This window comes from Bifidobacterium catenulatum DSM 16992 = JCM 1194 = LMG 11043 (genome assembly GCF_001025195.1).
GTDB classification, from domain to species: domain Bacteria; phylum Actinomycetota; class Actinomycetes; order Actinomycetales; family Bifidobacteriaceae; genus Bifidobacterium; species Bifidobacterium catenulatum.
Map to the genome: position 1 here is coordinate 517,647 of NZ_AP012325.1, position 115,343 is coordinate 632,989.

The 115,343-nt window shown below is 56.1% G+C and carries 92 protein-coding genes, 4 tRNA genes and 1 pseudogene (2 of these 97 cut by a window edge); 82 read left to right on the forward strand and 15 right to left on the reverse strand.

The genetic code is table 11. The features are described 5' to 3' along the window. The 16 genes from prmC to BBCT_RS02250 form a co-directional block, all read left to right on the forward strand. Positions 1 to 254, forward strand: partial view of a peptide chain release factor N(5)-glutamine methyltransferase gene (gene prmC / locus BBCT_RS02175; protein ID WP_033512392.1) — the 3' portion only. The gene continues 721 nt to the left of window position 1, outside the view; the window shows 254 of its 975 coding nt (coding positions 722-975); its start codon lies beyond the left edge, outside the window; it ends in the stop codon at positions 252 to 254. Between the two features lie 243 nt (positions 255 to 497). After that, positions 498 to 1,694, forward strand: coding sequence for an ABC transporter substrate-binding protein (locus BBCT_RS02180; protein WP_033512389.1), 1,197 nt, complete (start codon positions 498 to 500; stop codon positions 1,692 to 1,694). 156 nt (positions 1,695 to 1,850) lie between these two features. Further along, positions 1,851 to 2,777, forward strand: a complete 927-nt coding sequence (locus BBCT_RS02185; RefSeq protein ID WP_099570879.1) for a branched-chain amino acid ABC transporter permease — start codon at positions 1,851 to 1,853, stop codon at positions 2,775 to 2,777. Positions 2,778 to 2,781: 4 nt separating this feature from the next. Next, on the forward strand, positions 2,782 to 3,942 hold the full coding sequence (locus BBCT_RS02190) for a branched-chain amino acid ABC transporter permease (RefSeq protein WP_003835686.1): 1,161 nt from the start codon (positions 2,782 to 2,784) through the stop codon (positions 3,940 to 3,942). Then, positions 3,939 to 4,736, forward strand: coding sequence for an ABC transporter ATP-binding protein (locus BBCT_RS02195; RefSeq protein WP_003835688.1), 798 nt, complete (start codon positions 3,939 to 3,941; stop codon positions 4,734 to 4,736). The genes BBCT_RS02190 and BBCT_RS02195 overlap by 4 nt, the downstream gene beginning before the upstream one ends. Then, positions 4,736 to 5,440, forward strand: coding sequence for an ABC transporter ATP-binding protein (locus BBCT_RS02200; RefSeq protein WP_003835690.1), 705 nt, complete (start codon positions 4,736 to 4,738; stop codon positions 5,438 to 5,440). Before BBCT_RS02195 ends, BBCT_RS02200 begins: the two co-directional genes overlap by 1 nt. A 71-nt stretch (positions 5,441 to 5,511) precedes the next feature. Next, complete coding sequence (locus BBCT_RS02205) at positions 5,512 to 6,174, forward strand: L-threonylcarbamoyladenylate synthase (RefSeq protein ID WP_003835692.1); 663 nt, start codon at positions 5,512 to 5,514, stop codon at positions 6,172 to 6,174. Continuing rightward, positions 6,171 to 7,331 carry an MraY family glycosyltransferase gene (locus tag BBCT_RS02210; protein ID WP_003835693.1) on the forward strand — a complete coding sequence of 387 codons (1,161 nt, stop codon included), beginning with the start codon at positions 6,171 to 6,173 and terminating at the stop codon, positions 7,329 to 7,331. Before BBCT_RS02205 ends, BBCT_RS02210 begins: the two co-directional genes overlap by 4 nt. 104 nt (positions 7,332 to 7,435) lie before the next feature. After that, complete coding sequence (gene guaB, locus BBCT_RS02215) at positions 7,436 to 8,980, forward strand: IMP dehydrogenase (RefSeq protein WP_003835694.1); 1,545 nt, start codon at positions 7,436 to 7,438, stop codon at positions 8,978 to 8,980. 271 nt (positions 8,981 to 9,251) lie between these two features. Then, on the forward strand, positions 9,252 to 9,902 hold the full coding sequence (orn, locus tag BBCT_RS02220) for an oligoribonuclease (protein ID WP_003835696.1): 651 nt from the start codon (positions 9,252 to 9,254) through the stop codon (positions 9,900 to 9,902). A gap of 63 nt (positions 9,903 to 9,965) precedes the next feature. After that, the gene (locus BBCT_RS02225) at positions 9,966 to 10,850 is read left to right on the forward strand and encodes a Cof-type HAD-IIB family hydrolase (protein ID WP_033512387.1); all 885 of its coding nucleotides are present in this window, start codon (positions 9,966 to 9,968) and stop codon (positions 10,848 to 10,850) included. A gap of 52 nt (positions 10,851 to 10,902) precedes the next feature. After that, the gene (locus tag BBCT_RS02230) at positions 10,903 to 12,309 is read left to right on the forward strand and encodes a PIF1 family DEAD/DEAH box helicase (protein WP_003835699.1); all 1,407 of its coding nucleotides are present in this window, start codon (positions 10,903 to 10,905) and stop codon (positions 12,307 to 12,309) included. Positions 12,310 to 12,454: 145 nt separating this feature from the next. Beyond that, positions 12,455 to 14,290 (forward strand): proline--tRNA ligase, encoded by a 1,836-nt coding sequence (locus tag BBCT_RS02235; RefSeq protein ID WP_003835701.1) that lies wholly within the window; start codon positions 12,455 to 12,457, stop codon positions 14,288 to 14,290. A 184-nt stretch (positions 14,291 to 14,474) separates the two neighbouring features. Next, positions 14,475 to 15,062: an IS607 family transposase gene (locus BBCT_RS02240; protein ID WP_003835702.1), complete on the forward strand. Its 588-nt coding sequence runs from the start codon at positions 14,475 to 14,477 to the stop codon at positions 15,060 to 15,062. After that, a complete protein-coding gene (gene tnpB, locus BBCT_RS02245) occupies positions 15,055 to 16,359 on the forward strand; it encodes an IS607 family element RNA-guided endonuclease TnpB (RefSeq protein ID WP_003835704.1) in 1,305 nt (434 codons plus the stop codon). Before BBCT_RS02240 ends, tnpB begins: the two co-directional genes overlap by 8 nt. Before the next feature lie 328 nt (positions 16,360 to 16,687). Beyond that, on the forward strand, positions 16,688 to 17,224 hold the full coding sequence (locus tag BBCT_RS02250) for a single-stranded DNA-binding protein (protein WP_003835705.1): 537 nt from the start codon (positions 16,688 to 16,690) through the stop codon (positions 17,222 to 17,224). Between the two features lie 55 nt (positions 17,225 to 17,279). On the opposite strand, the gene BBCT_RS02255 is transcribed toward BBCT_RS02250, so the two are convergent. Continuing rightward, positions 17,280 to 19,361, reverse strand: a complete 2,082-nt coding sequence (locus BBCT_RS02255) for a M13 family metallopeptidase (RefSeq protein ID WP_003835707.1) — start codon at positions 19,359 to 19,361, stop codon at positions 17,280 to 17,282. 141 nt (positions 19,362 to 19,502) lie between these two features. Here BBCT_RS02255 and map point away from each other — a divergent pair, with 141 nt between their 5' ends. The 18 genes from map (at position 19,503) to sstT (ending at position 39,041) form a co-directional block, all read left to right on the forward strand. After that, a complete protein-coding gene (map, locus tag BBCT_RS02260; RefSeq protein WP_003835709.1) occupies positions 19,503 to 20,282 on the forward strand; it encodes a type I methionyl aminopeptidase in 780 nt (259 codons plus the stop codon). A 265-nt stretch (positions 20,283 to 20,547) separates the two neighbouring features. After that, complete coding sequence (locus tag BBCT_RS02265) at positions 20,548 to 21,840, forward strand: citrate synthase (protein WP_003835713.1); 1,293 nt, start codon at positions 20,548 to 20,550, stop codon at positions 21,838 to 21,840. 110 nt (positions 21,841 to 21,950) lie between these two features. Continuing rightward, a complete protein-coding gene (dapD, locus tag BBCT_RS02270; protein WP_003835716.1) occupies positions 21,951 to 22,940 on the forward strand; it encodes a 2,3,4,5-tetrahydropyridine-2,6-dicarboxylate N-succinyltransferase in 990 nt (329 codons plus the stop codon). A 9-nt stretch (positions 22,941 to 22,949) separates the two neighbouring features. Then, on the forward strand, positions 22,950 to 23,429 hold the full coding sequence (gene rlmH, locus BBCT_RS02275) for a 23S rRNA (pseudouridine(1915)-N(3))-methyltransferase RlmH (RefSeq protein WP_003835720.1): 480 nt from the start codon (positions 22,950 to 22,952) through the stop codon (positions 23,427 to 23,429). Between the two features lie 111 nt (positions 23,430 to 23,540). Continuing rightward, on the forward strand, positions 23,541 to 23,672 hold the full coding sequence (locus BBCT_RS09595) for a hypothetical protein (RefSeq protein ID WP_003835721.1): 132 nt from the start codon (positions 23,541 to 23,543) through the stop codon (positions 23,670 to 23,672). A 182-nt stretch (positions 23,673 to 23,854) separates the two neighbouring features. Next, complete coding sequence (gene prfB, locus BBCT_RS02280; RefSeq protein ID WP_003835725.1) at positions 23,855 to 24,985, forward strand: peptide chain release factor 2; 1,131 nt, start codon at positions 23,855 to 23,857, stop codon at positions 24,983 to 24,985. Between the two features lie 49 nt (positions 24,986 to 25,034). Continuing rightward, positions 25,035 to 26,336 carry a cell division ATP-binding protein FtsE gene (ftsE, locus tag BBCT_RS02285; RefSeq protein ID WP_003835727.1) on the forward strand — a complete coding sequence of 434 codons (1,302 nt, stop codon included), beginning with the start codon at positions 25,035 to 25,037 and terminating at the stop codon, positions 26,334 to 26,336. Continuing rightward, positions 26,336 to 27,259, forward strand: coding sequence for a permease-like cell division protein FtsX (gene ftsX, locus BBCT_RS02290; protein ID WP_003835729.1), 924 nt, complete (start codon positions 26,336 to 26,338; stop codon positions 27,257 to 27,259). The genes ftsE and ftsX overlap by 1 nt, the downstream gene beginning before the upstream one ends. Before the next feature lie 93 nt (positions 27,260 to 27,352). After that, positions 27,353 to 28,741 carry a CHAP domain-containing protein gene (locus BBCT_RS02295; RefSeq protein WP_003835731.1) on the forward strand — a complete coding sequence of 463 codons (1,389 nt, stop codon included), beginning with the start codon at positions 27,353 to 27,355 and terminating at the stop codon, positions 28,739 to 28,741. Positions 28,742 to 28,884: 143 nt separating this feature from the next. Further along, positions 28,885 to 29,364, forward strand: coding sequence for an SsrA-binding protein SmpB (gene smpB / locus BBCT_RS02300; RefSeq protein WP_003835733.1), 480 nt, complete (start codon positions 28,885 to 28,887; stop codon positions 29,362 to 29,364). Between the two features lie 132 nt (positions 29,365 to 29,496). Continuing rightward, complete coding sequence (locus tag BBCT_RS02305; RefSeq protein WP_003835736.1) at positions 29,497 to 30,444, forward strand: ABC transporter substrate-binding protein; 948 nt, start codon at positions 29,497 to 29,499, stop codon at positions 30,442 to 30,444. A gap of 244 nt (positions 30,445 to 30,688) precedes the next feature. Continuing rightward, on the forward strand, positions 30,689 to 31,630 hold the full coding sequence (locus BBCT_RS02310; RefSeq protein ID WP_033512384.1) for an ABC transporter substrate-binding protein: 942 nt from the start codon (positions 30,689 to 30,691) through the stop codon (positions 31,628 to 31,630). Between the two features lie 290 nt (positions 31,631 to 31,920). Further along, positions 31,921 to 32,850 carry an ABC transporter substrate-binding protein gene (locus BBCT_RS02315; RefSeq protein WP_033512435.1) on the forward strand — a complete coding sequence of 310 codons (930 nt, stop codon included), beginning with the start codon at positions 31,921 to 31,923 and terminating at the stop codon, positions 32,848 to 32,850. 45 nt (positions 32,851 to 32,895) lie between these two features. After that, entirely contained in the window at positions 32,896 to 33,879 is a 984-nt protein-coding gene (locus tag BBCT_RS02320; protein ID WP_003835743.1) for an amino acid ABC transporter permease, read from the forward strand. 12 nt (positions 33,880 to 33,891) lie between these two features. Continuing rightward, the gene (locus BBCT_RS02325; RefSeq protein ID WP_003835744.1) at positions 33,892 to 34,686 is read left to right on the forward strand and encodes an amino acid ABC transporter ATP-binding protein; all 795 of its coding nucleotides are present in this window, start codon (positions 33,892 to 33,894) and stop codon (positions 34,684 to 34,686) included. 193 nt (positions 34,687 to 34,879) lie between these two features. Continuing rightward, entirely contained in the window at positions 34,880 to 36,772 is a 1,893-nt protein-coding gene (gene glmS / locus BBCT_RS02330) for a glutamine--fructose-6-phosphate transaminase (isomerizing) (protein WP_033500942.1), read from the forward strand. Between the two features lie 11 nt (positions 36,773 to 36,783). Continuing rightward, entirely contained in the window at positions 36,784 to 37,536 is a 753-nt protein-coding gene (locus tag BBCT_RS02335; RefSeq protein WP_003835764.1) for a pseudouridine synthase, read from the forward strand. A 212-nt stretch (positions 37,537 to 37,748) separates the two neighbouring features. Continuing rightward, the gene (sstT, locus tag BBCT_RS02340; protein WP_033512383.1) at positions 37,749 to 39,041 is read left to right on the forward strand and encodes a serine/threonine transporter SstT; all 1,293 of its coding nucleotides are present in this window, start codon (positions 37,749 to 37,751) and stop codon (positions 39,039 to 39,041) included. Between the two features lie 132 nt (positions 39,042 to 39,173). Here sstT and BBCT_RS02345 read toward each other — a convergent pair whose 3' ends face one another. Continuing rightward, entirely contained in the window at positions 39,174 to 40,181 is a 1,008-nt protein-coding gene (locus BBCT_RS02345; RefSeq protein ID WP_003835762.1) for a LacI family DNA-binding transcriptional regulator, read from the reverse strand. Between the two features lie 236 nt (positions 40,182 to 40,417). On the opposite strand from BBCT_RS02345, the gene BBCT_RS02350 reads away from it, so the two are divergent. Genes BBCT_RS02350 through BBCT_RS02360 form a run of 3 tightly spaced genes read left to right on the forward strand, consistent with a single transcriptional unit; the run spans position 40,418 to position 44,518 of the window. After that, positions 40,418 to 41,347: a carbohydrate ABC transporter permease gene (locus BBCT_RS02350; protein ID WP_404841917.1), complete on the forward strand. Its 930-nt coding sequence runs from the start codon at positions 40,418 to 40,420 to the stop codon at positions 41,345 to 41,347. 58 nt (positions 41,348 to 41,405) lie between these two features. After that, on the forward strand, positions 41,406 to 42,410 hold the full coding sequence (locus BBCT_RS02355; protein ID WP_034248206.1) for a carbohydrate ABC transporter permease: 1,005 nt from the start codon (positions 41,406 to 41,408) through the stop codon (positions 42,408 to 42,410). Between the two features lie 38 nt (positions 42,411 to 42,448). Then, entirely contained in the window at positions 42,449 to 44,518 is a 2,070-nt protein-coding gene (locus BBCT_RS02360; RefSeq protein WP_033513179.1) for a beta-galactosidase, read from the forward strand. A 98-nt stretch (positions 44,519 to 44,616) separates the two neighbouring features. Here the strand turns inward: BBCT_RS02360 and BBCT_RS02365 are convergent, their stop codons facing one another. Continuing rightward, positions 44,617 to 46,176 (reverse strand): alpha-N-arabinofuranosidase, encoded by a 1,560-nt coding sequence (locus BBCT_RS02365; protein WP_003836340.1) that lies wholly within the window; start codon positions 46,174 to 46,176, stop codon positions 44,617 to 44,619. Between the two features lie 277 nt (positions 46,177 to 46,453). On the opposite strand from BBCT_RS02365, the gene BBCT_RS02370 reads away from it, so the two are divergent. Continuing rightward, entirely contained in the window at positions 46,454 to 47,812 is a 1,359-nt protein-coding gene (locus tag BBCT_RS02370) for an ABC transporter substrate-binding protein (protein WP_003836341.1), read from the forward strand. Positions 47,813 to 48,011: 199 nt separating this feature from the next. After that, a complete protein-coding gene (locus tag BBCT_RS02375; RefSeq protein WP_003836343.1) occupies positions 48,012 to 49,439 on the forward strand; it encodes an ABC transporter substrate-binding protein in 1,428 nt (475 codons plus the stop codon). 117 nt (positions 49,440 to 49,556) lie between these two features. Here BBCT_RS02375 and BBCT_RS02380 read toward each other — a convergent pair whose 3' ends face one another. Continuing rightward, positions 49,557 to 50,327: a type III pantothenate kinase gene (locus tag BBCT_RS02380; protein ID WP_003836345.1), complete on the reverse strand. Its 771-nt coding sequence runs from the start codon at positions 50,325 to 50,327 to the stop codon at positions 49,557 to 49,559. Positions 50,328 to 50,394: 67 nt separating this feature from the next. Then, the gene (gene coaBC / locus BBCT_RS02385) at positions 50,395 to 51,678 is read right to left on the reverse strand and encodes a bifunctional phosphopantothenoylcysteine decarboxylase/phosphopantothenate--cysteine ligase CoaBC (RefSeq protein WP_003836346.1); all 1,284 of its coding nucleotides are present in this window, start codon (positions 51,676 to 51,678) and stop codon (positions 50,395 to 50,397) included. Between the two features lie 206 nt (positions 51,679 to 51,884). On the opposite strand from coaBC, the gene BBCT_RS02390 reads away from it, so the two are divergent. The 10 genes from BBCT_RS02390 to BBCT_RS02435 all read left to right on the forward strand — a co-directional run bounded on the left by BBCT_RS02390 (position 51,885) and on the right by BBCT_RS02435 (position 63,054). Next, positions 51,885 to 53,540 (forward strand): ABC transporter substrate-binding protein, encoded by a 1,656-nt coding sequence (locus BBCT_RS02390; protein WP_003836347.1) that lies wholly within the window; start codon positions 51,885 to 51,887, stop codon positions 53,538 to 53,540. A gap of 10 nt (positions 53,541 to 53,550) precedes the next feature. Then, a complete protein-coding gene (locus tag BBCT_RS02395; protein WP_003836348.1) occupies positions 53,551 to 54,531 on the forward strand; it encodes an ABC transporter permease in 981 nt (326 codons plus the stop codon). Between the two features lie 143 nt (positions 54,532 to 54,674). Beyond that, the gene (locus tag BBCT_RS02400; protein ID WP_192917068.1) at positions 54,675 to 55,472 is read left to right on the forward strand and encodes an ABC transporter permease; all 798 of its coding nucleotides are present in this window, start codon (positions 54,675 to 54,677) and stop codon (positions 55,470 to 55,472) included. Next, on the forward strand, positions 55,469 to 56,251 hold the full coding sequence (locus tag BBCT_RS02405) for an ATP-binding cassette domain-containing protein (protein ID WP_003836351.1): 783 nt from the start codon (positions 55,469 to 55,471) through the stop codon (positions 56,249 to 56,251). The genes BBCT_RS02400 and BBCT_RS02405 overlap by 4 nt, the downstream gene beginning before the upstream one ends. Then, complete coding sequence (locus BBCT_RS02410; RefSeq protein ID WP_003836352.1) at positions 56,248 to 57,021, forward strand: ATP-binding cassette domain-containing protein; 774 nt, start codon at positions 56,248 to 56,250, stop codon at positions 57,019 to 57,021. Before BBCT_RS02405 ends, BBCT_RS02410 begins: the two co-directional genes overlap by 4 nt. Positions 57,022 to 57,425: 404 nt before the next feature. Beyond that, positions 57,426 to 58,436 (forward strand): pyridoxal-phosphate dependent enzyme, encoded by a 1,011-nt coding sequence (locus BBCT_RS02415; protein ID WP_033513187.1) that lies wholly within the window; start codon positions 57,426 to 57,428, stop codon positions 58,434 to 58,436. Positions 58,437 to 58,515: 79 nt separating this feature from the next. Further along, positions 58,516 to 59,697 (forward strand): cystathionine gamma-synthase, encoded by a 1,182-nt coding sequence (locus tag BBCT_RS02420; RefSeq protein WP_128805825.1) that lies wholly within the window; start codon positions 58,516 to 58,518, stop codon positions 59,695 to 59,697. Positions 59,698 to 59,808: 111 nt separating this feature from the next. Continuing rightward, positions 59,809 to 61,758: a DNA helicase RecQ gene (gene recQ / locus BBCT_RS02425; protein WP_047750585.1), complete on the forward strand. Its 1,950-nt coding sequence runs from the start codon at positions 59,809 to 59,811 to the stop codon at positions 61,756 to 61,758. Between the two features lie 166 nt (positions 61,759 to 61,924). Then, the gene (locus BBCT_RS02430) at positions 61,925 to 62,410 is read left to right on the forward strand and encodes an S-ribosylhomocysteine lyase (RefSeq protein ID WP_033513183.1); all 486 of its coding nucleotides are present in this window, start codon (positions 61,925 to 61,927) and stop codon (positions 62,408 to 62,410) included. 107 nt (positions 62,411 to 62,517) lie between these two features. Beyond that, a complete protein-coding gene (locus BBCT_RS02435) occupies positions 62,518 to 63,054 on the forward strand; it encodes a GNAT family N-acetyltransferase (RefSeq protein ID WP_033513177.1) in 537 nt (178 codons plus the stop codon). 200 nt (positions 63,055 to 63,254) lie between these two features. On the opposite strand, the gene BBCT_RS02440 is transcribed toward BBCT_RS02435, so the two are convergent. Next, positions 63,255 to 64,682, reverse strand: a complete 1,428-nt coding sequence (locus BBCT_RS02440) for an amino acid permease (protein WP_003836358.1) — start codon at positions 64,680 to 64,682, stop codon at positions 63,255 to 63,257. A 244-nt stretch (positions 64,683 to 64,926) separates the two neighbouring features. Between BBCT_RS02440 and alr the strand changes: the two genes are divergently transcribed. The 5 genes from alr to BBCT_RS02465 all read left to right on the forward strand — a co-directional run bounded on the left by alr (position 64,927) and on the right by BBCT_RS02465 (position 72,380). Then, positions 64,927 to 66,285 (forward strand): alanine racemase, encoded by a 1,359-nt coding sequence (gene alr / locus BBCT_RS02445; RefSeq protein ID WP_033513181.1) that lies wholly within the window; start codon positions 64,927 to 64,929, stop codon positions 66,283 to 66,285. 105 nt (positions 66,286 to 66,390) lie between these two features. After that, complete coding sequence (gene dnaG / locus BBCT_RS02450; RefSeq protein WP_033513175.1) at positions 66,391 to 68,472, forward strand: DNA primase; 2,082 nt, start codon at positions 66,391 to 66,393, stop codon at positions 68,470 to 68,472. Positions 68,473 to 68,857: 385 nt separating this feature from the next. Further along, positions 68,858 to 70,054, forward strand: a complete 1,197-nt coding sequence (locus BBCT_RS02455) for an anion transporter (RefSeq protein ID WP_003836365.1) — start codon at positions 68,858 to 68,860, stop codon at positions 70,052 to 70,054. A gap of 148 nt (positions 70,055 to 70,202) precedes the next feature. After that, positions 70,203 to 70,279, forward strand: a tRNA-Arg gene (locus BBCT_RS02460). A gap of 85 nt (positions 70,280 to 70,364) precedes the next feature. Next, positions 70,365 to 72,380 (forward strand): elongation factor G, encoded by a 2,016-nt coding sequence (locus tag BBCT_RS02465; protein WP_003836368.1) that lies wholly within the window; start codon positions 70,365 to 70,367, stop codon positions 72,378 to 72,380. 64 nt (positions 72,381 to 72,444) lie between these two features. On the opposite strand, the gene BBCT_RS02470 is transcribed toward BBCT_RS02465, so the two are convergent. The 4 genes from BBCT_RS02470 to BBCT_RS02485 all read right to left on the reverse strand — a co-directional run bounded on the left by BBCT_RS02470 (position 72,445) and on the right by BBCT_RS02485 (position 73,437). Then, positions 72,445 to 72,520 (reverse strand) — tRNA-Gly (locus tag BBCT_RS02470). Between the two features lie 33 nt (positions 72,521 to 72,553). Continuing rightward, a tRNA-Val gene (locus BBCT_RS02475) sits at positions 72,554 to 72,626 on the reverse strand. A gap of 45 nt (positions 72,627 to 72,671) precedes the next feature. Continuing rightward, positions 72,672 to 72,743: transfer RNA gene (locus tag BBCT_RS02480), tRNA-Val, on the reverse strand. 85 nt (positions 72,744 to 72,828) lie between these two features. Beyond that, positions 72,829 to 73,437: a GNAT family N-acetyltransferase gene (locus BBCT_RS02485; protein ID WP_231858081.1), complete on the reverse strand. Its 609-nt coding sequence runs from the start codon at positions 73,435 to 73,437 to the stop codon at positions 72,829 to 72,831. A gap of 272 nt (positions 73,438 to 73,709) precedes the next feature. Here BBCT_RS02485 and BBCT_RS02490 point away from each other — a divergent pair, with 272 nt between their 5' ends. From BBCT_RS02490 to BBCT_RS02510, 5 genes are all read left to right on the forward strand, one after another. After that, positions 73,710 to 74,366 (forward strand): amino acid ABC transporter permease, encoded by a 657-nt coding sequence (locus tag BBCT_RS02490; RefSeq protein ID WP_003836372.1) that lies wholly within the window; start codon positions 73,710 to 73,712, stop codon positions 74,364 to 74,366. Then, positions 74,353 to 75,027 (forward strand): amino acid ABC transporter permease, encoded by a 675-nt coding sequence (locus BBCT_RS02495; protein WP_003836373.1) that lies wholly within the window; start codon positions 74,353 to 74,355, stop codon positions 75,025 to 75,027. Before BBCT_RS02490 ends, BBCT_RS02495 begins: the two co-directional genes overlap by 14 nt. Further along, a complete protein-coding gene (locus BBCT_RS02500) occupies positions 75,020 to 75,856 on the forward strand; it encodes an amino acid ABC transporter ATP-binding protein (protein ID WP_003836374.1) in 837 nt (278 codons plus the stop codon). The genes BBCT_RS02495 and BBCT_RS02500 overlap by 8 nt, the downstream gene beginning before the upstream one ends. Before the next feature lie 81 nt (positions 75,857 to 75,937). Continuing rightward, positions 75,938 to 76,843: a cysteine ABC transporter substrate-binding protein gene (locus BBCT_RS02505; RefSeq protein WP_003836375.1), complete on the forward strand. Its 906-nt coding sequence runs from the start codon at positions 75,938 to 75,940 to the stop codon at positions 76,841 to 76,843. 331 nt (positions 76,844 to 77,174) lie between these two features. Further along, positions 77,175 to 79,301, forward strand: coding sequence for an alpha-galactosidase (locus BBCT_RS02510; protein WP_231858082.1), 2,127 nt, complete (start codon positions 77,175 to 77,177; stop codon positions 79,299 to 79,301). 84 nt (positions 79,302 to 79,385) lie between these two features. Here the strand turns inward: BBCT_RS02510 and BBCT_RS02515 are convergent, their stop codons facing one another. Continuing rightward, the gene (locus BBCT_RS02515) at positions 79,386 to 80,387 is read right to left on the reverse strand and encodes a LacI family DNA-binding transcriptional regulator (RefSeq protein WP_003836379.1); all 1,002 of its coding nucleotides are present in this window, start codon (positions 80,385 to 80,387) and stop codon (positions 79,386 to 79,388) included. A 148-nt stretch (positions 80,388 to 80,535) separates the two neighbouring features. On the opposite strand from BBCT_RS02515, the gene BBCT_RS02520 reads away from it, so the two are divergent. From BBCT_RS02520 to BBCT_RS02600, 17 genes and pseudogenes are all read left to right on the forward strand, one after another. After that, the gene (locus BBCT_RS02520) at positions 80,536 to 81,786 is read left to right on the forward strand and encodes an ABC transporter substrate-binding protein (RefSeq protein WP_003808526.1); all 1,251 of its coding nucleotides are present in this window, start codon (positions 80,536 to 80,538) and stop codon (positions 81,784 to 81,786) included. 149 nt (positions 81,787 to 81,935) lie between these two features. Next, on the forward strand, positions 81,936 to 82,841 hold the full coding sequence (locus tag BBCT_RS02525) for a carbohydrate ABC transporter permease (protein WP_003836381.1): 906 nt from the start codon (positions 81,936 to 81,938) through the stop codon (positions 82,839 to 82,841). Between the two features lie 14 nt (positions 82,842 to 82,855). Further along, a complete protein-coding gene (locus BBCT_RS02530; RefSeq protein ID WP_003836383.1) occupies positions 82,856 to 83,704 on the forward strand; it encodes a carbohydrate ABC transporter permease in 849 nt (282 codons plus the stop codon). 45 nt (positions 83,705 to 83,749) lie between these two features. After that, positions 83,750 to 85,732 carry a glycoside hydrolase family 127 protein gene (locus BBCT_RS02535; RefSeq protein WP_003836384.1) on the forward strand — a complete coding sequence of 661 codons (1,983 nt, stop codon included), beginning with the start codon at positions 83,750 to 83,752 and terminating at the stop codon, positions 85,730 to 85,732. A gap of 251 nt (positions 85,733 to 85,983) precedes the next feature. Further along, positions 85,984 to 89,205: an FIVAR domain-containing protein gene (locus BBCT_RS02540; RefSeq protein WP_003836386.1), complete on the forward strand. Its 3,222-nt coding sequence runs from the start codon at positions 85,984 to 85,986 to the stop codon at positions 89,203 to 89,205. A 313-nt stretch (positions 89,206 to 89,518) separates the two neighbouring features. Then, positions 89,519 to 90,844, forward strand: a complete 1,326-nt coding sequence (locus BBCT_RS02545; protein ID WP_003836388.1) for an MFS transporter — start codon at positions 89,519 to 89,521, stop codon at positions 90,842 to 90,844. Between the two features lie 277 nt (positions 90,845 to 91,121). Beyond that, positions 91,122 to 92,144: a ketopantoate reductase family protein gene (locus BBCT_RS02550; protein WP_003836389.1), complete on the forward strand. Its 1,023-nt coding sequence runs from the start codon at positions 91,122 to 91,124 to the stop codon at positions 92,142 to 92,144. Between the two features lie 39 nt (positions 92,145 to 92,183). Continuing rightward, positions 92,184 to 93,059 (forward strand): MetQ/NlpA family ABC transporter substrate-binding protein, encoded by an 876-nt coding sequence (locus BBCT_RS02555; RefSeq protein ID WP_003836392.1) that lies wholly within the window; start codon positions 92,184 to 92,186, stop codon positions 93,057 to 93,059. A 135-nt stretch (positions 93,060 to 93,194) separates the two neighbouring features. Next, positions 93,195 to 94,256 (forward strand): methionine ABC transporter ATP-binding protein, encoded by a 1,062-nt coding sequence (locus BBCT_RS02560; protein ID WP_003836394.1) that lies wholly within the window; start codon positions 93,195 to 93,197, stop codon positions 94,254 to 94,256. 5 nt (positions 94,257 to 94,261) lie between these two features. After that, positions 94,262 to 94,921, forward strand: a complete 660-nt coding sequence (locus tag BBCT_RS02565) for a methionine ABC transporter permease (RefSeq protein WP_033501370.1) — start codon at positions 94,262 to 94,264, stop codon at positions 94,919 to 94,921. A gap of 62 nt (positions 94,922 to 94,983) precedes the next feature. Next, on the forward strand, positions 94,984 to 96,162 hold the full coding sequence (locus BBCT_RS02570) for a pyridoxal phosphate-dependent aminotransferase (RefSeq protein WP_003836398.1): 1,179 nt from the start codon (positions 94,984 to 94,986) through the stop codon (positions 96,160 to 96,162). Between the two features lie 228 nt (positions 96,163 to 96,390). Next, positions 96,391 to 96,629: pseudogene (locus BBCT_RS09405) on the forward strand (hypothetical protein); the annotation flags it as partial. Positions 96,630 to 96,875: 246 nt separating this feature from the next. Beyond that, positions 96,876 to 97,136, forward strand: a complete 261-nt coding sequence (locus BBCT_RS02580; protein WP_003836403.1) for a mycoredoxin — start codon at positions 96,876 to 96,878, stop codon at positions 97,134 to 97,136. Positions 97,137 to 97,389: 253 nt separating this feature from the next. Continuing rightward, positions 97,390 to 98,289 (forward strand): SPFH domain-containing protein, encoded by a 900-nt coding sequence (locus tag BBCT_RS02585; protein ID WP_003836405.1) that lies wholly within the window; start codon positions 97,390 to 97,392, stop codon positions 98,287 to 98,289. Between the two features lie 215 nt (positions 98,290 to 98,504). Then, entirely contained in the window at positions 98,505 to 99,239 is a 735-nt protein-coding gene (locus BBCT_RS02590; RefSeq protein ID WP_172620095.1) for an ABC transporter ATP-binding protein, read from the forward strand. A 23-nt stretch (positions 99,240 to 99,262) separates the two neighbouring features. Next, complete coding sequence (locus BBCT_RS02595; RefSeq protein ID WP_033512649.1) at positions 99,263 to 100,399, forward strand: CARDB domain-containing protein; 1,137 nt, start codon at positions 99,263 to 99,265, stop codon at positions 100,397 to 100,399. 2 nt (positions 100,400 to 100,401) lie between these two features. Then, a complete protein-coding gene (locus tag BBCT_RS02600) occupies positions 100,402 to 101,874 on the forward strand; it encodes an ABC transporter permease (RefSeq protein WP_033512647.1) in 1,473 nt (490 codons plus the stop codon). Positions 101,875 to 101,975: 101 nt separating this feature from the next. On the opposite strand, the gene BBCT_RS02605 is transcribed toward BBCT_RS02600, so the two are convergent. Further along, complete coding sequence (locus BBCT_RS02605) at positions 101,976 to 103,892, reverse strand: 1-deoxy-D-xylulose-5-phosphate synthase (protein ID WP_003836412.1); 1,917 nt, start codon at positions 103,890 to 103,892, stop codon at positions 101,976 to 101,978. 171 nt (positions 103,893 to 104,063) lie between these two features. On the opposite strand from BBCT_RS02605, the gene BBCT_RS02610 reads away from it, so the two are divergent. The 5 genes from BBCT_RS02610 to BBCT_RS02630 all read left to right on the forward strand — a co-directional run bounded on the left by BBCT_RS02610 (position 104,064) and on the right by BBCT_RS02630 (position 109,578). Further along, positions 104,064 to 105,053 carry a zinc-binding dehydrogenase gene (locus BBCT_RS02610; RefSeq protein ID WP_003836413.1) on the forward strand — a complete coding sequence of 330 codons (990 nt, stop codon included), beginning with the start codon at positions 104,064 to 104,066 and terminating at the stop codon, positions 105,051 to 105,053. 63 nt (positions 105,054 to 105,116) lie between these two features. After that, positions 105,117 to 105,614 (forward strand): 5-(carboxyamino)imidazole ribonucleotide mutase, encoded by a 498-nt coding sequence (purE, locus tag BBCT_RS02615; protein ID WP_003836415.1) that lies wholly within the window; start codon positions 105,117 to 105,119, stop codon positions 105,612 to 105,614. After that, a complete protein-coding gene (gene purK / locus BBCT_RS02620) occupies positions 105,598 to 106,767 on the forward strand; it encodes a 5-(carboxyamino)imidazole ribonucleotide synthase (protein ID WP_003836416.1) in 1,170 nt (389 codons plus the stop codon). The genes purE and purK overlap by 17 nt, the downstream gene beginning before the upstream one ends. Positions 106,768 to 106,846: 79 nt before the next feature. After that, positions 106,847 to 107,248, forward strand: coding sequence for a Fur family transcriptional regulator (locus BBCT_RS02625; protein WP_033512644.1), 402 nt, complete (start codon positions 106,847 to 106,849; stop codon positions 107,246 to 107,248). 254 nt (positions 107,249 to 107,502) lie between these two features. After that, positions 107,503 to 109,578: an LTA synthase family protein gene (locus tag BBCT_RS02630; protein ID WP_003836420.1), complete on the forward strand. Its 2,076-nt coding sequence runs from the start codon at positions 107,503 to 107,505 to the stop codon at positions 109,576 to 109,578. A 174-nt stretch (positions 109,579 to 109,752) separates the two neighbouring features. Here BBCT_RS02630 and purD read toward each other — a convergent pair whose 3' ends face one another. The 3 genes from purD to purF all read right to left on the reverse strand — a co-directional run bounded on the left by purD (position 109,753) and on the right by purF (position 113,679). Then, positions 109,753 to 111,012, reverse strand: coding sequence for a phosphoribosylamine--glycine ligase (gene purD / locus BBCT_RS02635; protein WP_003836421.1), 1,260 nt, complete (start codon positions 111,010 to 111,012; stop codon positions 109,753 to 109,755). A 99-nt stretch (positions 111,013 to 111,111) separates the two neighbouring features. After that, complete coding sequence (purM, locus tag BBCT_RS02640) at positions 111,112 to 112,146, reverse strand: phosphoribosylformylglycinamidine cyclo-ligase (protein WP_003836423.1); 1,035 nt, start codon at positions 112,144 to 112,146, stop codon at positions 111,112 to 111,114. An 18-nt stretch (positions 112,147 to 112,164) separates the two neighbouring features. Next, positions 112,165 to 113,679, reverse strand: a complete 1,515-nt coding sequence (purF, locus tag BBCT_RS02645; protein WP_033512641.1) for an amidophosphoribosyltransferase — start codon at positions 113,677 to 113,679, stop codon at positions 112,165 to 112,167. 219 nt (positions 113,680 to 113,898) lie between these two features. On the opposite strand from purF, the gene BBCT_RS02650 reads away from it, so the two are divergent. Beyond that, positions 113,899 to 115,343 carry the 5' portion of a Y-family DNA polymerase gene (locus BBCT_RS02650; RefSeq protein ID WP_003836427.1) on the forward strand. It continues 220 nt past the right edge of the window, so the window shows 1,445 of its 1,665 coding nt (coding positions 1-1,445); its start codon is at positions 113,899 to 113,901; its stop codon lies off the right edge, out of view.

Consider the following 115,343-nt stretch of genomic DNA (forward strand, 5'->3'; position numbering starts at 1 on the left):
AAGTACGCGATTACGATCCCGATCTGGCGTTGTATGGCGGTTCCGCGGATGGTACGCTCATTCCGGAGCGCATCATCTCACGCGCTTCGAAACTGCTCAAGCCAGGCGGGCTCATGGTAATGGAACACGATGTCACGCAAGGGGAGCGGCTTGCCGCTTTTGCACGTACTTGCGATTTCGTCGATGTTGTCGTGCACAACGATTACACCGGTCGTCCGCGTTATCTGACGGCAGAAAAGCAAGAAATCGGATAATACAAGACGTTTCACGGCATGCCGGTGAAAATATAGCCGGAAGTTGAGTCTCACTATAAGAACATTTTATGCATGGCGCTGTCCGTCGGGCTATAAAGAACAATCGGAATGCACATGAAGAACGGATGGCAGCCATAAGCGGCCGTTGCGGTTCCGCGCACGGGATTGAGATGAACATGAATGGCTTTCATGGTGCGCGTTGAGAGAAATGTGCGGCATTTTCAAGGAAAGAGGAAGAACGGAATGAACGTCAAGTTCTCCGCTAAGTGCGTTGCCGTGATCGCGGCAGGCGCAATGTCAATGTCCCTCGCTGCCTGCTCTGGCGGCAGCATGGACGGTTCCAGCAGCTCCAATGGTAGTGCGGCCAACAGCGATACCATCACGCTGGGATCCATCACCACCAACTCCGGTACCGCCGCCGCATACGGCGAGGCCGAAGTCGCCGGCTTCAAGCTGGCTGTGGACGAGATCAACGCCAAGGGCGGCATCAACGGCAAGAAGGTCAAGCTCGAGTCCATGGACGATAAGGGCGACGCCACCGAAGCCTCCAACGCCTTCAACAAGCTCGCCGGTGACAACAGCGTGCTCGGCGTGCTCGGTCCGACCATCTCCTCCACCACCGCAGCAGTGGCTCCGCTGGCCGATCAGGCCAAGCTGCCGGCCATCGCTCCGGCCGCCACCTCCGACTCCATCGAGACCGGTGGTTACATGTTCCGCACCTGCTTCAAGGATTCCTATCAGGGTGAGATTGCAGCCAAGTTCGCAGCCGAGACCCTGAAGGTCAAGAAGGTCGCCGTGCTATACGGCACCGGCGACCCGTACTCCTCCGGCGTGGGCAAGGCTTTCGCCGATGCCGCCAAGAAGGCCGGCCTTGAGGTCGTGGCAGAGGAGAATTCCTCCAGCGCCGACGACACCGAGTACTCCTCCCAGCTGCAGAAGATTCAGGCCGCTGGCGCCGAGTTCCTGTACGCTCCGTACTATTACTCCGTTGCTGGCCCGTACATCATCCCGCAGGCCCGTTCCGTCGGCTACGATGGTTATGTGATGGGTCCTGACGGCTACGATGGCCTGAAGATGACCGACGATAAGTCGCTGTACAACAATGTGCTCTACACCACCCATTATTCTCCAGACGACACCTCCAACGCCAAGGTACAGGACTTCATCAAGTCTTACAAGAAGGCCAACAAGAACGCCGATCCAAACACCTTCACCGCACTGGCCTATGATTCCGTGTACATGATGGCTCAGGCGATCGAGAAGGCCGGTAAGAACGCTACCCGCGAGTCTGTGCGCAACGCTATCTCCGGTATGAGCTTCGAAGGCGTGACCGGCAACTTCACGCTCGACAAGAAGGGCTCCCCGAAGAAGTCCGTCATCGTCCTTGAGCTTAAGGACGGCAAGCCTCAGTACAAGACCACCATCCAGCCATCCAAGTGATTTCCATCTGCTTGAAGGCAAGGATTTTGAAAGCCTGAGCATATAAGAGGAGGGGACCGGGAAACCGGTTCTCTCCCTTTCGCGTATCAAGGCGTTTTATCCATATTCGTCGGGTTCGAGAGCCTGACGGCAGACAAATTTTTGAAAGGAGGAATGATGGGCGATCAGATCATCATGTTCATCAGCCAGATCTTCAATGGTTTGAAGATCGGTAGCGTGTACTCGCTTGTGGCACTTGGCTACACCATGGTGTACGGCATCATTCGTTTGATCAACTTCGCGCACGGCGATTTCATCATGGTCGGCGCATATGTGCTGATGCTTACCATTCCGGCAATCGTCGCGTTCGGCCTGCCCGCATGGGTGGCCGTCATTCCTGCGATCCTCATGTGCGTGGCGGTGGGCGTCATCGTGGAGAGGGCCGCATATAAGCCGGTGCGTGAGAAGGGCAACAGCATGACGGCCCTCATCACCGCAATCGCCATGAGCCTGTTGCTGGAGAATGGCTCTCAGGCCATCTTCGGCGCCGATTACCAGACCGTGCCAACGATCATCCAGATTCCGACGCTGTCGCTCGGCAAGCTGAAGATCGACGGTGCGACCATCATCACCATCGCGCTCGGCGTCATCATCATGGTCGCGCTGCAGCTGTTCGTCTCCCACACCAAGCAGGGCAAGGCCATGCGTGCGGTTTCCGAAGATAAGGAAGCGTCGATTCTGATGGGCATCAACGTGAACTCCACCATCACGCTGACCTTCGCCATCGGTTCCGGCCTGGCTGCGGTGGCGGCGCTTATGTACTGCATTTCCTATCCGCAGGTGTCTCCGATGATGGGCGCGATGCTGGGCCTGAAGGCATTCGTCGCGGCCGTGCTCGGTGGTATCGGCTCCATTCCGGGCGCTATGGTCGGCGGTCTGGTGATCGGCGTGGTCGAAAGCCTGACCAAGGCGTATATCGGCACCATTACCGGAGGTGTGATCACGTCCGCGTTCTCCGACGCCATCGTGTTCGGTATCCTCATCATCGTGCTCCTGGTCAAGCCATCCGGCCTGATGGGCGAACCGGAAACAGAGAAGGTGTGATCCCATGAAGAAATCAATGCTTTCCACCAAACAGTCCTATCTGATGTGCGCGATCGGTGTGGTCGTGCTGTTCGGCATCCTGATGGGCGTATGTGAATCCGGCATGGCCAGCGCCTATATCAAAGGCATCATGATGACCATCTGCATCGCCATCATCATGACCACTTCGCTGAACCTCACTATCGGCGTGCTCGGCCAGCTTACGTTGGGCTGCTGCGGTTTCGAGGCAATCGGCGCGTATTCCGCTGCTTTGCTGAGCAAGCTGCTCGTCGCCAATGGCGTTGCGATGGATCCGACTTTGCGATTCCTGCTTACCACCCTCGTCGGTGGTGTAATCGCCTGCATTTTCGGTATTCTGGTTGGCATTCCTGCATTGCGTCTGCATGGTGATTACCTCGCCATCATCACGCTTGGCTTCGGTGAGATCATCCGCGTGATCATCCAGAACCTGAAGGTTGCCGGCGGCATGGGTCTCGACAAGGGTGCCGCAGGACAGGCGTTGATCGGCATCGACCGTCTCGCCAACCTGTATGTCGTGTTCTGGATTACCGTCGTCACCGTAGTGCTGCTGTTCATGTTCGCCCGCTCCCGTTACGGACGTGCCGTCAAGGCCATCCGCGACGACGAGATCGCGGCCAGCGCATCCGGCATCAACATCACTTACATGAAGGTGCTCGTATTTGCGATTTCCGCGTTCTTCGCAGGCATCGCCGGTGGCATCTTCGCACAGTACATCGGTTCGTTGAATCCGTCCATGGCCGGATGGCTGCAGTCGATCAATTACGTGATCATGGTGGTGTTCGGCGGTATGGGATCGCTGACCGGTTCCATCGTCTCCGCCATCGGCCTGACGATTCTTCCGGAATTGCTGCGCGCCTTCTCCACCTACCGCATGCTCGTGTACTCGGTGGCACTGGTGCTCATTATGATCTTCCGGCCGCAAGGCATCTTCGGCAACTGGGAATTCTCCCTGACCAAGACCATCAACAAGCTGTTCTACCCGATGAAGTTCAAAGCACACGGTAAGCCGAAGCAGGCCGAAACCGTTGAAAAGGTCAAGGCGTCCAAGGAATCCGGCAAGAACGCTAAGAAGACGACTGAAAAAGTCGAAACCGCTGAAAAGGTTGCTGAGACGGTCACCACTACCAAGGAGGCGAAGGCATGAGCGAGCCCATCCTCAAGGCCGAGCATCTCGGCATCACCTTCGGAGGCTTGAAGGCCGTATCCGACTTCAACATGACCATCAACTCCGGTGAGCTCATCGGTCTGATTGGACCGAACGGCGCAGGCAAGACCACTGTGTTCAACCTACTGACCGGCGTGTACCAGCCTACGGAAGGCGAGTTCTTCCTGGACGGCGAACGCATGAACGGCAAGAAGACGTACCAGGTAGTGCGTGCCGGAATCGCCAGAACCTTCCAGAATATTCGTCTGTTCGGTCAGATGACGGTGGAAGAGAACGTGCTGGTCGCGTTCAACGAATCGTTCAGCTACCACATGGGCGGCGCGATCTTCCGCACGCCGAAATTCTGGAAGCAGGAACGCGAAATGCACGCCAAAGCCATCGACCTACTCAAGATCTTCGGATTGGAAGGTCTGGCGGAAACCGAAGCCGCGAATCTGCCGTACGGCGCCCAGCGCAAGCTGGAAATCGCACGCGCCCTCGCCACCGGCATGAAGCTGCTTCTGCTCGACGAACCGGCCGCAGGCATGAATCCGACGGAAACCGAGGATCTGCTTAACTGCATCAACACCATCCGCAACCGTTTCGGCATCGCCATCCTGCTGATCGAACATGACATGAGCTTGGTGATGAACGTCTGCCAGCGCATCCAGGTGCTCGACTACGGACGCACCATCGCAGCCGGCACGCCGGATGAGATTGCCAACAATCCGCAGGTCATTTCCGCATACCTTGGTTCCGATGACGAAGATGACGAAAGCGAGGAGGAAGCCTGATGCTGGAAGTCAAGAACCTTTCCGTTTCGTACGGTGCCATCGAAGCCGTCAAGGACATCAGTTTCACCGTGAAGGATGGCGAGATCGTGTCCTTGATCGGTGCGAACGGCGCGGGCAAAACCACCACGCTGCACACCATCACCGGTCTGGTGCCGGCTAAATCCGGTTCCGTGATGTACAACGGCGTGGACTTGCTGAAAACCCACAGCAACAAGATCGTGACCCTCGGCATGGCTCACATTCCCGAAGGCCGTCACGTCTTTACGCGCATGAGCGTTGAGGAGAACCTCGAAATGGGCGCGTTCAGCCTGAAGGACCAGTCGAGCCTTAAGAAGGATCTTGACATGGTCTACGGTCTGTTCCCGCGTCTGAAGGAACGTCGCAACCAGAAAGCCGGCACACTGTCCGGTGGCGAGCAGCAAATGCTCGCGATGGGCCGCGCGCTGATGAGCCATCCGAAGACGATCCTCATGGACGAACCGTCCATGGGTCTGTCCCCGAAGCTCGTCAAGGAGATCTTCTCCATCATCCGCAAACTGCACGAGCAGGGCATCACGATTCTGTTGGTTGAGCAGAATGCCAAGATGGCGCTGTCGATCGCGGACCGTGCATACGTGCTGGAAACCGGCCGTATCACGATGGAAGGCGACGCCAAAGAACTGCTGAACAACGAGCAGGTGCGCAAGGCGTATCTGGGCGCATAAGGTCAGTTTCAACGTAGCTGAAGAATCCTGCCTTACAATGGTGGGGTCAGCAAGCCGAAAAGGGAGGTGTCATGAGCGAGATTCGCGCTATTTCAGACGAATCCCTTGCCCAGGCTGTCGAAATCGTACGTGACGGCGGATTGATTGTGATTCCTACGGACACGGTCTACGGCGTTGCGTGCGATCCGCGCAACATTGAGGCGATCCGTAAGGTGTTCGCGGCGAAGCAACGCCCGAAATACAAGTCGTTGCAGGTGCTGTTGCCGTCTATTGAAAGCCTGGAGAAGCTGCATTTGGATTTGCCGGTGCCGTTGAACCGCCTGTCCGCCATGTTCATGCCGGGCGCATTTTCTCCGATCGCTGTGGCGGGCGACAACTGCACGCTCGCCACGGTACGCACGGATCCCGCCACAGGAAAGGCCACGCAAGGCGTGCGCATTCCGAATTCCGCGGCCGCATTACGTGTTTTGCGTACTACCGGTCCGTTGGCCGCCACCAGCGCCAACCGTTCCGGCGATGAAAGCGCGCAAACCGTTGACGAGGCCGTTCAGGCGTTCGGCGATGCGGTGGATCTGTATTTGGATGGGGGAGCGACCCCCGGCCATGTGGCTTCCACAGTGGTGGCAGCCGACCCGCATGGGCGTGACGGCATTGCGATTCTTCGAGAGGGAGTGATTCGCGAACCGGTTATCCGAAAGGCCTTGACGTTGAATGGCGGTGCCTTGGGCGTATGAGAATCTATCTGTTCATTGCTGCGATTGCTGGTGGTGTCACCTATCTGATCACGCCGCTGATTCGCCATATCGCCATTGAGATCGGTGCGGTCGGCGAAGTGCGTGCGCGAGACGTGCACACCATTCCAACTCCGCGACTGGGCGGTTTGGGCATGTTGATCGGCTTCACTGTGTCGATGCTGTTCGCATCACGCATTCCGTTTATTCAGGGATTGTTCGCGCAATCGCAACAGGCGTGGGTGATTCTCGCCGGTGCCGTTATGATCAGTCTGCTGGGCATGGCCGATGATTTGTGGGATCTTGATTGGATGCTCAAGCTTGCCGGCCAGCTGCTGATTTCCGTGTTTGTGGCATGGGGCGGCTTGCAGATCATTTCGCTTCCGCTTGGTTCGTTGGTGACGGCATCGCCGAGCCTGTCGATGGCCATCACCGCGTTTTTGGTCGTCGCGTCCATTAACGCGGTCAATTTCGTGGACGGTCTGGATGGCTTGTCGTCGGGCATTGTAGCGATCGGCGGTATCGCGTTCGCCATTTATTCGTACATCATTGCCCGCAATTCACCTTCATACGCTTCGATGGCAACGCTGATTGACATTGCCATGGTGGGCATGTGCGTGGGCTTTCTGCTGCATAACTGGCATCCGGCGAAGTTGTTCATGGGGGACTCCGGTTCCATGCTGCTTGGTTATCTGATCACCTGCGCTTCGATTGTGATGACCGGTCGCCTTGATCCCGCCAGCATTCATGCCAGCATCTATCTGCCGGTGTTCATGCCGATTCTGCTGCCGATTCTGGTATTGTTCCTGCCGATCCTCGACATGTGTCTTGCGATTGTGCGCCGCTTGCGTAAGGGGCAGTCGCCAATGCATCCGGATCGTATGCACCTGCATCATCGCATGCTACGTATCGGGCATTCCGTGCAGGGTGCTGTGCTGATTCTGTGGGGGTGGGCCGCGCTGATCGCCTTCGGTTCGATTATGACGCTGTTTTTCAAGGCACAGCATGTGCTTATCGGATTTCTGATTGCGGCTGTGGTATTGACCGTCGCCACCATGCATCCGTATTTAAAGCATAGAATTCCTGAGATACTGGAAGAGGATGCTGCGGACGCCAGCAGGCACGCCGCGTTACGGTCATCGAAGTACGGCAAAAAATGATTAAACGCTTTGCCTAGCGGCATTGGTTGACTTTCATGGCACCTTTGTTTGCTGCTGATTTTGCCGTGTCGCGCTAAGTCAGCCCGCGTTCATATAGTAGGTTTATGGCTACAATTCCTGATATGAATGCAGATTCCACGTACGCTCCACTTCCTCCGATTTTCGCACAGCTTGGCCTCGCCTATGACGATGTGCTGCTGCTGCCGAACGAGACGGATGTCATTCCGTCCGAAGTGGATACGACCACCCATCTGACCCGCAACATCACGATGAAGGTCCCGGCGATTTCCGCCGCAATGGACACCGTCACCGAGTCCGATATGGCCATTGCCATGGCTCGTAATGGCGGCATCGGCGTGTTGCACCGCAATCTTTCCATCGACGACCAGGCTGCTCAGGTCGACATCGTCAAGCGCTCCGAATCCGGTATGATCAACGATCCGTTGACCGTCAGCCCGGATGTGACGCTGGCTGATCTCGACAAGCTGTGCGGTCGTTTCCATATTTCCGGTCTGCCGGTCGTTGACAACGACAACAAGCTCGTTGGCATCATCACCAACCGCGACATGCGTTTCATCGCATCCGAGGATTACGACCGCCTCAAGGTTTCCGAGGTCATGACCCGCGAAAACCTCATCACCGGTCCGTCCAACATCTCCAAGGAAGACGCCCACGACCTGCTGGCCAAGTACAAGGTCGAAAAGCTGCCGCTGGTCGACGATGAAGGCCACCTCACCGGCTTGATCACCGTGAAGGACTTCGTGAAGACCGAGCAGTACCCGGACGCCACCAAGGATGAGCAGGGTCGTCTGCGCGTCGCCGCGGGCATCGGCTTCCTGGGCGACGCCTATAACCGTGCTTCCGCTCTGATGGAAGCCGGCGTGGACGTGCTCGTGGTCGACACCGCCAACGGTGAGGCCAAGCTGGCTCTCGACATGATTCGTCGCCTGAAGTCCGATTCCGCGTTCAAGGGCGTTGACATCATCGGCGGTAACGTAGCCACCCGTCAGGGCGCTCAGGCCATGATCGACGCCGGTGTTGACGCCGTCAAGGTCGGTGTCGGCCCAGGCTCCATCTGCACCACCCGCGTGGTGGCCGGTGTTGGCGTGCCGCAGCTCACCGCAGTGTACGAGGCCGCTCAGGCCTGCCGTGCCGCTGGCGTGCCGTGCATCGCCGACGGTGGCATTCACTACTCCGGCGACATCGCCAAGGCTCTGGTTGCCGGTGCCTCCACCGTCATGCTCGGTGGCACCCTCGCAGGCTGCGAGGAAGCTCCGGGCGAGAAGGTGCTGCTGCACGGCAAGCAGTACAAGCTGTACCGTGGCATGGGCTCCCTCGGCGCCATGGCTCCGCGTGGCAAGAAGTCCTACTCCAAGGATCGCTACTTCCAGGCTGACGTCACCTCCAACGACAAGGTCGTTCCGGAAGGCGTTGAAGGCGAAGTGCCGTACCGCGGACCGCTGAACGCAGTGCTGTATCAGATGATTGGTGGCCTGCACCAGTCCATGTTCTACATCGGCGCCCACAACATCGCCGAAATGCCGGAACGTGGCCGTTTCATCCGTATCACCGACGCTGGCTTGCGCGAATCCCATCCGCACGACATCGTCATGACCGCCGAAGCCCCGAACTACTCCGGCCGCCAGTGATTACTGAATCCCAGTAATCAATAATCGGTAAAAGCCTCTTACTTCTCGGAAAAGACCGAAAGTAAGAGGCTTTATTCATATCCGCAACGTGAATATTTATCACCGAACGTCGCCCTATCGCCAAGTAGCGGCATTGGTGCATGAAGCAAATCGCGAAAAAGCGTGACTTTCCAGTGCGTAGGCCTTCCAATCTCCCTACCTCGCGGTATCTTCGAATGTTCAGCTGAAGCGTGCCAAGCGGCACGCGCACACGCAAAGGAAACGAGGCAAGATGGTTGACGCACATGACGGTGAAACATACACGGCGAAGGATTCACGCCTGATCTGGATCGACTGCGAGATGACTGGTCTTGACATCTTCCACGACGAACTGTGCGAGATTTCCGTAGTGCCGACGGACTTCGACCTCAACGTGCTCGACGAAGGCATCGATTTCGTGATCAAGCCTTCCGATGCGGCCGTGGCTAATATGAACGATTTCGTGCGCGCCATGCACACCCGTTCCGGACTCATCAACGAATGGGAGAACGGCCTGAGCGTCGAAGAGGCTGAACGGAAAGTCACCGAATACGTGTCCCGCTTCACCCCGGACGGCGTCAAGCCGCTGCTCGCAGGCAACTCCATCGGATCAGACAAAAAATTCCTCGACCGTTACATGCCGAACCTCATGGAACACCTGCACTACCGCGTAATCGACGTGAGCACGCTCAAAGAGCTTGCCCGCCGCTGGTATCCGGCCGTATACAACAACCGTCCGCCGAAGAACGGCGGACATCGCGCGCTCGCCGACATCATCGAATCCCTGGATGAACTGCGTTACTACCGTAAGGCGTTCATGGCAGCGGCGCCCGGTCCTGACGCAGCCGAAGCCAAAGCGATCGCCGATCAGATCGTGGCAACCAGCATTTTGAACAACAACTGATTCTGCATATCGCATAATCGTTGGAAAATCTGATATTCCAACGAAAACATGGAAAGGACTCCAGTGAGCGCAGCCGATTGGACCAGCATCGAAATCCCGCAAGACATTCGCTTGGTGGTTGCCGATATGGACGGCACCCTGCTTGATGAGCATAGCGAGATTCCGCAAGGTTTTTGGCCGATGCTTGCGCGGTTGCGCTCACGAGGCGTTGAATTCGTGCCGGCGTCCGGACGCCAGTACGCTACCTTGCGTGCCATGTTCGCCGATAAGGCGGCGCAGGTGCTTGACGGCGGAGAACTTTCGTATATCGCGGAAAACGGCAATGTCGTGGCCATTGACGGTAATATTGCCGAAGTGCACGGCGTCGATACCGATGTGACCCGCTGGACCATCGACACGGTGAACGCTTCTGCCGCGGTTGGCGAATATGATATGGGATTGGTGCTTTGTGGCCTGCGCACGGCATACGTGCAGCGTACGGACAAGCCATTCCTTGACGAAGTCGGCAAATATTATGCGGCACTGGAGATTGTGGACGATCTGCATAGCGTGCTTGAAGATGTGATCGCATCAAACGGCGAAAGCGACACCATGCTCAAACTGGCGATTCTCGATTTCGACGGTGCCGAAGCGATGGCCGCGGAAAAGCTGACGCCACTGAAAAACGATTATCAGGTGGTGGTTTCCGGCAAACTGTGGGTCGACATCATGAATGCTGCAACCGATAAGAAGCAAGGCGTCGAAGCGTTGCAACGCGTGCTTGGCGTTACTGCGGCCCAAACGGCGGTATTTGGCGATTATCTTAACGATTTGCAGATGCTCTCGGCGGGGCAGTGGTCGTTCGCCATGGGCAATGCGCACCCCGCGTTGAAGCAAGCTGCGCATTTTGTGGCTCCATCCAATGCCGATCACGGGGTGCTTCAGGTTGTCGACAAGCTGATTGCGTAAGGAAGCCGTTTTTCGAAATTGATGGTCGAACGAACAGGAAAGGCGGTGCGGCATGCGGCAGGCTGAGGCATTGGCGATTCTGCAAAGTGGTACGAGCGTCTTTCTGACAGGCGCGCCGGGTGCCGGCAAGACTTACGTGCTTAACGAGTTCGTACGTCAGGCCCGTGCCGAAGGTGCGGCGGTGTCGGTGACGGCGTCCACCGGTATCGCGGCCACGCACATCAACGGGCAGACCATTCATTCATGGAGCGGTGTCGGACTTGCCAACGCGCTCACCGACAATCTGATCAAAACCATACGTACCCGACGTAAACGTAAGTTGCAAGGCGCTGACATTCTCATCATCGACGAGGTTTCCATGCTGCATGCGTGGCTGTTCGACATGGTCGATCAGGTGTGCCGCATCATTCGCCGTGACCAGCGCCCGTTCGGCGGGCTTCAAGTGGTGCTGTCCGGCGATTTCTTCCAGCTTCCGCCGGTGAGCGTGGGTGGACGCAACCACGATCTGGTCACACCAAGCCCGGAATTCGTGGCTTCCCGCGAACGATATGCGAACGCGGGACTCAATCCAGACGGTTTCGTCACTGAATCATTAGTATGGCGGGAATTGAATCCTGCGATCTGTTACCTGACCGAACAGCATCGTCAGGATGACGGCAGTCTGCTCACCGTGTTGACCGATATTCGCAACGGTTGCGTGAACGACGACGACCGCAATGTACTCCTCACCAGGCTGGGCGCAATTCCCGAACCTGGTCAGCAGGCCGTCAATCTGTTTCCCGTCAACAAGCAGGCGGACACGCTCAACGACATGCGCCTGTTCGAAATCAGCGAGGAACCGCACGAATATTTCGCTGAAGCCGCAGGGCCGGTCAATCTGGTGGAACGTTTGAAGAAAAACATGCTTGCCCCCGAACGTTTGCAGCTCAAAACCGGAGCTGCGGTGATGGCTGTACGTAACGACACCGACCACCAATTCGTGAACGGATCATTGGGCACCGTGCGCGGATTTGCCGCCGAAAACAAGGGCGGATGGCCGATTGTTGAATTTGAAAACGGCAATGTCGTTACCATGAAGCCGAATTGCTGGGAAATGATGGACGGCGACACAGTGCTCGCCAGCGTCAACCAGGTGCCGTTGCGCTGTGCGTGGGCGATCACCATCCACAAATCGCAAGGTATGACGCTCGACCGTGCGGTGATGGATTTGCGGCGCACTTTCGCGCCCGGCATGGGGTATGTGGCGTTGTCTCGTGTGGAAGGTCTGCAAGGCCTGTATCTGAACGGTGTGAACGAACGCATGTTTTTGGTTTCGCCCGATGCGGTGCGATTGGATGGTGAGTTGCGTCTCGCCTCGGCGCAGGCATCCGATATGTTGGCTCATGATGGCATCGCCGCGTTCCAGCAGATGACTGCAGCCTCAGACGATGACGAGTTCGCGCAGGATGCGCTGTTCTAGTACGGCGATTGCCTCGTTTGGCATTTACGATGTTTTTGGGATTCGACGGATATGACTGTTGTACTCCGTCTGTGTGCTGCCATGCATTGGTGAACGGGTGGTCGGATTGGGCGTTACGTCCCCTTGCCTGAGTAGTTTTGAGCGTATGACTAAAGCACTTCGTATGTCCACCATGTTCCTGCGCACCCTGCGTGAGGATCCCGCCGATGCCGATGTTGTATCGGATAAGCTTTTGCAGCGTGCCTGCTACCTGCGCAAGGCCGCTCCGGGTATTTGGACCTGGCTGCCGCTGGGCCTGAATGTTCTGAACAAGATCGAAAACATCATCCGTGAGGAAATGGCTTCGATCGACGCTCAGGAAGTTCACTTCTCCGGTCTGCTGCCGCGTGAACCGTATGAGGCCACCCACCGTTGGGAAGAATATGGCGACAACATCTTCCGTTTGAAGGATCGCCATGAGGCCGACTACCTGCTGGCGCCGACCCATGAGGAAATGTTCACCCTGCTGGTCAAGGACCTGTACTCCTCCTACAAGGATCTGCCGGTTACCCTCTACCAGATTCAGACCAAGTATCGTGACGAATTCCGCCCGCGTGCAGGCCTGATTCGTGGCCGTGAATTCATCATGAAGGACGCCTACTCCTTCACGCTCGACAAGGAAGGCCTTGTCAAGGCGTATATGGACGAGCGTGGCGCCTACGAGCGTATTTTCAACCGTCTCGATTTGAAGTATGTGCCAGTGCACGCCATGGCCGGCCCGATGGGCGGCTTCGAATCCGAAGAGTTCCTTGCCCCGATGGAAATCGGTGAAGACACCTTCGCACAGTCGCCGAGCGGTAAGGCTTGGAATGTTGAAGCGCTGACCACTCCGGAACCGGAAGCCATCGACTTCAGCAACACTCCAGCCGCTGAAAAGCGTCCGACGCCGAATGCTGAAACCATCGATCAGATGGTTGAATTCGCCAATGCCAACCATCCGCGTTCCGATGGCCGCGCGTGGGAGGCTTCCGACATTCTGAAGAACGTGGTGATCGCCGTGATGCATCCGCAGGATGACGATCATGATGAGCCGTGGCGAGAACTGGTGGTTGTCGGCGTGCCTGGCGATCGTACCGTTGACATGAAGCGTCTTGAAGCGCAGTTCACTCCGGCTGAAATCGAAGAGGCCACCGACGAGGATCTGAAGAAGCATCCGGAACTCGTCAAGGGCTATATCGGCCCGATGGCGTTTGGCCCGCAGGCTCGTGGCGGTGAAAAGGCTGAAAACGCCAATGAAACCGGCGAAGCGTTGCGTTACCTCATCGACGCGCATATCGCCCGCGGTTCCGCATGGTTCACCGGTGCCGATGAAGCCGGCGTCGACTACTACGATCTCGTGTACGGCCGCGACTTTGAGGCCGACGGCGTGGTGGAGGCCGTACAGGTTCGCCACGGCGACATGAGCCCGGACGGTTCCGGACCGCTGAGCTTCGAACGCGGTGTGGAAATCGGTCAGGTGTTCCAGCTTGGCCTGAAGTATTCCAACGCGCTCGGTCTGAAGGTGCTCGACCAGAACGGCAAGACCGTGCCGGTATGGATGGGCTCCTACGGTATTGGCGTGTCTCGTGTGATGGCTTGCATCGCTGAAACACACCATGACGAGAAGGGCTTGGCATGGCCGGCCATCATCGCTCCCGCCCAGGTGCATGTGGTGGCCACCGGCAAGGATGCGGCCGCATTCGAAGCCGCCGAGCGACTGATCGCCGAGCTGGAAGCCAAGGGCATCGAAGTGATCTTCGATGACCGCAAGAAGGTTTCCCCGGGTGTCAAGTTCAAGGATGCCGAGCTTATCGGTGTGCCGCTGATCGCCGTCGCAGGCCGCGACACTGTCAACAATGGCACCATTGAAGTGCGTGACCGCAATGGCGAGAACGCCGAAGCCGTGCCTGTTGCCGACGCCGCCCAGATGATCGCCGAGCGTGTTGCCGCACTGCTGAAGTAATAATCGTATTTTTTCTGATTATTTCATCATATAGACGGAAGATTATGGAAATTCCATAGTCTTCCGTTTTTTTATCTAGAAAACAGATGGAAGGAAGTATGATTTTGCGGAAAACATTTATGGGGTTGTTGCCTGTTACCGAACTGTTTGTTTTCTTAAGTAATCCTATGTTATAATAAATCTCATGTTGGTAAAGGAATGGGCCAGACTGGAAGGATTGCATCCGCAGACCGTGTGGAAATGGTGCCGTCAGGGCACCATGCCCGTTCCTGTGGAACAGACGCCGACCGGCATGTGGCTCATCCACGACCCGAAATACGAGACCATGCCGCAATCGAAAAGCATGGAACCCCGCACCGTCTGCTATGCGCGAGTATCCAGCGGCGACCAAAAGAACGACCTGCAACGTCAAGCCGACCGGTTGAAGGCGTTCGCTCTTAGCATGGGCGTCGAGAAGCCCGAGGTGGTCACGGAGACGGGTTCCGGCATGAACGACAGGCGGCGCAAGCTCAACCGGCTATTGTCCGACCCGACCGTGGGCACGCTGATCGTGGAGCACAGGGACAGGCTCGCCCGCATGAACGCGGGGCTGGTGGAGAGCGCGTTGAAAGCGCAGGGACGCCGAATCATCGTGGTGGACGACACGGAGCTGGACGACGATCTGGTGCGCGACATGACCGAGGTGCTGACCTCGTTCTGCGCCCGGCTGTACGGGCGTCGCGCAGCCAAGCGCAAGACGGACGCGGCGTTGAAGGCGGCACGCGATGCTTGAGGCGGTCAAGGTGGCGCTTGACCCGACGCCACGGCAGGAACGACTCTTGGAGTCCCATGCTGGTGCGGCGCGGTTCGCCTACAACGCGGGACTCGCTCATGTCAAGGACATGCTCGAACGCGGCGATAAACCCGAATGGTCGTACTACGCCCTGCGCAGGTGGTGGAACCAAGCCAAGAACACACTCGCCGTGGACGAGACCACGGGAGAAACATGGTGGCCGGAGAACAGCAAGGAGGCATACAACAGCGGCCTCGAATCATTGGCCGACGCCCTGAAGAACTTCTCCAAGTCCCGCAAAGGGCGGCGGAAAGGCCGCAGGATGGGCTTCCCACGCTTCAAATCCAAGGACAAGGCGGTTCCCGGATTCGCGTACACGACGGGTTCGTTTGGCCTCATTGACCGTGACCCTCATGCGCTGCGGCTCCCGAAGATAGGCCGCGTGCACTGCATGGAGAACGTGTCCAAGCGAGTGGACGGCGCGAAGGCGCTGCGCATGAGCGTATCCAAGCGTGGTGGACGCTGGCAGGCCAGCCTGACCGTCGAACGCGCCGACCTGCCGATTCCATCGCCGCCGAAAGGCGGGAGCGTCGGCATCGACTTGGGCGTGAAGGAACTCGCCACATTGTCGGACGGCACCGTGATACACAACCCGCACGCGCTCAAATCGAACCTCAGACGGCTGAAGCAAGCCCAACGGAATCTGAGCCGCAAGCAGAAGGGCTCCAACCGCCGCCGCAAGGCGAGAGCGCAGGTCGCCCGACTATGCGCACGGGTGGCGAACCTGCGTTCGGACGCGCTCAACAAGACCACCGCCATGCTCGCCCATACCTACGCGGACATCAGCATCGAGGACTTGAACGTGGCGGGCATGATGAAAAACCACAGGCTCGCCCAATCGGTTCAGGACGCCTCGTTCTATGAATTTCGCCGTCAACTAACTTATAAGGCCGCACGCACCGGCGCAAGACTCCATGTCGTCGACCGCTGGTATCCAAGCTCGAAGACCTGCTCGAACTGTGGGATGGTGAAAACCAAACTGTCCTTGTCCGAGCGCGTCTACCATTGCGAGGAGTGCGGGCTTGCCATTGACCGTGATGTGAACGCGGCCATCAACATCCAAGTCGCCGGGAGTGCCCCGGAGACGTTAAACGCGCGTGGAGGAAGCGGAAGACGGGCCAACGCATCGCGTCGGGCAACGCGGCATCCGGCGAAACGCGAACCAAGCGGCGGCGAGAGTCGCGTGAGGCTTGGAGCTGACCTTGGCAACGAGGCCATGCAGATGACTTCGCTCTAGCGGCAAGCTAAAACAAAGTCATCTACAACGGCAAACAAACTAAAAACCATGCACATATCGACAGTGCATTGCTGTGGATAAGTGAGATTTATCCACCGACTATCCACGACTCGCCCGAAATGGCGTCCTCTATCCACATTTGTCGGTTGCGCTTGTGCCAGTATGGTCGAATCGGGGATAGTGGGTTCTACCGCGGAAACGCAAGGAAGCGGAAAGGCGTGCAGAACCCCTCTCTCACAACCCATTTCTCCGACTGCATGTTGCCCTCGCACCTTCATCGGTGCTTTCCGCGGCCCCTTTATCACCAAAGCGACAGAAAGGGCCGATCATGGCACAACAGCAAGCTTTCATCACCATCACCGGATATGTGGGCGCCAATCCCACGCAATTCAACAAGGATGGCATGCCCCATGCCAGCTCGTTCAGAATGGCGAGCACCAGACGGTATTTCGACAATCGCACACAGCAATGGAAAGATCTTCCTACCACGTGGATCACGGTGAAAGCGTACCGGAATCTATCCGAAAACATCTGCCAATCGTTGAAGAAAGGCGAACCGGTTATTGTAGTAGGTTCGCTTGCCACGGAAACATGGACCGATATGAATGGTAAACCGCAGTCGCGTATTGTGCTGGAAGCCAGCGCCGCAGGACATGACCTCAACCGTGGCGTCACTACGTTGCGCAAGTTCATCAAGCCAAACGACCAAAGCCAACCGGAAACGAAGAGCACGGAACCTCAAGTGGGAGTCGACCCGTTCGCAAGACACGACAGTGCGGCTCCGGTTGAGATAGTGGTTCCCGAAGATGACGAAGCCGCCGAATTCTCGGGAAATCCCGAAGAATTCGGCGGCGACATATATTAGGAGGCGCCGATGTTTCGCACGATGGGCGACGATTGTCTACTGATGATGCGGTTCGTTACCAGATGCGCACGCGCTGATCGGGATCAAGCCACATACCATCCTCAGGCTTCACATCGAACGCCTTGTAGAACAGGTCAACGTTGCGTGCGATGCCGTTCGTGCGGCATTCAGCGGGGGAATGCGGGTCGATCTGCAGATACTGCTCCGCCAGCTCGTCACGATTCTTGGTGCGCCAGATGGATGCATAGCTGAGGAAGAAACGCTGCAATCCGGTGAAACCGTCGATTTGCGGCGCTTCAGCCAGCGAAGCCTCAACTGCGTCCATGGATCCGTTCTTCTCACGGCCGGCTGCCTCGTCAAGAGCGAACGCGTACGCCTTGAGCGCGATGTTCACACCACTTAAGTCGCCGATGTTCTCGCCGATGGTCAGCGCGCCGTTCACATGCGGAGCTTGGGCGGGATCGTCGGCGTACTTTTCAGAGAGCTGGGTCGGTACGAATGCGTTGTACTGGTCGATGAGCTTCTGCGTGAGCTGTTCGAAATTGGCTTTGTCTTCTTCGGTCCACCAATCGTTGAGCTTGCCGTCGCCATCATACTGGGCACCCTGATCGTCGAAACCGTGGCCGATCTCATGACCGATCACCGCGCCGATACCACCGTAATTCGCGGCGTCTTCGGCATTTGGATCGAAGAACGGCGGTTGCAGAATGGCGGCCGGGAATACGATCACGTTCATGGTCGGCTCATAGTAGGCGTTCACCGTCTGCGGGTTCATCAGCCATTCGTCCTTGTCGACGCTCTTGCCGACCTTGGACAACTGGTAGCCGGTCTCATACAGGTTGGCGGCACGCATGTTCTCGGCGAAACCGGCATCCTCACGCACGTCAAGTGCGGAATAGTCACGCCAATGGTTCGTGTAACCGATCTTCGGTACGAACTTGGAAAGCTTCTCCAACGCCTTCTGCTTGGTTTCCTCGCCAAGCCAGGCAGAACTGGAGATGGACATGCGGTAGGCGTCGATCAGGTTGCCGACCAGCTGTTCCATGCGCTGCTTCGACGACTCGGGGAAGTGCCTCTTCACATATTCGCGGCCCACATCCTCGCCGCAAATGCCGTTGACCAGCGAAACGCCGCGCTTCCAGCGCACACGCTGCTGCTTCTGGCCAGACAACGTCTTGCCATAGAACTCGAAATTCGTCTCATCGAATTCGTGCGGCAGTTCCAATGTGGATCCGATGATCACATGCACGCGAGCCCACAGCTTGAGATCATCAAGATCCGCGGTCTTCCAGAACGCGTTAAGACCGGTGAGAAAGCTCGGCTCATGCACTACCACACGGTTGAAAATACCGCGGAAATCAAGCGGTTGCACCTGTGCTGCGGAAGTCTGATCATATGCGGACTGCCATGATTCAATCCATGTGTCGAGATCATAATCGGCAAGCATGCCGCTCAATTCCGCATAATCAGTGGGATTATAGGTCTTCACCGAATCACGGGTGGCTACATTGTCCCAATGGTTCGCGGCGATACGCGTCTCAACATCGAGGAAACGTTTGGCGTCGGCTTCGGCCTGCTCGCTATCGGCGGCAAGCTTCGCGTTCTTAAGCTGCTTGGCCACCATATCGACGTACGCTTCGCGAATCGGCGCATAATGGTCTTCACGGTAATACGCCTCATCGGGCAGTCCCAAACCGGCCTGCTCAACATGGATGATGTTGGTTTCGGGAGCACCGGGATCGCCATATACGGCAATGCCAATCAAGTCAGGGCCGCCAGCCGGATTCATCGCGCCCAAAGCGCGAGTGAGCTCGGTTTTGCTGGCAGCGGCATCAATGGCCTCAAGCTGGCGTTCAATGGCGGCGAGCCCGGAAGCGTTGATGGCATCAACGTCAAGGAAGCTTGCATACAGGGCGTGGGACTTCTTGGCAGGGCAGTCATCGTCTTCAAGAATCTCGCGAATCTGGTTTTCGGCGTCTTCGGCGAGCTTGTCGAACGAACCATAACGGGAACGGTCGTCAGGAAGACGATACATGTCGATCCACGGGCCATTGACATAGCGGAACAGATCTTGCGCAGGGCCGGTCACGGCGGAGAACGATGCCGGATCGATGCCCGAATTCAAAGTGGTACTCATGACTTCACACTATCCATCTTTGGTGACAAAACAGTGTATCCGAAACGAATAATCGTCATTATGTAATTTCATATGTAAGACGCGATTGCCTGATCGCAAGAAATGCATGCACTGTAGGGCGTACGAAGTAGGGTTATAAGCATGATTGAACTGAAAACACCGAAAGAGATTGAAGAGATGAAGCCGGCCGGCCGTTTCGTCGGCGGTATTCTACGTGATCTCAAGGAATTCACCAAAGTTGGTACCAATCTGCTGGAAATCGACGAATTCGTGCACAAGCGCATCGTCGATCGCAAGGGAGCCGAATCCTGCTATGTCGACTACGCTCCGGATTTTGGTACCGGCCCGTTCGCACACTACATTTGCGTTTCCGTGAACGATGCGGTGCTGCATGGCGTTCCGTTCGACTACAACCTGAAAGACGGCGATCTGGTCAGCCTCGATTTGGCGATCAACGTCGACGGTTGGGTTGCCGATTCCGCCATCAGTTTTGTGGTCGGCGAACATAAGGATCCTGAGGATTTGCGACTGATCAAGTGCACCGAAGAGGCTTTGGAAGCCGGTATCGCCGCTGCACAGCCGGGCAACCGTTTGGGTGATGTTTCCGCGGCCATCGGCGATGTGGCTCGCGAATACGGTTATCCGATCAACCTTGAATTCGGCGGCCACGGAGTCGGCCGTATCATGCACGGCGATCCGCATGTGCCGAACGACGGCCGCGCCCACCACGGCTACAAGCTGCGTTCGGGCCTGGTCATCGCCATCGAACCGTGGTTCCTCAAGACCACCGACGAGATCTACCAGGATCCGAAGGACGGTTGGACACTGAAGAGTTCCGACGGTTCCCGTGGCGCGCACAGCGAGCACACCATCGCCATCACCGATAATGGCCCGGTGATCCTCACCGTTCGCGACAAGTGATCAGTTGTTGGCGAAAACGTTGTGATTTCGTAGTGGACTAACGAAATTCATCAGGTGAAGCCGATGTCTGGAATTCTTTTGCAATTCTAGACATCGGCTTTTTATATGCGTATTTGTACGGGAAAAACTGAATTATTCGGTATATGAGAATAGAGAATCGAACGTCAATCGATTGATTTTGAGACGAAACCATGCTTGGAAACGCGCATGCCATATAGTATTCGATACTTCCGAACGGTTATGGACGGTTAAGGAGTGTGCAAGTATGGCCACAGCCAATCTGAGTGTGGAATCCAAAAACTTCACCCTGCCGGTGGTCGAAGCCACGGCAGGCGCGGACGGCATCGTGGTATCCACGCTGCGTAATGATGGCTGGGTCACGCTTGACCCCGGATTTCTGACGACCGCGCAATGCGAATCGAAAATCACCTACATCGACGGCAAGAACTCGATTCTGCGCTACCGCGGATACCCGATCGAGCAGCTGTGCGAGCAATCTGATTTCCTTGAGGTCGCATGGCTGTTGCGCCACGGCGAACTGCCGAATCAGGAGCAGTACGACCGTTTCATCTCCGACATCAACCATCGTACGATGGTGGGGGAGGATTTCCGCACTTTCATGGGCTCCTTCCCGCGTACTGCGCATCCGATGAGCGTGATGGCGTCCGCGGTCAACGCGCTCGCCACCTTCTACCCGGATACCACGGATATCAACGATTCCGACCAGCTTGACGAAGCCGCGACCATTATCATGGCGAAGGCGCGAACCATCGTCAGCTACATTTTCCGCCGTCGCCGCGATGAGCCGATGCTGTATCCGGATTATTCGCGCGGTTACGTGGACGATTTTCTGCGCATGTGCTTCGCGGTGCCGTACGAGCCGTTCGATTCCGATCCGCTGTACGTGCACGCGCTCGGCCGACTGCTGATTATCCATGCCGATCATGAGCAGAATTGCTCCACGTCCGTGGTGCGTATCGCCGGTTCCGCTCACGCCAACCTGTATTCCGCGGTCGCCGCAGGCATCAACGCGCTTTCGGGCCCGCTGCACGGCGGCGCGAATGAGGCGGTGTTGCGCCAGCTCAAAGCCATTCGCGATTCAGGCAAAACCGTCAAGGAATTCGTGGAAGACGCCAAAACCAGTGGTCAGCGCATTTCCGGACTTGGCCACCGCGTGTACAAATCGTATGATCCTCGTGCGGCGATCGCCAAGACGTATCTGCAGAAGATCATGGAACGCGCGGATACGTTGAAACTGCCGGCCGATGAGCGTGCATTGTTCGACGTCGCCACGGAATTGGAGAAGATCGCGTTGAATGACGAGTATTTCGTGTCTCGTCACTTGTATCCGAATGTCGACTTCTACACGGGATTGATCTACCGTGCGATCGGTTTCGATCCGTCGATGTTCACCACATTGTTCGCATTGGGGCGCATTCCCGGTTGGATTGCGCAATATCGTGAGATGCTTGCCGATCCAAACACCAAGATCGGTCGCCCACGTCAGGTGTACACCGGTTACACCGAACGCGATTACGTGCCAATCGACCGTCGATAGTTGTTTTTTCGCTGCTTCATGGAATCGTGATGTCTTTCGCCAAGCCCTGCGGCTAAAGTATTGCACGGAAACGTGCAAGTAATGCAATCACTATTGTGGAGGAGCGAAGAATGACCGATCAACGCACTGCGTGGGGTTGGGGTCTGGCCAGCGTGGACGCGGCCGGCAATACTTTGGATGTTTGGTATCCGGAATTGAAGCTTGGCGAGGCGCCGAAGGAAGTGGCCCGCCCGAACCATAATTTCGGCAACCTTGCCCATGAGGGAGTGGACGTGCGTGGTGTGCGCCGCATTCCGGTGTTCACCGTGTCGAAGCTTGACGAGCCGATCGAAGATGCCGCCGACGCCTACCTGCGTCTGCACTTGCTGAGCATGCGTCTGGCCAAGCCAAACACACTGAACCTGGATGGCATTTTCGCGGCCCTCAACAATGTGGTGTGGACCAACTATGGTCCTTTCGCGGTCGAGGATTTCGCGCTGCGCAAGCTCGATGTGATGGCCGCCGCCAACCAGAACGCTCCGGGCCTGCCGAAGGTCGACGTGAACGTGTTGTCGATCGACAAGTTCCCGCGCATGGTCGACTATGTGGTGCCGACCGGCGTACGTATCGGCGACGCCGACCGCGTGCGTTTGGGCGCCCACCTTTCCGAAGGCACCACTGTCATGCATGCCGGCTTCGTGAACTTCAACGCCGGCACGCTCGGCGTTTCCATGGTGGAAGGCCGAGTCTCCCAAGGTGTTGTGGTCGGCAATGGTTCCGACATCGGCGGCGGTGCATCCATCATGGGCACCCTGTCCGGCGGCGGCAAGCTCAAGAACTCCATCGGCGAGCATTCGCTGCTCGGCGCGAACGCGGGCATTGGCATCTCCCTCGGCGACAACTGCGTGGTTGAAGCCGGCCTGTATGTGACCGCCGGCACCAAGGTGACCATCTACGACAAGGCCAAGGTTGCAGCGGGAGAACCGCTCGAAACCGTCAAGGGCGCCGACCTTTCCGGCAAAGACAACATTCTGTTCATCCGCAACTCGGTGTCCGGACGTATCGAAGCGCGCTATCGCAAGACCGGTATCGAACTGAACGAAAAACTGCACAAGAACTAAAAACAAGCCATGAAAATCTCCCTTATCACCGTCGGCAAAGTCAAGGAAAAATATCTGCGCGACGCCATCGCCGAATATTCGAAACGACTCAGCCGATACTGCAGGCTTGACATCGTCGAAGTAGCCGACGAGAAAACACCCGAGCATGCCAGTGAGGGAGTTGAACGGCAAATCAAAGCCAAGGAAGGCGAACGCATCGCCAAACATATACGTGACGATGCGTTCGTCATCGCGCTCGCCATCGAAGGCCAGCAGCTGACCAGCGAGGAACTTGCGCGGAAAATCGACGGTCTCGGGCTGCACGGCACAAGCCATATCCAGCTCATCATCGGCGGCTCTCTCGGGCTCGATCCAACGATTGTGAAACGGGCCGACTACCTGCTGAGCTTCTCCAAAATGACGTTCCCGCATCAGTTAATGCGCGTTATTTTGTTGGAACAGATTTATCGTGCGTACAAAATCAATGCCGGAGAGCCCTACCATAAATGATTCGTTCACGTTCTCGAATGATTCGCGCATGTTTTCCGCGCATGAAATACGAGACTGCGTCAAGAATGCCGGAAGTCGATAAGTAGAAGGTGTTGCCTATACTGGTGCCCCATGAGTGACTACAGAAGCGAACGCGAGCAGCGAGAGCGCCGTCGCCGCACTTTGGTGCGAGCGGTGTGCATCGTCATTGCCGCGGCGATGCTGCTGAGTCTGGTGATTCCTGCTATCTACGCAGGTCTTTGACGCCCTTGGCCTGGTATGATCCTCCCCGGGTCTGCATTCCCATACATAACGAGACTGGTTCACGGCTCGGCAGGATGGGAGCGAGCATGCGGGCACGTGGAAAAGTTGAGGATTGTGCGAAAGCCGTATGAGGCTCCATGACAGAATATAAAGAACGCATAAAGAAATGTATGGTGTAAACGATGGCAGAATTTGATTTTTCCCAGGCAATCGGCGAAGCGCGCGCCAAATACGAATCGATTTCCAAGGCGCTGGACGTCGACCGACTGACCGCACAGGCCAAGGATCTTGAAGTGCAGGCGGCCGAACCGGGACTGTGGGATGACCCCGAAAACGCGCAGAAGGTGACCAGCAAGCTTTCCGCAGTACAGTCCCAGCTGAAGCGTCTCTCCTCCGCAAGCCAGCGTATCGACGATGTCGAAACGCTCGTGGAATTGGGGCAGGAAGAAGACGACGCCGACACGTTGGCGGAAGCGCGGTCCGAAGTCGAAAGCATTCAGAACGATCTGGCGGACATGGAAATCCAGACCCTGCTTGACGGCGAATACGACGAACGTTCCGCAGTGGTGACCATTCGCTCCGGTGCCGGCGGCGTGGATGCGGCCGACTTCGCGCAGATGCTGTTGCGCATGTACCTGCGTTGGGCGGAACGCAACGGCTACAAGGCCAAGGTCATGGACACCTCCTATGCGGAAGAGGCGGGCATCAAGTCCGCCACCTTCCAGGTGGATGCCCCCTATGCGTATGGTCGCATGAGCGTGGAGGGCGGCACCCACCGTCTGGTACGCATCTCCCCGTTCGACAACCAGGGCCGCCGTCAGACCAGCTTCGCGGCTGTGGAAGTGGTGCCGCTCGTCGAAGCGACCGATCATATCGACGTGCCTGATTCCGAAATCCGTGTTGATACCTACTGCTCTTCCGGTCCTGGCGGGCAGGGCGTGAACACCACGTATTCCGCGGTACGCATCACCCACATTCCGACCGGTATCGTGGTGACCATGCAGGATGAGCGTTCGCAGATTCAGAATCGTGCCGCGGCTATGGCCGTGCTGCAGTCCCGACTGCTGGTGCTGCGCCACGAAGAGGAAGCCAAGAAAAAGAAGGAACTCGCCGGCGATATCAAGGCCAGCTGGGGTGATCAGATGCGCTCCTACGTACTGCATCCGTATCAGATGGTTAAGGATCTGCGCACTGGCTATGAGACCTCGCAGACCCAAGCCGTGTTCGACGGTGATATCGACGCGTTCATCGAAGCTGGTATCCGCTGGCGTCATGAACAGCGTCGTAAGGCGGAGGAAGAAGCGGAAGCCTAAAAGCCGCGATTCCCGTAATCAGAACAGCACATAGTGGAGGGGTACGACGATGGCGCTGATTTCGCTTGAACATGTGAGCAAGGTGTATCCGAAAGGCACTAGGCCTGCGTTGGATGACATCAATCTCGACATCAATCGAGGGGATTTCGTGTTCCTCGTGGGCGCATCAGGTTCCGGCAAAACCACATTGCTGAGCCTGTTGCTGCGTGAAGAGGAGGCCACGGACGGCGAGATCCGCGTCGCAGGCAACGATTTGCGACGCCTGTCCGCACGGCAGGTGCCGCATTATCGTCGTTCCATCGGCTTCATCTTTCAGGATTACAAGCTGTTGAACAACAAAACGGTGTGGGAGAATGTGGCGTTCGCACTTGAAGTGATCGGCACAAGCCGTTCCACCATCAAATCGTTGGTGCCGAAAGTTCTGCAGACGGTTGGGCTTACCGGTAAGGAGGACAGCTATCCGCATGAGCTTTCCGGCGGTGAGGCGCAGCGTGTGGCCATCGCGCGAGCGTATGTGAACCATCCACAGATTCTGCTGGCCGACGAGCCTACCGGAAACCTTGATCCGACCACATCGTTGGGCATTATGGAAGTGTTGGACGCCATCAACCGCACCGGCACCACCGTCGTCATGGCCACGCATAATGAGGAAATCGTCAACTCCATGCGCAAGCGCGTGGTCGAACTGCATACCGGCAAAATCGTGCGTGATGAGCAGCAGGGATCCTACGATTCCGCACTGTACTTCCCGGATGCCGAAGTGGAATCCAAATCGCATCAGGCGCTGAATGGTGGCGATGTCGACGTGAAATACCGCGCGCCAAGAGGTTTGGACGTGTCCGATGCTTCCGAAGGAACGGTGGATGTGGAAGGTGCGACGCGAGCCGAAACCGCGGCGAATGCGGTTGATGCCGTGGCTGCGGCCATCCACGATGGCAATGGAGATGCGGGCATTGCGCGACTTGCCAATTCCGTGCATTCCGGTCGCACCGGCCGTTACGGAGAGGCGTTCGCCTCGGTGGAGACCACGTTGACCTGGGGCAAGGGCCTGAAGCTCGAGGAGCTTGCAGAGCCGGAACAAGCTGATTCGTCTGCACGTTCCCAGAGCGAATCCAATGCCGATACCACTATCGTTTCGTCTGAAACGAGCGTCGAATCAGGCAACGCGGATGAAAACGAACAGCCGGCTGAGCCAACGGTTCCTACGCCTCCGGCACCGCCGATGCCTCCCGCGCCGCCAGCGCCTCCGGCACCTCCTGCCGTTCCTGCAGTGACCGACGATGGAGCGGCGAACTGCGCAGAACAATCCGCCGAACAGCATGAAACGTCCGAAAACAAGGAGAACGACTGATGCGTTTGCGTTTCATTCTTTCCGAAACCTGGAGCAGCCTCAAGCGCAACGTGCCCATGCTGCTTTCGGTGATGCTCGTTACCTTCATCTCATTCCTTTTCATCGGAGCGTCGGTGCTTACCCAGGCACAGATCACCAAAGCCAAAGGCGATTGGTATTCCAAGGTCGAAGTGGTGGTGTGGATGTGCCCCGACGGCACCAGCCAATCCGTGAACTGCACCGCAGGAACCGCCGCGACACAGGCACAGATAAATGACTTGCAGCAAACCATCCGCAACGAGCTTGCCGATGATGTTTCGCAGATCACCTTCGTCAGCAAGGAAGATTTCTATAACGACACCTTCCTTAAGCAATATCCGAACGGCGAATATCAGGGGCGTACGCTCACTGCCGATGACATGCAGGATTCATTGTGGCTCAAACTCAAGAATCCTGAAAAATACCAGGTGGTTTCCGAAGTGCTTTCCGGCAAGGAAGGTGTCGATACCGTCAGTGACCAACGGCAGATTTTCGAGCCGGTTTTCGCAGTACTGAACCGCGCCACCATTGCGACCGCCGCATTGGCCGCGGTGATGGTGGTTGTTGCCATTATGCTGACCGGTACCACGATTCGTATGTCTGCGGCGTCTCGCAAAACCGAAACGGAAATCATGCGTTTGGTGGGTGCTTCGAACTGGACGATTCGATTGCCGTTCATTCTGGAAGGTGCGATCGCGTCGTTGGTGGGTTCGCTGCTGTCTTGCGCCACGCTTTCGGTATTGGTCAAGGTGTTCGTCACTGATTGGCTTGCGACTTCCGTAAAATGGATTCCGTATGTGAATCAGATGACAGTGCTTTGGATTTCGCCGATTCTGGTTCTTGGAGCGGTATTGCTGTCCGTGATTGCATCCACGGTATCGCTGCATAGATATCTGAAGGCCTGATAAGTATTACTTAATGGCAAGTGGCATTACGTGTCGCGGATTTTAAGCATGAGATGCTATGGTGTGGAACAATGATGGGAGGCAAGTGACCGAATGATAAGCAAAAAAGCTCTCAAGCCGGCCGCTGCGGTGTTTGCAACGGGGGCTATGTGCGCCACGATGGCGATCGCCCCGTTCTCGCCTGCTGTTCCGCAGGCGCATGCTAATACGTATAGCAATCTGGTGAACGCGCAGAATCGGAAGTCCGACAGCGCACAGCGTGAAGCGCAGTTGCGTTCGCAGCTTTCTGGTGTGAAGTCCGATCTGGCAAACAAGATCGTTGAACTGGACGAATTGACGAATACGAAGATTCCGGCGGCCCAGGCTGAGGTCGATGAGGCCAATGCCGCTGCCGCTTCGGCGCAAAGCGAGGCAGAGGCTGCCGCTTCCCGTTTGGAGGCCGCGAAGAAAGATAAGGAAAACCTCGAAGAGCAGATTGAGCAGACGGGCAAGGACTACGACGACGCGCATGCGGCCGTGGCGCAGATGGCTCGTGAAGACCTGCATGGTTCCGATGCATCCACTGTGATGAGCGTGGTGACAGGTTCCACGAGTACGCAGGAGTTTATTAATTCCATGCAGTCTCGTGATGCGTTGAGCCGTACCGAAGCCAATGCGGCCAGCGATGCGGCGAATACGTTAAACACGTCAATGAACCGCAGCGAGCGTCTTGCCGCCATCGAAAAGCAGATCGCCAATCTGAAAACCACAGCGGACGCGAAAGCCGCTTCCGCACAGCAAGCTGCCGCTTCCGCACAGACCCAGCGCGACTCGCTTGACCAGTTGCGTGCAGAAGGCGAAACCCGCCGTGCCGAATTGGAAAGCCAGCAGTCGCAGCTGAACAGCAGCGTGGCCAAGCAAGCGGCGCAAACGGTTATATTGCAGTCACAGGTCGATTCCTTCAATCGCCAGTATGCAGCCGAGCAGGCCGCCGCAGCCAATCAAAACAATGGTGGCAATCAAGGGCAGACTCAGCCAGGCAACAACAATACCAATAATGGCGGCAACAATGTGACGCCTACGCCTACGCCTGCTCCTACGCCTACGCCTGCTCCCGCGCCGAGCATCAATAACAATTCCGGTCAGGGAACCTCCAATGGCGATTACGGCAATGCCTACGTGGCCGGCCAGTGCACGTGGTGGGCGTACGAACGTCGTAGACAGATGGGCATCGGAACCCCCTCGTACTTGGGTAACGGTGGTCAGTGGTATCTAACCGCTTCCTCGTACGGTCTGCGAGTGGACCATAATCCGCAGGTGGGCGCGGCTCTCTCCTTCCTTCCCGGGCAGGCTGGAGCAGATGGTTTCTACGGTCATGTGGCCGTTGTGGAAGCGGTGAACGGAAGCACTATCACCATTTCCGAGATGAACGCGTCCGGCGGTCCCTACAACGTGTCGTATCGCACGCTATACAACGCGTCCCAGTTCTGGTATGTGCACTGATCCATCAAGGAGCGTTTGAGTTTTTCATTGAACGTTGTGTCACGGGAGCGCGCCGCCTGAATCGTTGGGCGGCGCGCTCCCGTGATATTGTCGATTGTTGCGTTGCAGAACACTTCTTCGAAGAACCGGAAAGGAGGTCCGACATGGCCAAGGAACAAGGTATGAAGCCGATTGCGCAGAACAAGAAGGCACGCCATGATTACGCCATCGAAGACAAGTATGAAGCCGGTCTGGTGTTGACCGGCACTGAGGTGAAGTCGCTTCGTGAGGGACGCGCATCGCTGGCCGAATCGTTCATCACCATCGACCGTCGCGGTGAAATGTGGCTTGAGGGAGCCAACATTCCTGAATATCTCAATGGTACGTGGAACAATCATGCCCCTAAGCGCAAGCGTAAGCTGCTGCTTCATGCGGCGCAGATCGACAAGCTGGCACGTCAAAGCCAAGCCAAAGGTTTCACCATCATTCCGCTGAGCCTGTATTTCAAGGATGGCCGTGTCAAGGCGGAAATCGCGTTGGCCCGAGGCAAGAAGGAATTCGACAAGCGTCAGGCGTTGCGCGAGGAACAAGACAAGCGTGAGGCGTTGCGTGCCATGCGCTATGCCAACAAGCAAGTGCGATAAGTCGAAACCGGAAAATTTCCGGTTTCACATACTGACATAAAGCGGTGGTCGTAATCTTTTTGTAGCTTGCCCTCTCTAGTGTATGGTTCGGATTCGGTCGAATAGACCGAGCGAGACATAGGAGAAAAGGATATGGAAGCGAAGAAAAGTCTGAAGACGGCTGCCGCGTGTGCGCTGAGCGTTGCGATGCTGTTTGCTGGAGCGGCATGCGGCACCAGTGACGGAAGCGACGATGCGGCTTCGTCCGATAGCGGTTCGAAATCGAGCGAGCTGACGGGGTATGACGTTTCGTCGGTGCAGAAAGACGATGACATTGCCAAACTGTTGCCTGACTATGTGACGAAGGACGGCAAGCTCACCATCGGTATGGACACGTCGTACGCTCCTGCCGAATTCCTTGCGGAGGACGGCAAGACCCCGGTCGGCTTCGATGTCGACATCGCCAAGGCTTTGGCGCAGGTGTTCGGCCTTGAGGCGGATCCGGAAACCGCGAATTTCGATTCGATCATTCCATCGGTCGGATCCAAATACGATATCGGCATTTCGTCGTTCACCGTGACCAAGGAACGTTTGGAAGCGGTTGATTTCGTAAGCCATTTCGATGCCGGATCGGCATGGGCCGTGAAGAAAGGCAATCCGAACAAGATCGACACGTCCGATCTGTGCGGCAAGAAGGTGACCGTGCAGACTGCAACCATGCAGGAGACCGAAGCGAACAAGATGGCCAAGCAATGCGAGGCCGACGGCAAGGATAAGCTTGAAGTGATCTCCAGCAAGCTGCAGACCGATGTGACCACGAACGTTGTCACCGGCAAGGCTGACGTGTTCTATGCCGATTCGCCGGTTGCGGGCTATGCCATCGCGCAGACCGATGGACAGCTGGAAACGTTGGGCAAGGTCGAAGGCGTCGCCCCGGAAGGCATCGTCATCAAAAAAGGCGATAGCCAGATGGATGAGGCCGTGCAGAAGGCCGTGCAGAAGCTCATCGACGACGGTACGTATCTGAAGATCCTCAAGTATTGGGGTGTCGAGGACGGTGCCATCGAAACGTCGGAAATCAATACGCCGGGCGCCGAATGATTCCATGATTGAACCGTCCGCGGATCAGACGGTTTCAAGGATCGCCTAGCTGGCAACGTGCCGGGAACAAAGCGGGTTTTGATCATATTGTGATATGGCAAAACCCGCTTTTTCGTAAGGAAAAAAGGCATATCGAATAGAGTTTGCGTGCTATTAACGTGGCCGTAGCAATCGTTTTCTATGGTGCCCGCAGAACTTCGGTTCGGCCGTATTCATGCGGTTGGGAATGAAGAGAGGATTCGCGATGGCTTTCAATAATCTGAGGAAACTCGCCGTTTTTGCGCTAAGCGCCGCCATGATCGTTTCGTTGGGTGCGTGCGGCACATCGGAAAAATCCGATTCCACGGCTTCCGGTGATTCTGAGTCGTCGTCGAACACCACCGGTTATGACGTTTCCGGCGTGACGAAGGATGACGATATAGCCGCGATGCTGCCGGAATCAGTCACCAAGGACGGCAAGCTCACCGTCGGCATGGACACGTCGTACGCTCCTGCCGAATTCCTTGCGGAGGACGGCAAGACCCCGATCGGTTTCGATGTCGATATCGCGAAGGCGCTCGCCAACATGTTCGGTCTTGAGGCGGTGCCGCAAACGTCGAACTTCGATTCGATCATTCCGTCGATCGGCACCAAGTATGATATCGGCATTTCGTCGTTCACCATCACGCCCGAGCGTATGGAAGCCGTCGATTTCGTGAGCATGTTCAAGGCCGGTTCCACGTGGGTGGTGAAGAAGGGCAATCCGAACAAGGTCGATGCTTCCGACCTGTGCGGCTTGAAGATCGCGGTGCAGACGGGCACCACGCAGGAAGAGGAAGTCAACGCGGACGCCAAACAATGCAAGGCCGACGGCAAGTCCGAAGTGCAGATTCTGTCGAATAAGCTGCAGACCGATGTGACCACGAACGTGGCGACGGGCAAGGCCGACGTATTCTATGCCGATTCGCCGGTCGCCGGCTATGCCATCGCACAAACCGAAGATACGCTAGAAGCCCTCGGCGAGGATGTCGGCGTGACCAAGGAGGCCGTGGCAATTAAGAAAGGCGATTCCGATACCGCCAAGGCGGTGCAGGCCGCACTGCAGAAGCTTATGGATGACGGCACGTATATGAAGATCCTCAAGCATTGGGGCGTGGAGGCCGGAGCGATCGACAAAGCCGAAATCAATCCGACCGACCTCGGCTGAACGATCAAACGCAAGGCAGACATCGCACACGGCGATACTGTGATGCCGATATGACGGAAGGCATGCGGACCAAATCCGCGTGTCTTCCGTTTTTCGTATATGGATCTTCCGTGATTTGACGGAGCTACATTGCGCGATTCTTGGCTGGTACGTAAGTTTTGCGCAACGTAACGTACATGTAGCATTGCGCTCTTATCGTGCCTATTTGAGATACTGAGGTTCTCTGCAACCGAATGGCGTTGAGATTTTCGGTATGGCAATGAAGAGATAAGAAGAAGGATATGCGTATCATGTCTTTGAAGATCAAGTCCGTTGTGGCGCTTGCGCTGAGCGCGGCGATGTTGTTTTCCACTGCCGCTTGCGGCACCTCCGATGCGTCCAAATCCGGTGATTCGTCGGATTCGTCGAACACTACCACCGGTTACGATGTCAGCACCATTGAAAAGGATGACGAGCTGGCCAAGCTGGTTCCGTCCGGCGATCTGGTGAAGGACGGCGAGCTTTCCGCCGGTATGGAGCTTTCGTACGCTCCGGCTGAATTCTATGCCGAAGACGGCAAGACTCCGGTCGGCTATGATATCGATATGACCAAGGCCATCGCAAAGACGCTTGGTTTGAAGCCGAACATCGTGTCTTCCATGTTCGACACCATCATTCCTTCCATTGGCTCCAAGTATGATCTGGGCATTACCGCCATGACCATCACCGAAGAGCGTATGCAGTCCGTGGATTTCGTGAGCTACTACCGTGCAGGTTCCACGTGGGCCGTGCAGAAGGGCAATCCGAAGAAGCTTGACACTTCCGACATGTGTGGCGCGAAGATCGCGGTGCAGACCGGCACCGTGCAGGAAGAGGAAGCCAACACCATCGCCAAAGGATGCGAGGCCGATAACAAGGCCGAGGTGATGTCGTACAAGCGTCAGGCCGAAGCGGCCACCGCAGTGGCTACGGGCAAGGCTGATGCGTTCTATGCCGATTCGCCGGTCGCTGGCTATGCCATCTCCCAGACCGACGGACAGCTTGAAGCCTTGGGCGACGTTGAAGGCGTGGCCAAGCAGGGCATCGCTGTTAAGAAGGGCAACACCCAGCTTGCTGAAGCCGTGCAGAAGGCCGTACAGAAGCTGATGGACGATGGCACGTATATGAAGATCCTCAAGCATTGGGGCGTGGAATCCGGCGCTCTTGACAAGGCTGAGATCAACCCGACCGATCTCGACTGATCTCATCCCCACTATTTACATCAACAACGAAGGAACTGAAGCATCATGGCGAAGAAACAGATCGACGGCGATGGCCTCGATATTCCGAATCGCATCAAGGCGCTGCCGGTTAAGCGTACGGGCCCGATTGTGGCGGCGGTCATCGTCGCTCTGCTCGCCGCCATGCTGCTGCAGGGCCTGATTACCAATCCGCGTTTCGAATGGAATGTGGTCTGGAAGTACCTGTTCAACGAGAATGTGCTCGAAGGCATCAAATACACGTTGCTGCTGACGGTCATCTCCATGGTCATCGCCATTATTCTGGCAGTGATTCTGGCCGTGATGCGCAAGTCCATCAATCCGGTGCTACGTGGTGTGAGCTGGTTCTACATTTGGTTCTTCCGTGGCACTCCTGTGTATACGCAGCTGGTGTTCTGGGGTCTGTTCGCCGTGTTGGTGCCTCGCATCGGCGTGGGCATTCCGTTCACTTCCATTGAATTCTGGAGCATTGACTCGCAGTCCGTCATTACCGCGTTCAACGCGGCATGGCTTGGTCTCGCACTGAACGAAGCGGCATATCTGGCTGAAATCGTGCGTGCGGGTCTTGAAGCCGTCGATCCGGGTCAGACTGAAGCGGCCAAGGCGCTGGGTATGAAGCGCTCCATGATTATGCGTCGCGTGGTGCTTCCTCAGGCCATGCGCATCATCATTCCGCCGACCGGCAACGAGTTCATCGGCATGTTGAAGACCACGTCGCTGGTCAACGCCGTGCCGTTCACGCTGGAACTGCAGTTCGCCACCACCGCAATCGCAACCCGACTGTACAAGCCGATTCCGCTGCTGATCGTGGCCTGCATCTGGTATTTGGTGATCACCTCCATTCTGATGGTGCTGCAGTCTCGCCTGGAGAAGCATTTCGGCAAGGGCTTCGATGCACGACCGGCCGGCGCGCGCGGCAAGCAGCCGCCGCTGCCGGGCAAAACCGAAGGCGAACCGAAAGACGATATCACCAAGCAGAACGAGGCAACGTTCGCGGGCATGACCGCGTGAGGGGAGTGAGCAATGACTGAACCAACCACCAACGGTGTTGTTCCCGCAGTGAAGGCCACGCAGGTGCATAAGGCTTTCGGTAGCCTGCATGTGCTCAAGGGCGTCGATATGACGGTTATGCCCGGCTCGGTGACGGTGATTCTGGGACCTTCCGGTTCCGGAAAATCCACGTTCCTGCGCCTGATCAACCAGTTGGAAACGCTGACCGGCGGCGAAATCGACGTCGACGGTGAAATGATCGGCTACAAGTATGTCGACAAGGACGGCAAGCAGGTGCTGCAGACCCTGAACGACAAGGAAGTGGCCGAGCAGCGTTCCAAACTGGGCATGGTGTTCCAGAGGTTCAACCTGTTCCCGCACATGACGGCTCTCGAAAATGTGATGGAAGCGCCGATCCATGTCAAGCACATGGATAAAAAGGAAGCCCGCAAGCTTGCCATCGAAGAGCTGAACCGCGTGGGCATGGGCGATCGCCTCGACCACTATCCGGCACAGCTTTCCGGAGGCCAGCAGCAGCGTGTGGCTATCGCCCGTGCGCTCGCCATGAAGCCGGAAATCATGCTGTTCGACGAGCCGACTTCAGCACTCGATCCGGAATTGGTGGGCGAAGTGCTGAACGTCATGCTGTCTTTGGCGAAAGAAGGCATGACCATGGTGGTTGTCACCCACGAAATAGGCTTCGCGCGCGAAGTCGCCGATCAGATCGTATTCATGGACGGCGGTGTTGTTGTGGAACAGGGCGGTCCTGAAATCATCGACAATCCGCAGGAACCACGATTCAAGGACTTCCTGCAGCACGTGCTGTAAATCGCCGTAAGCATAATCGTTAAGGATCAGACATCTCTTCGTCGCGAGAATTGCGATTAAGGGAAGAGCTGAAGAAAATCCCCATGTTGAAAACTGTCAGCATGGGGATTTTTGTGTCCATATATCAAAGGTTCGGTGCGATGGGACGGTTTCGTTTCGAAAATGACACCATTACCCGATAAGCTGGGGTGTTATGTGTGGAATCGTAGGATATGCAGGAAATGTGGAAACCGCGTGCGGCAAGCCGTTGGAGGTGTGCCTCCAAGGCCTACAGCGTTTGGAATACCGCGGGTATGATTCGGCCGGTGTGGCGCTGACCGCGCCCGGCATGGACCATGTGGAAGTGCGCAAGAAGGCGGGTCGCCTCGCCAACCTGATCGAAGACGTGGAACGCAAACCGATGCCGATGGCCACCGTGGGCATCGGCCATACCCGTTGGGCCACCAACGGCGTGCCGAACGACATCAACGCGCATCCTCATACCTCGCAAGACGGCAAGGTCGCCATCATTCATAATGGCATCATCGAAAACGCCTCTCAGCTTCGTCTTGATCTGCAGACGGAAGGTTACCGTTTCTCATCGGAAACCGATACGGAGGTTGCGGCGAAACTACTGGGCAAAATCAGTGAGAAAATCGTTGAGGAAACCGGCAAGCCCGACTTGTTCAAGGCCGTGCGACGCCTGGCGCGCATGCTAGAAGGCGCATTCACGATTCTCGCCACCGACTGCCGTCAGCCGGGTATCGTGGTCGGCGCCCGCCATGATTCGCCGCTGGTGGTTGGTCTTGGCGAAGGTGAGAATTTTCTCGGTTCCGATGTGGCCGCGTTCGTGGCCTACACGAAGCGTGCCATGGAAATCGATCAGGATCAGGCCGTGATGGTGTCCGCCGACAAGGTCGTGGTGTCTGATTTCATGGGCAACATCGTGGCCGATCCGAAGACCTACACCGTGGATTGGGATGCTTCCGCGGCCGAAAAGGGCGGTTGGGACTCCTTCATGAACAAGGAGATCCACGAAGGGCCGGCGGCGGTACAGCGCACGCTGTTGGGACGTCTCGGCAAGGACGGCAATCTCAATCTTGACGAGGTTCGCATCGACGAGCATGATTTCAAGGCGATCGACAAGATTATCGTTATCGCCTGCGGTACCGCCGCCTATGCGGGCATGGTGGCCAAGTACGCCATCGAGCATTGGGTGCGTATTCCGGTGGAAGTGGAGCTTGCCCACGAATTCCGCTATCGTGATCCGATTCTCACCCCGCGCACGTTGGTGGTGGCCATTTCGCAGTCCGGTGAAACCATGGATACGCTGATGGCATTGCGTCATGCGCGCGAGCAGGGTTCGAAGGTGCTGGCCATCTGCAACACGCAGGGCGCGTCCATTCCGCGTGAATCCGACGCGGTGCTGTACACGCACGCTGGTCCGGAAGTGGCGGTCGCCTCCACCAAGGCGTTCGTGGCGCAGATTACTGCCGCTTACGTGCTTGGCTTGTATTTGGCGCAGGTCAAGGGTGCAATGTTCCGCGACGAAATCGCGCAGACGTTGGATTCCCTCAAAGACATGCCTCGCAAGATCCAGTGGATTCTCGACACGCAGACCAAGACCGTGCATGATGCTGCCGCGCAGATGGTCGATGCGAAGTCCTTCCTGTTCCTGGGGCGTCATGTCGGCTACCCGGTCGCGATGGAAGGCGCGTTGAAATTGAAGGAAATCGCCTACACCTTCACCGAAGGTTTCGCGGCCGGCGAACTCAAGCACGGTCCGATCGCATTGGTGGACGAAGGCGAACCGGTAGTGTTCATCGTGCCGCCGGCACGTGGCCGCAATGTGCTGCACGCCAAGGTTATTTCCGGTATCGAAGAGGTCAAGGCCCGTGGCGCGTACATTATCGCCGTGGCCGAAGAGAACGATCCCGATGTTGAACGCTACGCGGACGTGGTGTTCTGGCGTCCGGCCTGCCCAACGCTGATGAGTCCGCTGGTGGACGTGGTGCCGCTGCAGCTATTCGCCATGGACATGGCCAAGCTGAAGAATTACGACGTTGACAAGCCTCGTAATCTTGCCAAGTCCGTCACCGTGGAGTAACCGTTCATACGATGCGTCAACAGAGTCAGCAGAAGAGGCATCGTTACGTTCTTGAAGAACCTCACATTCCGTTCGAATGTGAGGTTCTTTACGAGAACGATGCGATTATCGTGGTTGACAAACCGCATTTTCTCGCCACCACACCGCGCGGCATGTGGTATCGTGAAACCGCGTTGATCCGACTTCGGGAACAGTATGGCGAACCTGATATTGTTCCCGCGCACCGTTTGGACCGACTTACCGCAGGTATCGTCGTATTTGTGCGCAAACCGGAATTGCGTGGCGCTTACCAAATGTTGTTCCAGAATCGCAAAACCATCAAAACCTATGAATGTTTGGCGCCACTTGCCCCCGAACAGCATCCGCAATACGGAACAATCGTAAGAATCGACAGGCATCAACCATTTCCGGCAATCCGAGCATCGCATATTTGCAAGGATCGCGGGCGACTTCAGGCGTACGAAATTCCGGAAATCGTCAATGCGCAAACGTTGATTGAGCGGGGGAACACGGTACGTTGCATCGATGGCAAAGCATATGTGAATTATGTGCTGCACCCGAAAACCGGTAAAACGCATCAGTTGCGTGTGCATATGAATTCGTTGGGATTGCCGATTTTGGGCGATGATTTCTATCCGAATATTGTGCAGCATTCTTACGATGATTTCTCGCAACCGTTGGAATTAGTGGCTCGTGAATTACATTTCGACGATCCGGTGACGGGAGAGCCTCGTACGTTCGTTTCGAAAGTGCCGCTTGGCTGATTAACAGTCTGATCAGCAGACATGGCTCGATGAATAAAGATATATAAACTGTTCATCGCTGTACTGATATTTGATCGCATCGCTATGGCGTGTTGAAGTTGCGCGTCCCTATAATTGGACATTTTACATTTCGTGTTATCGAGCGTGATTAGGATGTGCTCTTGTTGTGCTGGCTGGCAAAGGCAAGCCAGCTGGAAAGAACGAGAGAGAATATGAACCATATTTCGAAAGCGCTTCGTGGCGTTGCCGACAAATATAACGGCGTATCACTGATTATCCGCATTATCGTCGGTCTTATCGCGGGCACCGCACTGGCATTGGTCGTCCCGCATATGACGTGGATCGGCGAATTCGGCACCCTGTTCGTAAGCGCATTGAAGGCCGTCGCTCCGATTCTGGTGTTTGTGCTGGTGGCAAGCGCTTTGGCTCAAGGTAATTCCAAGCTTGACGGCCGTTTTGGCACGGTGCTTTTCCTGTATCTGTTCACCACGTTTCTGTCCGCCGTCGTGGCGGTGCTGACGTCTCGCACGTTCCCGCAGACCATATCGTTGGGCGATGCCGCTGACGCCGATGTGGTGCCGCAGGGCTTGAGTGAGGTTGTGCAGACGTTGCTGACCAATATTGTGGCCAATCCGATTCAGGCAATGATCGACGGCAACTACATCTGCATTCTGATGTGGGCTTGTCTGTTCGGTCTTGCCATGAAGGGTATTGCCAATGAAAGCTCCAAGGCGTTCCTCGCCAATGTGGCCGATGGCGTGTCTCAGGTGATTCGTTGGGTCATCAATCTCGCCCCGTTCGGCATTATGGGCTTGGTGTTCACCAGCGTTTCCGAAAACGGCTTGGCGGCCTTCACCGAGTACGGTAGCCTCCTGCTCCTGCTCGTCGGCACCATGCTGCTGATGGTGCTCGTGTTCGGCCCGCTGGTCATTTTCCTGTACCTGCATCGCAACCCGTATCCGCTGGTGTACCGTTGCTTCAAGGAATCCGGCCTGACCGCATTCTTCACCCGTTCCTCCGCGGCGAATATTCCGGTCAACATGCAGCTGTGCGAGAAGCTTGGTCTTGATAAAGACATGTATTCCGTGTCCATTCCGCTGGGCGCAACCATCAACATGAACGGTGCAGCCATCACCATCACCATCATGGCCATGGCTGCTGCCAATACGATGGGCATTCAGATTTCGCTGCCGGCCGCCATTCTGCTGTCTGTGGTGTCGGCGCTCGGTGCATGTGGCGCTTCCGGCGTGGCCGGCGGTTCGCTGCTGCTTATTCCGATGGCTTGCTCGCTGTTCGGCATCAGCAACGACATCGCCATGCAGGTGGTGGGTGTCGGCTTCATCATTGGCGTTATTCAGGATTCTGTGGAGACCTGCCTGAATTCCGCTTCCGATGTGGAGTTTGCGGCGACCGCCGAATATCATGCTTGGCTCAAGCAGGGCCGTCAGCTTCCTGCGTTCATGTATTCCAAGAAGGAACGCAGGAAGCTCGGCATCGAAGCCTGATTTCGCCCGATTTCGGTTTTTCGTTCAATCTAGAAGGCGTCCTCCCACGCGGTTCACCCACGCTGGAGAGACGCCTTTTTCGTATTGGCTGATTTGATTGATTGCGTTGATTAAAGTCGCGAGATATTGCGATTAGTCGAGTTTCGCCACGGATCCGCGGTCGATGAATTCGGGGGTGATAAGTTTCTTGATTCCAGAAGGCACTTTTTTGCCATTGCATTGTTGCTCGATCATGGAAAAAGCCTCTTTTCCCACAGTTCTGAGCTTGAGCCGTACGGTGGTCAGTTCAAGACGGGGCACAACGCCGCGGAGTGAATCGTCCACACCGATGATGCTGACATCTTCGGGAACGCGCTTTCCGGCTGTCCTCAGGCCAAGCATGGCACCGTATGCCATTTGATCGTTGCCTGCGAAAATTGCGGTGCAATCCTTTTCGTGGGCCAAGGCCAATCCGGCTTGGTAGCCGCTATCTGCTTCCCAGTCGCCGTAATACATGGGTGGTGTGGGAATGCCGACTTGCGCTAATGCGTCGCGCCACCCTCTGATGCGGCTCTGTGCTGCGCGTGAAACGGTGGGGCCTGCGATGTGGTACACAGTTTTATGCCCCTTCGACAGGAAAAAGTCCACGGCTGCAGTGGCGCAACCATACGAGTCCGAATCGATGGTAGGGCAGTGGTTTGCCGGTTCCTCGCAAATAAGCACTACCGGTAGGTTGTCGGATGGCTTGAACTGGTTGAAGTCGGTGAAATCGCGTTCCATAATCACGATTGCACCATCGAGGGGGAGGCCTTCCACAAGTTTCAGTGCGCCGGCGAGTGACTGATCCTGCAGGTTATCCAAGGGGCGAATGGTGATGGAATAGCCGCTATTCGCGGCCGCTGTAGTGATGCCTTCGAGGATACGTGAGTTCCCGTAGGCCGACATATGCGAAAGCAGTACACCAACATTGTTGAAATGTCCGCTTTTCAAAGCACGTGCCGCATAATTCGGCCTGTATCCGAGATGCTCCATGGCTGCCTCGACCTTAAGTTTCGTCGCTGGGCGTACGGCATCGCTCCCATTAGCCACTCGGGAAACGGTCTGCGGTGAAACCCCTGCTTCCCTAGCGACGTCTTGCAACGAGACTGAGTTGCGTGCCATGTGTATCTACCTTCCGAACGAAAATGCGTACTGTGCTTAACTTTACATGATTACTTCTGTATTGTTTTCGTCACCATGCAATTTGTTCGATGCAGTGAATATGTGGTCTAGAATGTGCGAAAAGTAGACACTTTTGGAATATAGTGTTATTATGATAACGCAAACATTTGGAAGGAGCTGTTTTACGGGGGTGTAAATTGCCCTGTGAAATGGTATTGCCTCGAAGGAGAGGAATGATGTCAGCGACGGAAGTTGTTGCCAATATGCCACTGCATTCGGCAACCGTGCGTGTCAATAAACACAAGGCGGATTGGCGTGGTTGGAAGTTTATGTGGCCGTTCGCGTTGGTGTTCGTGTTCGTGTTCGTGATCCCGATCCTGTACGCGGTCTACATCAGCTTCTTCCAGAAGCAGATGATCGGCGGCACGAGGTTCGTGGGGATCAGCAATTACATTCGTCTGTTCCATGATCCGCAGTTCTGGGGTTCGGTATGGCGCGTGGCCCTGTTCACCATGGTGCAGGTTCCCATCATGCTGTTCCTGTCGGCGGCGATGGCTTTGGCCTTGGATTCCATGAAGCTGCACGGCGCGAAGTTCTTCCGCATCACCACGTTCCTGCCGTACGCGGTGCCGGCCGTGGTGTCGACCTTGGTGTGGGGCTTCATGTACGGCGCGAAATACGGTCTGGTCGGCTCCCTGAACGACTGGCTGGGCACGAACCTCGACGTGCTGAGCCCGAACGTGCTGCTCGCCGCGATCGGCAACATCGTGACCTGGGAGTTCACCGGCTACAACATGTTGATCTTCTACAGCTCGCTGTCCACGATCCCGCACTCGCTGTACGAGGCCGCCAGCATTGACGGCGCGAGCGAATGGCAGATCATCAAGTCCATCAAGCTGCCCGAATTGAAGGGATCGCTCGCGATCACGGTGATCTTCTCGATCATCGGCTCGTTCCAGCTGTTCAACGAGCCGAGCATCCTGCAGAACATGGTGCCGGGCAACTCGATCACCACGTATTACACGCCGAACATGTACGCGTACAACCTGTCCTTCGCGGGCAGCCAGTCGAACTACGCCGCTGCCCTGGCGATCACGATGGCCGTGATCACGATGGCGATCGCGTACGCGGTGCAGCTCAACAGCATGAAGGAGCAGATGAAGTAACGCCTTGGGGCGTACGTCATCCGCATGGGACATGGATTTTTCAAGGAGCGTAACAATCATGAGCGATGCTGCGATGTCGACGGGGTATATGACTCCCCAAGGGCTTAAAGAGCAGGAACGGGCCGCGAAGAAGGCCGAGAGGGCGCGCTTGAAGCGCGTGGAAATGGATGAGAAGGCGGAACGCAAACGCGCGGCGAAGTCCGGTTTCGCGAACGTGTCGAACCCGAGGCGCAGCAAGCTGCTGACCTTGGTATGCGCGATCTTCGCGGTGTACTGCCTGTTCCCGTTCGTGTACCTGCTGGTCAACGCCACGAAGACGCAGGCCGACTTCACTTCGACGTTCGGGCTGGGTTTCGGCCACACGTTCGCCCTGTGGGACAACATCGTGACCGTGTTCACCTACCAGGACGGCATCTTCGGGCGCTGGCTGCTCAACACGCTCCTGTACGTGGTCGTGGGCGCCGGCGGCGCGACGCTGCTGGCCATCATGGGCGGCTACGCGCTGGCGAAGTTTCGTTTCCCGGGCCGCAAGGCCGTGTTCGCGGTCATCATCGGCGCGATCAGCGTGCCGGGCATCGCGTTGGCGGTCCCGCAGTTCCTGCTGTTCGCCAAGCTCAGCCTGACGAACACGCCGTGGGCCATGATCATTCCATCGTTGATCAGCCCGTTCGGCTTGTATCTGATGTGGATCTTCTCCGAGCAGGCGGTTCCGACGGAATTGCTCGAGGCCGCACGAGTCGATGGGGCTTCGGAGTTCCGCACGTTCTTCCAGGTGTCCCTGCCGCTGTTGGCTCCGGGCATCGTCACGACGGCCCTGTTCACGATCGTGGCGACGTGGAACAACTATTTCCTGCCGTTGATCATGCTGAAGGATTCGAACTGGTATCCGTTGACGATCGGCCTGAACCAGTGGAAGGACCAGGCGAGCACCGCTGGCGGCCAGGCGATCCAGAACCTGGTGATCACGGGCTCGTTGATCACGATCATCCCGCTGGTCATCGCGTTCCTGTGCCTGCAGAAGTACTGGCAGTCCGGCCTTGCCGCAGGCGCGGTCAAGGAATGAATTTGTTAGGATAGTTGACGAAAAACAAAGGAGTGGATATGACTCAACGTAGATCCTATCGTTGGCCGCAGCCGTTGGCTGGGCAGCAAGCCCGCATCTGGTACGGCGGGGACTACAATCCCGACCAGTGGCCGGAAGAGGTGTGGGACGATGACGTTCGTCTGATGAAGAAGGCTGGCGTGAACCTCGTGTCCGTGGGCATCTTCTCGTGGGCGAAGATCGAGACGAGCGAGGGCGTGTACGATTTCGACTGGCTCGACCGCATCATCAACAAGCTGGGCGAGGCCGGTATCGCAGTGGACTTGGCGTCCGCCACCGCGTCGCCGCCGATGTGGCTCACCCAGGCGCATCCCGAGGTGCTGTGGAAGGACTACCGCGGCGACGTGTGCCAGCCGGGCGCCCGCCAGCATTGGAGGCCGACCAGTCCGGTGTTCCGCGAGTACGCGCTGAAGCTGTGCCGTGCGATGGCCGAGCATTACAAAGGCAACCCGTACGTGGTCGCATGGCATGTGAGCAACGAGTACGGCTGCCACAACCGCTTCGACTATTCCGAGGACGCCGAACGCGCGTTCCGAAAGTGGTGCGAGGAACGCTACGGCACCATCGACGCGGTGAACGACGCGTGGGGCACGGCGTTCTGGGCACAGCGCATGAACGACTTCACGGAAATCGTGCCTCCGCGTTTCATCGGCGACGGCAACTTCATGAACCCGGGCAAGCTGCTTGACTTCAAGCGTTTCAGCTCCGACGCGCTGAAGGCGTTCTATGTCGCCGAGCGCGACGCGCTTGCCGAGATCACTCCGGACCTGCCGTTGACCACGAACTTCATGGTGTCCGCCGCCGGTTCGGTACTGGACTACGACGATTGGGGCCGTGAGGTCGATTTCGTGTCGAACGACCATTACTTCATTCCGGGCGAGGCCCATCTGGACGAGCTCGCGTTCTCTGCGAGCCTGGTCGACGGCATCGCGCGCAAGGATCCGTGGTTCCTGATGGAGCATTCCACGTCGGCGGTGAACTGGCGTCCGGTCAACTACCGCAAGGAGCCGGGCCAGCTGGTGCGCGACTCCCTGGCGCATGTGGCCATGGGCGCGGACGCGGTGTGCTACTTCCAGTGGCGCCAGTCCAAGGCCGGCGCGGAGAAGTTCCATTCCGCGATGGTGCCCCACGCCGGTGAAGACTCGGCCGTGTTCCGTGACGTGTGCGAGTTGGGCGCGGATCTGAACACGCTGGCCGACAATGGACTGCTTGGCACGAAGCTGGCGAAGTCCAAGGTCGCCGTGGTGTTCGACTACGAATCCGAGTGGGCCACCGAACACACCGCCACGCCGACCCAGAAGGTCCACCACGTGGACGAGCCACTGCAATGGTTCCGCGCATTGGCCGACCATGGCGTGACCGCCGATGTCGTTCCGGTTAGTTCGAACTGGGACGAGTACGAGGTGGTCGTATTGCCGAGCGTGTACATCCTGTCGGAGGAGACCACCCGCCGCGTGCGCGATTATGTGGTGAACGGCGGCAGGCTGATCGTCACGTACTACACAGGACTGTCCGACGAGAAGGACCACGTGTGGCTCGGCGGCTTTCCAGGATCGATCCGTGACGTGGTCGGCGTGCGCGTGGAGGAATTCATGCCCATGGGCGACGATTTCCCGGGCGTGCCGAGCCGTCTCGGTCTGTCGAACGGCGCGGTCGCGCACGATATCGCCGACGTGATCGGTTCGGTCGACGGGACGGCCACCGTGCTGGAAACGTTCAAGGACGATCCGTGGACCGGCATGGACGGCGCTCCGGCGATCGTCGCGCACACATTCGGCGAAGGCCGTAGCGTGTACGTGGGCGCGCGCCTCGGGCGGGACGGCATCGCGTTGAGCCTGCCGGAAATCCTTGATTCGCTCGGCATGGCCGAAACGGGCGGAAACGACGGCCGAGTGCTGCGCGTCGAACGTGAAGGCGCGGACGGTTCGAGGTTCGTGTTCTCGTTCAACCGCACGCATGAGACGGTCCGGGTTCCGGTGGAAGGCGAAGTCGTGGTCTCCTCGTTCGCTGAAGTGAGTGGCGAAACCATTTCGATCAAACCAAACGGCGTGATCGTCACTAAGCAGTAAGCGGACAGCAAGCAAATAATCGCAACATTATGGGTGTCGGCAGGTTGATGATTGTCAATCTGCCGACACCCATTTAATTTATCCTATTCGAATAAAAACTAGGCGTGGAATTCCACTGCAGCCCAACTGATTGCTGGCAAAGTGCAGTGAACTGATCCATTGTCGATTGTTGCATGAAGCTCTTGGGGTGTCACTGCGGTTGGGTCGTCTGCGGAATTACGCTGATATGGATTGTCGTCATGCAGAATAATGGCCTTGTCTATATGGAAGTCGGATATGTCGAAATACGGCAGTTGAGACAGAGAAGCCGTAACCTTATGTGCGTCGGATGCGTCGCGATTCACCATAAGCAGAAGACCGGAATGATTCGTTTCGTCCCAAGTGATTACTGAATCAAGGGCATTGACCAAGCCGAAAGATTCAGTCTCTACGTTGGGAGAGTCGATGACTGGACTGTAGGCAATGCCATGGGCGTGTTGTGCGGCTTCGGCAAACGGATAGAAGACAGTTTGACGCCATGCGGGACCGTTCTTTTCGGCCATGATTGGCGCAATCACATTGACCAACTGCGCGCGCGAGGCAGAACGCACTCGGTCGCAGTGCTTAAGCAGAGTGATCATCAGCGACCCTTCTACCACTGCATCGGCTGCATTGTAGATATCTTCGAGCAGACGCGGTGCTTTCGGCCATGACTCATGATGAAGATCCTTGCCTGATTGGGCTTTCCATTCAGCTTCCTGCTGATTCCAGACGTCGGAATACCAGACGCCCCACTCATCAAATGACAGTGCTATATCATGATCGCCTGTGTGGGCATTTTTGGCTTCGTCTGCACATGCCGCCACGGTGGAGATGAACGTTTGCATGTCTTGTGAACTTGCCAGATAATCTTGCAACGATTTTGCTCCACGTTCGTAGTAGTAGGCATGGCAGGAGACGAAATCGAGATTGTCGTATGCTTTGGTAAGCACGCTGCGTTCCCAGGATCCAAACGTTGGCATATGGGCGCTGGAGGAGCCGCAGGCCACGAGTTCCAAGCCTGATTCCGCGAGTTTCATGGCGTGTGCGACTCGGTCCACGGCTGCGGCATACTCGTCAGGGCTCATATGTCCCACCTGCCAAGGGCCATCCATTTCATTGCCGATGCACCACATTTTGATGTCCATTGGTTCGGTGATTCCGTTACGTACGCGGCGATCGGCAAGCTCGGTGCCGGGCGCTCCGTTGACGTATTCCAACTCTTCCAGCGCGGCCTTCAATCCTCGGGTGCCCATATTGACGGCAAGCATGATTTCGGTACCGGTCTTCTTGCTCCATCGGTAGAAATCGTCGATACCGACTTCATTGGTTTCGGTGCTGTGCCATGCGAGATCTCGTCGTATTGGGCGTTGCCCCCGTGGCCCTGTGCCATCCTCCCAATTGTAGGCAGAGACGAAATTGCCGCCGGGGTAACGCACGCAGGTCACACCAAGTTCTTTGACTAGATTGATGACGTCTTGGCGGAATCCGTTTTCGTCGGCTGTGGGGTGACTTGGCTCATAAATGCCTCCGTAGACACAACGTCCAAGATGTTCTACAAATGATCCGAAAATGCGGGGTGGTATATCGGCAATTGCGCTGTTTTTTTGCACTGTGATTGTGCTGGTTCCGGAAGTCATGCCGTTCCTTTCGATGAGTGGTCTGATGAAATGTCCGCGTTGCGCGAGCTTCGACGGATATGCATCGTCTAGTATGCAATCATATCGTGTTTGCGTAGCTAAACAAAATATGCTAGGTAACTAAAGAAATACTGGAAAATCAACGATTTGCATATTTGTTTGCGTAAACATAACTTTTGTGTTATCCTCATGATTGTCGGAAGGGTCAATGAATGATTCATAGCCGATAATGTTGGTCGATGTAGGAGGTCGGCCATGTTTAAAGGAAGGAAGAACGATGAAGTTCACTGCATCCAAGAAAACAATCGCTCTGGTTGCTGCTGCTGCGATGCTGACTAGTGTCGCAGCCTGCGGAAGTTCCTCGAATTCGAGTTCTTCGGGGGTGACAGAGGGTGGTAAGACTGAAATTACGGTATGGTCTTGGGATTCCACTTTGCCGCGTACCGTGAAGGATTTTGAAAAGGCCAATCCGGACATCACTGTTAAGGTGACCAATGCCGGCACGAACAGCACCGAATACACGGCTTTGAACAATGCGCTTTCTGCAGGTAAAGGTGCGCCAGATTTGGTGCAGATTGAGTATTATGCACTTCCCGAATATCAGGTTCGTGGAGAGATTGAAGACCTGAGTCAGTTTGGTGCGGGCAAGTTCTCGGATTTCTATACGCCGGGCACGTGGGCTTCTGTGAAACTTAATGGCGGTGTGTATGCACTGCCGATGGATTCCGGACCGATGGCATGGTTCTATAACAAGGATGTGTTTGATAAGGCCGGGGTCGATCCGACTCGGGTGAGGACGTGGGATGAGTTCTACGATGCTGCCAAGAAGGTTCGCGCAACAGGGTCCTACATTACGTCCGATTCTGGTGATGCTGGCTTCTTCGATTCCATGACATGGCTGGCGGGTGCGACGCCGTTCTCCACTGGTTCCGATGGACAGTCCGTCACCATCAACCTCAGCAATGATTCCAAGGTCAAGACTTTTGTTGATTTCTGGCAGAAGATGATTGATGATGATCTTATTGATACCAAGACCGCAGGCTGGAGTGATGATTGGAACAAGAGTTTGAATGACGGCTCTATCGCTTCGCTGCTGACCGGTGCTTGGATGCCGTACAACTTGCTTTCCGGTGCTCCTGACGGTGAGGGGAAGTGGCGTGTTGCTCAGATGCCGACTCCGGATGGATCTGAAACCAATTCCGAGAACGGTGGTTCTTCGCTTGCGATGGTCAAGACGGATGACAAGGCCAAGGCCGAAGCTGCATACAAGTTCGCTGAATATGCGTGCCACAATGCCGAAGGCATCAAGACTCGCGTCGATGGCGGCGCATTCCCTGCCGATAACGACACTCTCGCTTCTGATGACTTCCTGAACATGACCTCTCTGACTGATTCCGATGGCAATGCGCACGAATACTTCGGTGGTCAGAAGTTCAATGAGGAGCTCGCCAAGGCTGCGGCCAATGTTTCGACTGGCTACAAGTTCCTGCCGTTCGAGGTTTATGCGCGTGGCGTATATAGCGATGATGCCGGTGGTGCATATACCGACAAGTCCGTCACCCTTGCTGAAGGTGTTCAGGCTTGGGAAAAGAATATCAAGGATTATGCATCTCAGCAGGGCTACACCGTGAAGTAGCTGCATGATTCCATAGTGGAATCGGTAAATATGAGCGTCTGTGGATTGAGGGATTGTCAATCGGCGGACGCTTTTTTGAGCTATCAGTGGATTGCGTAGCTGAATCGAAGAGATTGGAGGATTGTACGCTGGCTTTCGGGTGACTGACGTACACTCAAATGCGTATGCCTGTACGCACGTTCTCGTGTGGGAACACCAAATGGGAGGAATCGGCTTGAAACTGGTGAAACGAATCATCGCCATCTGCTGTGCGGCCATTATGGCAGTCAGTGCGGCCGCTTGCGGAGCCAACGTCGATTCCCGCACCGAAATCACCGTGTGGTCGTGGGAGCCGAGCATGAAGCAAGTCATCGCCGGTTTCGAAAAGGAAAATCCCGACATCCACGTTATTTGGAAGAACACAAGCGGCTATGACAATCTCAACAACGCCATTCAAGACGGCTACGGCATTCCCGACGTGGTGCAATTGGAATACTATGCATTGCGCCAGTATGCGGTAAGCAGCCAGCTGATGGCGATCACCGGGCGCACGAAAGACTATGGCGATTTCTACACGCCCGGCACATGGGCTTCGGTGCAGCTGAACGGCCGCGTGTACGGCCTGCCCATGGATTCCGGCCCAATGGCGTTCTTCTACAACAAAAGCGTGTTCGACCAGGTCGGCGTTGACGCGTCCAAAATTCGCACGTGGGACGCCTATTACGAGGCCGCCAAAAAGCTCAAGGAGATCGGCGTGTACATCGCGGCCGATTCTGGAGACGCCAGCTTCTACGACACGATGATCTGGCTTGCCGGAGGACGCCCCTTCTCTACCTCCAACGACGGCAAAAACGTGACCATCAACCTCACCGGCGATGAGGGTACGAGAACCTTCACCGAATTCTGGCAGAAAATGATCAACGAAGGATTGGTGGACACGAGTCTGACCGCATGGTCCGATGGATGGAAGGAAGCCGTAGGAGAGGGGAAGATCGCCTCCATGTTCTCCGGCGCATGGTTGCCGTCGCTACTTATGTCGAACCTTCCTGGAACTGCGGGATTATGGCGTGTGGCACAGATGCCGACACCAGATGGCAGCGCCACCACGTCGGAAAACGGCGGATCCGCGCTGGCCGTGCTACAACGTTCTCGTAAACCCGAAGCGTCATATCGTTTCATTGAATACGCATGCCATAAAGCGGAAGGCATCAAAGCCCGCGTGGATGGCGGCGCATTCCCCGCCGACAACAACACGTTGTCTGATCCGGAATTCCTGCACAAAACCACCGTGACCGACGAGCGTGGCATTGAAATACCGTATTTCGGCGGTCAGGAATACAATCGCGTGCTTTCCGAAGCTGCGGAAAACGTTTCGACCGGCTACCAGTATCTGCCATTCGAAGTGTATGCGCGAAGTGACTTCCGCTCCACCGTGGGCAAAGCCTACAAATGGTCGAGTCTCTTGTGTAAGGAGCAGGACCGGTTGAACATCATCGCGGCCGGCGGCAAAGTGTCCGACAAATCCGCCATCGGTGACGCGTTGAAGGAAACCGATTCCGCAGATCGACTTACATTGAAAAGCGGTATCGCGCTTTGGCAGAAGGATCTGAAGGAATATGGAACCAATCAGGGCTTTACTATTCAATAAATATTAATTATTTGCAAAAATACAAAAATAATGATGGCTGTCTTGTATTCGACTGAAAGCAAGACAGCCATCATTATTATGTAATGAGATTACATATTTATCTAAATATAAGATTTTCTATCGTACGTTACGCTCGTAAATATGCAGCATGCCTTTGAAAATCAGATCCGGATCGTAAATATCGATCATATCGGTATCATCGGCGAATACTCGGCTTAAACCACCCGTCGCGACCACGCGGAATTCTTCGTCGATTTCGCGATGGAATTGTGTGATCGTACGTTCGATGCCTCCGAGGAAGTTGTAGTACAAGCCGGCCTGCATGGCTGGTTTGGTGCTTTTCGCCAGAATCGATGCTGGCCGGGTGATTTCCACTTCCGGCAACTGGGCCGTGGCTTCCCACAAGGCGGTCGCGCCCGTGCGAATGCCGGTGGTGATCAGTCCGCAAATCACTGAAGCGTCGGCTGTTACGTAATTGAATGTGGTGGCCGTGCCGAAATCCGCCACCAGAATCGGACCGCCATACTCGTAGTAGGCTCCAGCACAGTCGGCGATGCAGTCGGCACCCATGTTCTGCGGATTGTCCATACGAATGTTAATGCCGGTTTTGACGCCCGGTCCAATGATCATCGGATCGATATTGAGGAATTTCACAATGCTGGCGCGGAACGAATGCATGACCTTCGGCACCACCGATGAGATGATCACATCGTCCACATCGCCCGGTGTGTAGCCACTCAACTGCAGGAATTGCGTGATCATCAGGCCATATTCGTCTGACGTGTGGTTCGATTTCGTGGTGATGCGGTATGTGCCGGCGATGTGTCCGTCATCGAGGAAGCCGATCACCACATTGGTGTTGCCGATGTCGACTGCGACCAGAAGCATATCGAATTCTCCTTACGATTACTGTATTGACGCTATTGCTTGCGATTGCGGTTGATATTTGCGATATTCACGATTTGGGCGGAATTGTGTTGTCGGTGTTGCGCAAGGCCGACAATTCGGTGAGTATGCGTTCCGCCAATTCCTGCTTGCCCATCTTGTTCCAATGTTCGATGATTGGCTCATCAGGGGTTGCGCCGGGCTTCAATACCGTCACCACATTCGTGTCCACCGCGAAACCGGCACCGGGGGTGTTGAGATTGTTGGCCACCAGCATGGAACAATGCTTCGACGCGAGTTTTTTCGCCGCATTCGCTTCCAAATCCTGCGTTTCCATGGCGAAACCGCACAAGGTCTGGTCAGCTGTTTTATGCTCGCCCGCCCACGCGAGAATATCGGGATTCGATGTGAGATGCAGATCGATATTGACGCGCCCGTTCTTTTTGATTTTCTCCTGAACCTGCTCGACGGGTCGGAAATCGCCGACTGCGGCCGCCATAATCGTCAGATCGGCTTGCATGAACCGTTCCTGTACTGCGTCGAACATGTTCCGCGCGGTGGTGACGTGAATCACATCAACGCCATGTGGTGCGCTCAATGACACAGGGCCCGACACGAGCGTCACATCCGCACCCATATCGCGTGCCTGTTCGGCGATCGCATAGCCCATTTTTCCGGTGGAATGGTTGGTGAGGTAGCGTACGGGGTCGAGCGGTTCCTGCGTGGGGCCGGCGGTAATGAGCACATGTAATCCGCGTAATGGCAACGTTTCGGCAGGTTGGGTCGCACGCAGCAAATCGGCCACGGCCGCTTCGATCGCGGCAGGCTCCTCCATGCGCCCTTTGCCGACATCCTGGCAGGCGAGCATGCCGGAACCCGGTTCCACAATGGTCCACCCGAGTTCACGGCAGATATTGAGATTGCGCTGCGTCACAGCATTCTCATACATGCGCACATTCATGGCAGGGCATAGGATTTTCGGCCCCTCGCTATAGGCAAGCACGGTGCTCGTCAGTTGGTCGTCGGCGATACCGCATGCGATTTTTGCGATGATATCCGCGCTTGCGGGGGCGATGACAAGCATGTCCGCCCATTTCGCATCATCCACATGATTGATATGCAACGGATCGGAAGGAGTATGGGCAACATCACAATCGTTGCGTTGTGCGGCGAACATGGATGTGCGTGTTTGCGTGTGCGTAAGCGAGCTGAATGTCAGCGGAGTGACGAACTCCTGTGCGGCTGCGGTCATCACCACGCGAACCTCATGCCCCTGCTTGCTCCAGTCGGAGGCGAGATGGCAGGCCTTGAAAGCGGCGATACTACCGGTTACGCCAAGAAGAATATGAGCCATAGCCGTGTTGTCCTTCCGTTGACCCTGGCAAGACTGATGAAAACTGCGTCAAGTATATATCGAACCGGCTGAAGCATACGGTATTGCTGTTGGGAGAATCAGCCATTGAAGTATCCGTGGGCATAGCGGATTGTAAAATCAGACTCCGGTGATCGACCTGTACAGGCGGTCAACCAGAGCAAACCCATAATCAAACAGGAGCAATCATGTCGCAATCTTCAGGTGCGTACGGCGAAGCCGACGCAACCGAACAGAAGAACGAATCAAAGGGACAGCCGCACAACACGGCCAGCACCGACACCACGCTGAACGCGCGGGCCAAATCACCAAAAACGCAAGGCCCGAAGAAGTGGACCTACGTGCTTGTCGCCGTCATTGCGATCATTGCCATCATCATTGGTGTTACCGCTTTCCGAAACCACAGTGAATCCAAAAACGCGAACGGAACATCGGCCAAAGCCGACACCGTTACTGTGGGTCTGAAACTTTCCCCGGTCAGCCTTGACATTCGTCAACAGTCCGGAGCCGCGCTCGAACAGATCCTCGACGGCAACGTCTACGAGGGACTGGTGTCGCGCGATTCGAACAATAAGGTCCAGCCAAGCATCGCCAAATCCTGGGATATTTCCAAGGACGGTAAGACCTATACGTTCCATCTCAATGACAAGATGAACTTCTCCAACGGCCACAAGCTTGATTCGGCCGACGTGGTGTGGTCTATCAACCAGCTCATCGAGAAGCAGTATCTGGATTCTGACGCCATCGAAAGCGTCAGCAAGGTCGAGGCGGTCGACGCCGACACCGTGAAGATGACCCTTTCCGAACCGGACTCGAACCTGCTGTGGAACCTCACCGGACGTCCGGGACTGGTGTTCGACAAGGACGCCAAGTACGACGCGAAGACCCAGGCCATTGGTTCCGGACCGTACACCGTCGAATCTTTCGACCCGGGCAACAAGATCGTGCTCAAGGCCAATGCGAAGTACTGGGGCACCGCGCACAAGGCGCAGACCAACAAGGTGGTCGTCCGCTTCTTCTCCGATGACAACGCCGCAGTTAACGCGCTCAAGAGCGGTGACGTGGATGTGCTCTCGCCGGTGAACGCCACGCTCGCCAAGGGGCTCGACCAGTCGAAGTATCAGGTCTCCGCGGCATCCGGAAGCGACAAGTTCGTGCTCGCCTTCAACTGCACCAATCCGAAGCTGGAAGACAAGCGCGTGCGCCAGGCGATCCGCTACGCCATCGACCACAAGGAGATCATCGCGTCCCGCGGTAACGTCGACCAGACGCTCGGCGGTCCAATCCCATCCGTCGATCCTGGCTACGAGGACCTGACCGGCCTGTACCCGTACAATCCATCCAAGGCCAAGAAATTGCTGGGCGAAGCCGGATACTCCGCCGACAATCCGCTGAAGCTCACCCTCACCTATGCCAACACGTATGGTCCCGAACTTGGCAACCAGCTTAAGAGCCAGCTCGCCAAGGTCGGCATCAACCTGAACATCAATTATGTGGAATTCTCCACTTGGCTGCAGGACGTGCACGCCAATGGCGACTATGAGCTTTCCTTGGTGGACCACGCGGAAAGCCACGATTTCTATTCTTGGACGAACCCGGAATACTACTTCCACTACAACAGCAAGAAGGTCCAGGAACTGTACGCCAAGTCGCTGGCCTCCACCGATTCCGCGACCAGCGAGAAGTACCTCAAGCAGGCGGCGCGTATCGTCAGCGAGGACGCTCCTGCGGATTGGCTGTTCGGATACCGTGTGACGGTCGCCCGTGACAAGAATCTTCACGGTTTCCCGGGCAAGCTTACGCAGATCCTGCTGCCGCTATGGCAGGTCTACAAGACCAAGTAAGTTACCGGTAATGAAATTCATCATCCAACGGCTGGGGTTGTTCATCGCGGCCCTGGCCGGTCTTTCTCTTTTGGTGTTTCTCGCACTGCGCATCCTTCCCGGCGACGTCGCCGCGGTGATTGCGGGAACGAAGGCGACACCCGAACGCATCGCCGCGTTGCGCTCGCAGCTCGGACTTGACCGTTCTTATCCGGCGCAATACGCGGATTGGATACTTGATCTGCTGCACGGCGATTTCGGAACATCCGTGATCAGTGGACGTTCCGTCGCATCCCAAGTGGCGGAACGTGTCGGTATCACCTTTCCTCTGATCGTTATGAGCCTGGCTATCGCACTGGTCATAGGGCTTCCGCTGGGATGCGCTGCCGTGCTGACCCGCAATCCGCATCTGCGTGGTCTGTTCCATGTGATCGCCATCGTCGCGGGCGCCATCCCCGCGTTGTGGGGCGGACTGCTGCTGATTCTGCTGTTCGCTCGCGGCAGCGGATTGTTTGGATTGTTCCCATCCCAAGGTTTCCCTGATGAGGGATGGTCGGATCCGTCATCCGCATTGTCTTCTCTTGTATTGCCGTCAGTTGCTACCGGTATCACTGCGGGGGCGTCGGTAATGCGGTACACGCGTGCGGCGGTCGGCGACATGGCCTCGTCGCAGGCGGTCGATATGGCAATGGCATGCGGCATGACCCGCAAGCAGGCGATATTGAAGGTCGCCTTGCGTCTTGCCACGCCGCAGCTCGTATCGGTGATCGGCCTGACTTTCGCGCATATGGTCACCGGCGTGATGGTGGTGGAAAACCTGTTCGCGCTTCCCGGACTTGGTGCCATGCTCGTCACCGATGTGGGCAACCGCGACCTTACCTCCGTGCAAAGCGAGCTGTTCCTGCTTGCGGCGTTGTTCCTGTTACTGGGGTTTGCGGTCGATTTGGCACACCGCGCGTTGGACCCACGTCTCAAAAGTGCGGGCGTCGGCTCGCAGGAGGTGTCCGCATGACCGATTCGAACAATCGAAACACATCGCCCAAACCCGTGTCATGCGCGACGGTTCCGGACGGAGCCAAGCACACGGCAGCAGGGTCGTCGGCAGCGAAGACGGTCATCGCATCCATCTGGCATACCGGCGGTGGCAAATACGCGATGATCGTTATCGGACTATGGGTCGCGGTATCGGCCATATCACTGTTCTGGACGCCGTACCGTCTCTTGGACACCGATGGCTACCATGTCTGGGCGTCACCATCCGGTTCCCATCCGCTGGGTACGGACGGTGTCGGTTCTGATGTGCTGAGTTGGCTGATGGCGGGATCTCGTACCAATCTGGCGATAGCGTTGCTCACTGTATGCGTCGCCGCTGCGGTCGGTCTGCTGCTCGTCGCAGCCATGGTGTCACGCAACAGTGCGTTTGCCTCCACATCGGTGGTCGTCGTGGACGCGCTGATCTCCCTGCCCACCGTACTGATTGCATTGATTCTCACAGTGCCGTTCGGAGCTTCGGCCGCGGTCATCGTCATCTCCTGCGGATTCGCATACGGCATGAATCTGGCAAGGATTCTGCGTCCAGCCGCCATGCTTGCGGCGCGCTCGCCATACGTTGAGGCGTCATTATGGGCCGGGGCCAGTCCGATTCGCGTGTTCTTTACGCATATCCTGCCGAACACCCTGCCTGTGCTCAGCGTGCAGCTTTCCATCAGCGCCGGCACCTCGCTGCTTGCCGAGGCGGGATTGACCTACCTTGGCGTGGGCGTCGGTTCGGGCGTTCCCAGTTGGGGGCACTCGCTGTCCACGTCGGTCAGATTCATCAGCATCTATCCTATGGCCGTGCTATGGCCGGGTCTGGTGGTCACTGTGGTCGTCATCGCGTTGAACCTTTTCGGAGATGCGCTGCGTGACGCCATCGACCCATTGACGAACTCGGCATTGAGGGACATCTCATGAGCGTGAATATTCGGAATCTCGATATCTCCATCAACGGCAATTCAATTGTGCATGACGTGCAGTTGACCATTGCGGACGGCGAACGCGTGGGGCTGATTGGCTCATCCGGCTCCGGCAAGTCGATGATCGCCAAAGCCATGATGGGAATCCTCCCCAGTATGGCGCAGGTAAGCGGCGACATTGACTTGGATGGCACACATGTCGTCGGCGCCACCGATGAGGTCATGGCCACCTTGCGCGGCCGCTCCGTGGGCATGGTGTTCCAGAACCCATCCGTCGCGTTGAATCCCGTGATGACAGTGGCCCAGCAGGTCGGATTGCCGCTGTACCTCCATTACGACTTGACGCTTGAAGAGCGGGCGGAGCGTGTCAGGACGATGCTGTCGAAAGTCGGTCTTGCCGAGGATGCGCTGCTCAAATATCCACATGAGCTGTCGGGCGGCCAGCAGCAGCGCGTCGGCATCGCCACGGCGTTGATCACCTCGCCGAGACTGATTATCGCAGACGAGCCGACTACGGCATTGGATTCGATCACACAGCGGCAGATCGTCGATCTGCTGACTTCGCTGGTCGACGATTCTGGCGCGTCCATGCTGTTCATCACCCATGATTTTTCGGTGCTGCGTCGCGCCACCACCCGATGCTACGTGCTATCCGAAGGGCATGTCGTGGAATCCGGCGCGACTTCCATGCTGCTTGAGTGTCCCACGACGCCCGAAGCCACAAATCTGGTCCGGGCCGCGCGCGAGCTTTCGCTCGATGTCGAAGGAGGACGATGATGGCCGAACCGACCATTCTGCTTGAAGGACGTGGCATCGACAAGTTCTTCGGCAAAGGCAGGCAACGCAGACAGGTGCTGTTCGGCGTGGATATCACGGTCTACGCGGGGGAGTGCCTTGCCGTGATCGGCGGCTCCGGATCGGGAAAGACCACGCTTACGCGTGTGTTACTCGGTTTGGAAGATGCCGATGCCGGCGACATACGCTATCGCGGTGAGGTTCTGCGCAAGCAGACCGTGAAATCGTTGCGTAGCCAGTCCGGACTGGTATTCCAGAATCCATTCGATTCGTTGGATCCGCGATGGCGTGTCGCAAAATCCGTCATGGAGCCGTTGCGGTTGCGCCACCACGACTGGTCCCCTGAACAGATTTCGGCGCATGTGGACGACGCTTTCCTCAGGGTGAGCCTCGATCCGACAGTATACCGGAACCGCTTTCCCATGGACCTATCCGGAGGGCAGGCACAACGTGCCGCGATCGCCCGCGCCATTGTCGACCATCCGACCGTGTTGCTTGCTGACGAGCCGATGAGCGCCATCGACGTTGCCGCACGCGTGCAGATTCTCGAATCGTTCAAGGCGATCCGTGCCGCCGAACCGAAGATGGCGCTCATCATGGTGTCTCATGATCTGGGTGTTGTCAAACACATAGCCGACCGCATCATGGTGGTTCATGACGGGCATGCCGTCGAAATTGGAACGGCCGCCCAAGTGCTGGAACGTCCGAAAAACGACTATACGAAACGGTTGGTTGACGCCGCTTCGATGTGATGGACTCCCGCAAAAGCTAACCCATGTCCGCTATTCGGACATGGGTTAGCTTTTGCCGCTGGAGGATGTGCTATCGTGTGATTCATGTTCAATTTCTCATGTTGTTGCTGTCGCTGACCAACCGCCCGAGGGGCGCGTGGTTCATCGAAGCATAACTTGAGACAGGGCATTCTTTCGGCATCCGCATTCTAGTGGGATGCCATTTCATCGCACAAGAATCATCCCATAGCCCAGTGCCTTACGCGGTTGGCATTACGTGGCTGCATATGCGGATGAACTGCGGTGAAAACACCATCGCAGGTCCCGTTTTCAAAATTGCAAGTGACAAACGCGAGCTTCTCGAAATCAAAAACAACGAAATCATCCATCGGAAGCCAATAAACAATCATTTGCAAGGAAACGCCATGGTCATCTACAATTCCCTTTCCGAACTCATCGGCAACACTCCGCTCGTCAAACTCAGCCACGTGACCGACGGCATCAAAGCCACCATCGCCGTCAAAGTCGAATATTTCAATCCGGGAGGCTCTTCCAAAGACCGCATCGCGGAACGTATCATTGATGCGGCCGAACGCAGCGGCGAGCTCAAGCCGGGCGGCGTGATTGTGGAGCCGACCTCCGGCAATACTGGCGTCGGACTTGCCCTCGTGGCGCAGCAGCGCGGCTACCGCACCATTTTCACCTTGCCGGACAAGGTCTCCGAAGCCAAGCGCGCGGTACTCCGCGCATACGGTGCCGAAGTGGTCGTAACCCCTACCGACGCGGGTCCGGATGATCCGCGCTCCTACTATCAGGTGGCGGAACGCCTCGCCAAAGCAATTCCGGGAGGGTACCGCCCGAACCAGTATGACAATCCGAACGGGCCGGAAAGCCACTACCACACCACCGGTCCGGAAATCTGGGAAGCCAGCGATCATCAGGTCACGCATTTCGTGGCGGGCATTGGCACCGGCGGTACCATTTCCGGCACCGGCCGTTACCTGAAAGAAGCTTCCGACGGTAAGGTGCAGGTGGTCGGCGCCGATCCGGAAGGCTCCATCTACTCCAATCCGGACGACGTGCACCAGTACAGCATCGAAGGCGTCGGTGAGGATTTCTATCCGAAGGCCTTCGACCGTGAGCTTCCTGACGAAATCGTGCAGGTCAACGATGCCGAAGCGTTCGAAATGACCCGTCGTTTGGCTGCGGAGGAAGGCCTGCTGGTCGGAGGATCGTCCGGCATGGCCGTTATGGCAGCCCTCAAATACGCTCGCGAGCATGATTTGGATGAAAACCAGCTGGTAGTGGCGTTGCTACCCGATTCCGGCCGCAGCTATATGGAGAAGATCTTCAACGACGATTGGATGCGTGCCAACGGATTCGCCGACGTTGTGGAACGCACGTCCAAGCCAAGTCTTGCGGAGCGGTATCTGTAAACCGCCGATCAGCTGCTTCACGATCATGCCCATCATTCGTTCAACCCAAACCATTCGCTATTTTCAAGGAGTTCCCATCATGACCATCTCGACCAACACCGAAGCCCTGAACGCCACCGCACTCGCCACCCGCGCCATTCACGCAGGACAAGAACCCGATCCGACCACCGGGGCCGTGGTCACCCCTATTTATATGACATCCACGTTCAAGCAGGATGGTGTCGGCGGCCTGCGCAACGGTTATGATTACAGCCGTTCCATCAATCCGACCCGCAATTCCTTCGACGAGCAGCTAGCGGCGGTCGAAGGCGCGAACTACGCGCTGAGCTTCGCTTCCGGACTGGCCGCCATCGACGTGCTGCTGCGTGCCACGTTGAAACCGGGCGACAATATTCTGCTTGGCAATGACGTGTATGGCGGAACCTACCGATTGCTTTCCAAGGTGTTCGTGCCGTGGGGAGTCGGCCTTGACGTGGTGGACGTCACCGATACGGCTGCCGTTTCCGCGGCGCTCAGCCAGAAGCAGTACCGGTACATTTGGGTGGAAACCCCGTCTAACCCGCTGCTCAACATCACTGATATCGCGGCCACGTCAGCTGTCGCTCACGCGCATGACACCAAAGTGGTGGTGGACAACACCTTCGCGTCCCCGGTATTGCAGCATCCGTTGGCGGACGGCGCCGACGTGGTCGTATATTCCACCACCAAATACATCGGCGGCCATTCCGACGTGGTAGGCGGAGCGGTGGTGCTCAACGACAGGGAAATCCGCGATGAAGTGGCGTTCCTTCAGAATGCGGCCGGAGCCGTGCCATCTCCGTTCGACTCTTGGCTTGACATTCGTGGCCTCAAAACGTTGGATTTGCGCGTCAAGCAGCACAGCCGTAACGCCATGAAGGTGGCGCAATGGCTGGAAACCCGCCCTGAAGTGGAACGCGTATGGTACCCGGGACTGGAATCCCATCCAGGCCACGAGATTGCCGCACGACAGATGCATGGAGGCTTCGGAGGCATGATCTCCGTGCAGATCGCAGCTGGATTCGAAGCGGCAAAGAAGTTCGCTGGTGCCACGGAAGTGTTCACCTTGGCCGAGTCGTTGGGCGGCGTGGAATCCCTGATTGAGCATCCGGGCGCCATGACCCACGCTTCCGTCGCCGGTACCACGCTGGAAGTGCCCGCCAATCTCGTGCGACTTTCCGTCGGTCTTGAAGATGCGGACGACCTGATCGCCGATCTGGAGCAGGCGCTCCACCAGATCTGATTTCTTTATTATTCGGGCGATGGGACGGCCAGCATAGGAAAGGAGCTTACGCCGGCCGTTCCGTTCTTCGCCGCCCACCGGCATTACATGGCATTGATACACTTGGAAACCATGACGCAAGCTGTTGGTTCCGTTGAATCCGTTGGTCCCCGTGCGCTGGGTGCTCTGAAGCATTATTTCGGATATGACGCCTTCCGTCCCGGTCAAGAAGGCGTAGTCAATGCGATTATCCAAGGTCGTGATGCGCTCGGTGTCATGCCCACCGGTGCTGGCAAGTCGATCTGCTACCAGATTCCCGCCACGCTTCTTCCGGGCATGACCATCGTCATTTCCCCGTTGATCTCGTTGATGCGCGATCAGGTCGACGCGCTCAACGACGTGGGCATTTCAGCCGCGTTCATCAATACCACGCAAAGTCCCGACGAACAGGATCTGGTGTTCGCACAGGCGTTGTCGGGACGGATCAGACTGCTGTATGTGGCTCCGGAACGTTTGGAAACCGAACGTTTCCGTACGTTCGCCAGTCGTGTGCCGATTTCTCTGGTCGCCGTTGACGAAGCGCATTGCGTGTCGCAATGGGGTCAGGATTTCCGTTCGTCATATCTTGGTATCGGCGATTTTCTGAAGGCGTTGCCGACTCGTCCGACGGTTGCCGCGTTCACTGCGACCGCGACGGAACGGGTGCGCCGCGATATTATCGGAATTCTCGGATTGCGTGATCCGTCCGTCACCGTCACCGGCTTCGACAGGGCTAACCTGTATTTCGACGTGATCAGGATGGAGAGGAAACATAAGGCTTCGTGGGTGGCTTCGTATATTGCGGATCATCCTGACGAATCCGGCATCGTGTATTGCGCGACCCGCAAGGAAGTGGAGTCGCTTGCCGAATCATTAAATATCGCCGTGCGCGAGCTGCGTGCGGCGAAAGGTGAGGATGCGACGCGAATCGGCACGATCGCAGTCGCCTATCATGGCGGTATGTCGGCCGAAACGAGGGGACGGGCGCAACGTGATTTCGTAACCGACCGTGTGCCTGTGGTGGTTGCCACGAATGCGTTCGGCATGGGCATCGACAAGTCGAACGTGCGTTATGTGATCCACCATAATATGCCGGAATCGATTGAAGCGTACTATCAGGAGGCCGGTCGTGCGGGGCGTGACGGCGAGCCGAGCCGGTGCACGTTGCTGTGGAACGAATCTGATATTGCTACGAGGCGAAGGCTGCTTGCTTCGGATTATGAGAACGAGCGTTTGACCGCCGAAGAGCAGGAGGTCGTGCGTGCGTCGAAACGGCGTCTGCTCAACGCCATGATCGGTTATTGCCGTACCACGGATTGTCTGCACGAGTATATGACCAGGTATTTCGGTGAGGCCGGGGGAGCGGCCGTCCGTGATGACGGCATGTGCGTGGGAGGATGTGCGAACTGCGGGAATACGTTTGAAACCGTTGACGTCACGGATATCGCGCGGGCCATCAGCCGCTGCGTGCATGACGTGAACCAGAAGGTCGGTTCGGGGAAGATCGTCAAAGTGCTGCGGGGATCGAAAGCGCAGGATTTGAACTATCTCCATCCTGCCGATCTGCCGACATACGGCATGTTGAGCGAGACTTCGGAGGCACGGATTCGTGACGTGCTCAGCCAGATGGCGACGGATGGTTTTCTTTCCATTTCGGAAGGCTCCATGCCGATCGTTCGCTTTGGTGAACGTGCGGCGGAAACGGTCGCACCGAATTTTCATTATGAAATCAAGAAGATCGAACGGAAGCACGCTGCGAAACGTGCGGAATCGCCGTCCGTAGGCTCTCAGGCTATGGGATCGTATGTGCCGGGCGACGGAGACGAGGAATTGTTCGCCAAACTGCGTGCGTTGCGGCTTGACATTGCCCGCGAACTCGGTAAACCCCCGTATATCGTCTTTTCCGATAAAACGTTGCGCGATATGGTGCGTGTCAGGCCGGTCACTGGCGAGCAATTCTCGCAAGTCAACGGCGTTGGTGCGCTCAAATTGGAAGCGTATGGCGAACGGTTCATGGAAGTGATCCGCGATTTCGCTGCATGAATCATGTGACGTGTCAGCTTGAGGAATAATCGTATCGATTATTGCAAAACCCTGCGTTTTATATGATACGTAACACGTTATCGGCAACATGTATGGCGGTGAGGTTGACGTATGCCGGCAAAACGGCGACAGTAGAGACGAACAGTTGTTGAAGAAAGGATTGATGATGGCAGAAGACAAGCCGGTTGTGGAAAGCTTCCAGCTCGACCACACCAAGGTGAAGGCTCCGTATGTGCGTTATATCGACACGCAGACCGGTCCGAATGGCGATGTGATTTCTAATTATGATTTGCGTTTGGTGCAGCCGAATGAGAATGCGATTCCGACCGGTGGCCTGCACACCATCGAACATACGATTGCGGTGCTGCTGCGTGAACGTATCGACGGTTATATCGATTGTTCTCCGTTCGGCTGCCGTACCGGTTTCCATCTATTGACGTGGGGTGAGCATTCCACGGAAGAAGTGGCGCTCGCGTTGAAGGAGGCGTTGGAATTCATCGCATATGAGGCCACATGGGATGACGTTCCTGCCACCACCATCGAAAGCTGCGGCAATTACCGCGACCATAGCTTGTTCACGGCGAAGGAATGGTGTAAGGATATTCTCGCCAAGGGCATCAGCTCTGACGCGTTTGAGCGCCGCCTAGTCTGATTCGCGTGCGATTGCACGTCTGTTTTCGAGCATATTGCGAATACTGTGCCGTGGGCATGGTATTTTTGACGCTCGGAAGAAGACAAGGTGATGCAAAGGTGAATGAGATGGGTGAGGAGAGCGTCATTACCTCTGAACGGCGGTTCCGTCGTGCCACTATGGCCGATTTGCCGACCATGCTGAAGATTTATGAGCATGCCCGCAAGTTGATGGCCTCCAATGGCAATCCCACGCAGTGGGGTGATAAGTTCCCGCGTGAGGAAGTGGTTCGTGACGATGTCGAATCACAGCGCACCGTGTTGCTTGTCGATACGGTTGATGGCGAGGAACGTGTGCTAGCCCAGTTCGCATTGTGCCCGGGCATCGACCCGACATATGTGAATATCGATGGTGCCTGGCTGGATGACGATCCGTATGTGACCATCCATCGGATCGCCTCGTCGGGTCTCGCCAAGGGTGCGGCGAAGGACTGCATCAACTGGTGCATCGAACATTACGGCAATGTGCGCGCGGATACGCATCCCAACAACAAGGCCATGCAGCATGTGCTCGAATCGAATGGTTTCGCGCGCTGCGGCTTGATTCAGTTGCTTGACAGGCCGTCCGACACCACGCGTATCGCCTATCAGCGTCATGAATGGTGAGATTTTCGGATTTGTATGGATTGGTGTCAATCAATATAAATTCATCGCAAACAATTGTAAATAGTCTTCGCTATCGAGAAGCAAAAATCCCGTTGAATATCGTATTTCAGATGTTCAACGGGATTGTTATATCCGATTGTGTTGCTTTTGATATATGTCTTACGAAAGATATATATCAAAAGCAACAGTATTGCCGGTTTTTAGAACAGTCCTGGCTCGTTCAATGCGGAATGCTTGCGGCTGTACACGAAATACACGATCAAACCAAGGGCGAACCAGATTGCGAAACGCACCCAAGTCTCCCAATTCAAACCGCAAATCAGAATGAAGCAGAAAATGATCGCGCAGATTGGCGTGAATGGCACGCCCGGAGCGCGGAAGCCACGGTGTGCGTCCGGCTGGGTCTTACGCATCCACAGAATGCCCGCGGACACGATGATGAACGCCGACAGCGTACCGATGTTCACCAATTCGAACAGTACGTTGATGTTGATGAAACCGCCGGCGATGGCCGTTAGAATACCGAAGAACCATGTACCTTTGAACGGGGTGCGATACTTCGGGTGCACTTCGCCGAAGAACTTCGGGAACAGGCCGTCGCGGCTCATGGCATAGCAGATGCGGGACTGGCCGTACAGCTGCACCAGCATCACTGTGGTCATGCCGATCAGAGCGCCAAGATTGACAATGAACGCCAGCCAGTTGAGGCCGGTTTCGAGAATCACGCCGGCTACCGGAGCGTCAATGAAGTTCGCGAACTCCTTGTATGGCACCACACCGGTCATAATCAGCGTCATGATGATGTACAGCACAGTCGACACGGCCAACGAAATAAGAATGCCGCGCGGCAGTGTCTTGTTCGGATTGATGGTCTCCTCGGCGGAGGAGGAGACGGCGTCGAAGCCGATGAAGCTGAAGAACACGATCGACGCGGCCGGAACAATGCCGTACGGCTGTGTGGAGCCCGGCTGGAACGTGTAAATGCCGTACGGGGAGAACGGCTTCCAATTAGCAGGATTGATATACCAGACGGTGCATACGATGAACAGCACGATGATGGCCAGTTTGATCATCACCATAATATCGTTGGTTTTCTTCGTCTGGTTGATGCCAATGGACAGCACCCAAGTGATGATGAGCACGATTGCGAAACCAGGCAGGTTGAAGTATGTGGTTACGCCTGGCGTGGTGCCGTATGCCGCGGTCAGTTCAACTGGTAGATGCAAGCCGAAACCTTCCAACAGTTTGTTGAAATATCCGGACCATCCGGCGGACACGGTGGCCGCCTGCAATGCGTATTCCAAAATCAAATCCCAGCCGATCACAAACGCGATCAGCTCGCCGAACGCCAAATACGCGTACGAATATGCGGAACCGGACACTGGTGCCATTGCGGCGAACTCCGCATAGCACAATCCTGCGAAACCGCAGCAGACTGCGGCCAGAAGGAAGGAGACGCACAATGCCGGACCTGCGGTGAGGGCGCCCTTGCCGGTAAGCACGAAAATGCCAGTGCCGATGATGGCGCCGATTCCCAGCATGGTAAGGTCAAACGTTTTCAATGTGCGCTTCAGCGGAGTTGACTCGGACACGAGCTGGTCCACTGACTTTTTGCGAAAAAGATCCATGGTCTTAATTCCCTAAAAATGGTTTTATATGGGCTGGACCGGACGGATTTCCGGGACTCTGGCACGCCTCAAACGCCAGAAATCAAAAGAAGGGCTGAACGCCTCATATACGGGAGGTGTACGCGCCTTATGTAAGGAGAGTGTAAAAACCTGGCGCGGACAAAAACGTGAAAACCCCGTGAATCGTCTCATCATGTGTGCGCGTCTTTCCAAAGCCGTCACGTGGGAGCGCAACAATAGAGCCATGACTTTCAATGCTGCCCGTGAATGGCAATTCTCATCCGAACAAGGCAAGGCCAATTATGAGGCCGCCCAAAAGCAATACCCGGCGCAGGCCATCGTCGATATGGCCGCATTGCGAAACAACATGCGTCATTTGGTGAGCGTGGTTGGCGGTCCGAATTCCGGCACCGCCGTGATGGGCGTGGTCAAGGCCGACGCGTACGGGCATGGTCTTATTCCGGCCGCGCTCGCGGCACTTGCGGGAGGTGCGACCTGGCTGGGCACGGCGCAATCGCATGAGGCACTGCTGCTGCGCAAGGCGGGCATCGGGCCGGACCGCTGCCACATTCTGACATGGGTATATAACGGCATGGCCGTGCCTTTTGACGAGCTGATCGACAATGATATCGATATTTCCGTAGGCTCATTGCCGGGCATTGACGGCGTTGCGGCCGCGGCGCGTCGTCTTGGGAAAACCGCTCGTGTACACGTGAAGGTCGATTCCGGTTTCGGACGTAATGGATTCACTCCGGCCACGTTCGATGCGGCGCTCGCCAAGCTGGTGCCTCTTGCTAAGGAGGGTGTGCTGCATATTGTTGGACAGTGGAGCCACTTGGCGGTGGCCGACGCTCCCGACGTGCCTGAATTCGTAGCGTCCACTGATAGGCAGGTCGAGAATTTCAAGGATTTCACCCGTCGCATGGAAGTTGCCGGCATTGCGCCGGAGATTCGTCATCTTGCTAATACGGCGGCCACGCTTTCGCGCCCGGAGATTCATTTTGAGCTTACCCGCCCGGGTATTGGCTTGTATGGTTATGAGGCTGATCCGGCCATGGGCACGCCTGGCACGTATGATTTGACGCCGGCCATGACATTGCAGGCGCAGCTTGGCACGGTCAAGGATGTGGAGGCGGGCCATGGCATTTCCTATGGCCGCACGTACCTGACTCCTACAGACACATCTACCGCGATCGTGCCTGTAGGCTATGCGGACGGCATTCACCGTTCCGCTTCCGGTTTCGATATGGAAGGCGCGAAGCATGTGATCAAACCTGGTGGTCCGGTGCGTGTGATGACTACGGAAGGTCCGCGCCTGTACCGTGTGTCTGGCCGCGTGTGCATGGATCAGTTCATGCTTGACCTGCACGGTTCTGCGGAAAAGCTTGGCGTGCATGAGGGCGACACCGTGCAGCTGTTCGGTCCGGGCCGTGGTGAGGATTATGCCGAACCGACCGCTGACGATTGGGGTCGTGCCGCAGGCACTATCAGCTACGAGATCTTCACCTGTCTGTGCAACCGCATTCCGCGCCTGTACGAGCACGCCACCGACGTGCTGTCGGCCGAGGATCTCGCCAAACTCAATCCCGCAACCATTCTGTAAGGCAACGGGCGTGGGAAACAAGGCACGCCGTGAAAGTCAATATGGTGGGCGCGGCACGTTCGATGGTTGGTCAACGTGCCGCGCTTGCTGTTAAGGTGGTGAGCTATGCCAGGAATGATTCTGAAGGAAGATATCGAAAAAGTTCGCGCCACTGCCGATCTGTATGACATTGTGTCCGCGACGGTTTCGCTCAAGCCTTCCGGAACTGGCGCTTATGTAGGGCTGTGCCCTTTCCACGATGAAAAAACGCCAAGTTTTTCCGTGCGCCCGGCGTTGGGTGTATGGCATTGCTTCGGTTGTGGCCTCGGCGGTGACGTGTTCGGCTATGTTGAACATCAGGAGAACGTCGACTTCCGTGACGCCGTCGAGCTTTTGGCCGACAAATACCATATCGAATTGCATTATGACCAGTCGAACGCCAAGAAGGAGCATACTGGTTCAAAACGTGCTCGCCTGCTGGAAGCCAATGAGGCCGCGCAGGAGTTTTTCGTATCGCAGCTGATGACTAAAGACGCGCTCGCCGCACGTAAATTGCTTGATGGTCGTAACTTCAGCCAGGCCGATTGCCAGCGTTTCGGTTGCGGATACGCTCCGCAAGGTTGGGACAATCTGGTTCGGTACTTGGCCGGCAAAGGTTTCACGCAGCAGGAGATGCTGGACGCGGGATTGGCTCGCCAAGGCCAGCATGGGGTGTACGACTATTTTCGTGGCCGCGTAACATGGCCGATTCGCGATTCGACCGGTCGTGCGCTTGGTTTTGGCGCACGCAAATTATATGAGGACGATTCGATCGGCGCGAAATACATCAATACGCCGGATACGGCGTTGTACCGCAAAAACCAGGTGCTGTATGGCATTGATATGGCGAAGGCTGCGATCGTCAAGAAACGTCAGGTGGTGATCGTCGAAGGCTATACCGACGTGATGGCCATGCATCTGGCCGGAGTCGACACCGCGATTGCCACATGCGGTACCGCGTTCGGTGCGGAACATGCCAAAATCGTACGTCGTCTTATCGCCGACGATTCGTTGGGCGCGGTGCAGCTGATTGGTCCATTGAAGGTTGATGGGCAGCAATTGAGTTCCCGCATCGTGTTCACCTTCGATGGTGATGCCGCCGGGCAGAAGGCCGCGATTCACGCATTCGGATTGGATGCCGCGTTTTCGACGCAGGCGTTCGTCGCCGTGGCTGATGACAATCTCGATCCATGCGATCTGCGCATCAAACGTGGCAATGAGGCGGTTCGCGCGCTTATTGCGAATGCCGAGCCATTGTATGATTTCGTGATCAAAACAGCTATCGGGCGTTTTGACACCACCTATACCACGGGGCAAATGGGGGCAGTCAAGGCCGTGGCACCGCTGATCGCGCAGATTCGCGACCGTTCGCTGCTTGACTTGTATTCACGCAAGGCGGTACGCCAAATCGGCGTCGATCTCGATATCATGCAGCGCGAAGTGCGTGACGCCCGCCGCAAACTCAATGTGCGGGACGAGGATGCGTATGCGCCGAAACGTCGCTTTGCCGCCAATGCCGCAGCGGCGGAACCTCGCATGGAGCAGGGCGTGAATCCATATGCGAATCCTTCCGCGCGCAAGGCGTTGGAACATCGTGACGCCGCGGAACAATCCTATTACCGTATCGACGATGCCGTGTTCATCTGCGAACAGCAGTTCATGGCGACCCTGATACAGGTGCCGCTCGCCGTGGATCCGACATTGTTCGCCAGCCTCACGCTGTCGAGCTTCATGACCCCTGTATTCCGTACGCTGTTCCAAGCCATCGCTGCGGCCGGCGGTCTGCCGTCCACAGATACCCCGCAAGGACTGTGGATGCATAATCTCACCAAAGCAGGCGGACCGATGCTGGAATCCGTAATCAACGAGCTTGCCGTCATGCAACTACCGTTGCCGCCGAGCGACGCCGATACGGAACGCGCGTCGCAACAATCGCAAGAAATCAACGTGCAATTGCGCAAGCCGACCGATGATGAGCGCAGATATGCGTCCGAACTCATCATTCGGCTGCTTGACACGGGCATCATGCGCAGGATCGGTGCGGACAAGCGTCGCATGGCGCAACTGCCGGATGGTGCCGAGAAAATCGAGCTGCTCGGTCAGATCACTAAACTTGAGACCTTGCGTAAGGATCTGCAGGCGAGGGTGTTTGGCAATAACGTCGCCTGAATATCTGTCGTGTACTTGAGTTTCTGCCGCGTGCCAGAACGTCCGATAACCCCCGAATGTCTTTGCCTTGCACTTGGATCTGCCGCATATACGAGCGTTGCATGAATAGCCGGCGAACATGCGGTGAACGAGGCGAGAATACTTAACGAATTCTTAGTTGACATACAGTGTCTTTCGGCGTGTTTTGCAATTGCAAAACAGTTTTGCCGGTTTGCAAAGGTAAAGAACAGTAGGGCGTAGTGGCTGAAAAACATTGGAATGGTCGGAAAAATCGTATGCCAAGGGCATGTACTACGCGTTTTTTCGGGTAAAGTGAATACGGCGTTTCTTGAGAAAATCGCCCGGGTCTGCAAACGGTTTGCAAACTGGATTCACGGAGGAATGAATGCGACGATTGGTCGTTAAAATCCTGAAAAACGAGACCATTCTCGTAGTTGCTTCCATACTTGCTCTTATTTCATGCTTTATCGTGCCTCCCGACAAGGAGTACGGCGGATATATTCATGCGAGCACCATTTCGCAGTTGATCTGCCTGATGCTGGTGGTGTGCGGTTTCCAGCGCATCGGTGTGTTCCGTATTATCGGCTCACGATTGCTGCATCATGTGGGCACCGCACGTGGATTGGTGATCACGCTGATTTCGCTCACGTATTTTTCCGGCATGCTGATCACCAATGATGTGGCGTTGGTTACGTTCATTCCGTTCGCGATCGCGGTGCTTACCATGGCCCATATGGAGGAGCATGCGGTACTGGTCGGCACGTTGATGACTGTCGGTGCGAACGTGGGCAGTATGTTGACGCCGATCGGCAACGCGCATAACCTGTATCTGAAAGCGTTGACCGGCATGCCGTCCGCTGAAATGATCGGCATTATGGCGCCGTATTCCGTTGCCGCGGCGGTATTGCTGGTGCTTATCGCCTGCGTGGCATTCGGCAAGAAACCTGTTTCCGAATTTTCCTCTATCGACGGCAGCGGCATCGAACAGAATGTGCTCGCTCCGAATTCCGACCAGCCACGGCCGGATGAGATTCGTGTGACCGGCTATGGCGCCGGTTATGGAGGTTGGCGCACGATCGTATATTGCGCATTGTTCATCGTGTGTTTGCTGGCTGTGAGCGATTTCATTCCGCTATGGGCCATGTGTGTGATCGTGGTGGTGGCATTCCTGTTCTGCGATCGCCGCGTGTTCCGCAATATCGACTGGGGATTGCCGCTGACCTTCTGCATGTTCTTCATTTTCATCGGCAATATGAAACGCGTGCCGGAATTCTACGAGCTGGCCGCCTCCTTGGTGGGGGCGCATCCGCTGGAAGTGTCCGTGGTGTCCAGCCAGTTCATCTCCAACGTGCCGACCACGCTGCTGCTGTCAGGCTTCTGCGATCAATGGCGTGCGCTGATCATCGGTACCAACCTTGGCGGCATGGGTACGCTGATTGCCTCCATGGCGTCGCTGATCGGCTACAAGAACGTGACGCGCAAGTATCCTGACAAGAAGGGACGTTATCTGGCTGTTTACTCGGCGGTGAATGTGCTGTTCCTCATTGTGCTGGTCGGTTTGAGCTGGATCATCGAACCGTGATTTTCCGCTCCCCTGATCTTGTGGTCTGCCGGCTCGTTTCAAGGTCGGGGAATTGTAGGTTTTCATGGTTTTGTCATCGATACGATGGTCGTGTTCCGCGCGTTCAAGTTGGCAAGAACGCGTGAACTGACTATACTGAATCGAGTTTGGCCCTGTAGCTCAGCTGGATAGAGCATGTGACTTCTAATCTCAAGGTCGGGAGTTCGAGTCTCCCCGGGGTCACCACCAAGCCCTTACGTCAATAGACGTAAGGGCTTTCGCATATCGATAGGCTGCTGCTTCGGCGGTAGCTCGGCAATGGGAGGAGCCCATGAAACGAATCGTCACCGGCATTCTGGCGCATGTTGACGCCGGCAAAACCACGCTGTCGGAAGCGTTGCTGTATGCCACGGGCAACGTACGCAAACTCGGCCGTGTCGACCATGGCGACGCGTTTCTCGACACCAACACGATGGAACGGCAGCGAGGCATCACCATCTTCACCGAACCGGCGATCATCACCACGCCGAACCTCACTCTCACCTTGCTTGACACTCCGGGACACGTCGATTTTTCGGCGGAAATGGAACGAACCCTCGCCGTGCTCGACTATGCGATTCTGGTCATTTCCGGTGCTGATGGCATCCAAGGGCATACCGAAACATTATGGCGATTGCTGAAACGTTACAACGTGCCCACTTTCATCTTCATCAATAAAATGGACGCTCCCGCAGCTGACAAAACGAAACTGCTCAATCAGCTGAAGAAGCGTTTCTCGGATGGCTGCATCGATTTCACCGGATCGCATGATGACAATGCGGCGCTTGCCGATGTTATGGAAGATATCGCCATGCAAAGCGAAACCGCCATGGAATTGTATTTGGAAAGCGGAACGATTCAGGATGAAACCATTCGTGAGATGATTGCTGATCGTGTCTTGTTCCCGTGTTTCTTCGGATCCGCGCTGAAAATGGACGGTATTGACGAGTTCGTCGCAGGATTCGAGCGGTATGTGCGCGAGCCGGAGTACGACAGCGAATTCGGTGCGCGTATATATAAGGTATCGCACGATGCGCAAGGCAATCGCCTGACATGGCTCAAGGTAACGGGTGGTGAATTCAAGGCGAAGACGATGCTTTCCGGCACTGCGCGGGTTGGCGCCGACCTTGGCGAGTCGAAAATCGACGACGATGGTATGTGGCATGAGAAAGCCGATCAGGTGCGCGTGTATTCCGGCGCGAAATTCACTACGGTCGATTCGGTTGTTGCTGGCACCGTGTGTGCCGTTACGGGCTTGACGCGAACATTTCCCGGTGCTGGACTCGGGAAAGAGCCTGACGGCGTAAATCCGGTGCTTCAGCCGGTACTTACGTACACGTTGCTGCCGGGGGAGTGCGATATTCACGCTTGCTTGGTTGCGTTGCGCGAGCTTGAAGATGAGGATCCGTTGCTGCATGTGGTGTGGCAGCCGCATCTTGAGGAAGTTCATCTGCAATTGATGGGTGCGGTGCAGTTGGAGGTCATCCAGCAGATGATGCACGACCGGTTCGGTTTGGACGTGTCATTCGGACCGGGCGGCATCTTATATAAGGAGACGATCGCGCATCCGGTTGAGGGTGTGGGCCATTTTGAACCGTTGCGTCATTATGCGGAAACACATGTGCTTCTCGAGCCATTGCCTGCCGGTATCGGCATGAGGTTCGCGAGCGTATGCAGCGAGGATGTGCTCGACCGTAACTGGCAGAGGCTGATTCTGCAGCATTGTCGGGAACGTGAACATTTGGGTGTGCTGACCGGTTCTCCAATTACCGATATGAAGATCACATTGCTGGTTGGCCGTGCGCATTTGAAACATACGGAAGGCGGCGATTTCCGCCAGGCCACGTATCGTGCGATTCGGCAAGGCTTGATGGAAGCGAAGGAACGCGGCGACTGCCGTTTGCTGGAGCCGTGGTATGGCTTCCGTTTGGAGGTTCCGCAAGATATGGTCGGCCATGCGATGGCTGACATACAGCGTATGAGCGGCTCGTTTGACACGCCTTCCGGCGATGGTGAATATATGGTGCTTGAAGGTGAGGCGCCGGTTGCCCAAATGCGAGATTATGCGATGGATGTGAACGCCTACACGCACGGGCGTGGGCATTTGAGTTGCGTGTTCGCAGGGTACAGGCCATGCCACAACGCCGACGAGGTGATTGAGCAGTCCGCATACGAGCCGGAATCCGACTTGGAGAACACGCCGGATTCGGTGTTCTGCGCGCATGGAGCCGGCTATCCGGTCAAATGGTACAAGGTTCCCGAATTCATGCATCTCGACTACGCCTGGCATGGTATGGGGGAGCAGTGACTGTTCGGGAAAGACCGGATAACGGATAAACGAAAAGCCCCACCGATTCGGTGGGGCTTTCTGATGGAGCGGACAACGGGACTCGAACCCGCGGTCTCAACCTTGGCAAGGTTGCGCTTTACCAACTAAGCTATGTCCGCAAAGAACTTCCGCCGTGAGAAGCGGAAATTCAGTGGGTGATATAGGAATCGAACCTATGACCCCTTCCGTGTGAAGGAAGTGCGCTAGCCGCTGCGCCAATCACCCGTGGGATAATTCCGCCGGTTTCCCAGCTTCGTTACCCGCTTCGCGTGGGCGATACAAGATTCGAACTTGTGACCCCTTCCGTGTCAGGGAAGTGCGCTACCTCTGCGCCAACCGCCCGAAGCGAGTGCTAACTTACGTGGATTCTTGGCAGAATGCAAATCGTCGGCGTGTCGCGGTGGTGTTGCGAGGGGGCGACACGCCGTCAATTAGCGATCGAAACCACTGGAATTTCCATGGTTTTCGCGTCTGGATCGGATTCGACGAACGATTCTTCAGAAGGGGATTGCGTCAACGTCAAGCGCATCTGATGCCATGCCGCATTGCCGTGCGTCGAAGCAGACATGCCTTCGTCCACGAATCCCAGACGGGCGTAAAATCCGACAAGGCGTTCCTTGCATGTCAGCGCAATGCCTTTGCGCCCGGCAATCGTCGAATCAAGAATCACACGACGCAGCAGATAGCTGGCGCAACCGCGATGCTGGTAGACGGGAGCCACGTCCACGCCGAAAATCATCTGCCAAGCGCCATGCTCGTCGTGCAGGGAAACATTCTCATACATGACGTCAGCCAAATCCTTTTCGTTGGTCGTCATGCCGTTGACGAAACCAACCAATGTGCCGTCTTTCACAGAAGCTGGGAAGCAGGCATCGTCATCAGCATCAGTGTTGATCAAAAGCCAGAAATGATCCGGATACGTGGCAACGCGTGCGGTCAGGCTCTCGTTCGTTGCGGCCTCCGCAGGTGGGAAGCAGGCAGCCTCCACAGCCTCAATCGCGTCCAAATCCTCCATCGTTGCATGTCGAATGAGCATGTGCATACTCTCTCGCAGGGTATACCCAATCTTCACATTTCGATATGGGCGAACAGTGGAAACGCCAGCATGCAATACTGTGAAAAGGATCGCCGGAAGCGTTTTCGGGAGCTGATAAACGCTTATATGAAAAACCGATAACGACGCGGCCTGTTCCGTGGTTGTTGCGCGGTACGATGGGGCGCGTCCACGGCAAAAGCCTGGAAATAGCCGGAAAGGTTCCGACGGATTCGTAGAGAATTCGACAACCTTAAGAGAAAGATGGGGGGCGCGTGTTCGACTGGACATTCGTGACGCACTACGCGCCATTCTTCGTCAACGGTTCGGTGATGACGCTGTTCATTTCCGTGTTCGGCATTGTGCTTTCGATTGCGGTCGGACTGATCTGCGCAGGCATTGAAATCGCACGCATTCCCGTGCTCAAGCACATCGTGCGCGTCTATATCGAACTCAGCCGTAACACGCCGTTGCTGGTGCAACTGTACTTCCTGTATTTCGGTCTGCCGAAGCTTGGCATCGTATGGTCCGCGGAACAGTGCGCGATCGTGGGACTTGGCTTCCTTGGCGGCTCCTACATGGCCGAAGCGATGCGTGGCGGCCTCGAAACCATTCCGAACGTGCAACGCGAATCCGCGTACGTGCTGGGCCTCAGCCAATGGCAGACCTTGAGCCGCGTGGTCATTCCGCAGGCCATCAGCACATCCATTCCGGGCGTTGTGGCCAACGTGATCTTCCTGATTAAAGAATCATCCGTCGTGTCGGCCATCGCGCTTGCCGACGTGATGTACATGGCCAAGGATCTGATCGGCATGTACTACAGCACGTACGAGTCGCTGCTGATGCTGGTCGTTGCATACTTGGTGATTCTGCTGCCGATCTCATTGTTCGGCACTTGGCTGGAACGGAGGTTCGACTATGAGCGGCGCTGAGATTCTGCTCGAGCCGGGCGTGTTTCCGCGCCTGTTGCAGGGCCTGTGGGTTACGGTGTGGATCGCCGGTGTGTCGGTGGGTCTTTCCGTGTTGGTTGGATTGGTTGTCGGCTGGCTGATGACGATGAAAAATCCTGTCATTCGTGTGTTGACCAGGATTTATTTGGATTTCATTCGTATCATGCCGCAATTGGCGTTGCTGTTCATCGCATTTTATGGCTTTGCCCGTGCGTGGAATTGGAATTTGGATGCGACCGGCGCATGCGTGTTCGTGTTCGTGCTGTGGGGCGGCGCGGAATTGGGTGATTTGGTGCGTGGCGCGCTTGAGTCGATTCCGAAAGCCCAGTATGAGTCCGCATATGTGCTTGGGTTGAGTGGCTGGCAGACGTTCGTCAAAGTGATTCTGCCGCAAGCGTTGCGTAGGCTTCTGCCAGCTTCGGTGAATCTGGCGACACGAATCGTGAAAACGACATCGTTGGCCGTGCTTCTCGGCGTGGTCGAGGTCATCAAAGTGGGCCAGCAGATCATCGACGCGAACCGTTTCCAATATCCGACCGGAACCCTGTGGATTTACGGGGTGATTTTCTTCATGTACTTCATTGTGTGCTGGCCGCTGTCCATCGTGGCCCGCCGACTGGAAAAGAGGTGGTCGCATGACTGACGCGACAGGCAAGCAGGCTCAGGTGGGTCAGGCGAGTCTTGAGATTGCGCATCTGGTCAAGCAGTACGCCAATGCCGACAAGCCGGTATTGAACGATATTTCGTTCGACGTGCCGCATGGCAAGGTGTTTGTGATCGTCGGGCCTTCCGGCTCCGGCAAGTCGACGTTGTTGCGCACCATCGCCGGCCTTGAGCCGATTCAGGGCGGTACCATTTCTCTGAACGGCGAAGTGATCGAAACGGGTAAGCCGGGCACCGAATCCGCCGGCCGCAGCAAGCGCAGCAGCGAACTGCGTACCCGTGTTGGCATGGTGTTCCAAAGCTACGACCTGTTTCCCAACAAAACCGTGCTTGGCAACATCACACTGGCGCCGACCTTGGTGCAGAAGCGAGATAAGGCCGAAGTCGAGCAGGAGGCGATCAAGCTTCTGGAACGCGTCGGTCTTGCCGACCGCAAGGATTCCTGGCCTCATGAGCTTTCCGGCGGCCAACGCCAGCGCGTGGCCATCTGCCGTGCGCTGATTTTGCATCCGGAAGTACTGCTGTTCGACGAAGTCACCGCCGCGCTCGATCCGGAAATGGTGCGCGAAGTGCTTGACGTGATGCTCGAACTCGCTGATTCCGGCCAAACCATGCTCATCGTGACGCATGAAATGCAGTTCGCGCGAGCCATCGCCGATCAGGTGATCCTGCTTGAAGACGGCGGCATTGTGGAACAATCTGACAATGCTGAACAATTCTTCACGAATCCGACCACTGAACGAGCCAAGCAGTTCCTGCGCACGTTTGAATTCGACAGGCACCGCAAGTCCGCCGATCAATCCGAATAATCCAGGCAATGGCGAAGATCGGCGAAGATCGGTGCAATTCAAGATTTTGATAGCAGTCATCTTTGCAAGAGAGGAGAAACCATGACCGCATCAATCATCAACAAAACATTCAAGAGCATCGTGGCCGCATCGGCCGCGTTGATCATGGCAGCCTCGGTGGCTGCTTGCGGCCCGTCCACGGCCACTCCGAGCGATGAAAACTCCACTGGCGGCGATTCCAGCTCCAGCAGCAACGTCACCGCCCGCACTCTGGACGAGATCAAGAAGTCCGGCGAACTTAAGGTTGCCGTTTTCTCCGACAAGGCCCCGTTCGGCTACATCGACAAGGAAGGCAAGAACGCCGGCTACGACGTTTACTTCGCCGAGCGCCTCGGCAAGGATCTGGGAGTGAAGGTCAAGTACACTTCCGTCGACCCGGCCGCCCGCGTGGACGTGCTCACCTCCAACAAGGTGGACATCACACTGGCCAACTTCACCGTCACCGACGAGCGTAAGGAGAAGGTCGATTTCGCCAAGCCGTACATGAAGGTGGCACTCGGCGTGGTCTCCCCGGAAAATGCCGAAATCACTGACGTGAGCCAGCTTAAGGGCAAGACGTTGATCATCGCCAAGGGCACCACCGCCGAAAGCTACTTCGAGAAGAACGAGCCCGACGTCAAGCTGCAGAAGTACGACCAGTACGCCGACGCCTACAATGCGCTGCTCGACGGCCGTGGCGACGCTTTCTCCACCGACAACACCGAAGTACTGGCTTGGGCCAAGTCCAACAAGGGTTTCAAGGTGGGCATCACCAAACTTGGCGATGAGGACACCATCGCTCCGGCTGTGCAGAAGGGCAACAAGGAGCTGCTCAACTGGCTGAACGACGAAATCGTGAAGTTGGGTAAGGAGAACTTCTTCCACAAGGATTACGAGCAGACCCTGAAGCCGGTGTACGGTTCCGATGTCGATCCCAATGACATCGTGGTCGAAGGCGGCGAGCTCTGATTTTCGACAGAGCTGCCTGAAGCTGTCTGAATCGTAGGCAGACCCATCCGATGGCAAGGCCCGTCCATTGCGGACGGGCCTTTTCGTATTGGATGGGCTGATGCAGCGAGGGGAAGAGCGGTGCGCGCGGAACGGGTTTTGCATGGATCGATTTGTTTATGGTCATGCTGAGATTGCTTCGAAAGAAATGTTTCCGGTTAGCTGGTTTAAACGCTTGCGTCTTGTTGTGTTCGCATACCTTATATGTGTACGCATAAACGGTTTCAGCATATGATCCTCCTCCTTCCAAGGAATATGCTGAAACCGCGGATCAGCAACTGTAATGGAGATAATGATGTCCCAAACCCTCACATGGAATGCGGGCCCGGTGTCCATGGCGTTCGAATACGCGGATGGCCAGCCTGTTGTTATGCGCGCTCTTGAAATTAATGGTGTCAGTGTGCAATTCCCCGAAAGCACTCCGATTGCGGAGGTCATGACCACCGACACAGGTCACATGATTTCCTGTAACAAACTTACGCATACCGTTATCGGGCGAGAACTGCGCTATAGCAGCCATCAGACCAACACCACTGGGTATCGCAGCGAGTTGAAGATCGTGCTGGAAGATGAAGATCGCGATCTCGAAGTGGCTGTCCGCTACAGCGTTGACGAGCGCTCGCCGATGGTGCAGACCGATGTGACCGTCACCAATATGGGGCTTGAGCCGGTGCTGCTCGATTCTGTTACCAGCTGGAGCAGCACATTTGGCATTCCGGCAAATGCCGATGAAGGCACCGAATCCGGTTTGGAACATTGGGACTTGCTCGAAGGGCGTTTCGATTGGCTCGCCGAGGGACGGTGGAGCCGTAAGAGTCTGCGCGAACTGCTGCCGGCCATCGGCCAGGAACTTACCAATGTCGATCCAAGGCAAAGCCATCAGGTCGTATCCACCGGCACCTGGTCCACCGGCACCAATGTGCCCCTGGCCATTCTCGAATCCAAAGCAATGAAGCTGGCATGGCTGTTCCAGATAGAGCACAACGGTGCTTGGCGCTGGGACGTGCAGGACAACACCGCGGACGGCTGCGTGGCACTGTCCGGCCCGACCAACGAGAACCATGCATGGTTCAAAGAACTGCATTTGGGGGAATCGTTCACCACTGTTCCGGCATCCTTCACCATCGCCCACGAATTCGACGGCGTAATCGCCAACGTTACCGACTATCGCCGCGAAGTGCGCTCGCCGCACGTCGACAACGTCGAACCGAGCGTGGTGTTCAACGACTACATGAACACCATCTATGGCGATCCGACCACCGAGAAGGAGCTGCCGCTGATCGAAGCCGCAGGTAAGGCGGGCATCGAGATCTTCGTCATCGACTGTGGTTGGTACGACGATACCGGCAATTGGTGGCCGTCTGTCGGCGAGTGGATGCCGTCCAAGACCCGCTTCCCTGGTGAGAAGGGCATTGTCGAAGTCATCGACGCCATCAAGGACGCCGGCATGATTCCGGGCATCTGGATCGAGCCGGAGGTCATCGGCGTGAAGTCACCCATGGCGCAGAAGCTGCCGGATTCCGCGTTCTTCCAGCGGCATGGAAAACGCGTGGTGGAGCAGGAACGCTATCTGCTTGACTTGCGCGATCCAGCGGCGCGTAGGCATCTCGATTCGGTAATCGACCGTTTGGTCGGCGAATACGGCATTGGTTACTTCAAGTTTGATTACAATGTCTCTCCAGGTGCTGGCACCGATTATGACGCCGACGCCCCCGGTGCCGGTCTGCTCGGTCATAACCGTGCTTACAGCGATTGGATTGATGGTTTGCGGGAGCGCTACCCAGATGTGATTCTGGAGAACTGCTCGTCCGGCGGCATGCGTGAGGATTTCGCGCAGACATCCCGCTTTCAGGTGCAATCCACGTCCGATCAGCAGGATTTCCGTCTGTACCCGGTCATCGCTGCGGCCTCGCCGATGATGGTATTGCCTGAACAAGCCGCCAGCTGGGCGTACCCGCAATCCGATATGGGGGCCGAAGAAACCGCATTCAACATCAACACCACATTCTTAGGGCGGTTCTTCCTGTCTGGGTACCTGAACCGCATGAACGAGCGGCAACTCGCCTGGGTACAGGAAGGCGTGAACGCCTACAAGAAGCATGTGCAGCCGGTGATCGGTGAATCCAAGCCGTTCTGGCCGATGGGACTGCCTGGCTGGAACGATAAGGTGCTTGCGCTTGGCCTGGATGCCGGCGATCGTGCGCTGGCCACGGTGTGGAGTCGTGACAGTGAGGGTGGCGACGTGCGTCTGCATCTTGATCGTTGGACTGGGCGTGCCGGTGAGGTTTCCGCAGTGTATCCGGTTGATGGGTATGCGCAGTGGCCAGTCCACTGGGATGCCGCATCCGGAGAGCTTGTGGTTACCGTTCCGTCCGATGGCGGCTATGTGTCTCGAACATTCGAGGTGAATTTCAACTGATACTTTCCTTTCCCTTCCTTCCCCGATGAGGCGTCTGCAATGCACGGTCATGGCATTGCAGACGCCTCTTTTGCGAATGAGAAATTATGCCGTTGTTGATTTTCTTACTATCAACGAGCAGCCGATATATGTCGTGCCATGGTGAGGATTGCCATTGATGGCGTCCAGCAGATGCCGGGCGGCGCGTCTGCCGATTTCCTGCAGATTGTTGTCGAACGAGGTGATCGGCACGCGGCATTCGGTGGCGGTGACCTGCCAATTGTCATGACCGATAACCGCGATATCCTCTGGCACACGTATACCTTGGGCGAGCAGTGTCTCGATGACTCCGCGTGCAAGCATGTCGTTGAGGCAGTAGATGCCGTCGATGCGAACGCCTTTGCTAAGCAACAACTGTGCGGCTGTGCGTCCCCATGACTCATGCCAGTTGCCGTAGCAGACTGGTGCCGCCAGTTGAAGGCCGCTTTGTTTTAGTGCCTTACGGGCTCCGGCAAGCCGATCTTTGGTGGCTGTATAGTGCTCCGGTCCTGAGACAATGGCGATATGCCGTCGACCACGTAACAGTAAATGATCAATGGCCATTGCGCCGGCTGCGACATTGTCACATGTCACCGAGCAGTCTTCGGGATTGTTGGATGGGGCGTAAGCGTATACGATTGGGATTCCCAATGCGGTATTTGGCTTCAACGGCGGTCTGCTATCTGTTTCCCCACCAAGCATGAGCAGCCCGTCAACTCGTCTTGCCGCCAATTGATCGATATGCGCCCGTTCGAGTTTTGGATCGCCTCTGGAATTGGTAAGCAGCACGGCGTGATTGGTGCTGCCCAGGGTGTTTTCCGCGCCGATAAGCGCTGGATTGGAGAATCTGCCTTCAAGGTCAGAGGTCACCAGACCGATGAGTCCGGTTTTGCAACGTGGTGTCTGAACATTGGCTGTTTTGACATACCCAAGCTCATCGGCTGTTTTGAGAATAAGTCTTCGTGTATGTGCGGAGAGCTGACCTGTGTCGTTCAAAGCCTTGGAAACAGTGGCCTTCGATACGTGTGCGGCGGCTGCGATGTCGTCTAGTGTGATGCGTTTAGTCATGGGGCAATTCTAGGAAACGTTTCCGTGTCGTGCAAATACCGCACATGGAAGCATGTGCGTTTTTTATTGTTGAAGTCAACAGCAACAAGCCACTTCCTCAAAGTTGAGTTTCAAAGATGAGAGTGGTACTGGAAGAAAGGAAATATCAATGAACACGAATGCCAAGCGTACTGTTATGCGTCTTGTGGCCGGTGTTGCGGCTGTTGCGACGCTGATGGGCACCGCAGCCTGCGGTTCTTCGAACAGCTCTTCGAGTGATGACAACACGTTAACTGTTTCCTACTGGGACGACGAGATGCAGCCCATCAAGGATTTCATCAAGGCTAATCCGGATATCAAAGTCAAGCAGATTCGCGTTCCTGGAGACGACTACAACACCAAACTCAATCAGATGATTGTTGGCGGTACCGCTCCGGACGTCATGCTGACCCAGGAAGCGGATTACGTTCGCTTCGCTAAGAACGGTGTGACCATGAAGCTTGATGACAAGCTGAAGGATCTGGGCATCGACAAGAGCGATTTCCAGCCGGCCGTCACTGATATCGCCAACCAAGTGGACGGTTACTACGGATTCCCGCAAGGCTTCGCCACCGAAATCATGTACTACAACAAAGATATGTTCGATGCCGCTGGCGTCGCGTATCCGACCGATGACTGGACCTGGGACGACTACACCGCCGCAGCTGAGAAGCTGACCAAGGCCGATGGATCCCAGTACGGTTCCGACTCCCCAACCTTCAACGGCGTATGGTACTCCCTGATCGGCGCCGCCGGTGACAAGGTGGTCGACAATGGCAAGCTCTCTTTCGGTAATGGTTTGAAGAAGACCCTCGAATTCCAGAAGAATCTTGTGGACAACAAGTGGCAGCCGCAGCCGGCTTCCGGTTCTAAGGTTTCTGATATGTTCGCGGCCGGTAAAGCAGCAATGACCTTGGGTGGGACCTGGCTGGTTAGCACCTACAAGGATGTTGACTTCAAGTGGGATATCGCCACGATTCCAACCGCTCCTGGCGCCAAGAAGTACAACTCACTGCACACCTCTTTCTGGGCCATCAACGCCAAGACCAAGCATTCTGCAGCTGCAGAGAAGCTGGTCAAGTTCCTGATGAGCAAGGAAGGCCAGAAGTCGATGTCCCAGAGCCTGGGCAATACTCCTGCCTTCCAGTCCATGATGGCTGACGGCTACTACAAGGTGCAGGGTAAGAACGGCCCGAGCAACTGGAGTAGCCTGGAAGCCTCTGCTAAGGAAGCAAAGCTTGGATACACGCTGGTGGCCTCAACTCCAACATTCAACCTGTATGACCAGTTCAATGCATATGTTCTTGGCCAGACTTCGTTGAGTGAAGTGACTGGGACACAAGTGGCCAAGGCCAATAAGGAAATTACCGACGCGCAATAAGGAGGCAAGCCTATAGAGCAATATCAATCTACTTTTTTTGTTTCTTGATTGGCGGCTCTCATGACTTCCAGTAATGGGAGCCGCCAATCAATCTCCAAGCAGTATACGTATCGTAACCAACCATTTCCCAATCGCAGAGGGGCATTCAAATGTCAATCTCCAAGAAAACCGCGAAGTCTTCGGGCAAGATGCGCTCGGATGCGGGAGCAGCATGGGGTTTCCTCAGCCCCTGGATCATCGGATTCCTCATTTTCAGCGCTTTTCCGTTGGCTTTCAGCTTTTATCTGAGTCTTACCAAGTGGAATCTGATGGGAGACCCGCAATTTGTGGGCCTGCAGAATTACAAGGACATGCTTTCGAGCAACGGCGAGCTCGGGCAGACCTTGTTGGCAACAGCGATCTTCACCGTTATCAACGTGTCGGTGTCTATCCTCTTTTCCCTGCTGCTCGCTATTCTGCTTAATTTCAAGGTACGTTTCAGAGGACTGTTCCAGTTCTTCTACTACGTACCGACCATCATGCCGTCCGTGGTCATGGCGGGATGCTTGGTTCTGATGTTCAACCCGCAGCTGGGCATCATCAATTATGTACTGAAATCGATGGGTGTGCAGAACCCTCCGAACTGGTCCGGTAGCCAGACTTTTGTGTGGGTGCTTGTAGCCGTTGCCTCGGTATTCACCTTCCAGACCGGCCAGCAGATGCTTGTCTTTTCCGCAGCGCTCAAAGATGTGCCGCAGGAACTGTATGAGGCCGCAGCGCTTGACGGCGCAGGCGCATGGAAGCGCTTCGTCAATGTCACCATCCCGGGCATTGCTCCAATGATGCTGTTCAATGTCGTTTCTTGCACGGTCAATTCGTTCAACAGCGCGTTCTCGCTGCTGTACCCGTTGACTGGCGGCGGTCCAGGCAACGCCACCAAGGTCATCGGCCTGTTGATCTACGACAAGGCATTCAAGAGCTTCAATATGGGTCAGGCTTCGGCTCTTGCGGTGATTCTGTTCATCATCGTCGGCGTGATCAGCGCTCTGCAGTTCAAGCTTATGGATCGTCAGTAAAAGGAGACACGAAAATGGAACTGCATACTCCGAAATATGTGAAAGTCCTACAGTATGTCGTGATGATCATCATGGCACTGTTCATGTTCTTCCCGATTTATTGGATTTTCGTTAACTCTTTGAAAACCATTACCGGCATTTCGGCATGGCCTCCGGAGTTCTTCCCGAAGGATCCGCAATGGGGTAACTATGTCAAGGTGCTAGAAAATCCCAATACTATTCTGTACTTGCGCAACACTTTGATTCTTGTAGTGCTGAACACTGTCGGTACACTGCTGACCAGCTCCATCGTTGCCTATCCGCTGGCTCGTATGAACTTCAAGGGGCGTGGTGTTGTATTCGCCATCATCTTGGCGACCATGATGGTGCCGTCCGCGGCACTGGTCATTCCGCAGTACCTCCTGTTCCGCAACTTCGGTATGTTGGACTCCTTCTGGCCGCTGATCCTCCCGAGCTTCTTCGCTCAGCCGTACAACGTCTTCCTTTTCCGGCAGTTCTTCGTTTCGATACCTGATTCAATCGATGAAGCCGCAATGCTGGATGGATGCAGCCGTTGGCAGGCATTCTGGAAAGTCATCGTGCCGCTCGGTAAACCGATTTTCATTACCGTCGGCATCATGTCTGTCAGCTTCTGGTGGAACGAACTGTTCTCTCCGCTGGTATACATCAACTCCGAAGACCTCAAGCCGCTGACTTTGGGTGTTCTCACATCCTTTGTCGAGACCTCGGCAGGTGCTTCTAAGACTATGTGGAACCTGCAGATGGCGTTCTCCATGCTGATGATCATTCCTCCCGCGCTGCTGTACATCTGCTGCTCGAAGTACATCACCGAAGGCATCAAGACCAGCGGCATGAAGGACTGACATTTCTTCGCACCAAGTTTTCTAACCAACAACAAAGGAATCGAAATGACTAACCAAGCCCAGGCTCTGAATGTGAATATCACGTCACGTTTCTGGACTCGATACCTCAATATGACCGTCGAAAACGCGCTGCCATACCAGTGGCGTGCGCTGAACGACGAAGTGCCCGTCGATGTGCCGGAAGGCGCGGCATGGGGCGAGAACGGCAGTCAGTTCAGCCACTCGCTTCGTAATCTACGTATCGCCGCAGGCCGCGAGGAAGGCGTGTTCTCCGGCCAGCCGTTCCAGGACACCGACGTATCGAAGTGGCTTGAGGCCGCCAGCTATGCGCTGCGCCGCAAGAACGCCGGTCTGAACGTCGACGAGCTCGAAGCCCACGTGAACGAGGCCATCGAACTGTTCGAAGGCGCTCAGGACGAAGATGGGTACCTCGACACCAAGTTCGAGCTGGATCTACCTGCCGAGAAGCGCTTCAAAGGCTTGCGCTGGAGCCATGAGCTCTACACCATGGGCCATTTCATCGAAGCCGCCGTGGCCCATTACGAGGTCACCGGCTCCAAGCGTGCCCTGGACATCGCCGAACGCGTGGCGAATTGCATCGGCCATAACTTCGGTGATGGCGAAGGCCAGGTGCACGGCCCGGACGGGCACCCGGAAATTGAGCTTGCCCTGGCTCGCCTGTACGAGGCGACCGGCGAACGCCGCTGGCTCGATCTGGCCGCATGGTTCATCCGCGTGCGCGGCACCGACCCGGAGTTCTTCGACGAGCAGGACGCCGCCGGCGGTCCGCAGTTCTACACCGACCTGCACATGCCGCTCAAGTACTTCGTGCAGGACGAGCCGATCCTCGACAAGCAGCATGCCGAAGGCCACGCCGTGCGCCTGCTGTACTTGGCCGCCGCCGTCTCCAAGGTTGGCCGTCTGCTGAACGACCAGAAGATGCTCGACACCGCCGAGCGTCTGTGGACCAACATCGTCAAGCACCGCATGTACATCACCGGCGCCGTTGGCTCCTGCCAGGTCGGCGAATCCTTTAGCTTTGACGATGATCTGCCGAACGACTTGGTGTATGGAGAGACCTGCGCATCCGTCGCCATGCTGTTCTACGGCAAGTCCCTGATGGAGACCAAACCGCGCGGCTCCGTGGCCGACGTGATGGAGAAGGAACTGTTCAACGGCGTGCTTTCCGGTGTACAGCTGGACGGCACCCGCTACTTCTACGTCAACCCGCTGGAAGCCGATCCCGCAGCGTCGAAGGGCAACCCAACCAAGGCGCATATTCTTACCCGCCGCGCCGGCTGGTTCGACTGCGCCTGCTGCCCGGCCAACCTGGGCCGTCTAATCACATCCCTCGACCAGTACCTGTACACGGTTTCGAATGACGGCAAGACGGTGTACGCCCACCAGTTCGTGGCCAACAAGACCGAATTCGAAGATGGCTTCACCATCGAGCAGACCCAAGCCGGTGACGAATACCCGTGGAGCGGCGACATCACCTTCCACGTGTCCAACCCGAATGGCCTGGACAAGAAGGTGGCCGTCCGCATTCCGCAGTGGTCCAAGGACTATACGCTGGAAGTCAACGGCGAAGCCGTCGAGCTCCCGGTGGTCGATGGTTTCGTGACCGTCGATGCCTCCGCCGCTGACACCGAAATCCATTTGGTGCTCGACATGTCCGTGCGTCGCGTTCGTGCCTCGCTGCGTGTGCGTGCCGACATCGGCAAGCTGGCCGTGGCCCGTGGCCCGATCGTGTTCTGCATGGAACAGGTCGACAACGAAGGCCCGCTGTGGCTGGATGGCATGAGCGCGGATGCCAACGTGTCCGAGTCTTACGAACCGGATCTGCTGGATGGCGTCGAGGTGCTCAAGGTCAAGGGCAGCCGCTTGGAATCCCCGACCGACGACCAGTACCGTGCCGTGGATGCACCGCTTACGGAGCGTGAGGAAACCCTCACCATGATTCCGTACTATGCATGGTGCAACCGCGCCGAAGGCCAGATGCAGGTCTGGGTCCGCGAAACCAAATAGCATCGCATAATCGTGTCCCTGCTCAAGATGGAGCAGGGGCACGATTGCTCTTCTTTTAAACTCTCTACAGCTTGTTCTTGTCGGCTTGAACGCGGCGATGTTGCTTCGGATTTTTGCCGACCGATATGAGAAATCGCCAAACATGGGTGATGTATATGGCAGGGCAGGACGCTCATATGCCTAACAGAATTTGCAACGTTGCAAATCCCGAAACAGACGGGCGACGTTGCCATAGAAGAAAAGGAGAAACCATGAAAATCCGCAAACCGCTGGCAGCGCTGCTAGCGACGGCCACAATGGCCGCATTGGCAGCGACTTCCGGCGCTGCGACCGCGCTGGCGATCGAGAATCCCACAGTGACCGTGCATCTCGACCAGACCGGCTGCACCGAGAACACCAACAACACCAATTGCCAGATTACCCACGGTTCGACAGGCTTCCTGTATGGCCTGACCGATGATGGCGTTTCCAGCGACACCACGCTCAACGGCCTGTCGCTCGATTCCAACAGCGTGCTGGTCGGCAAATCCCCAGACGGCGTGCAACACCCCAATGGCGATGTGCTGAACACCACCGACCAGTGGAAGCGCAACGGCGGCGGCGAAATCCAGGTGTACATGAAGGAAGCCTACAAGAACTTCCCATATGTGGCCTATGGCGATGGCGGCATGGACGGCGACTATGTGCCGAAGCTCAAGGAAATGGTCACCAAGTTCAACACCAAGTACCCGGACCTTAAGGATGACATCGTCTGGATTCCGTTCAACGAACCGGACATCAGCGACGCGAACTACTACAACTTGACGAACTACAACAGCAAGTACGACAGCGTTCGCACGAAATTCTTCGAGGATTGGAACAAGGCCGTCGAAGCAATCCGTTCGGTATATCCGCAGGCCCGTATCGGCGGCCCGAACAACAGCGCCTACTCCGACCGGTTTTATCGTGACTTCTTCCAGAATGCCAAGGAGCATGGTACTGTACCGGATGTCGTCACCTGGCATGAGCTCGGTTCCGGTTTCGGCAGCTACCTGAGCAACTTCCAGAAGTGGAAGACGCTGGAAAAGGATGTTCTTTCCGATTACGCGCCGCCCGAGAACACCGGTCTCAAGCAGGGGCAGACCATCAAGGTCAGCATCAACGAATACGCATGGAAGGACCAGAACGGCAAGGCCATCGAGCAGGTCAAACCTGGCCGTCTGCTGCAGTACGTGGCCCGCTTCGAAAAGACCGGCGCCCAGGGCGCGCTGCCGTACTGGTACCCGGCCGGCGATCTCGACTGGCTGGTCACCAAGAACAACCAGGTGACCGGTTCCTACTGGCTGTACTACTGGTACGGGCTCATGAAGGGCGATCTGCTCAAGGTCGACCTGCCTGATGAGAACGGCAAGCCGCAGGTGCTCGCCTCCTACAACAAGGACAGCAACCAGACCCAGATCCTGCTTGGCGGCTCGAACGAAAGCTCGTATTCCACGACGTTGAACCTGAGCGCGTTGCCCGACAAGTACCCGAACGGTGCCCATGTGACAATCTATGCGACCGATTCCACCGCTCCGGCCAATCTTAGCAATGTGTCAGTCAACGTTCCGGCTGCTTCCGACGGCCCGTACGTGGTAGCGGAACAGGACCTCAGCATCGCCAACGGCCAGGCCAGCCTGCCGCTGAACAATCTTAAGGGCGACAGCGCTTACTACGCGGTTATCGCGCCGGCCACGTCGCAAGGCAAGGTCTCCAACAGCACTGTCGAAGCCGAATACGCCCGCCGCAACGGCACCGCCAAGGTGACCTACGGTAATGCCAGCGGATACTCCGGCACCGGCTACGTCGAGGGCGCCGATGCCACCGCATCCAGCGACTTCTTCGTCGATTCGAAGAAGAACGGATACAACGAGGTTATGTTGCGCTACAGTGCTCCGAAGGCAGACGGCCAGAACGCGAAGCGCACCGTTACGCTGAAGATCAATCCGAACGAAAACTCCGCAAGAAACGATGCCCAGGAACTGACGCTCCAGCTGCCGGAAACCAAGGATGCCAACACCTGGCAGACTGCCAAGGTTCGCATCTACATGCCGCTGGGCCTCAACCAGATCACCGTGGAAGGCTATGGTACCCAGGGCATGCTCATCGATTCGGTGAGCACAGCCAGCGCCGATGACTCCTCGGTGACCCGTTACGAGGCGGAGGATTCCTCCAACACGTTCAACGGCAGTGCCAAGGCGAGTGCCGATAACAACGCCTCGAACAGCCGCATCGTCGGCAACGTCGGCAATGGTGCGAACAACTGGTTCCAGTTCAACAAGGTGACCGTGCCGGAGGATGGCAACTATACGCTGACCATCGGCTACGCCCAGTGGGAGTACACCGCGAACAACACCTGGCAGATCGTGAACCGTTGGGCGGATATGTCGGTGAACGGCGAGACCTCGAAGCACCTGGTGTTCGCCAACACCCGTGGCTGGAGCAACTTCTGGACTACTTCGGTGCGCGTGAACCTCAAGAAGGGCGAGAATACCATCCGCTTCGGCAACGCGAACACGGGCACGGCTTCTGAAAGCGGCAAGGCCAGCGGTTGGGCGCCGAACTTCGACTACATCCAGGTCGCTCCCACCGTGGATTCGAGCAGCGTGAAGTACACCACCGCGGACGGCAGCGAGATCAAGTCGATCACCTCGCTGACGGCCAAGGCGAATTGTCTTAAGGACGGTGTGCTGACGCTGACGGAAGGTGACAGCGTTGATGTGGAAGTGAACATCAAACCGATTAACGCGACTGATGCAACGCTCGTCTGGGCGTCCTCCGACTCGTCCGTCGCGACGGCCGAAGAGCAGGAAGACGCCGATGGTATTGCAACGCAGTCCGTGAAACTTGTTGACAGCCGCACGATTCATGCGCTCAAGGCCGGTGAGACGACCTTCACCGTGACTCCTGCCGTTAACGCCGAGAATGGTGTTTCCGCCACTTTCAAGGTGATTGTGACGGCCAAGGAGCCTGAGCCTGTTTCCGCCGACAAGTCCAAGCTGCAGGCCGCAGTGGACGAGGCCGGCAAGCTGGATGAGAAGGACTATACCGTCGACAGCTGGAAGGTGTTCACCGGGCAGCTGGAATCCGCGAAGAAGGTCCTCGCCGATGAGAACGCCACTCAGGACGACGTGGACTCCGCACTCAAGACGCTGAAGGACGCTCAGTCCGGGCTGGTCAAAGCTGATAGCGGCTCCACCGGTGGTAGTACGTCCGGCGGTTCCAGCGCTGGAAATACCGGGAATATCGGAAACACCGGGAACACGGGAAGCGGCGGTTCTCATGATGCGAGTGCCGCCTCCACCGGTGCGGCGAACGGCAACGACTCCGCCAACGGTGGCCAGCTCGGGTTGGTCAGCACGGGTGCAGGCATTGCTCTGGTTGCCGGCGTTGCAGCACTGCTGGCTGTGGCAGGTGCTGTGATCGCAGTACTACGCCGCCGTAACGCGATCTGATTTCCGGCAAAGACGGTTTCATAGGTGCATGCTGCCCGGTGGCCATGATATGGACCATCGGGCAACATGCCCTGCAATCCCTCGTGTACAGGCATGCTATCGGTAGCTTGCGCAAGAGAGATTGCTGCGAGCAAGGCGCTTTTCCGAGGCGGGTTCGTGCGCTAAATATGCACGGAAACGTTTCCGGAAATACGAGTATTCGATTTCCGGCGTGTTATCTGGCTTACAGTAAAACGCTGTAAGAACGCATATTGAACAGCGGCTTATGTCGTCTCTACGGCAGGGGCGCCAACATAAGCACAGGAGCTTACTCATGCAAACCGCACAGAGCAACAGTGAAGTACTCGTAGACCCGGATACGTTGTCTCCGGAAACAGGAGAACCATTCTCGCGGGCAATGACGGCTCGCTACCTCGGTGCCTTCGTTATTTTCGCAATCCTTAATTGCGCCGCATTCGTGCTGAACGGCAATACGCTCATGCCTCAGCATCTGAAGGACCTGGGATACAACGAAACGGAAGCCACCACCGCACTCGGTACCATCACCTCACTGACCGCGATCGTTGGTCTGCTGTCCGGCTACATCTGGGGCGCATTCTCCGATCACACTCGTTCCCGCTTCGGCAAGCGCACGCCATGGATCTTCGCAGGTTCCATTGTGGCAGGCATCGGCTTGTACCTGCTCGGCTCCTTCGGCGATGTGCCGAGCCTGACCGCCAGCTATATGCTGAACAACCTCGGCCAGGGCGCCATCCAGACTCCGATGTTCGCCATCCTCGCCGATCGTGTTCCCAAGTCCGTGCGCGGCACGCTGTCCGCAGGCCTGGGCGCAACCGCGCTGGGCACTCCTGTCGGCCAGTTCCTCAGCTCGCTGTTCCTCGGACAGCCGTATCAGAACATGGGCTTCGTCGTCGGCGCGCTGATGATTGCGGCCTCCGGCATCATCCCGCTGCTGATCCTGCCGCGCGAGCGCAGCTCCAAGAACGATGGCGACGGCAAGAGCGGTGCCGAAGCTGCCAAGGAAGCGCTGGAGAACCTGCTGCCTCCAAAGCTCAAGGGCGCGCACGACTTCTACAAGGCTTGCGGCGGCCGTCTGCTGATGATGGCCAGCTATGCCATGATCTCCCAGTACACGCTGTACATCTTCGAGAACTATGTCGGTCTGACCGTGCAGGAAGCCGCCAAGGCAATGGGCACGCTGTCCGCCGTCACCTTCGTCGTGTCGCTGATCGGTTTGGCTGTCTCCGGCCCGCTGTCCGACAGGATTAAGGCGCGTAAGATGCCGATTGCAATCGCCTGCGTGCTGTTCATCATCGGCACGCTGTGCCCGGTGGCGTTCCGCAGTGTCAACGGCGTGCTGCTGTACGCCGCATTCGCCGGGCTCGGCTATGGCGTGTACATCGCCGTCGATGGTGCTCTGAACGTCGACGTGATTCCTGAAGAGGCGCAGCATAACCGTACCGGCGGCAAGTACATCGGCTTCGGCAATCTCGCCAATACTTGCGGCCAGGTGCTGGCTCCGGCCACCACCGCCATGCTGGTTGCGGTTACCGGAACCTACTACAGCGCATTCATCGTCTCTGCCCTGTGCGCATTGGGCGGCGTGCTGCTGATCCTGTGGATCAAGAACGTGAAGTAGGTTTTTATTTACCACGAATCAGTCATCGACAACTGATTCATAGTCATATGAAGCGCATGGGATGCGTGCATTCCATGCGCTTCATATATTGTGCACACATGTATTGCGTTTGCGACGACAGCAGCCTGATAACACCCTATAGAAGCGCCTTATAGGCGTTGCAACAGCCGATAAGAAGCGCATATAGCCACGCCGGCATTGACAAGGATGTTTCCCGATATCTTGTGGGTATTCGCTTGAAAACAACGAAAACCACAGGAGAGAGGAGACAGGGAACATGAAGTATGCGGTGATTGGCGCTGGCGGCATGGGCATCCAGTACGGCGTGCTGCTGCAGGAATTCGCGCACAAGGATGTCGATTTCATCGATACGTGGAAGCCAAACGTCGAGAAGATTCGCGAGCAAGGCGGCGCCTACGTGTCTCAAGATGGTGAAGACCGCCATCTCGTGCCGATTAACGTGTACTACCCGGAGGAATACGCCGGCCAGCCAGATGTGTGGATCGTGTTCCTCAAGCAGATGCAGCTTGACGGCGTGCTCAAGCGTTGCGCCCACCTGTTCAACGAGAAGCAGATTGTGTTCTCCGCCATGAACGGCTATGGACACTTCGAAAAGCTCAACGAATACTTCTCCAAAGACCGCATCTACGGCGGCACCGCACTGATCGGTGCCTACGTGTACGGCCCCGGCGATTTCAACTTCACCGGCGGGGCACATGCCAAGGCCATGAACCTGTGTGCCTACGCGGATGATGTGACTGATGAGGTGCGCAAACACGAGCAGGCGCTGTACGAGGATTTCGCAACGGCCACACTCAACCCAACCATCGTGGACAACTTCATCGGCATGTGCATGGCGAAAATCGTATTCAACTCGGTGCTGAACACGCTGTGTACCATGTACCAGATCCGCTTCGGCGAATTTCATGCGCATCCCGACGCGCGTTGGCTCACCGAACAGCTGGTCGACGAAGCTTACAGCGCGGCCGAAGCAGCCGGATACCAACTGTTGGGCACGCGCGAAACGGAAGTCGAAACCATTCTGCACACTGCGGGCGTGGCTCATCCGCTGCACTATCCGTCCATGTATCAAGACCTGACTAAGGGACGTCCGACGGAAGTCGACTACATCAACGGCTATATCGCCAAAGTCGGACGCGAGCATGGCTACGAATGCAAGCTGCACGAATTCCTAACCCGCGAAGTGCATCTCACCGAACAAGCCTTCGCCATCCACAATCCAGGCATCGTCGCACAGGCCAAAGCCGACGTCGAAGCCAGTAAGCCGGTAACGGAATAACCGTAATTTTTCAAAACAAGTGAGAGAAGGAAAACAACCATGACCATCACTATTTTCAAGAAGCCAAACGGCATCAAACGAATCGCCGCAGCAGTACTCGCCGCTGCAACACTTATTTCCGTTGCGGCATGCGGTTCCGGCAACAGCGCATCCGCGTCCAACAGTCTGAACACCACGAAGGGCAAAACCACCACAATCACCGTCGGCGTGTGCGCAGGACCATACGGCGACATGGTCGACAAGGTTATCGCGCCGCTGCTGAAAGATGACGGTTTCAAACTGAAAACCAAGCTGTTCAACGATTATGTGCAGCCCAATAAGGCACTTGCATCCGGTTCCATTCAGGCGAATCTTTTCCAGCATGGCAATTATCTGAAGAAGTTCACCGCCGACAACAATCTCGACCTGACCTCCCTTGGACAGACGCCGACTTTGGGATTGGGCATCTATTCCAACAAGTACAAGTCCATCGATGACATCGAAGACGGAGCTACGGTCGCAATCGCCAACGATGGCTCTAACCTGGCGCGTTCTCTCGGCGTGCTCCAGCAGCAGGGTCTGGTGACGCTCAAGGGCGAGGTCGATGCTACCAAGGCTACGGTCAACGACATCGCATCCAATCCGAAGAACCTCAAAATCAAAACGATTGATGCGGCACAGCTGGCCCGTTCCTTGGGTACTGTTGATGTGGCTCTGGTGCCGGGCAACTACTCTTGGGCTGCTGATCTGAAGCCTGCCGACGCGCTCGTCATGGAAAAGCAGGATGATGGCGTGATCGAAGTGTTCGTGGTCCGCACCCAGGACGTCGATTCCGACTTCGGCAAGGCTGTCAAGAAACTGCTTGCCAGCCAGAAATTCAAGGACGCCATCGCCAAGAGCGAATTCAAGGATTTCGGCAAGCCGACCACGTGGTGACGCTATAGCGTGCGGTAATACAAAGGCCCGTATGAATCGAAGAACTCATACGGGACTTATGTACAAACGAGATTCATCGAACAAAACGTATTGAACGAACTTGAACAAGTACTCGAATGAAGCGAGGAACGAACCATGAGCGTTATTGAACTCAACGACGTGTCTGTGACTTTTCATGAAGGCGGGCGAACCGTCGAAGCGGTCAAGCATGTGAACATCAGCGTGGAAAAAGGCGAGATTTTCGGCATCGTGGGTTTTTCCGGAGCTGGCAAATCCACTTTGGTGCGCACCATCAATCTGCTGGAACGACCAACAGGCGGCCATGTAGTGATCGATGGCAACGATATCACCGCACTCAAAGGCAGCCAATTGAGTGACCTGCGCAAGAAAATCGGCTTTATTTTCCAAGGATTCAACCTGATCACCAACGTTACGGTCGGCAAAAACATTGAATTCGCGCTGAAAGCCGGCGGATATCCGAAAGCGCAGTGGCCGGAACGTGTCCGCGAACTGCTGGCACTGGTCGGTTTGGAAAACAAGATCGACAGCTACCCATCAAGCCTGTCGGGCGGGCAAAAGCAGCGCGTGTCCATTGCGCGTGCGCTCGCCAACAAGCCGGAAATCCTGCTGTGCGACGAAGCCACCAGCGCACTCGATCTGGAAACCACAGAAGGCATTCTGACACTCTTGCAGCGCATCAACCGCGAACTGGGCATTACCATCGTGTTCATCACGCATCAGCTTGACGTGGCGAAGCAAATTTTCGACCGAGTGGCCGTTATGGAAAACGGTGTGGTAGTGGAGCAGGGCAACACGTTCGACGTGTTCAGCGCTCCGAAACATCCGACCACCAAAGCGTTGGTGGAACGCTACCTTGGCATTGCCGTGCCACCGCAATTGGTGCCATCGCTGCCGGCCGGCACCATCGTGGAACTGCGATACAAGGGCGATGCGGCACTCGAGCCGCTCATCAGCCAGGTTGCGCAGGATTACGGTGTGAGCATCGACGTGCTGCATGCGAATGTGGAATATTTCGGTTCGCAGGCCATCGGCATTCTGATTGTGCTTGTTTCCGGCGCGGGGGAGCCGCTGCTGCAGGCGTTGAACACGTTGAGAACGCATGTATTCAGCTATCGGGAACTTGATCGTGGGCAGCTGGTTGTGGCCGCCGAAGCTGCGGATAATCAGGAGGCATGAGAACAATGGAAGAAACTCTGGAAATCCTTCAAGACAATCTTGGGCAAGCACTGATCGACACGGCATATATGGTTGTGGTGTCGGCGATTATCGGCGTGGTACTGGGCACGCTGGTGGCATTGCTGTTGTATTTGACTGAAAACCGCTTGTTTACGCCGAACCATGCGCTGAACGTTATTGTAGGGTTCATCGTAAACGCGATTCGCTCGCTGCCGTTCCTGATTCTCATGGTGGTGCTTATCCCGGTTGTGCAATTGATTTTGGGTGACCCTTACACGCCGACCGGTGGCGCAATCTCCCTGTCGATCGCCGCAGTGCCGTTCTTCGCGCGAATCGCGGAAAGCGCGTTCTCCGAAGTTGATCCGGGCCTGCTTGAGGCTGCCATCTCCACTGGCGCTACCACACGCCAAATCATTGTGGATGCGGTGTTTCCGCAAGCTTTGCCGTCGTTTATTCGCGGCGTGGTGCTCACCATCATTTCGCTGATCGGCTATTCTGCAATGGTCGGCACCATCGGAGCCGGCGGCATCGGCGATATGGCCATTCAATACGGCTATAACCGTTACGAAACCGGCGTGCTTGTTGTGATTGTTATTATTCTGATCGTCATTGTGCAGATCATTCAGTGGGTTGGCGATTGGTTCGCGCGCAAGGTGACGCACTGATGGTTGCGTATATGCGTGAATGTGCGCATATACAGTCGCGAGATGATAGGGAGGGTTGATTAATGACTTCGTATGTTTCTCCTGTCGCGTTCACCACGGTGGCGCAGTCGATTCCGCCGAATGTGTTCGCCGATATGGATCGCAAAGTGGCTGCCGCGGTTGCCGGTGGGGCTGATGTGATTGATTTGGCCAAAGGCAATCCAGACGCGTTTCCTGCTGATTTCATTCGAGAAGTAGCCAAAAAAGCGGTTGACGATCCGGCCAATGCCCGGTATTCGCCATTCGATGGCAAGCCTAGTTTTCTGAGGGCTGCCGAACAGTGGTATCGCAATACGTACGGTGTTGAGGTTGATTGGAAAACCCAGCTTTTTGCCGTGGAGGGCGCGGTCGATGGTTTGGCCGCGTTGTTCGCCGTGCTGGTTTCCCCAGGCGACGCTGTGGCGTATGCGGATCCATATTACCCTTCGTACCATTGCATGACGGTGATGAGCCGTGCCGAGGAGATACTGCTGCCATCGTTGCCGGAGCGCGGGTTCCTGCCGGATTTGGACGCGGTTCCTGCACAGGTGTGGGATCGTGTGAAAGTGCTGGTGCTCAACTATCCGAACAATCCGACGGGTGCGCAGGCTCCGCGCGAGTTTCTGCAGCGTGCCGTTGATTTGGCTCATGAGCATCATTTCGCGATCGTGCAGGATTTCGCATATGCGGGATTGGGCGTCGATGCGCAGCAGATCAGCATACTGTCACTGCCGGGTGCGTTCGATGTTGCGGTGGAAGTGTGTTCGCTGTCGAAAATGTATGCGATGGCCGGCTGGCGTGCCGGTTTCATCGCAGGCAACGACGACATCGTGTCTCATGTGAAGCAGTACCACTATCAGATGGGTTCCATGGTTACGTCCAGCATTCAAGACGCGGGCACTGCGGCGTTGCTGTCGGATCAGAGCTGTGTGGCCGAACTTGCGGAACGGTATGTGTCTCGTCGCGAAATCGTTGCAGGTGGATTGCGTGAAGCCGGCTTGGATGTGTTCGATTCAGACGGTGGTATCTACGCTTGGGTACACGCTCCTGAAGATCAGACGGGTGAACAGTTTGCCGACATGCTGTTGGAACGTGCGGCCGTCGCCGCGTTGCCGGGCACATGCTTCGGCAAAGTAGGCGAGGATTACGTACGATTCAGCCTGCTCAAATCCGAAGATCAGTTGCGTGAGGCTGTGCGTCGGGTGGCTGCTGTACTAGCGTAGTTTTTTCCTGCGTGGCCTTTTATGTATGAACTGGCGATTGCGGTGCGATGCCTTGCATCTCCGCCGTTTGATGGCCTCTTACAAGAAAACGTTATGGCGATTCGCGCGTTCTATAACAAACGTTGATAAGGCGCGGCGCGCGTTGAAACGCAGGATGCGGTTTAGTGGGTACCAGTGACCGCGTGAATGGCATGCGGCAATGAGCCACAACCCGAGGGGGTGCGCACCATGACTAGATTCAACACTCAGCTTGTTCACGGACTGCCGGTCAACGACAACAACACCGGAGCTGTGAACCCGCCGACTACGAAGCGCTTGATGCCGCTGTTTCCGGGCACTCCGCCAAGGGACCCGCGCGTGGTTGTCCGGCGAAGGCCGTGTATTTCGAAGTTCTTACCAATTCGTTGCTGCAGGTCAACAATGTGACGAAGATCTCCGAAATCGCTCATCGCTATGGTGCGATTTCCAGTTATCTGTTGCTGCATCCGCTGGTAAAATCCGTGCATTATCCGGGATTGCCGGGGCATGAGTATGAGATATTTGGGCATTGTTCAGGAAGTTGCGGATGAGGTGACGGTAATGAAAGACGGCCATCTTGTCGAATATGGAGCTGTCGGTTCCGTGTTACGACACCCTAAAGATGCGTATACGAAGATGTTGCTTGAGGCATCGTCTAAATTTGATGAGATTAATGCCTCGTAAGGAGTGATTTTATGATTGATAATACGACAATTGATTTCTATGGAGCCGACTGGTGCGGTGACTGCCGTCGAGCCAAGGCAGCATTGGACCGTTTCGGGGTCGCCTACAACCTTCATGATATCGAGCATGAGGATGGTGCTGCAGAGAAAGCCATTGCGATCAGCGGACAACAGCACATTCCCGTGATTCGGTTCGCCGCCGATGGCTCATGGCTGGTGGAGCCTTCGGCCACACAGCTGCAAGCCAAATGCAAGGAGCTCGGCCTGCTCTGATTCAACATTTCGTATGCCATCTCACGAGCCGGACAAGGAGAATTATCTCCTGTTCGGCTCGTAGACGTATGTGGGTCGGCTTCCGGACGGTCGATGTCCGGCTTCTGGATGGACTTTGCCCAGCTCGCGGACACTGTCTACACACGATTGCATTCTTTGGTAAATTTTTACTTGGGTTCGGCAATGGTTGCAGAACCTACGAAAGGTCGTGCAACAAGACCTTTAAAGAGAAACCAAAGAAGGGAGTAATGCCATGCCGTTCCTTATTGCGCTCCTTGCCATTGCGCTGATCATCGCTTTCCTGTTCCTGTCCACGTTGTTCATCGTGCCGCAGCAGCAGGCCTACATCATCGAACGTTTCGGCAAGTTCAACAAGGTGCAGTTCGCGGGCATCCATATTCGTATTCCGTTCGTGGATCGCATCGCCATGAAAACCAACATGCGGGTCAACCAGCTCAACGTGCAGTTGGAAACCAAAACGCTCGACAACGTGTTCGTCACCGTCGTGGCCTCTACCCAGTTTCGTGTCGATCCCAGCAATGTGGCGACCGCATACTACGAGCTGCGCGACCCGGCCGGTCAGCTGCGTTCCTACATGGAGGATGCGCTTCGCTCCGCCATTCCTGCATTATCTTTGGACGATGCATTCTCCCGCAAGGACGATGTCGCTTTTGACGTGCAGAAGACCGTCGGCAATGAAATGTCCCGCTTCGGCTTCACAGTGGTCAAAACGCTGATCACGGCCATCGATCCGAGTCCACAGGTCAAGAACGCCATGGATTCCATTAACGCGGCACAGCGCGAAAAGGAAGCCACGCGTCAGCGTGCCGAAGCCCAGCGTATTCAGATCGAGACCCAGGCGGCCGCCGAGGCTGAGAAGACACGCCTCCAGGGTGAGGGCCAGGCTAATTATCGTCGTGAGATCGCCAACGGTATTGTCGACCAGATCAAGAGTCTGCAGGCTGTCGGCATGAATGTGAACGACGTGAACAATGTGGTGCTGTTCAACCAGTATCTCGACACCATGCGTAATCTTGCCTCGTCGCAGAACGCGAAGACGGTGGTGTTGCCTGCTTCGACGCCTGGTGGCTTCAATGAGATGCGCGACCAGATCATCCAGGCCATGATGTCCGCGGACGAAGCTGCGAAATAGTCGCACAATAACCGCAACGTCATATTAAATGCATTGACACCAAGTGGGGACGTCCCGTAAAAGGATGTCCCCACTTGCGTTTGATGCTGATGCGGTGTTATGCGTGAACTTGGTTATCTCGGGGTGTTCCCTTAAGGGGTGCGAAGAACGGGGAAACAGTATAAACTCGGTCACGGATCAAGCGCGTTAGACGCCGTATGGGGGCAAAGAGGACTATGGCGAATATTGAAGGTCAAGAGTTGGTGATGGGGACGCGCAGACCCATCATCGAAGTGAAAAACCTGCGTAAGGAGTATCCAGTGCTCGACGAGACCGTCGTGGCATTGGAACGTATCAATCTCACCATTCCGCAAGGTCAGATCTGCTGTATCTATGGCGAATCCGGTTCCGGCAAATCCACTCTGCTCAACCAGCTTGCCGGCATGGAAAAACCAACCAAGGGCGGCGTACGCATCAGGGGAGTGCCCATCTCCCGTCTTGACGAACGGCAGCTGGCGGAATTCAGACAGAAGCATCTCGGCTTCGTATTCCAGTCATACAATCTGCTGCCCAATCTGACCGCCGTTGAAAACGTGGCAATGCCGTTGATGTTCCAAGGCATGCCAAAAAACAAGCGCGAAGCAATCGCCAAGAAAATGCTGAAACGAGTAGGGCTCGGCAAACGCATGAACCACTATCCAACGCAAATGTCAGGCGGTCAGCAGCAGCGCGTCGGCATTGCGCGAGCGTTCGCATCGCGGCCGCAAGTCGTATTCGCCGACGAGCCGACCGGCAATCTCGATTCCAAAACCAAAAACGACGTGATGGACATGATCTGCGCGTTCGCACGAGACTTGAACCAAACCATCGTGCTCGTCACGCACGATGACAATATGGCGCAATATGCCGATCGTATCGTAACGCTGCTTGACGGGCGCATCATCGATGACCGTCTGGTGAATAACGCATGACAGCAAGAAGAGAAGGGAAAACCATGAGTAACGGCAGCCATTCCGCAAAATTCATCAACATGGTCATCGCACTGGTGGCATCCGCCGCCATCGCATTGACCTGCATCGTGCCGACGGCGCTCGCAGAAGACGGCGATGGCACGGACGCCGGCAACGGCGGTTCTACCGTGCAGCCGGCGGGCCCGGTGCCGAATATCATCATCACCAACTTCACGTATGGCGACGGTTCCGTGGCGGTCGGCACGAATTTCGATCTTGGCTTCACCTTCCAGAATATGGGCAAGGTCGCGGTCAGCAATATGGTCGTGACCGTTGACGGCGGCGAGAATTTCGCCATTTCCGGCGGTACGAACACGTTCTATTACGATTCGCTGTGGGCGGGTTACTCGCTGACGCAGACTGTGCCCATGCAGGTGCTGTCGAGCGCGAAGAACGGTGCGCAGGGCATCGATATCAACTTCAAATACGAGTATGTCGATGGCGACACTCGCAACTCCAACACTTCGGATATTAAGATTTCCGTACCTGTTTCACAGCCTGACCGTTTCGAACTGGGTGATCCCGTGCTTCCCGACACCGTCAATGCTGGCGAGGAATCCACTATTTCCATGGACTATGTGAACAAGGGCAAGGGGGATGTGTCCAACGTCGAAGCGTCCATCGAGGGCGACGGCATCACCGCCACACAAGCCACACAGTATATCGGCAATGTGGCATCCGGCGCTTCCGGCTCCATTGGATTCGCGTTCACTGCAGCTGCGGCCGGCGAATATGATGCCAAGCTGAAGGTGATGTACGAGGATGCCAATGGCCAGCAGCAGACCAAGGAATCGCCGGTGAAGATCACGGTGTCTGAGGCGCCGGCCCCCGTCGATCCAGGCACGGATGTTGGCCCTCAGGAAAACCAGGGCATTCCGGCTTGGGTGTGGATTGTCGTTGCCGCGGCTGTCGTTGCTGTGATCGCCATTGTGGTCGTAGTGGTTGTGCGTCGTCGTAAGAAGGCGAAGAAGGCGGCTGAGGATGATGATTGGGATTGGGATTCCACCGATTCGCATGCCGGAACTGATACTGATGGCACTGCCGATACGGCTGGCACCACGGCAGGCGCTATTGATGCGCCGACCCAGGTGATTGATTCCGTGCCCTCCGTCAAGGAGTGAGCATGCGTTTTTCGGATATTGCACGTTCGTGCATGCAGAATCTGCTGCGTCGCAAATCACGTACGGTTCTTACGGTGCTTGGTGTGATCGTCGGTTGCTGTTCGATCGTGCTCATGATTTCCATTGGCCAGGGCATCAACGAACAGAACAAACAGATGCTCAAAAACATGGGCAACCTGAACGACATCACCGTATATGCGGACGGCGGAGGTTCGCATTCTATGGCAACGTCATCCAGCGTGAGCGGTGCTGGCAGTGAACAGGCGAAACTCGACGATGACGCCGTGCAGAATTTCCGCAGCATTGCCGGTGTGGCTGGAGTGCTTCCGCAGAAAACGATGTCATACAGTGTGGATGCCACGCAAGGAGCTGGTTCCCGGTACGTGTCGCAATATGTCAACGTGGTGGGAGTCGACGTAACGCAATTGGAAGAATCCGGCTATAAATTGGCCAGCGGACGTCTTCCGATGCGTGCCGGCGAAGTGTTGGCGGGCAAATCCTTCGTGTATTCGTTCTACGACAAGTATGCGTCAGATTCGAGCAATCATCGTATAGAAGCGGGCGGTTATTACTGTGATGAGCACGGTTGCGTCCAATCCGAAGGCGAAGACCCGTTCTTCGATATACTGAACTCCAAAATCACACTGATCACCGGAGCCAACTATCAAAGTCCCGACGACTACCGCAAGGTGGGCAGCGGATCCGTGGCGCCATCCGATTCCGGCAGTGGTGAGAGTCCCACCATTACCATGCCATATACTGTGGTGGGTGTCATTGATTCCTCCGCCAACAACTATGATGCGTTCACTTCCGGCATTGTGATGAGCATCGACGATATGAAAACGTTGAACGTCAAAATATCGGGGGATACCAAGGCCAACACGTCAAGCAAGGTCGTTTACGATCAGGTACTGGTGCACACCCAAGACATTAAAGACGTTGCCGACGTTGAAGCGCAAATCAAGGGCGCCGGTTATCAGACTTCCTCGTTTGAGCAAACGCGTAAGGAGATCGAAAAGCAGTCGCGGGGCATCCAGTTGGCGTTGGGCGGCATTGGTGCGGTGTCGTTCTTCGTTGCCGCGATTGGCATTGCCAACACCATGATCATGTCGGTGTCGGAACGTACTCGCGAAATCGGCATTATGAAGGCTCTCGGCTGCTATGTGCGCGATATTCGCATGATGTTCCTATGTGAGGCTGGCGCGATTGGGCTAGTTGGCGGTGTGATTGCCTGCCTGATTTCCGCAATCGGTTCGATAGGCATCAATATGGCGTCTTTGGGTGGATTCAGTGTTGAGAATTTCGGCAAGGCGATTATGGGCGGCGACGATGTGAGTCGTATTTCGGTGATTCCATGGTGGCTTTTTGTGGTGGCCATGCTGTTTTCGATTGCCGTTGGCGTGATCGCAGGTTTCGGTCCTGCCAATAAGGCTGTGAAGATTCCGGCTTTGGATGCCATCAAGAATGATCAGTGATTGCTGATTATGGATTGCTGATTGCGTGACTGATTACAGATTGGCGGGAATGGTCTTGCGGATATAACGACCGTTCCCACCAATTCGTTGATACACATTAATTATTCGTTGAGAATACCGTGAATTCGAGAGACGATGGTTGCCGCGGTCAATCCGTAACGTTCATTAAGCTCGTCAAGCGGCACTCGATCGGTGAACTCTTTGGATGCACCAAAATTCAGCACACGAACGTGAGAAGCTTTGGCATTATTGGAATTTGCGTAGAACGCGGTGACCTTCTCACCCCATCCGCCTTCCAACTGGCCATCCTCCAACGTAACGACCAAACGATGCCCATCGGCAAGCATCGTCAGCAATTCGGCATCCATCGTGGAATACTGCAATGCGTCAACAAGCGTCGCAGTGATCGCAGCATGCGTCTCATCATCTTCAGCAAGCGTCGACGTGACTTCCGCAGCCAACGGCATGGTGTTACCGAGTCCAAGAATCGCAACATCTTTGCCGGGCTGAACAATCTGATAGCGGGAGAATGGGCATTCCCCGGCAATATTGACGGCTGGATCATGCTCTTCGGCACGCTGCAACGGGTCGAATGCCATATCGGTGGCACGTTCAAGTGAGAGAATCTGCTCGCCAGGCATACGAATCGCCACCACGCCATGGTCGGACGGGCCGGTTGCCCAAGCCAGCATGTCAAGCATCTGTTCGCCGCTTGCGGGAGCCAAACAGGTCACGTCAGGAACATTGGCGAACATCGTCATATCGAATGTGCCTGAATGCGTGTTGTCGGCTCCGGAAATTCCCGCACCGAAAATCAGCAGTGTGGCAGGAACATGATTCAACGCCAACTCTTGTTGCAGCTGGTCGAAGGTGCGCTGGAAGAACGTGGCGGAAGTCGCAAGCACGGGGCGGCCGCCCGCTTTGGCGATGCCCGCGGCGAACGCAGCCGCATGCTCTTCCGTAATGCCGGTATCAACGTAATGCGCGCCCGCACGCTCGCGAAAATCTCGTGTGATGCCGTTCGATCCAGGGGTTGCGGGGGAGATGACCACCAATCCTGGCTCGTTGCTGAAACGGCGTTCCAACGATGCCATGGCCATTTCGCCATAGTATTTGCGTGCGTCGAGCGGTTTGCCGAGTGAGGCCTCCGGATCCTGCCAATGATTGGCCTCGCATTTGCCCGCATGAGGTTGAGGATTGGTCTGATTGCAGCCGTCCGAACCTTTGTCGAACTCCTCGCCATCGTCGAAGCCCAAGCCTTTGGTAGTGTGAATATGCACTACGATCGGGTGGTCGATACCTTTGACCTCGTTCAACACCTCCACTAGCGTGTCAACATCATTGCCCTGCTCCACGTAGCGGTAATCCAAGCCGAATGCCTTGAACAGGTTCAGTTCCGCCGTGCCATCTGACGCACGTAACTTGGCAAGCTGGCCGTACATGCCACCGAAATCCTCAGCGATCGACATTTCATTGTCATTGACGATGATGATGAGATTGCCGCCCTGTTCAGCCGCGTTATTTAGCCCCTCGAAAGCGATTGCTGAACTCAAAGAACCGTCTCCGATAATGGCGACGACATTGCCGATAGCGCTTTCGCCTGTTGCAATGCGTTGCATATCGCGGGTTTTGGCGAGACCGCACGCGAGTGAAATCGAAGTGCCGGTATGACCAAGTACAAACGAATCATGCTCGCTTTCCAACGGATTGGTGAAACCGGTAACCTCGCCGAATCGGGATTCGTCGAGATACGCTTCGGCACGTCCGGTAAGCATCTTGTGCACGTAGCTTTGGTGTGACACGTCGAAAATAAAACGGTCGTGAGGCGAGTTGAACACGCGATGCAAGGCCACGGTGAGTTCCACCACGCCAAGATTTGAGCCGATATGCCCGCCATGCTTCCTGCCGTAATCAAGTAGCGTGGTGCGGATTTCAAAGCATAAATCGCGTAATTGTTGGGCTGAAAGGGCATGTACGTCCGCAGGAGTGTGAATCGAACTCAAAATGCCAGCGGTCATCGTGCGCAATCACCCTTCCCTACGATCAGTGCAACCAAATGCGAAATCTTATCCCACTGTATGCCCCGACGAGGGTGTTTACGGGCAAAGGAGCGCAAAGTCTTCTCAACTTGAGGCACAATAGAGGTGTTTGCAATCGTGAAAAGCCGTTATTCGCAAAGGAGCGCGAACATGAAAGCCGTATATGCCACCGGAACGAATTATGATGATCCGCTGTCTATGCTTGAAGTGGGCGATATGCCCGAACTGGAAACCAAGCCATTCTGGTCCACCATTCGTGTGAAATCAGCGAGCGTGAACCATCATGACGTGTGGAGTCTGCAAGGTGTGGGGCTTGCCGACGAGCAGACGCCGATGATTCTCGGCACCGATGCGGCTGGCGTGCTGCAAGAAGACATTCCCGTGAGCAAGGGGCTTAAGGCCGGCTCCGAAGTGGTGCTGTACACGCTCATCGGCACCGATGGGGCCGGAGTCATGCCGGGGGAGCGTCGTTCGATTCTTTCCGAACGATATGCGGGAACCATGGCCGAATGCACGCAGGTGCCCAGCGCCAACGTGTTCGCCAAGCCTGAGAATCTCAACTTCGATGAGGCTGCAGCATTGGGCACCAGCTGGCTTACTGCATATTCTTTGCTGTTCACGTCGGCGAATGTGAAGCCGGGAGATACGGTGCTTGTTCAAGGTGCCGGCGGAGGCGTGTCGACCGCTGCGATCCAGCTTGCCCATGCGGCTGGATTGGAAGTGTTTGTTACCTCACGTAGCGAAGACAAGCGCAATCGTGCATTGGAAATCGGCGCTGACGCGGTGTTCGAATCGGGTGCGCGACTGCCTCGCAAGGTGGATGCCGTCATCGAATCCGTCGGAGCGTCCACTTGGAGCCATTCCGTCAAATCCGTGCGCCCGGGAGGCACCATCGCCATCTGCGGCGCGACCACGGGCGATCAGCCTGGCGCCGAACTTACGAGAATCTTCTTCCAAGATATTCGTGTGCAAGGCAATACCATGGGTTCTCGCGAGGATTTCGCACGCCTGTTGAAATTCGTGGAACATGCCGATCTGCACCCGGTCATCGACTCCGCATATGCGATCGATGATGCGCGACTTGCGTTTTCCAAAATCGTGAATGGCGACGTTTTCGGGAAAATCATGTTACACATCTAGCCGATTGCGTAAAGTAAGCGGTGTTCAAGAACATGTTCTTTTGGATTCTTTCGGAGGTCCTTGATGGCAGACAACAAGCCTGAAGTCGCAGTGATTATGGGGTCGGCGAGCGATTGGGAAACCATGAAGCACGCCTGCGAGATGCTTGACCAGTTCGAAGTGCCGTACATGAAGCAGGTGATTTCCGCGCACCGCACCCCGGAATTGATGGGTGAATTCGCGCATAATGCCCGTGCCAACGGCCTGAAGGTCATTATCGCCGGCGCTGGCGGCGCGGCACACCTGCCGGGTATGGTGGCGGCCCAGACTACTCTGCCGGTCATCGGCGTGCCGGTGCGTTCCCATGCGTTGTCCGGCTGGGATTCGCTGTTGTCCATCGTTCAGATGCCGGGCGGTATTCCGGTCGCCACCACTGCGGTCGGCAATTCCGGTGCCACAAACGCGGGCCTTTTGGCTGTGAGCATTCTGAGCACTACCGATGAGCGTCTGGCCAATGCCCTGCAGGAATACCGTGACTCGCTGAAGGAAAAGGTGGCTGAATCCAATGCCCAGCTTGTCTGAGGAAACCAACGGCCGTGTTGAAAGGCTGATGCCGGGTGCCACCATCGGCATCATCGGTGGCGGTCAGCTTGGCCGTATGATGGCGTTGTCTGCCCGCTATATGGGCTTCCGCATCGGAGTTCTCGACCCGACACCGGACTGCCCGACTGCGCAGGTGGCTGATTTCCAGGTCACTGCCGAATATGACGACATCACCGCAATCCGCGAACTGGCCGAAAAATCCGATGTACTCACGTACGAGTTCGAAAACGTGAACGCTGACGCCATCGACGAAGTGCGCGCGCTTGCAGCGGCACCGCAAGGCACCGATCTGCTGCGTGTCACGCAGGATCGCGTCAACGAGAAGCAATTCATCAACGACCATGGCACGCCGACCGCACCGTGGAAGGCCGTCAACAGTGTTGAGGAGCTTGACTCGGCACTCGATGAGATTCACTACCCGGCCGTGCTCAAAACCCGTTCCGGCGGTTATGATGGCCATGGCCAGACGGTACTGAAATCCGATGCCGATCTTGAAAAGGTGCGTGCCCGTGCCGATCGTGGTGGCGGATTCCCCCCAAGCATTCTCGAAGGCTTCGTTGACTTCGCATTCGAAGCAAGCATTCTCGTTGCAGGCAACGGCAAGGATTACGTGACCTTCCCGATTGTGCGTAACGAGCATCGCAACAATATCCTGCATATGACCATTGCTCCTGCCGAAGTCAGCGAAGCCGTGGCGAAGGAGGCGCACGAACTCGCGTTGCGCTTGGCGCAGGGCTTCGAATTGGCGGGCATTCTCGCCATCGAACTGTTCGTCACCAAGGATGAGCGGGTCATTGTCAACGAGCTTGCGCCTCGTCCGCATAATTCCGGCCATTACACCATCGAGGCATGCTCGTTCGATCAATTCGACGCGCATATCCGAGGCATCGCGGGTTGGCCGCTCGAACAGCCTGAACTACTCAAGCCGGCCGTCATGGTCAATGTGCTCGGCCAGCATGTGGCACCGACCCGTGCGCTGATCGCCGAGCATCCGGAATGGAGCATGCACGACTATTGCAAGGCTGAAGTGCGCCATGACCGCAAGATGGGTCATATTACCGTGCTGACCAACGATACTGAGCGGACCGTGGCCGATCTTGAGCGGACTGGCTGCTGGGATGATTTGAAATAAACCTAGACGGTAGGTTTCGCGCGCCGGCCTTTCCTTCAAGGATTGGTCGGCGCGCGAAGTCATCAAGGATGGACGTAGATTGGCAGACGGACGCGTGGAGCGCAATACCAAACAAAAAGAACTGATTCATGATGCTCTGAAGGCGAGCGATGAATTCATTTCCGCACAGGATCTGCATCGCAAGCTGGAAGACGAAGACGTGAAAGTGGGACTCGCCACCGTATATCGTCAGTTGAACGCGTTGGCTGAGGCTGGGGAAGCCGACACTGTGCGTTTGGAAGGTCAGCAGCTGTTCCGTCTGTGCGGCGATGATGGACATCACCATCATCTCGTATGCACGAACTGCGGCAAAACCGTGGAAATCGAATCACCATCCGAAACATGGCTACGTGGCATCAGTACAAAATATGGTTTTACCATCGAACGGCATACGCTGGAAGTATTCGGACTCTGCTCCGACTGCCAGAACAAGGTGCGTTAGTAATTCCAGCAATCGTAGTGAGAATGTACTCGAATGGCGAAATCATACGAAATGAGATATCGCCATCCAAACTGCCTGTACCCCCATTATGTTTTTGCGTTTTCATCGGTATATCCATAAGAAAATCAGAAGAAACTGTGGATGAAATCGATCATTATATCTTTTTGTCAGATATAGTCGCGAAAATGGTGCCTTAGTGTCGCCGTAAGGCGGGAAACGAAGTGAACTGACACGTTACGAGTGGAGAGACACACTTGACGAACGAATCCGTGAATAACGAGACGATTGAGGAACTGAGGATCTCGACGATCGATCCAAACGCACCCGCCAAGGAACGTAAGGAATTCCCCGGGTGGTTGTACGGCGTACTGTTTGTGGTATTCGATATCATCGGCGTGGCCGCGCTACAGATCGGCGTTAGCCAAGCCACCACACGCGTCAAGCTATCGAACAACATGTGGCTGACTGGTTGGGGCTTCGTCACCAAAATGTTCACCAGCCTCAACTTCGTGGCCGTGCTCAACCTGATTCTGTGGGGCATGCTCTATGTGATACTGCTCATGCTCATCAACCGTTTCTGGATTGCCACTCCCATTTTTTTGGCGGTGACGTTCATTAGCGCGGTGATTGAACATTTCAAAGTATCCATACGATATGAGGCGATTCTGCCCAGTGACTTGAACTTCCTGAAAGCCGACGCGGGCAACCTCATGAGCTTCATGCCGGCCGGAGCGCAATGGACGATTTTGCTTGCGGTTGGAATTTTTGCCTGTTTTGTCTCATTGTTCGTGTTTTTGAATCACCGCGATGGACGTCATGGCAAGCTGTTTCGTGGGGACGACAAGCAGTCGCGTTCGTTGAATGCGATTGTGCGCCTGTTGCTGATCATCGTACCGGGAACGTTCTTCACACTGTATTCCATGCAGGTAAGCACCGTTGGATCTTGGGCGAAAAACTTTTCTTCCGCAATGGGCGATATGCCTTCCATGTGGGATTCCGTATACGATGCTCAGCGTAATGGTCCGCTGGTGGCGTTTACCCGCCAGCTCAATCCGAGAGTCATGGTCAAGCCGGATAATTATTCCGAGGAAACCATGAAGGATGTCGCGGCCCGCTATACGAAGGAAGCGAAGAAGATCAACTCGAAACGCTCCGCGAATATGACCGACAGCACAGTGATCTATGTGTTGTCTGAATCGTTCTCCGACCCGTCTCGTGTGCCGGGATTGAAGGTCAACAAGGATTCCATGCCCAACATCCGCTCCATCAAAGAGGACACAACTTCCGGTTTGATGCTTTCGTCCGGATATGGTGGTGGAACCGCCAATCTTGAATATATGGGATTGACCGGTTTGAGCATGGCGAATTTCGATTCGTCGCTTACCAGCCCATACCAGCAGCTCGTGCCGAGCGAGCATTGGACGCCGACCATCAACCAGCTGTGGGGTGCGGCGAAGAATTCCATCGGACTTCATCCGTATGAATCGTCCATGTATTCACGTGCCACCAACTATAAGAAGTTCGGATTCTCGCACTTCTATACGTTGACCGGTCCGGACGTCATCTCGCATCAAGACAAGATCGACGATTCGCCGTATGTGTCGGATGAGGCCACGTATAAGAGCACCATTGAAGAGGTTGAGAAAACCGACGGCAACCAGTTCCTGCAGGTCATCACCATGCAGAATCACATGCCATACCACGATTGGTATAAGAACAACGATTTCAAGGCCGAATCCACTACGGACACTCCTTTGGAGGACGATGAGAAGGAGTCCATCGAAACCTATCAGAAAGGTGTGGCTCTGACCGACGAAGCGACCGCCGACTTCCTCGACAAGCTCGACGCCATCGACAAGCCGATCACCGTAGTATTCTACGGCGATCATTTGCCAGGCATTTATTCGTCCGCTTCCGAAGATGATAACAATTCGCTTGCCTTGCACCTGACAGATTATTTCATCTGGTCCAACAAGGCGTCCAGCTCGCAAGGCAACGAGATTGACAACGCCGACTATTCGTCGCCGAACTTCTTCGTGGCGCAGGCCGCCGAGCATATGGACGCCAAGGTGTCCCCATATCTGGCGTTCCTCACGCAAATGCATGAGAAGATCTCCGCCATGGAGCCGCCAGTCGTCAACAATATCCAAGGATGGGACCGTATTCCTGAAGGCCAGAACATTTATCTTGATGCTGACGGTAATCCCATGGCTGAAAGCGATTTCGATACGGAAACCAAGCAGCTGCTGGCGGATTATCAGCTTATCCAATATGACATTACGTCAGGAAAGAACTATCTGAAAGATACGGATTTCATGCAATTGCCGTGATATTTGGTAGTACGTGCGAATGCTATCAAATATTCGAACATAATCTGAATAACTGTCAATTATAAATAATTGATGATTTGTGGGATTGTCAATAATAATACAAAGAAGACCTGTGCTGATTGGGCACAGGTCTTCTTTGATAATTGATTGCGCGTTTATATTGCGCTCGCTGTATTACTGCAATGCCTTGGCGCCAATGTCGTGACGGTAGAACATGCCCTTGGTGTCAAGCTTGTCGATAATCGCATACACCTTGTCTTGAGCGGTCTTGATATCGGCGGCAGAGGTCTCGACCAGCAGCACGCGACCGGAATTGGCAACCAGGCCTTCTTCGCTACGAGCAACGCCAGCGTAATACACGTGGGAATCCTCGTCGACTGGAATCTCAGGAATCGCAGCGCCCTTGATCACATCGACAGGATAGCCGTCGGCGGCGAGTACCACACCAAGCGTGGCATTGTCGTTATCCCAAGTGAATTCCGGAGTCTCGCCATTGAGCAGAGCGCTGATGCCAGCGCCGAGATCAGACGTGAGCTTCGGCAGCACGACTTCCGTTTCCGGATCGCCAAAACGAGCATTGAACTCGATGACCTTCGGACCGTCAGCGGTGGCAATCAAGCCAGCGTACAGAATGCCAGTGAACGGCGTTCCCTCATCAGCCATAGCCTGAACGGTCGGCTTTACAATGGTCTCAATAGCGGTATCAACCACATCCTGACCGATCTGCGGAACCGGGCTATACGCACCCATGCCACCGGTATTCGGACCCTTATCGCCATCATATGCGCGCTTATGATCCTGCGAAATCGGCATCGGCCAGAAATCAGTGCCGTTCACAAAGCTCATCAGCGAGAACTCCTGACCCTCCAGGAAGTCCTCGATAACAACCTTCGCACCGGCGTTGCCGAAACGATGATCGACGAAAATGTCTTCAAGAGCGGCGATGGCGGTTTCCTCATCCATGGCGACGGTCACGCCCTTGCCGGCGGCCAAACCGTCAGCCTTGATCACAATCGGAGCGCCATGCTCACGAACATAAGTCGTGGAACGCTCTAAATCGCCGAACGTCTGATACTTTGCGGTCGGAATGCTGTGACGCTCCATCAGCTGCTTGGCGAAATCCTTGGACCCCTCGATCTGTGCGGCGGCCTTGCTCGGACCGAACGCCTTGATGCCAGCCTGAGCGAAATCGTCAACGATGCCCTCGATAAGCGGCACTTCCGGACCGACGAACACCCAGTCATAGCCGTTGTTCTTTACGAAATCAATCAGCGCGGCATGATTGGACGGGTTGATCTGCGTGATGCGGATGCCGTCAAGCTCCATACCTGGATTGCCCGGAGCCACTGTGACTTCGCTGACGCTGCCGCCACGCATAAGCGCATGAGCGATGGCATGCTCGCGTGCACCGGAACCGATGACCAGAACCTTCATGTTTCCTCCTGTTATGTCCCTTCTGGGAAAATCCTATGTTCAGGAAAGTCTTTGGAAATAAAAGGGGGTGGCCGTTATGGCTCACCCCCGTATATGTATTTACTGCAGTTCGACGTCGCTATCGGTCTTCTTGACGATATTGCCGAGCACATAACCGGCTTCGCCATTGGACTTGAGCAATTCCATGGTCTTATCGGCATCTTCGGCGTTGACCGCCAACACCATGCCAATACCCATATTGAAGATGTTGAACATTTCCATATGATCGATTTCGCCGGCCTTCTCGAGCACATCGAAAATTGGCAGTACCGGCCAAGAGCCGAGATTGATGTGCGCAGCCAAGCCGTTCGGAATCATACGCGGAATGTTTTCGATGAAGCCGCCGCCGGTGATATGGGCGACGCCCTTGACCACGCCGGCCTTGAATAGCGGGGAAAGAGCCTTCACATAGATCTTCGTCGGGGTAAGGAGCACGTCGCCGAGCTTTTCGCCATCAAGTTCGTCAAGTACGGTGTCGACCGTGTAGCCGGCCTTCTCGAACAGGGCCTTGCGTACTAGAGAGAAGCCATTGGAATGCACGCCGGTGGACGGCAAGCCAATGAGTACATCGCCTTCAGCGATGGTGGAGCCGTCCACGATTGCGGACTTCTCGGCAACGCCGACCGCGAAACCGGCCAGATCGTACTCGTCTTCGTCATACATACCCGGCATTTCAGCGGTTTCGCCACCGATCAGACCGGAACCAGCCTGTACACAGCCGTCGGCAACGCCAGCCACAACCTGCTCGAGCAGTGCTGGATCGTTCTTGCCACAGGCGATGTAATCCAGGAAGAACAACGGTTCCGCACCCTGAGCGGCAATATCGTTGACGCACATGGCCACACAGTCGATGCCGATGGTGTTGTGCTTGTTGGCCATCTTGGCAACGACCAGTTTGGTGCCGACGCCATCGGTGCCGGAAATCAGTACCGGCTCCTTGTATCCGAGGGAAGCCAGATCGAACAGGCCGCCGAAGCCGCCAATACCGCCGACTACGCCCGGACGGTTGGTGCGAGCCACATGGGACTTGATGCGCTTGACGACTTCGTAACCGGCCTCAACGCTTACGCCGGCTTCTTCATATGCTTTTGGCATATCAAACCTTTCTAGGGTTCAGTGTTCTTCTTGGGGTGAAGTAGTGGTGTATTCGTTGCCTTCGTACTTGCTCTTGTACAGGGCGAATTCAGGCAGTCGGACGCGGTCTTCCGGAGTCAACGACTTCAGGAAATCAGCTTCATAGTCATCCAAGGCGGTCGGATAATCGCCATTGAAATAGGCCACGCACAGACCGCCGTACGGTGCGTCCGCACCCAGACCGATGGATTCGACCAATCCGTCGAGTGACAGGAACGCCAAGGAATCGGCGCCGATGAAATCGCGAATTTCTTCAACGGACTTCTTCGCGGCGATGAGCTCCTTGGTGGTGGAGATGTCGATGCCGTAGAAGCATGGGTATTTCAGCGGCGGCGAGCTGATGCGCATGTGCACTTCGGCTGCGCCGGCTTCCTTAAGCAGCTGCACGATGCGCTTGGACGTGGTGCCGCGCACGATGGAATCGTCGATGACGATCACGCGCTTGCCTTTGACCACGCCGCGCACGGCGGACAGCTTCATGCGCACGCCCTGCTCGCGCAGTTCCTGCGTCGGCTGGATGAAGGTTCGAGCCACATACTGGTTCTTGATCAGGCCCATCTCGTTTGGCAGACCAGCTTCTTCCGCATAGCCGGAGGCCGCGGACAGTGAGGAATTCGGCACGCCAATGACCATATCGGCATCGACCGGCGATTCTTGGGCCAGACGCGCACCCATACGCTTGCGGGCGGAATGCACGTTCACGCCGTAAATATCGGAATCCGGGCGTGCGAAGTAGATGAATTCCATCGAGCAGATGGCCAGCTGGGTCTGGTTCGTGTACTGCACGATCTTGTAGCCGTGATCATCCACGACCACGATTTCGCCCGGGCGGATGTTGCGCACCAGCTCGGCGCCGACGATGTCGAGCGCGCAGGTCTCGGAGGCGAGCACATATGCGCCGTTCTTCATCTTGCCAAGGGAGAGCGGACGGAAGCCGTTCGGATCGAGCGCGCCGATCATGGCGTTCTCGGTCATGATCAGATAGGCGAAGCCGCCATGAACGGTATTGAGCGCTTCCTTGAGCTTGTCCATGAAAGTGCGCTTCGAGGAACGGCGGATGAGGTGCATAAGCACTTCGGTGTCGGAATTGGAGTGGAAGATCGCACCTTCGTCCTCCAGCTTGCGGCGCAGGGACGGGCAGTTGGTGAGGTTGCCGTTGTGGCACAGGGCCATATCTCCATCATGGAAACGGAAGATGAACGGCTGAATGTTGTCGGTGCCGCCAGAGCCGGCAGTGGCGTAGCGCACATGGCCAATCGCCCTGTCTCCCTTCAGGCGTTCGATTTCTCGCTCGTCGCTGAACACCTGGGTCAACAGACCCGTTCCGCGATGACCGATAAGATGACCATTATCGTTAGAGACAATGCCGGCGCCCTCCTGACCGCGATGCTGCAACGCGTGCAAGCCGAAGTAGGTGAGTCGGGCGGCGTCCGGGTGGCCCCAAACGCCGAAAATACCGCATTCCTCGTGGATGTCTTCGAGTTCAGCTGACAAGCCAAAGCTCCTTCCAAAACCATGGAGACAAGGGATTCGCTACCGTTCAACCCTACCAACCGGAGGCTACAAGCGGCAGCTTCCGGGGAGTCCTCGGACTATGTATGAAAAAGGACGAGTAATCGAACAATTGTTCGAATGTTCTGGTATGATGTAATCGTTGGAACCGTAAATCGCGGATGCAGGCTTTGCTGCGGATTATTGCATGGAAGGAGCGTCATGTCCGAACGAACATATGTGGCGGTCGACTTGAAATCCTTTTATGCGTCTTCGGAATGCGTCGAGCATGGTTTTCCGCCACTGTCCACGCATCTGGTGGTGGCGGACCAGTCGCGTACCGACAAAACCATTTGTTTGGCGGTTTCTCCGTCGCTGAAAGAATACGGGTTGCCGGGTCGTGCCCGTCTATTCGAAGTCAAGGCGAAGCTCAAAGAGGTTAATGCGGCACGTCGGGCTGTTGCCCCGGGCGGAGTACTGACGGGAAAATCGTATGATGCGAAAGCGCTCGCTGATAATCCGAATCTGGCCGCGGACGTGTTTATAGCCAAGCCGCGCATGTCGCATTATCTGGCGATGAGTGCGAAAATCTACGGTATTTACTTGAAATACGTGTCGGCGGATGACATCCATGTCTATTCGGTGGACGAGGTGTTCATGGATGTCACTGGGTATCTACGCGCCTACGGCAAAGGCGTGGAGGAGATGACGCGCGACATTATCCATGACATTCATGCTCAGACTGGTATCACCGCTACAGCGGGTATTGGCACGAACATGTATCTGGCCAAGGTTGCCATGGACATTGTGGCCAAGCATATCCAGACAGGGGAGGACGGCATCCGCATTGCCAGGCTGGACGAGATGTCGTATCGGAAACTGTTGTGGGGGCATCGTCCGATTACTGATTTTTGGCGTGTTGGACGAGGATATGCGAAAAAGCTCGAGGCTCAGGGCTTGTTGACCATGGGGGATATCGCACGTTGCTCGATGGGACGCGCCGATGAGTATTACAACGAGGATCTGCTGTACCGCATGTTTGGCATGAACGCCGAACTGCTTATCGACCATGCGTGGGGTTGGGAACCATGCACTATCGCCGACATCAAAGCGTATAAGCCAGCTGGTCATAGTATGAGTTCGGGGCAGGTGCTTACGGGCGCGGTCGGTTTTGACTCGGCGCGGCTGATTGTGCGCGAGATGGCGGATACGTTGTCGTTGGATTTGGTGGCGAAGGGCATGAGGGCCAGCAGGGTGGGGATGATGATCGGCTACGATACGGCGAGCCTTGATCCGAAACGGCTTGGCAAGGATGCTCCCGCCGAGCTGAAGACGATTGCCGAGCGTGCTGCAGCGACGTATGACGGTCCGGTCTCGCTTGACAGGTATGGCCGCCGTGTTCCCAAGCCGGCTACGGGGTCGATCGCATTGTCGGGACCTACGTCAGCGACGTCCCGCATATGCGATGCCGTGGATGAACTGTTCTGCTCAATTGTCGACAGGCGATTGCTGGTCCGCCGTCTGAATGTGGTCGCAGCAGATTTGCTGACGGCCGATCAATTTGCGCGGCGGCGGCAGTCCGATATGTCCGAATATATGCAACCTGATTTGTTCGATGCTTTGAACTCGTCATCGGATTCCAGCATTGCTGATGCGGCTGGAGATGA

Bases quoted from the DNA above. Each gene is read 5' to 3' on its own strand.
- dnaG (WP_033513175.1), top strand. From the start codon at position 66,391: ATGCCAGGAATGATTCTGAAGGAAGATATCGAAAAAGTTCGCGCCACT.
- BBCT_RS02440 (WP_003836358.1), bottom strand. From the start codon at position 64,682: ATGGATCTTTTTCGCAAAAAGTCAGTGGACCAGCTCGTGTCCGAGTCA.
- BBCT_RS02530 (WP_003836383.1), top strand. From the start codon at position 82,856: ATGGAACTGCATACTCCGAAATATGTGAAAGTCCTACAGTATGTCGTG.
- sstT (WP_033512383.1), top strand. From the start codon at position 37,749: ATGAACCATATTTCGAAAGCGCTTCGTGGCGTTGCCGACAAATATAAC.
- BBCT_RS02560 (WP_003836394.1), top strand. From the start codon at position 93,195: ATGAGCGTTATTGAACTCAACGACGTGTCTGTGACTTTTCATGAAGGC.
- BBCT_RS02235 (WP_003835701.1), top strand. From the start codon at position 12,455: ATGACTAAAGCACTTCGTATGTCCACCATGTTCCTGCGCACCCTGCGT.
- BBCT_RS02520 (WP_003808526.1), top strand. From the start codon at position 80,536: ATGAACACGAATGCCAAGCGTACTGTTATGCGTCTTGTGGCCGGTGTT.
- BBCT_RS02240 (WP_003835702.1), top strand. From the start codon at position 14,475: ATGTTGGTAAAGGAATGGGCCAGACTGGAAGGATTGCATCCGCAGACC.
- BBCT_RS02380 (WP_003836345.1), bottom strand. From the start codon at position 50,327: ATGCTTCTGGTCGCAGTCGACATCGGCAACACCAATGTGGTGATCGGC.
- glmS (WP_033500942.1), top strand. From the start codon at position 34,880: ATGTGTGGAATCGTAGGATATGCAGGAAATGTGGAAACCGCGTGCGGC.
- BBCT_RS02210 (WP_003835693.1), top strand. From the start codon at position 6,171: ATGAGAATCTATCTGTTCATTGCTGCGATTGCTGGTGGTGTCACCTAT.
- BBCT_RS02565 (WP_033501370.1), top strand. From the start codon at position 94,262: ATGGAAGAAACTCTGGAAATCCTTCAAGACAATCTTGGGCAAGCACTG.
- BBCT_RS02305 (WP_003835736.1), top strand. From the start codon at position 29,497: ATGGAAGCGAAGAAAAGTCTGAAGACGGCTGCCGCGTGTGCGCTGAGC.
- BBCT_RS02600 (WP_033512647.1), top strand. From the start codon at position 100,402: ATGCGTTTTTCGGATATTGCACGTTCGTGCATGCAGAATCTGCTGCGT.
- BBCT_RS02185 (WP_099570879.1), top strand. From the start codon at position 1,851: ATGGGCGATCAGATCATCATGTTCATCAGCCAGATCTTCAATGGTTTG.
- BBCT_RS02555 (WP_003836392.1), top strand. From the start codon at position 92,184: ATGACCATCACTATTTTCAAGAAGCCAAACGGCATCAAACGAATCGCC.
- BBCT_RS02375 (WP_003836343.1), top strand. From the start codon at position 48,012: ATGGGAGGAATCGGCTTGAAACTGGTGAAACGAATCATCGCCATCTGC.
- BBCT_RS02435 (WP_033513177.1), top strand. From the start codon at position 62,518: ATGGGTGAGGAGAGCGTCATTACCTCTGAACGGCGGTTCCGTCGTGCC.
- BBCT_RS02405 (WP_003836351.1), top strand. From the start codon at position 55,469: ATGAGCGTGAATATTCGGAATCTCGATATCTCCATCAACGGCAATTCA.
- BBCT_RS02190 (WP_003835686.1), top strand. From the start codon at position 2,782: ATGAAGAAATCAATGCTTTCCACCAAACAGTCCTATCTGATGTGCGCG.
- BBCT_RS02360 (WP_033513179.1), top strand. From the start codon at position 42,449: ATGACTCAACGTAGATCCTATCGTTGGCCGCAGCCGTTGGCTGGGCAG.
- BBCT_RS02550 (WP_003836389.1), top strand. From the start codon at position 91,122: ATGAAGTATGCGGTGATTGGCGCTGGCGGCATGGGCATCCAGTACGGC.
- BBCT_RS02350 (WP_404841917.1), top strand. From the start codon at position 40,418: ATGTCAGCGACGGAAGTTGTTGCCAATATGCCACTGCATTCGGCAACC.
- BBCT_RS02370 (WP_003836341.1), top strand. From the start codon at position 46,454: ATGAAGTTCACTGCATCCAAGAAAACAATCGCTCTGGTTGCTGCTGCT.
- guaB (WP_003835694.1), top strand. From the start codon at position 7,436: ATGGCTACAATTCCTGATATGAATGCAGATTCCACGTACGCTCCACTT.
- map (WP_003835709.1), top strand. From the start codon at position 19,503: ATGATTGAACTGAAAACACCGAAAGAGATTGAAGAGATGAAGCCGGCC.
- BBCT_RS02320 (WP_003835743.1), top strand. From the start codon at position 32,896: ATGGCGAAGAAACAGATCGACGGCGATGGCCTCGATATTCCGAATCGC.
- ftsX (WP_003835729.1), top strand. From the start codon at position 26,336: ATGCGTTTGCGTTTCATTCTTTCCGAAACCTGGAGCAGCCTCAAGCGC.
- BBCT_RS02570 (WP_003836398.1), top strand. From the start codon at position 94,984: ATGACTTCGTATGTTTCTCCTGTCGCGTTCACCACGGTGGCGCAGTCG.
- BBCT_RS02465 (WP_003836368.1), top strand. From the start codon at position 70,365: ATGAAACGAATCGTCACCGGCATTCTGGCGCATGTTGACGCCGGCAAA.
- BBCT_RS02455 (WP_003836365.1), top strand. From the start codon at position 68,858: ATGCGACGATTGGTCGTTAAAATCCTGAAAAACGAGACCATTCTCGTA.
- alr (WP_033513181.1), top strand. From the start codon at position 64,927: ATGACTTTCAATGCTGCCCGTGAATGGCAATTCTCATCCGAACAAGGC.
- BBCT_RS02605 (WP_003836412.1), bottom strand. From the start codon at position 103,892: ATGACCGCTGGCATTTTGAGTTCGATTCACACTCCTGCGGACGTACAT.
- smpB (WP_003835733.1), top strand. From the start codon at position 28,885: ATGGCCAAGGAACAAGGTATGAAGCCGATTGCGCAGAACAAGAAGGCA.
- orn (WP_003835696.1), top strand. From the start codon at position 9,252: ATGGTTGACGCACATGACGGTGAAACATACACGGCGAAGGATTCACGC.
- BBCT_RS02610 (WP_003836413.1), top strand. From the start codon at position 104,064: ATGAAAGCCGTATATGCCACCGGAACGAATTATGATGATCCGCTGTCT.
- BBCT_RS02420 (WP_128805825.1), top strand. From the start codon at position 58,516: ATGACCATCTCGACCAACACCGAAGCCCTGAACGCCACCGCACTCGCC.
- BBCT_RS02430 (WP_033513183.1), top strand. From the start codon at position 61,925: ATGGCAGAAGACAAGCCGGTTGTGGAAAGCTTCCAGCTCGACCACACC.
- BBCT_RS02485 (WP_231858081.1), bottom strand. From the start codon at position 73,437: ATGCTCATTCGACATGCAACGATGGAGGATTTGGACGCGATTGAGGCT.
- BBCT_RS02415 (WP_033513187.1), top strand. From the start codon at position 57,426: ATGGTCATCTACAATTCCCTTTCCGAACTCATCGGCAACACTCCGCTC.
- BBCT_RS02250 (WP_003835705.1), top strand. From the start codon at position 16,688: ATGGCACAACAGCAAGCTTTCATCACCATCACCGGATATGTGGGCGCC.
- BBCT_RS02335 (WP_003835764.1), top strand. From the start codon at position 36,784: ATGCGTCAACAGAGTCAGCAGAAGAGGCATCGTTACGTTCTTGAAGAA.
- BBCT_RS02510 (WP_231858082.1), top strand. From the start codon at position 77,175: ATGATGTCCCAAACCCTCACATGGAATGCGGGCCCGGTGTCCATGGCG.
- rlmH (WP_003835720.1), top strand. From the start codon at position 22,950: ATGAAAATCTCCCTTATCACCGTCGGCAAAGTCAAGGAAAAATATCTG.
- BBCT_RS09595 (WP_003835721.1), top strand. From the start codon at position 23,541: ATGAGTGACTACAGAAGCGAACGCGAGCAGCGAGAGCGCCGTCGCCGC.
- BBCT_RS02395 (WP_003836348.1), top strand. From the start codon at position 53,551: ATGAAATTCATCATCCAACGGCTGGGGTTGTTCATCGCGGCCCTGGCC.
- BBCT_RS02590 (WP_172620095.1), top strand. From the start codon at position 98,505: ATGGCGAATATTGAAGGTCAAGAGTTGGTGATGGGGACGCGCAGACCC.
- prfB (WP_003835725.1), top strand. From the start codon at position 23,855: ATGGCAGAATTTGATTTTTCCCAGGCAATCGGCGAAGCGCGCGCCAAA.
- BBCT_RS02310 (WP_033512384.1), top strand. From the start codon at position 30,689: ATGGCTTTCAATAATCTGAGGAAACTCGCCGTTTTTGCGCTAAGCGCC.
- BBCT_RS02495 (WP_003836373.1), top strand. From the start codon at position 74,353: ATGAGCGGCGCTGAGATTCTGCTCGAGCCGGGCGTGTTTCCGCGCCTG.
- BBCT_RS02195 (WP_003835688.1), top strand. From the start codon at position 3,939: ATGAGCGAGCCCATCCTCAAGGCCGAGCATCTCGGCATCACCTTCGGA.
- BBCT_RS02295 (WP_003835731.1), top strand. From the start codon at position 27,353: ATGATAAGCAAAAAAGCTCTCAAGCCGGCCGCTGCGGTGTTTGCAACG.
- BBCT_RS02265 (WP_003835713.1), top strand. From the start codon at position 20,548: ATGGCCACAGCCAATCTGAGTGTGGAATCCAAAAACTTCACCCTGCCG.
- BBCT_RS02200 (WP_003835690.1), top strand. From the start codon at position 4,736: ATGCTGGAAGTCAAGAACCTTTCCGTTTCGTACGGTGCCATCGAAGCC.
- purM (WP_003836423.1), bottom strand. From the start codon at position 112,146: ATGCCAAAAGCATATGAAGAAGCCGGCGTAAGCGTTGAGGCCGGTTAC.
- dapD (WP_003835716.1), top strand. From the start codon at position 21,951: ATGACCGATCAACGCACTGCGTGGGGTTGGGGTCTGGCCAGCGTGGAC.
- BBCT_RS02230 (WP_003835699.1), top strand. From the start codon at position 10,903: ATGCGGCAGGCTGAGGCATTGGCGATTCTGCAAAGTGGTACGAGCGTC.
- purD (WP_003836421.1), bottom strand. From the start codon at position 111,012: ATGAAGGTTCTGGTCATCGGTTCCGGTGCACGCGAGCATGCCATCGCT.
- BBCT_RS02345 (WP_003835762.1), bottom strand. From the start codon at position 40,181: ATGGCACGCAACTCAGTCTCGTTGCAAGACGTCGCTAGGGAAGCAGGG.
- BBCT_RS02545 (WP_003836388.1), top strand. From the start codon at position 89,519: ATGCAAACCGCACAGAGCAACAGTGAAGTACTCGTAGACCCGGATACG.
- recQ (WP_047750585.1), top strand. From the start codon at position 59,809: ATGACGCAAGCTGTTGGTTCCGTTGAATCCGTTGGTCCCCGTGCGCTG.
- BBCT_RS02315 (WP_033512435.1), top strand. From the start codon at position 31,921: ATGTCTTTGAAGATCAAGTCCGTTGTGGCGCTTGCGCTGAGCGCGGCG.
- BBCT_RS02540 (WP_003836386.1), top strand. From the start codon at position 85,984: ATGAAAATCCGCAAACCGCTGGCAGCGCTGCTAGCGACGGCCACAATG.
- BBCT_RS02355 (WP_034248206.1), top strand. From the start codon at position 41,406: ATGAGCGATGCTGCGATGTCGACGGGGTATATGACTCCCCAAGGGCTT.
- BBCT_RS02535 (WP_003836384.1), top strand. From the start codon at position 83,750: ATGACTAACCAAGCCCAGGCTCTGAATGTGAATATCACGTCACGTTTC.
- BBCT_RS02325 (WP_003835744.1), top strand. From the start codon at position 33,892: ATGACTGAACCAACCACCAACGGTGTTGTTCCCGCAGTGAAGGCCACG.
- purK (WP_003836416.1), top strand. From the start codon at position 105,598: ATGCCCAGCTTGTCTGAGGAAACCAACGGCCGTGTTGAAAGGCTGATG.
- BBCT_RS02205 (WP_003835692.1), top strand. From the start codon at position 5,512: ATGAGCGAGATTCGCGCTATTTCAGACGAATCCCTTGCCCAGGCTGTC.
- BBCT_RS02505 (WP_003836375.1), top strand. From the start codon at position 75,938: ATGACCGCATCAATCATCAACAAAACATTCAAGAGCATCGTGGCCGCA.
- BBCT_RS02595 (WP_033512649.1), top strand. From the start codon at position 99,263: ATGAGTAACGGCAGCCATTCCGCAAAATTCATCAACATGGTCATCGCA.
- BBCT_RS02585 (WP_003836405.1), top strand. From the start codon at position 97,390: ATGCCGTTCCTTATTGCGCTCCTTGCCATTGCGCTGATCATCGCTTTC.
- BBCT_RS02580 (WP_003836403.1), top strand. From the start codon at position 96,876: ATGATTGATAATACGACAATTGATTTCTATGGAGCCGACTGGTGCGGT.
- BBCT_RS02180 (WP_033512389.1), top strand. From the start codon at position 498: ATGAACGTCAAGTTCTCCGCTAAGTGCGTTGCCGTGATCGCGGCAGGC.
- BBCT_RS02365 (WP_003836340.1), bottom strand. From the start codon at position 46,176: ATGACTTCCGGAACCAGCACAATCACAGTGCAAAAAAACAGCGCAATT.
- BBCT_RS02515 (WP_003836379.1), bottom strand. From the start codon at position 80,387: ATGACTAAACGCATCACACTAGACGACATCGCAGCCGCCGCACACGTA.
- BBCT_RS02525 (WP_003836381.1), top strand. From the start codon at position 81,936: ATGTCAATCTCCAAGAAAACCGCGAAGTCTTCGGGCAAGATGCGCTCG.
- BBCT_RS02410 (WP_003836352.1), top strand. From the start codon at position 56,248: ATGATGGCCGAACCGACCATTCTGCTTGAAGGACGTGGCATCGACAAG.
- coaBC (WP_003836346.1), bottom strand. From the start codon at position 51,678: ATGGCTCATATTCTTCTTGGCGTAACCGGTAGTATCGCCGCTTTCAAG.
- BBCT_RS02500 (WP_003836374.1), top strand. From the start codon at position 75,020: ATGACTGACGCGACAGGCAAGCAGGCTCAGGTGGGTCAGGCGAGTCTT.
- BBCT_RS02255 (WP_003835707.1), bottom strand. From the start codon at position 19,361: ATGAGTACCACTTTGAATTCGGGCATCGATCCGGCATCGTTCTCCGCC.
- tnpB (WP_003835704.1), top strand. From the start codon at position 15,055: ATGCTTGAGGCGGTCAAGGTGGCGCTTGACCCGACGCCACGGCAGGAA.
- purE (WP_003836415.1), top strand. From the start codon at position 105,117: ATGGCAGACAACAAGCCTGAAGTCGCAGTGATTATGGGGTCGGCGAGC.
- BBCT_RS02400 (WP_192917068.1), top strand. From the start codon at position 54,675: ATGATCGTTATCGGACTATGGGTCGCGGTATCGGCCATATCACTGTTC.
- BBCT_RS02390 (WP_003836347.1), top strand. From the start codon at position 51,885: ATGTCGCAATCTTCAGGTGCGTACGGCGAAGCCGACGCAACCGAACAG.
- ftsE (WP_003835727.1), top strand. From the start codon at position 25,035: ATGGCGCTGATTTCGCTTGAACATGTGAGCAAGGTGTATCCGAAAGGC.